Consider the following 115,343-nt stretch of genomic DNA (forward strand, 5'->3'; position numbering starts at 1 on the left):
AAGGCGCGCTCGATGTCCGGACTGTTGGCTTTCTTGATCAGACTGATGACTTCGGCGTCCGGGAAATACACCACGTCCACGCGACCCGCCTGCAAGGCGGCCAATGCCTCGGTGTCCTTGTCGAACAACACCACGTTGCCGTTGGCGATACCGCTGTCTTTGGCTTCCTGAACCTGATTGCTGCCAGGTTGAGTGGCCAGGCGCACCTTGGCGTTGCTGGCGACGTCCTTGAGGCTGTGCAGGTTCAGCGGGTTGCCGGTTTTGACAATGAACGCACCGCCGGATCGCGTCACCGGGTTGGAGAACGCGATGACCTTGCAGCGATTCGGATTGATGAACAGGCCTGCACCGATCAAGTCGAAACGACCTGCCGCCAGACCCGGCACCAGCGAACCGAAGTCAGTGATAGGCGTCTCGATCTGCTTGATGCCCAGCGGTTCGAGAATCGCCCGCAGTATCTCGACGTTGGCCCCGGTGGCTTTGCCATCGGTGCCGATGTAGGCATAGGGCTGTTCATTGGCGATGCCAGCGGTCAGGCCGTCAGTGCGGCCTTTTTCCAGCAGTCCGGCCAGGGCAGGGAATGAAACGACGGCATTCAGCAGCAGCGCTGAACCCATCAGGGCTGGGAACGACAGAGGGTTGATGCCTTTCATTGCGGGTGCTCGAAGTAGGGGGATAGGGGCTTGTTGCTGATGCGGCCTGAACATGCGAGTCAGGTGCGCAAGGTAGCCTGGTCTTGCCTGCATCCTGCTTCGGCAACGTTTGGTGCATAAGGCGAAACTCTATAGCTATTAAAAAGATAATTTAAATATCGATAAGGAATATGCATATACGCAGTCGCCGAGGCCATGGGTTGCAAACGTCGTGCGACCCATTGATGCAAGCCCAGGTATTTGTCAGTGCGTCCCTGTTTGTAACTCCAGACGCCGGCCAGGTATCGCGGCAATCAACTCCTGGGTGTAAGCCGCTTCAGGCCTGGCAAAAACATCCTCGGCCAGACCCTGCTCGACGGTCTTGCCATGCTTGAGCACCAGTACCTGATGGGCAACGCTGGCGACCACTGCAAGGTCGTGGGACACCAGCACGTAGGCGATGCCCGATTCGGCTTGCAGCTCGACCAGCAAGTCGAGAATCTGCGCCTGCACCGACACGTCCAGTGCCGAAACCGGCTCATCGAGCAGAAGCAGATCGGGCTGCAGGGCCAGCGCTCTGGCAATGGCAATCCGCTGACGCTGGCCACCGGAAAGCTCGCGGGGCAGGCGGTCCAGATAGGCCACGGGCAACTGCACTCGCTCTATCAACCGGCGTGCGGCCTGCTCCAGTTCGCGGCCTTTGAGCAGGCCGAACGAGACCAGGGGTTCGACGATGCTTTCGAATAACGTGAAGCGTGGGTCAAGGGCCGCGAACGGGTTTTGCTGCACTAACTGGATACGCCGCCGCAGCGGTCTGAATTCGCGCCAGCCCAGGTCGGTGACATCCTGGCCGTCCAGCTGCACTCGTCCGTGGGTGGGTTTTTCCAGACCCAGTGCGATGCGCAACACAGTACTTTTACCAGAGCCGGACTCGCCGACGATGGCCAGGGTCTGGCCGGGATACACCTTGAAGTTGACGTCTTGCAGCGCCTGGAAGTCGGCGTCTTCGCCTTTCACGTAGGGCAGACGATAGGTCTTGCCGATGTTGCTCAGGGTCAGCAGAGGTGTGTCGCTGCTCGCGACCGGTCGCACTGTTGCCGGGCTCTTGCGCTGGCCGAAAGCCGGTGCTGCGGCGATCAGTACGCGGGTATAGACATGGCGAGGCGCGATGAGTATCTGTTGCGGAGGGCCTTGTTCGACCAGTTCGCCCTTGTTCATCACCAGCACTCGATCGGCCCGGTCGGCCGCCACGCCCAGATCGTGGGTGATGATCACCAGGAAAATACCACGCTCGGCCACCAGACGTTGCAGATGATCAAGGATCTTGCGTTGTACCGTCACATCCAGCGCGCTGGTGGGCTCGTCGGCGATGATCAGGCGAGGATTGCCTGCCAACGCGATGGCGATCAGCACGCGCTGACGCATGCCGCCTGACAGTTCGTGCGGGTACTGACGAGCGCGCAATACCGGCTTGTCCAGACCGACCTGCTGAAGTAATTCCAGCACATCGGCATCCACTGCCGGGTAACGCCGGCCGTGGGCTAGAATCAGTGCTTCGGCAATTTGCCGGCCGATGCGCAGGGTAGGGTTGAGGCCGACCATCGGGTCCTGGGGCACCAGGCCGATGGTGCTGCCGCGAATTCGCCGTTTCTCGCGTTCGCCGGCATGGCCAAGATCGTGTCCATCGACGTGTAGCTCGCCGCTGGTGATGGCGGCATTGTCCGGTAACAGGCCGAGTATGGCGTTGGCCATCGTCGACTTGCCGGAGCCGGATTCGCCGACAATCGCCACGGTTTCACCTCGGGCGACCTGAAAGGATACGTTGCGCACGGCCTGGTTGACCTGGCCGTCGAAACGGTAAGCGACACTCAGATGACGAATGTCGATCAGTTGAGCGGTATCGGTCATCGTTGAGTCTCTTCCAGAGTGCGGGCGATGTGGTTGAAGCTGAACACTACGCCAACCACGAACAGGCCCGGCAGCAGCGACACCCAGGGTGCGGTTATCAGGAAGTGACGACCGTTTGCGATCAACGTGCCCCATTCGGCAGCCGGTGGTTCGGCACCAAAGCCGAGGAAACTCAGCCCGGCAGTCGCCAGAATCGCTGCACCGAAATCCAGTGTGGCGAGCACCGCCACCGGGCCCCAGGCGTTCGGCAGGATGTGGCGCAGCAGGGTTCGCGTCCAGCTTGCACCGCCCAACCGCGCGGCCTCGACGTAAGGCAGGGTCTTGACGCGCAATACTTCGGCGCGGGTGGTGCGCGCGAATCCGGGGATGATCCCCACACCGACCGCAATGGCCACCGGAAGGGTGCCGAACCCGATGGCGGTGACAATCGCCAGCGCCAGTAGCAAGCCGGGCAGGGCCAGCAATACATCGATCAGACGCATGATCACTGCATCGATGCGCCCGCCTGCGAAACCGGAAATCACCCCCAGACTCAGACCACCGGCCATGGCGATGCCCACCGCCAGCAATGCCGCCTGTACCGAAAGGCTCGACCCGTGTACCACGCGGGTGTAGAGATCACGACCCAGTTCGTCGGTACCGAACCAGTGCGCTGCATTTGGCGCGGTGAGCTTGTCGCTGGGCGAGGTGGCGTAAGGTGCGTAGCTGCTCAGCAGGTTGGGTGCCAGCGCCGCCAGCAACGCAAAGGCGACCATTGCCACAGCGAGCAGAAACCCCGGGCGGCGCAGCAGGGGCCTGGCGGCCTCCACGGCGCGACTCAGGCTGCTGCGTCGCTGCCACTGCGCGGCAGGTGCGTTTTTGCCGGGAAGGTTTTGACTGGGATCAACAAGGCGGGTCAGGCGCGCAAGGCGGTTGTCGAAGATAGTCATGGCGTCAGGAGACCTTTGGCGTGTGGGCGATGCGCGGATCCAGCGCGGGGTACAGCAGGTCAACGATCAGATTGACCACGACGAAAGCAGCTGCCGAGACTGCTACGATGGCCAGCACCACCGGAATGTCCTGGCGCAGCACGGCCTCCTGGGCAAGACGACCGACCCCGGCGCGAGCGAAAATGGTTTCCACCAGCACGGCACCGGATACTGTGTTGCCCACTTGCAGACCGATCAGCGTCAAGAGCGGTAAAGCAGCATTCTTGAACGCATGGCGGGCCTGAACCTGCGCGCGGGTCAGGCCCTTGGCATAAGCGGTGATGATGTAGGGCTCTTTCCAGACGCCCTGAAAGCCACGTTGCAGGACCTGGGCGTACACCGCGGCGCTGGGGATCGCCAGCGTGACGGCGGGCAATATAAGGCTGGAGAATCCCTGATTGCCGGTCGCCGGGAACCAGCCAAGAGTGAACGCGAACAGTTGAATGAACAGCAGGCCCATCCAGAAGATCGGCACCGAGAAGCCCAGCGACGGCAGGCGTGACAAGGCGACTTTCAAGGGCTGCCAGCGTACGTAGGCGGTGAGATACGCCAGACCTGTCCCGCCGATCAGTGACAGAACAATGGCCAGCCCCGCAAGGCTCAGGGTTTGTGGCAGACGCTCGATCAGTAATTCCGAAACCGGGCGGTTGAGCGTCAGCGAATTGCCGAAGTCGCCATGTAACGCTCCCCACAGCAAATCGACGTATTGCTCGAAGATGCCGCGGTCCAGTCCGTAATAGAGCTTGGCCTTGGCGAGGTCCTGCGCGGACAGGGAGTCGATTTCGACACCCGAGGCGCTGAGCATGATCGACAGGCTGTCGCCGGGCAGCAGGTAAAGAATGAAATAGGTGACGCTGTAGGCACCCCAAAGTACCAGTAGCGCTTGCGCGATCCGACTGAGGATATAGCGACTCATGGCGTTGCCAACTCGATGTCGTTGAACAGCGCAAAGCCTTCCGCCGTCCAGTGGAAATTGCGTACGTTTTTCGCCGTGGCAGCTTGCCAGACGCGCTCGTAAACCGGGATCGCCGAGCCCTCGTCGACCAGCAGGTCCTGCAACTCGCCATAAGCCCTGGCGCGCTGTTCGCTTTGCGTGGCGGTCAGTCCTGCGTCGAACAGCTCAAGGGCCTTGGGCAGTGTTTCCGGCGCGTAAAGGTTGGTCGCCAGCGTCGAGCTGTTGGCACTGCGCGGGTCGATGATGGTCTGCAGAATGATCGGGTCGGCGCGGGTCATGTAGGTGGACGTCAGGTCATAATTGCCTGCCGCATTGGCCGCAGCCCACTCGGCGGTGGTCACCACATTAAGCTTGAGCTCGATACCCACCTTGCGCAGTTGATCCTGAATCAGCACATCACCGGCGGTTTCGGCGGGTGACAGGTTGTAGGCCAGCTTCAGGCGCTTGCCTTCCTTATAACGATAGCCGTCGGCGTTTTTCTGCCAGCCCGCAGCGTCGAGCAGGCGCTCTGCACCTTGAGGGTAGTAGGTCAGTTTGTCGGCCTGGCTTTTATAAAACGGCGTGGTGACGTCGTAGATGCCGGAGACCACCGGGAATTGCGGGTTGTAAACGGTGGCTGCGTAGGTCTTGCGGTCGATTGCCTTTTGCAGGGCCAGGCGCACGTTGCGGTCGGCAAGAATGCGATTGCCACGCGTGTTGGGGTACAGGTTCAGCGCAGGTCCTGGCAGCGAACGGCTCTGAATGGTCGCGCCCCTGGACTTGAACAGGTTGAGGTCCACCTCGGAGAACGGATTGCGCGGCCAGAGGATGTCCACCTGCCCCTGAACGAACTGGCCGTTACGGACGCTTTCTTCCGGCACGTAGCTGACCTCGACCGCATCCAGATGCGCCTCGCCCTTGTTCTGCGCATTGGCCGATGGCCAGGCATAGCCCTTGCGTTTGATCAGGCGCAAACCGCTTTCAGGCGTGTAGCGCTCCAGCACGAATGGCCCGGTGCCAATGATCGCGCCCAACGAACGCTCCTTGACGCTGAGTGCGTAGGACTCTGGAGCAAGAATGGCGAGATTGGTGGTGGAGGTGGCTTGCAGGAAGCCCGCGTTGGGTTGGGCCAGCACCAGTTTGATGGTGAAGTCGTCCAGTACCTCGGCGTGGTCGTAGCCTTTGAGGTAAGTGGCGCCGAAGGTGGCTGGCAGTTGTGCGGCGAACGACTTGTCCGCGTCGTAGGCCGTCTTCACCGCTTGAGCGTCGAAACGTGTGCCGTTGCTGAAGGTCACGTCCTTGCGCAAGTGAAAGGTATATTCCAGCGCGTTGTCACTGACTTCCCAGCGTTCTGCCAGCCAGGGAATGATCTTGCCGGTCTGCGGGTCCTGATCGGTCAGGGACTCGGCAATATTGCGCAGCACCACCCGATGCTCCAGCCAGTACACCTGAAAGGGGTCAAGGCTGACCAGCGTGGTGTTGTCTCTGAAGAACGCCACTTTGAGGGTTTTGGCTGCCTGGCCGTCCGGGCCGGAGGGTGAGCAGCCGAGCAGGGTAATGGCTGTGAAGGCGGCGAACAGCAGGCGCGGGAGGAACGTGCGCACAGTCATCGCACTGCGCTCCGGGGGGCGAATCCAGTTGAAAAAGTCGAAGGCTGTGTACGGCGCATGGAAGGTCCTCTTCAAGTCGAGCACAGTGCTTCAGCACTGATTTCTTAAGACCGTATTCTTATGGTCATGCACTGTAAAAGTCTTTTTTCTTCTAAGCTAATATAGATTTTTGTGATTAATTTATTTTTTATTATGCTTATTTAGTATCTTTTAAGGCTTTATGTCCTTGGCAAACAGCGCTTTGTCAAAAACCAGACTTTTGGTCGTCGTCACTGAGTCCGATCAAAATCGTCCCTTTCATCGGCCAGACCCACGCCCGAAGTTGCAGCTGGCTGCTGGCAAATGCCCTGCGACCACTTGCACGCGATAAACCATGCAGCGATGGCGACGTCACTGGCGCTTGGTCGAAGACAATCTACGCTTGAGGTCGCAGAGACACGCCAGGGCAGGCGGACGGTGTCCTCTGGTCACCTCACAGTATTCAGGATTGAAAATGAGTGTCTGATTGATGAAGAAAAGCTCTCTCACGTGGCTCGTTGGCTGGATGGCTGTGGTTCTGCTGGCCGGGCTCAGCGTCAGCTTTATTGCCAGCCATGAACAGCGCAGATCGATCGATACGCGTATAGAACAGGCACTCAAGGAGGCCGGAGAGGGCATCGGCGATAACTTGCAGGCACGACTCAGGGTGTACGAGTATCGTCTTCGAGGCCTGCGCGGTGCCGTTCATATGCTGGACCTCGAGCATATCAACAGCAGCCAGATGAGCCGCTACAGCAAAGGGCGCAATATCGAGAAGGAATACCCTGGCGCGCGCGGGTTCGGCTTCATCCGTCGTGTCGCGGCCAGCGATGAGGCCGAATTCGTGAGGCGTGTCAGGGCAGATGGCAGGCCGGACTTCAGTCTTGGTCGGCTGGGTGCCCAGCAGGGAGACCGTTTCATCATTCAATTCATCGACCCGCTGGCCCGCAACGTCCAGGCACTGGGGCTGGACATCGCCTCCGAGGAGCATCGTCGCGATGCAGCCCTTCAGGCCATGCGCAGTGGCGCTGCCACCTTGTCGGCGCCTATTACCCTGCTGCAGGACAATGATGACCACTTGCGTGCTTTCCTATTCCTGTTACCGGTTTACAGCACCCCTGAAACCCCGACCGATATCGCCCAGCGCGAAACATCCCTGATCGGCTGGACCTATGCGCCGTTGGCCATGCGTGAGGTGATGAGCAATCTGGACCCTCTCAACCACAGAGTGCACTTGAAGCTTTATGACGTCAGTGAAGGCCAGCATCTGATCTACCAGACTCCGGAAAGCGGTCATGAGCAGGAGGTCTTGCAGACCTATGCTTTCGAACGAGACATCTATGGCCGCGTGTGGCGCATGGAGGTAGGCGCTCACCCGGCATTTGCCGAGGCACTCGATCCGGTTCCGGCGGGCAGGGTGTTCATCATCGGCACATTGGTCAGCCTGATGTTGACGGTGCTGGTTGGCACTCTACTGTTGTCCCGTCAGCGCAAACAGCAGGTGGTTGCCGGTCAGGCCAGGCTGGCCACTATCGTCGAAAACTCCAGCGACGCGATCATCGGTGAAGCCCTGGACGGTCGGATCATCACCTGGAACCGGGCTGCCGAGCAGATGTTCGGCTATGACGAGCACGAAGTGCTGGGCTGTCCATTGGCGCCACTGCTGGTTCCGCCAGATCTGGTTCACGAAGACGAACAGTTGTTGGAAAGGGTGGCCCGCGGTGAGCGAGGCCCGACGCTGGAAACCCGGCGTCTGCACAAGAACGGTCAATTGATCGATGTGACCATTACCTGCAGCTTCATCCGCGAGACGGACGGCACCATACTCGGCGCGGCGAAAATGATGCACGACATCACCGACCGCAAGCGCGTCGAACGCTACCTCATGGAGTTCAACGCACAGCTTGAGCAACAGGTCAGCGAGCGCACAGCAGAGCTGTCCAGAGTGGCGGGTTTGCTGCAGGGGGTGCTGGACGCCTCTTCGGAGGTTTCGATCATCGCTACCGATATGCAGGGGCAGATCTTTGTGTTCAATCGGGGCGCCGAATTGCTGCTGGGCTACAGCAATGCGGAAATGGTCAGCGGTAACGGTCCAGGCGTGTTTCATCTTCCTGAAGAAGTGGCCGCACGCTCCGCTGAGCTGAGTCGTGAATACGGCACCCCGATCGAAGGCATTGACGTCTTTTGCTACAAGGCATCCCTCGAAGGTTCGGAAACCCGACAATGGACCTACGTGCGCAAGGATGGCACGACGGTCCCTGTGCTGATGATCATCACCCCGATCCGTACCGCCGATGGAGAACTCATCGGTCATCTGGGTATCGCTCAGGACATCACCGAACGGCTGCACCATAGCGCCGAATTGCACGCGGCCAAGTCCAGCGCCGAAGCTGCCAATGCGGCCAAAAGTCTGTTCCTGGCCAACATGAGCCATGAAATTCGCACGCCCATGAACGCCGTGATCGGCATCTCCCACCTGCTGCACAACACCGCCTTGAACGACCAGCAACGCCAGTTGCTGACCAAGCTGCAGATTGCGGGCCGGACCTTGTTGGGGATCATCAACGATATCCTCGACATCGCCAAGATCGAGGCGGGAGAGATGCGGCTGGAACATAACCCCTTCAGCCCTCGACAACTGCTCGACGAATTGGGCGAGCTGTTCACGCCCCAGGCGCAGGAAAAAGGCCTGCGTTTTTCTGTCAGCGTCGTGGCATCGCTGCCTGGCCAGTTGATAGGAGACGCATTGCGGGTCAACCAGATCCTCATGAATCTGGTCGGCAATGCGCTCAAGTTCACCACAGTCGGCGGAGTCGATGTGACAGTGAGTCGTGAAGACGATCACGCCGATACTTGCTGGTTGCGCTTCTCTGTGCAGGACACGGGCTGTGGCATACCGGCCAATGTACTCGGCCAGCTGTTTGCGCCGTTCACACAGGCGGATGCGTCTACCACGCGGCGTTTTGGCGGCACCGGACTGGGTTTGTCGGTGGTGCGCGGGCTGGCCGAGCAGATGGGCGGCCGGATAGGGGTGGAGAGCGAGCTCGGCACCGGCAGCGAGTTCTGGGTGGAGTTGCCGTTTCAGAGCAGCCAGAGCGATCTGGAGCCGTCCGGCCCGGGAAGCAGTCTGGAGGTCATGCTGCTCAGCGACGACGTGCAGTCGTCCACGGCGCTGCAACGGTTATGTCGCGGCCTGGGCTGGCGAGTGGCAAGCCTGACCGACGAACAGGCGCTGCACGTGGCCTTGCAAGAGCGTAATCACGTCAACGCGCCATTGCCGGATGTGTTGTTGGTGGACTGGCAGCAGCCGCAGGTTGAGCAGGTGCAACAACTGATCGAGGCGACGCCGCTTCCGGTCATTCTGGTGACCCCGTCCGGGATCCGGGAAGAACTGCTCCCTCTGGTCGACAAGGTATTGCTCAAGCCGCTGGACAGCTCGGCCTTGTTCAACGCGATCAATGCCTGTATCGCCAAGTACCAGGGCAGCACCGAAAGGGTCATTCAGGCCACGCGAATGGATACCTCCATGACGCTCTGGCTGAGTGGATTGCACCTGCTGCTGGTGGACGACAGCGAGATCAATCTGGAGGTCGCCAGCCTGTTGTTGCAGCAACAGGGCGCTGTGGTTCAGACCTGCAGCAATGGTCTGCTGGCCCTTGAACGACTGCGTCAGACGCCAGATGTCTTCGATGCCGTGCTGATGGATGTGCAGATGCCGGAAATGGATGGTTATGAGGCCACGCGGCGCTTGCGCAATGAACTGGGCCTGACACGATTGCCCGTGCTGGCGTTGACCGCAGGCGCCCTGGCAGAGGAGCGGCGACAGGCCGAGCTCGCGGGTATGGATGACTTCCTCACCAAGCCTCTGGACCCCGCCGCCCTGATCCGGGCGGTACGTCGTGCCGTCGAGCGTGTTCGAGGCGCTCCGCTGGCGGTCGGCACCTTGCTGCAGGAAGCCCCGACAGGCTCTGCATGGCCGGTGATCGAAGGTATTGACACCCAGGAGGTCGCCGCTCGGCTAGGCAATGATGTGCCCTTGTTTCTCTCGTCCCTGCGGCGCTTTTTCAATGAATTTGCCGCTTTCGGCGAGAGCGAGACCCTTCTGGCACGGGCGCGACAGAGCCCCGATCAAACGATGGCTGACCTGCACAAGCTGCGCGGTGCTGCGCTGCTGCTCGGCGCTAGGCAAGTAGGGCTGCATGCCGGGCAGGCGGAAGCCCTGCTGCGCCACGGTACGGACCCTGAGCCGGCTCTGCGGGGTGTGAGCGCCGCTTTCCGTGCTTTGCAAGACCGCACGCCGGTACTTGAGGAAAGGACACCGGCCCCGCGTATCGATGCGGATCCCGATGCCTCCCGACAGGCGTTATCGACCTTGCGTGAATTGCTTGAAAACCGTGATATCGCCGCGCTGGACCAGTTTTCGCTGGCTGCTGCCGCGCTTCAGGAGCTGGCCGGACAGGCACTGGTCGAACAGCTCTGGCAAACCATTGAAGGACTCGAGTTCGAACAGGCACTGCACCTGCTCGAACGTGCCGACTTATAAAAAGGAGCTTCATCCATCATGCAACCTGTACCTAGCCTGCTGATTGTCGATGATGATATTTCCGCCATTCGTGTGCTGAGCAAAGTTCTCAATGGCCTGGGACAGATTCGTTTTGCCACGGGTGGCGCCCAGGCCCTGAAGATGGTCCGGGACATGCGTCCGGACCTTATCCTTCTCGACGCCGAGATGCCTGGAATGAGCGGGTTTGAGGTCTGCGAGACGCTAAAGGCCGATCAACTGCTGGAAGACGTCCCGGTCATCCTCATCACCAGCCACACCGAAACCCGCATCGAGGAAGCCGGACTGGCGCTGGGTGCGGTGGATTTCATCGGCAAACCCATTCAGCCGTTGATCGTCACGGCGCGCGTAAAGACCCACCTGCGCCTGAAAATGGCGATGGACCAGCTCAACCTGCTGGCCCAGACCGATGGGCTGACGGGGCTGGCCAACCGGCGTTTTCTCGACGAGAGCATCGAGCGTGAATGGCTGCGCGTGCGGCGCAATCAGGGGGCATTTTCGCTGCTGTTGCTCGATATCGATTTCTTCAAGCGCTACAACGATCACTATGGCCATTTGCAAGGCGATGAGTGCCTGATTGCCATTGCCCATGCCGTGAAAAATTGCGTGCACAGGTCTACCGATCTGGTGGCCCGTTATGGGGGCGAGGAGTTCGCCGTGCTATTGCCGGATACCGGCGCAGAGGGTGCCTGCCGGCTGGCGGAGGAAGTCGTGGAGCACATTCATGGCCTTGCCAGGCCCCATGAAACCAGCGACCTGGGCCGGGTGACAGTGTCGGTGGGGGTGGCAAGTCTGGAGGCTGGCGCGCTGCCCATCCCGCGCCCGGGCGTGGCGGCCGGTACTGCGCCTGACCCGATTGCAGCAGCATTGCTGGCGGAAGCCGACCGGGCCTTGTACCGGGCCAAGCATGAAGGACGAAACTGCAGCAGGTTTGAGCCGATACAGGTTGCACCATGGCACTGACACCTTGCTTCAAACCGTATTTTTCTTGAGCTCTGCTTCAAGGCGGTCGACGAACAGGCGTACCCGGTGAGGTACGCGCTGGCGGGTCGGCAATACGGCCGTCACCGACAGTTGCTCGGGGATGACGTCTTCGAAGTGTATCTGCAGAAGGCTGCCTGCACGGATTTCCTGCTGAACGTCCCAATAGGTCAGCATGGCCAGCCCCAGGCCCTGTTTGCACGCCGTGCGCACCGCTTCGACGCTGTTGGCCGAGAACGTACCCTGAGCGCGAATGGCCACCGGCTCGCCCTCTCTGATGAACGTCCAGTAAGGCATCGCATGCAAGGTGATGCATGGGTGTTGGCGGAGCTCGTCGAGTACCGATGGCTGGCCGCGCCGCATCAGGTAGTCGGGGCTTGCACACACGACCCGTGGGTTGGGCGCCAGCGATCTGGCCACCAGCGCAGAGTCACGTATCGTGGCGATCCGAATGGCGACATCGATGCCTAACCCGGCGATGTCCACGATGCTGTCCGACAGTGTCAGGTCGACACTCAATGCCGGGTTCTCCTGCATCAATACCGGCAGCAGCGGCATGATGACGGTCTGACCAAACACGCTGGGTGCTGTCACCCGCAACACGCCACTGGCCTTACCGGTATCGCCTTTCAGCGTGGCGCGGGCGGTTTCGCTGGTGTGCAGCATGATTTTGGCGTGGGGTAGAAACACTTCGCCCTCCGGCGTCAGGGATACCGAGCGGGTTGTGCGGTGAACCAGCCTGACGCCCAGGTCGTTTTCCAGCGCAGCCAGACGCCTGGAGATTGCCATCGGCGACAACCCGAGTCGACGCGCCGCTTCCGACAGGCTCCTGCTGGAAGCAATGGCGGCGAACACCTCTATGTCAGATATTTGCACGGATTCTATCCATTTTCGTTAAAGCGCCTTATCTGCACGGCCGGGTTCCAATGGGCTGCGCCACCCCTTACCGTTGCTGCAGGTTCTGTCAATGACATCGGGCAATTCGTAGCCGGTCTGCACAGTGAGGATTTGAAGTATGAGCGAGACAAACAAACACGTTACAGCTCCGTTCGATATCGGTCATCTGAAACTGAAGAACAGGTTTGCGGTGGCGCCCATGACACGCGTGAGCGCGGACGAGCAGGGCAGTGCAACGCTGGCCATGACGCGCTATTACGAGCGATTCGCCAAGGGTGGTTTCGGCCTGATCGTCACCGAGGGTAACTACACCGATCGCCGTTTTTCCCAAGGCTACCGCTTCCAGCCCGGGCTCACCGATGACGAGCAGGCTCAGGCCTGGCGTGCTACGACCGATGCTGTGCACCGGCATGGCAGTGTCATGATTGCGCAACTCATGCACGCCGGCGCGCTCAGCCAGGCCAATCGCTTCGTCAGCGAGTCGGCGGGTCCTTCGGCCACTCGTCCCAAGGGCGAACAGATGGCGTTCTATTACGGCGCGGGCAGCTACCGGATTCCTCGGGCGATGACTGACAAGGATATTGCCGAGGCCATTGACGGGTTCGCCCACGCGGCGCGACTGGCGATTGGCACTGCAGGCTTTGACGGTGTCGAGATACATGGTGCGAACGGCTACCTGCTCGATCAGTTTTTGACCGACTACAGCAATCAGCGCACCGATCAATGGGGCGGTGAGGTCGGACAGCGTCTGCTACTGACGCTCGAGGTCATCGCCGCAGTGAAAAAAGTCGCCGGGCAGGCACCGGTGGGCGTTCGTCTTTCACAAGGCAAGGTCAACGACTTTCAGCACAAATGGGCGGGGGGCGAGAGCGATGCCGAAATCATTTTCGATGCGCTGGCCGATGCCGGCGTCGATTACATCCATGTGACCGAACATGAAGCATGGCAGCCGGCCTTTGCCCAGGGTGAAGCCAGCCTGGTCGAACTGGCCCGTCGCTACGCGCCGGATGTTGCGCTGATCGCCAATGGCGGCATGCACGATCCGCAAAAAGCCGACCAGGTGCTTCGCCAAGGTGCGGACATCATCGCAGTGGGCAAGGGTGCGCTGGCCAATCCGGACCTGCCAGAGTTGTTGCGTCAGGGCGCGCCACTCCGCGACTTCGATCCAGCCATTCTCGGGCCGATTGCCAACATCAAGGACAGCGAGCTGGCATTCAACGGGATGAATTGAACAGGTTTTCATAGGTGGGCTCGCTTCCGGTTCCAATTCTGCATTACCTTTGACTCTATCCTCCCTGGGGGGATAGAGTGCCGGTCTGAATTGTCCAGGCCAGAGCTCAAGCCATGAGTGAACACGACCATCCCCACGGCCATACGCACCAGTCCCACGAAGCTGTTATCAAGCGCCTGAAACGGGCCGACGGTCATTTGCGCGGCATCATCACCATGATCGAAGAAGGGCGCGAGTGCGTGGACATCGCCCAGCAACTGCACGCGGTCGAGAAAGCGGTGTGCCAGGCCAAGCGCACGTTGATTCGGGATCATATCGATCACTGCCTCGAAGACACGCTCGGTTCACTCGCCAGGGGCGAGCGGGCACCGCTGGAAGCCTTCAAGCAAATCACCAAATACCTTTAGGTCTCGCATGCCGAATTTCGTCGAGCTGTTGCAGCAAGGTGGTTCGCATGCCTGGCTGTATTTCCCCAGTGCCATTTTGCTGGGCGCGTTGCACGGGCTGGAGCCCGGGCATTCGAAAACCATGATGGCGGCGTTCATTGTGGCCATTCGTGGCTCTGTTAAACAGGCCGTGATGCTCGGTGTCGCCGCCACCGTTTCGCACACCGCCGTTGTCTGGCTGGTGGCAATCGGCGGGATGTATCTGGGCCAGGGGCTGGATGCTGAAACCACGGAACCTTACTTCCAGCTCGGGTCATCTGCCGTGATCATCGCCATTGCATTGTGGATGCTATGGCGCACCAGGCGTGGCGAGCAGTTGTATAAGGTCGAAAGTGCCAGGCTCAGTCACGGGCATACAGGCCATGGCCATGAGCACGGCGTGGACTCCCATGAGCACGAGCATGGTCACAATCACAGCCATGACCACAGTGATCTGGACGGCTTGAACCTGAGCGCCGAAGGCTATCAGGACGCCCATGAAAAGGCCCATGCCGACGACATTCACAAGCGCTTCATCCATCGCGAGGTCAGCAATGGCCAGATCCTGATGTTCGGCTTGACCGGGGGGCTTATCCCTTGCCCAGCAGCCATCACCGTGTTGCTGCTGTGCCTGCAGGTGAAGCAGGTCACCTTGGGCGCGATGATGGTGATCTGTTTTAGCCTGGGTCTCGCCGTCACGCTGGTCACCGTTGGCGCTGCCGCCGCCACCGGTGCGCGAAAAGCCTCGAATCGTTTCCCCTGGCTCAGTGCAGCTGCTCGACGCGCACCTTACCTGTCCAGCGTCCTGATTATCTGTGTCGGGATGTATGTAGGGATCAACGGCTGGATCAGCCTGCATTCGTGAGCTGGCCTGGTGCTTGAGCGTGGCCGCTATCACAAAAATAATTTGTGCATCTTTAAAATATATATTGATTTTTATTGGTATCGCCCGGCCTTAGCATGAGTGGAACTTGAATAAGTCGCCGGACAGCGAGCACGCTGTCAGGCTCACACGCCACCAAGAGCTGCAATCGGAGTCCTGATGAGTCTTTCTCCTTTCCACCTTGCAATCCCGGTTTATGACCTGGCCGCGACACGTGCCTTTTACGGTGAGGTGTTCGGTCTTTCCGAAGGGCGTTCCAGCGATCAGTGGGTCGACTTCGATTTCTACGGGCACCAGTTGGTGATTCATGAACACCCGAAAACCGCCTCTCAAGAGAGCGTGCACAGCAACCCGGTAGACGGTCACGACGTGCCGGTTCCGCACTTCGGCATCATTCTGGAATGGGCTCAATGGGAAGCTCTGGCCGAGCGCTTGAAATCCTTCGGCACCGAGTTCGTCATCGAACCCTACATTCGATTCAAGGGGCAGGTGGGTGAGCAGGCCACCATGTTCCTGTTCGATCCCTGCGGCAATGCGCTTGAGTTCAAGGCGTTCAAGGACATGAGTCAGCTGTTCGCAAAATAGTAAAAAGCCTGGCGCACACTATGTTGCGCCAGGCCTGCTAGAGCGGGCGCAGCGCTAACGAGTCAGAGCGTGTTCGTTGATCAGTTGGACCAGCGCGGTTACCGGTTCGGTCAGGCTGCGGCGAGCGCGATGTACCAGCCCGATATCGCGATGGAACGTATGCTCTTTCAAGTCGATAGAGCGCACACCGGCGTGCCATCTCTGCAGGGTTGCCGTTTCCGGAACCAATGCGACGCCGACGCCGTTGGCGACCAGTTTCATAATCGCATCCAGTTCATCGAGCTCGCAGACTTCGCGCAGCGAGACATGGGTCTGGCGCAGGAACCTATCGACCTGTCGGCCACCAAATGACGATCGATCGTAACGAATGAATGGATGAGCCGAAATCAGTTCGGCCCAGTCATCCCCCTGCATGTCAGCTGGCACGATAAGGCGATAGGGTTCACGGACCAGCGTTGCCCAGCGCAAGTCGCTTTGCAGCGAGAAGGGCGGGCGGATGATCGCTGCCATGTCGATCTCGCCAGCGTCCACCTGATTGACCAGGTCCATGGACAGGCCGGGAATGACGCGCGTCCTGCACGCGGAGAATTGCTGATGAAACCGAGCCAGCGCTTCCGGTAGAAAGGAGCGTTGTACAGAGGCAATTGCGCCGATGGTCACCAGCACGCTCGCGGGTAGCCCTACTGTCGTAGTGCCGAGGCTGCTGAACTGGCGCACCAGATCCTGACCTTGTAACAACACCTGCTGCCCCATGCGGTTGAGCTGGGCTGAACGTCCTTTTCGGTCGAACAGCTCGACGCCCAGTTCAGCTTCAAGGCGCTGCATCTGCGCACTGACAGCGGCCTGGGTGAGCCCGATCTTGCTGCCCGCCGCAGCGAACGTGCCTTCTCTTGCCACGGCGATAAACGTTTTCAGTTCTTTGATCATGGGCAAAGAATAATTGTATTTTTGCTGAAAGCACATTTGTTTATTTTGTTGTTGCTGCCTATCCCATGTCCTCGGCCACACCCTGATCCTCCCCGAGAAACCCGCCGCTCTGGTGCTGCCACAGCCGCGCATAGGTACCGTTTCTACCCAGCAGTTCGGCGTGGGTGCCTTGTTCGATGATGCGGCCGTCGTCCATGACAATCAGCCGGTCCATGGCGGCAATCGTGGACAGACGGTGGGCGATGGCGATCACCGTCTTGCCCTGCATCATTTCATCGAGGCTTTCCTGGATTGCCACTTCGACTTCCGAGTCCAGCGCACTGGTGGCTTCGTCGAGCAGCAGGATCGGGGCGTTCTTGAGCATCACCCGGGCGATGGCGACGCGTTGACGCTGGCCGCCCGACAGCTTGATACCGCGCTCACCCACCAGCGTGTCGTAGCCACTGTGGCCTTGCTTGTCGCTCAGCTGGCTGATGAACCCGTCGGCTTGCGCACTCGCCGCAGCGCTACGGATTTGCTCATCGGTCGCATCGGGACGCCCGTAGGCGATATTGTCGCGAATGGAGCGGTGCAGCAGCGAGGTGTCCTGCGTGACCATGCCGATGGCGCTGCGCAAGCTGTCCTGAGTAACGTGCGCAATGTCTTGCCCATCAATACTGATCGAGCCCTTGTCCACGTCATAAAAGCGCAACAGCAGGTTGATGAGCGTGGACTTCCCGGCGCCGGAGCGACCCACCAGGCCTATTTTTTCACCTGGACGAATGCTCAGGCTCAGGGCATCCAGTACCTGGCGTTCGCCGTTGTAATTGAAGCTCACGTTATCGAAGGTGACCGCGCCGCCTCGGGTGACCAAAGCCTTCGCGTCCGGCGCATCCTGAACCTTGGGACCGCGAGTCAAGGTTTGCATGCCGTCCTGGACGGTGCCGATGTTCTCGAATAACGAGGTCATCTGCCACATGATCCAGTGCGACATACCGTTGATGTGCAACGCCATGGCGGTGATCGCCGCAACCGCACCGGTGCCGACCTGACCCTGGTGCCACAGCCACAGGGCGTAACCGCCAGCACCCATGATCAGTGCGACCACCAGGGCCTGATTGACGATTTCGAACTGACTGACCAGACGCATCTGGCGCAAGCCGGTGAGCTTGAAGTCCTCCATCGCTGCGCGCGCGAAATGCGCTTCACGCTTGGAATGGGAGAACAGCTTTACCGTGGTGATGTTGGTGTAGGCGTCCGAGACACGTCCGGTCATCGATGAGCGCGCGTTGGCCTGTTCCTGCCCGACCTTGCCCAGGCGTGGCACGAAGTAGCGCATGGCCAGACCGAACAGCATGAGCCAGACAAGGAAAGGCAGCATCAGCTTCAAATCGAAGGCGCCGGCCAGGGCAATGATCGCGATGAAATAGACGCCGATACCGGGGACGATTTCGATGATGGTGAACAGCACCTCGCGCACCGACAGCGCTGTCTGCATCACCTTGGTGGTGACGCGGCCGGAGAACTCATCGGAGAAGAAAGACAGGCTTTGCCGCAACATCAGTCGGTGGAAGTCCCAACGCAGCCGCAGGGGCAGGTTGATCGCCAATACCTGGTGCTGCACCATCGTGCGTAATGCCACCAGCACGATGCTGCTCAGCAATACCAGGCCAATACCCCACAGCACGCTGCTTTCCTGCGCGGCCGTATCGCCGCCAGCCTGCCACGTGGACAACAGATCCACGACCTGCCCGAGGAAGGAAAACAGCCAGGCTTCGTAAATCGACACACCGGCACACAGCAGCGCAAACGCAAGGATGTAACCGCGTGCCCCTCGCGTGCAGGCCCAGAGAAACCGCGCCAGGCCGTCAGGTGGTGGTGGCACTTCGTCAGGCGGGAAGGGGTCAAGCCATTTTTCAAACGCGCGAAGCATGGTGTTCTCCAAAAAAATCAGTGCAAAGAGTCTGGCGTCCTCGACGCCTCCCGAACCTCTTCCATATTGAGCTTCAGGGTCAATGATTGTCGGCAACACTGCCCAGGCTGTCCCACAGTCTCATCACCTGGGTCACTGCGGCGTCCAGTGTGGCATGTGGGACACCGTCGCGCGCCAGTGTAGACAAGCCCAGAAGAAAACTGTCAAACACGGCCGCGAGCGTTTCCGGTATTACCGTTGCGGGCAACTCGCCTGCCGCAACGGCGCGCTGGATGCAGGCCACGATACCTGTGCGGTTCAGATCCCTGGCCCGAGCAAGGGGTTCGGAAATGGCCTTGCTTTCGTCCGAGCAGGCGCTCATCAGCCCCAACGCCACCAGACACCCTTTAGGATGCCCAGGCTCACACTGCATTTTCGCTGAGCGACGAAGGGTGATTTCAATCGCGTCTCTGGGCGGCAGGGTCGTATCGAACAGGCTGTCGGTGACTCGGCCGTAGGTGTCGAGGTAGCGCTCCATCACTTCATTGAACAGGGCGTTTTTAGAGCCAAACGCTGCGTAAAAGCTCGGCGCCGTGATGCCGCCACCTATGTTTGCCTTGAGCTGGTTTAGGGAAGTTGCGTCGTAGCCGTGCTCCCAAAACAGGTGTAGCGCCTGGGTGATCGCCAAGTCACGGTCAAATGTACGCGGACGCCCCAGCTGTGCCATGTCGAGTCTCCTATGGAATTACTTAAATACTAATCGATACATAAGTCATTGACCACCTGACTCCATCTGCCTATATTTGTACCGATCAGTATATTAGTGAGGGTTTTTCAATGATTACAGATGAGAAGCAGGGCGAAACACTCCCGCTGGGGGCGTTGCTGGCGCTGGCAATGACGGGTTTCATCTGCATTGTCACCGAGACTTTGCCGGCAGGTTTGTTGCCGCAGATCGCCGACGGGTTGGAGGTGTCCGCATCGTTTGCCGGGCAGATGGTGACTGTTTATGCGTTGGGCTCATTGCTGGCCGCCATTCCGCTGACGATCGCGACGCAAAGCTGGCGGCGCAGGACGGTCTTGCTGGTGACGATTGCCGGCTTTCTGGTTTTCAACAGCGTCACTGCGTTGTCGTCCAGTTACGGACTGACGCTGATCGCAAGGTTTTTCGCCGGTGTCTCGGCGGGGCTGGCCTGGAGCCTCATCGCCGGTTACGCACGGCGCATGGTGGTCCCGCAACTGCAAGGCCGTGCACTGGCCGTGGCGATGGTCGGTACGCCCGTTGCCTTGTCGCTGGGCGTGCCTCTGGGAACCTGGCTTGGCGGGTTCATGGGCTGGCGCATGGCGTTTGGCTTGATGTCCGGGATGACCGTGCTGCTGATCATCTGGGTTTTGGTCAAGGTCCCTGACTATCCCGGCAAGTCCTCCGCACAGCGCATGGCGTTACGTCAGGTCTTTTTCACGCCCGGCGTACGCTCGGTGCTGGGCGTTGTGTTCACCTGGATGCTGGCTCACAACCTGCTTTATACCTACGTCGCTCCCTTCGTTTCCGCGGCGGGGCTGGCGAATGATGTGGACCTGGTATTGCTGGCATTCGGGGTCGCCGCACTGGCCGGCATCTGGGTCACGGGACGGCTGGTTGATCAACATTTGCGCAAGACAGTACTTGCCAGCCTGGCAACATTCGCAGCGGTGTCAGTGTTCTTCGGCGTGTTTTCTGGCTCTGCACCGGCCATTTACATCGGCGCTTTCATCTGGGGGTTGACCTTCGGCGGTGCCGCCACGTTGCTGCAAACTGCGCTCGCCGATGCGGCAGGTGAGGGCGCAGATGTCGCGCTTTCGATGAACGTCGTGGTCTGGAACAGCGCCATCGCAGGTGGAGGGCTACTGGGTGGCGTGTTGCTTGGCCAATGGGGAGCAGGTTCCTTTCCTTGGGTCTTGCTGATGCTGTTGTTGCTAAGTCTGGTGATCGCACTGCGCGCAGGTGCTCATGGTTTTGCACGGGGCAGCCGGCTGGACCGGGAGTGTGGTCTGGCTGGTTGAGCACAGCGAGCTCAAGCCAGCCTAAAAATCGGCCCCCACCAGCGCATCTACCTCCTCACGGCCAGGCGCCGTCGCCGGCCCCCGGCGTGTGACCGCAATCGCTGCTGCCGCATTGGCGCGCAGCGCCGCGCGGTCGACACTGCTGCCTCTGGCCAACTCGGCCAGCAGCACACCCGCGTGGGCGTCGCCGGCTCCATTGGTGTCGATTGCCGTGACGGCAAAGCCGGGTATGTGTCGCGTCTGTCCGGCATGGTGGACCCAGCAACCTGCGGGACCGTCACGAATCACTATAAGAGCATCTTCGCGCAGAATGGACGCCAGGTGGTGGAGCGCGTCGGCGGGCGTCCGGGTTTGCGTGAAGCGCAGGGCTTCTTCGCAGTTGCTGGACCATACGCTGATAAGAGGAAGTACGGCGCGCATCTCGACGCCATGAAGCGCATCAACCAATGGGCCTGGGTCGAATACCACGGTAGTGCCGCCGGGCAATCCGTCCAGCCAGGCGAGCAGGGCCGTGACCTTGTTTTTGTGTGCCAAGCTGTAGCCGCTGACAACTACGTAATCTTCGGCGCTGACCTGCACGCCCTGCAGGTCATCGGCAGACAAACCACCTTCAGCGCCCACATAGGAGATGAACGAGCGCTCGGCCGAGGCTTCCACCAGGGCAACGGCCAGGCCGGTATCCTCACCGGGAACAGGCATCGTAGCAATCTCCACACCTTCGTCGCGCATGGCCTGGCGAGCAAGGTCGCCGAAGCGGCCCTGGCCATGGCGACCCAGATAAATCGTAGGCAAGCCATTGCGGCAGGCAGCGGCCATCACATTGAAGCCGCCTCCGGCCTCGAACGTGGCGCTGCTGGCCAGTACATCTCCGCCCGACGGCGGCAGGCGGTCGATGGCCATGACCAGGTCAACCACGACCTGGCCGGTGTAGAGCAATTTAGCGGGCATGGGCAGCCTCTTCGGTAACGACACGGCGATCACGCGCCCCGCCGAGCAGCGCATACAGGCCTCCGGCGACAATGAAGGTCACGATCCAGCCCAGGCCGTTATGACCCAGCCAGGAATCGGCGAGAAAACCTTTGAACAGCACATGCTCCGGGGTGGTAGCCACGGTGGTGAAGCTGAAGCCGAGCACGATAGCCAATGCCCACGAGCCCAGCGCGCGCCATTCGACACCGCCGCGATACCAGTGGGCGCTCTTTGGGGTCTGGTCCAGCAGGTCGTGCGGGGAGTAGATGTGGCGATGCAGCAGATCGACGACAAAGATGCCGACCCACGCGGTAATGGGCACCGCCAACATCGAGATGAACGTAATGAAGGGGCCGTAGAAACTGTCGGCGATCAGCATGAAATAGATCGAGCCGGCAAAGATCGCGATGATATCGACGATGACTGCATGTACTCGCTTGACCTTCAGGCCGAGGGTCAAGGTGGTCAGGCCAGCCGAGTAGACCGACAGGTTATTGGACAACAGCAGGCCGCCGAACGCAGTGATCAGATAGGGCACGGCCATCCAGGTGGGCAACATTTCGCGAATGGCGATGATCGGGTCGGTGGCTGACGCCAGATGATCGTTGCCCACCGACAGCAAGCCGCCGAGGGTGATCAGCAAAACCAGAGGGATCCCTGCGCCAAATGCCGCCGAGGCCACCAGTCGAGTGGCCTTCACGCTGGCGTGCTGATAGCGCGACATGTCGGCGCCCGCGTTGGCCCAGCCGATACCCGTGCCGGCGGCCATGGTGCCGACGCCAATGATCATGGCACTCAGTGGCGCTGCCGGCGCGTCGAAGACCAGGCTCCAGTCGATGTGGGTGAGCAGAAAGCCACCGACCACCAGGTTCAGCGCGCCGAACAGGTAAGTCGCCCATTTCTGGATGACCAGCAGAGTGGCATGGCCCAGGCCCGAGACGGTCAGCGTCAGCAGCACGAACAAGGCGATGAACAGCAGGGTCAGGCCAGGCGAGTTTTTCGCCTCCACGGGGGTGCCGAAAAGGATCGCGAACAGTGACAGCAGGACAAACGCGGCGGTGGTGGTGTTGACCGTTTCCCAGCCCAGGCGCGACATCAGTGAAACCAGCGTGGGCCCGATATTGCCTCGCACCCCGAAGATGGCCCGGGACAGCGTCAGGCTCGGTGCCCGCCCGCGGCGCCCGGCAATGGAGATAACGCCCACCACGGCGAACGAGCCGGCGGCACCGAGGATGGCGACGATGATTGCCTGCCAGATGGCCAGCCCCTGAAACGCTACCAGGGTGGCACCCAGCGACAAGCCCAGGATGCTGATGTTGGCGGCGAACCAGACCCAGAACAGTTGCAGCGGGTGGCCGTTGCACTCGTTTTCAGGAACCGGCTCGATACCGCGGGTTTCCAGCTGACCCGCACCTTGAGAGGCGGACGATGTCGTCATTTGCGTTGCTCCTATTGCCTTTATTGTGGTTGTGGCAGTACGTCAGCAGGTGCAATCCAGTGCAAATTGGCTATTCCGAAATCGGGTCAGCCAGATCGCCGCTCGGAAGGCTGAGGGCGAGGGTGATCTCGTTCACAGTGAGCGAGCACAACCCGGTCTATCAACCGGTGCGCAGGACCAGCAGTTGTTCGACCAAGGGCGCGAGATCGAGCGCGTTGACCGCATCAATTTGCTCGATCAACGCCGCCGGCCAGGCTTGCATGCCATTGCAGGCACCCAGCATGGCGCCGAGAATGGCGGCAATCGTGTCGGTGTCACCGCCCAGGCTGGCCGCCATGCACACTGCATCGAACGGACTGAGCTGGCTGCTCGCCACGCGGTGGGCGAGGGTGAAGGCAGCGACCACTGATTCCTGTGAGGCGACCGAGGTACCAATCACATCGTGCACCCGGTCGGCCAGTTGTTCGTCTGTGCAGTCAGCGCACAGTGCCTTGGCCCATTGAATGCGCGCGGCGATACGCCCACCCGCAACCCAATGACCATGGCGTTCGGCACTCAGGGCTACCTCAGTACCTATCTCCAGAGCTTCGGCCAGGGGCGTGCCATTGATCCCGGCGGACACCACGGCCGCGACGGCTGCCGCGCTGGAGATGCCCAGCGTGGTGTTATGGGTCACCTGACAGGCTTGCACCACCAGCGCCATGAAGGCCTCGCGGTTGCTCACGTCGGCTGCGATGCCCACCGGGGTAATACGCATTGCCGCGCCATTGGTGGTGCCAAAGCGGCCAGCTTCTTCGGGGCTGTGGCCGTCAAGGATCATTTCAATCGCGCGCTTGGTCGAAGGCCCCAGCAGGTCGTAGGAGCCCTTGGCTTTCATCGCGGCTTCCCACTCGATCAGGCTGTGGGCCAGGGCTGTCGGGTCGATGCTGCCGCAGCCGGCCACCAGCAACTGTGCCACCAGGATCGCCTGCTCGGTGTCATCGGTGATGGCGCCCGCAGGCATGTTCGGTGCGATCGGCTGGTCGGCATCGGCGCCGATCAGCGTACTGATACGGCCATAGCGTTGCAGGATCAACGCGCGCGGCAGCGACTGCGTCGGCATGCCCAAAGCGTCGCCCAAGGCCAGGCCATAAAAGGCACCCAGGCCTCGGTCTTGCAGAAATGTTGCGCTCATGTGGACGATCCGAAGGCGAGGTGAAGGCGAAAATGCACGGGGTCCAACAGGCTCTCTACGTGCTCCATAAAACGTTCACGGCGGTCAAAGGTCGTGCGCACGGCCTTGAGAAACACCGTGCCGGGCTCGCGTGCCAGCAGCACGGCATCATCACGGTTCAGAGGCCCTGCACCGATCCACTGATCGCCCTTGTCGCCGATGAAGCCGTGGGCGGCCATGGTCACTGTCAGTGACTGTTCCAGCAGACCGTTTTGCGGCAGGTTTTCCAAACCATCGACCGCCGGGATCAAGGCGCGCTCCAGGGAAACGATACTGCCATCAGCGGCGATACGCCGGCGATCCAGGGCCACCAGGCTGGAAGTGCCGAGGCGCACCTCCATGTCGGGCCGTTGCACCGCCACCAGACGCAGGATTTCCGTACGCACGCCAGCACCCGTGTCGGCCAGGGCCTGAGCCCAGCCGGCACGCTGGTCCAGGCTGAAGCCGTCGTAGGTGACGATCGAACCCACGCCGGTCTGGGTGGCAATGAAGTTACGCCGCTTGAGCTCGGACAACGCCTCGCGCAGCGTGCCGCGGCTGACGTTGAATTCCTGGGCGAGAAGATTTTCCCCGGGAAGCAGGGCGCCGGAGCTCATCTGGCCGCTTTCGATACGGCGGATCAGCTCATTGATCACCTGGGTTTTCTTGTCGAATCGAACCTGTCTAGTCATGTACATTTTATAGTTGCATGTTGGATCGGAATGCAAGCTGTTTTTGTGCGTAAATTGAAATGCGAAGCACCAATGTTCAACGGGTTACGCGAATGATGCTCGCAGTTCGACAAGTCACCTCGCGGTCACACGCTCTCCAGTACCATTCAAGGCAGTCCGATGCCGGCCAAAACCTTGGCAGTAGGGCTTTTCGATTATTTTCCTGTGTGCAACCCGATCACTCGGCCGAGGAGTTTGGGCCTCGGCAGATCGGACTGCCCGGCGCTTATAGCGTCAAGTCTTTCCTTTGTTGCCTCGGTAAACATCGTTGCATGCGGGCCGCTCAGGTCGACGTGCAACAGCATTTGCTCATTGCCGGCCAGTTCCATGTCATCACCTGCCAAATGCAGGCTGTGATAGAGATGCACGCGCTTGGCGTCATGGGCGATCAGTTGGGTATGCACCTCGACCTGGGCGCCGAGTTTCACTTCGTGCAGGTAGTTGAGGTGCAGTTCCAGGGTGAACAGCGAGTGGCCGCTGGCTTCGCGGTTATCGCTATCCAGTCCCAGGGCGTCCATCAGCCCGTCAGTGGCGTAGCTGAAGATCAGCAGGTAGAACGCGTCACGAAGGTGGCCGTTGTAGTCGACCCAGTCGGGTTGGACTCGGGTGGTATAGGTGGTCAGTGCAGGCATGTCGGAGGATTCCGGGTCAGTTCTGATCAAATGAGGTAACTGGCGTGCTTTGCAGGGTGATGGAAGACTCACAGCCACTCACTGGAGGCAAGCCAGCTACCGTAGGTTCATTCCGCGAAGCTCATGCCATGCCTGGCCTTGGTAGTCTTTACCGCCTCCAGCACGGCGAGCAAGCAATCGTCACGGTAGCGCTCCAATGCCGAAATACTGTGTTTACCCAACTGGTCAGTGGTGCCGTCGACCACATCGTCGATCAGTTTGTCGGTCAGTTCCGGTGCCGGCAGGTAGGTCCACGGCAACTGCAATGCCGGGCCGAACTGCGTCAGGAAGTGGCGCATGCCTGCATCGCCACCCGCCAATGTGTAGGTGAGAAAGGTGCCCATGAACGACCAGCGCAGTCCGGCGCCGAAGCGAACCGCATCATCGATTTCACCGGTGGTCGCCACGCCGTCATTGACCAGGTGCAGCGCCTCGCGCCATAGCGCTTCGAGCAAGCGGTCAGCGATAAAGCCGGGGACTTCCTTGCGCACATGCAGCGGGCGCATACCGAGTGATTCATAGACCTTGATTGCCGCCTGTATGGCCGCCGGAGCGGTATTTTTGCCGCCCACCACTTCCACTAACGGCAGCAGGTACACCGGATTGAACGGGTGACCGACTACGCAGCGTTCCGGGTGCGCGGAGCCTTCGTAGAAGTCACTTGGCAACAGGCCGGACGTACTTGAACCAATTAACACATTCGGCCTGGCCGCCGCGCTGATTCTGCTGTGCAGATCCAGTTTCAGTTCCAGGCGTTCCGGGGCGCTTTCCTGAATGAAGTCGGCGTCGCTGACACATTCCTCGATGGTGGCCACGAAGCGCAGGCGGTTCTGGGATGCACCGGGTACCAGACCCTGTTGTTCCAGCGCACCCCAGCAATTGGCGACACGGTTACGCAACGCTGCTTCGGCGCCGGGCGCGGGGTCCCAGGCGACCACATCCAGTCCATGGGCGAGGGCGCGGGATACCCAGCCACTGCCGATGACGCCGCTGCCAAGAGCGGCGAAGGTTTTGATTTCAGTGATAAAGCTCATGGCGACGATCCTGAAGAGTGCGGTGATTCAATCACAGGGTTTTATGTCTTGAAGGCATTAGCCGCGCTTGGCAAGGCCCATCTTGATGCGGCCTTCTGCCGGGGTCATGACTCGTGCGCCCAGGCGGCTGAGAATTTCACTGGCGCGTTCCACCAATTGACCGTTGGTGGCGAGCACGCCCTTGTCCAGCCACAGGTTGTCCTCCAGACCGACCCGGACGTTGCCGCCCAGCAACACCGCTTGCGCGGCCATCGGCATCTGCATGCGGCCAATACCAAAGCCCGCCCACACCGCATCGGCGGGCAGATTATCGACCATGGCTTTCATGGTGGTGGTGTCGGCGGGCGCGCCCCATGGAATACCCAGGCACAGCTGGAACAGCGGGTTGTCGAGCAGACCCTCCTTGATCATCTGTTTGGCGAACCACAGGTGGCCGGTGTCGAAGATTTCCAGCTCGGCCTTTACGCCCAGCGCCTGGATACGTCTGGCGCCGGCGCGCAGTTGCGACGGGGTGGACACGTAAATAGTGTCGCCGTCGCCAAAGTTCAGGGTGCCGCAGTCGAGGGTGCAGATTTCCGGCAGCAGTTCCTCGACATGAGCCAGACGTGTCATTGGGCCGACCAGATCGGTATTCGCACCAAACTCCATCGGGCGTTCACCTTCGCCAATCTCCAGATCGCCACCCATGCCAGCGGTGAGGTTGACGATGATGTCGATGTCGGCCTCCCGAATACGCTCCATCACTTCGCGGTACAGCGCCACGTCGCGGCTGAACTTGCCGGTGTGCGGGTCGCGCACATGACAGTGCACCACGGTGGCACCGGCTTTGGCGGCCTCAACCGCGGCGGCCGCGATTTGCTTGGGCGTGACCGGTACGTGAGGGCTTCGGGCGGTCGTGTCGCCAGCACCGGTGAGTGCGCAGGTGATGATGACGTCGTGGTTCATGGGGTGGCTCCTTACAGGCGTGAGGATGCCGTTCGCGACGATGGATGATCGCGAAGCGGCCGTTCAAAATCAGGTTATTGGCTGCTCAATTGAAGATTTGCCGCAGCCGGTTTGCCGTCGAAGGTGGTGACGCCCTCCAGCCAGCGCGCCTGGTCTTGAGGATGGTCTTTGAGCCACTGTCTGGCGGACTCGAGAGCATCCTTGTGATCCAGTAGCGGCTGCATCATCCGGCTCTCGTCGGCGGCGGTGAACGTCAGGTTAGTCAGCAATCTATGCACGTTGGGGCACTGTTCGGCATAAGTCGGCGAAGTGACCGTCCACACCGTAGCCATGCCCTCGTTCGGGCCCAGGGCGTCGTCGCTGCCATTGAGGTAAGTCATCGCCACGTTGACGTTCATCGGGTGCGGTGTCCAGCCGAAAAACACCACGGCTTCCTTGCGGCGTACGGCACGGTCCACGGCGGCGAGCATGCCGGCTTCGCTGGACTCCACCAACTGGAATTTGCCCAGGCCGAACTGGTTTTTGGCGATCATCGCCTTGATCTGGGTATTGGCGCCTGAACCAGGCTCGATGCCGTAGATTTTGCCGCCCAGTTCCTTCTCGAACCTGGCGATGTCGGCAAAGGTCTTCAGGCCCTTGTCCGCCAGGTAAGTCGGCACGGCGAGGGTGGCGCGAGCGTCTTGCAGGCTCGGTTTGTCGAGCACTTTGACCTTCCGGGCCTCGACAAACGGCGTGATGGTCTGGGTCATCAACGGGTTCCAGTAGCCCAGAAAGAGATCCAGGCGCTGGTCACGGATACCGGCGAAAATGATCTGCTGGGAAGCGCTGGTCTGTTTGGTCTTGTAACCCAGGCCGTCGAGCAACACTTGGGTCATGGCGCTGGTTGCGATCACGTCGGTCCAGTTCACCACACCCATGCGCACGTTCTGGCATGAAGCGGCATCAGCCGCCATTACATTGCTGCTCAAGAGCGCGCTGGCGCTGAGTGCAAGCACGCTGCAACTAATCAGTCGGTTCATGGTGGGGCCCTCGGCAGATCGTTATTGTGGTGTGTCGGCGTCTTTGTGCACCGTGGGAACAAATTACCCTGCCTGGAGGGCGGCCAAGCGCACTGCAGCGACCCGCTTTTGCACTGCGGCGACCTGCCCCTTGAATGTCCCGATGAACGGGAGTATCAACGTGCCACGCTGCAGGTCCGAGGAGAGCGTTACCATGGCCCAGGATTTCTATTTTTTGCTGATGCCGGGGTTCTCGGCCATCGGCTTTATCTCCGCGCTGGAGCCCTTGCGGGTGGCCAACCGCTTTGGTGGCGAGCTGTACCGCTGGCACGTCCTCAGCGCCGACGGCGGCGCGGTACAGGCGAGCAACGGCATGTCGGTCAACGCCGACGCGGCGCTTGAGTCGCTGAAAAAAGGCGCGACCCTGCTGGTGGTGGCCGGCTTTGAACCGCTGCAGTTCGCCACGCCGGCCCTGCAGCAATGGCTGCGTCGCCTTGATCATGAAGGCGTGACCCTGGGCGCCATCGACACTGGCGCCTGTGTGCTCGCTGAAACCGGCTTGCTCGATGGCCATCGCCTGACCCTGCATTGGGAAGCCATTGAAGCGTTCAAGGAGTCCTACCCACAGCTCACCGTGACCCAGGAACTGTTCGAGATCGACCGCCGCCGCATCACCTGCGCAGGGGGCACAGCGTCCATCGACCTGATGCTCGACCTGATCGCCCAGGCGCACGGCCCCGAGTTGGCGATTCAGGTATCCGAACAATTCGTACTGGGCCGCATCCGCACGCGCAAGGACCACCAACGCATGCAGATCGCTACGCGCTATGGCATAGCCAACAAGAAGTTGGTGCACGTGATCGGAGAGATGGAACAGCAAACCGAACGCCCCCTCAGCACGCTGGCCCTTGCCGAAGCGATCAACGTCACCCGGCGCCAGCTGGAACGCTTGTTTCGCCTGCACTTGAACGACACGCCGAGCAACTTCTATCTGGGCCTGCGTCTGGAAAGAGCCCGGCAACTGCTGCGGCAAAGCGGTCTGAGTGTGCTGGAAGTGAGCATCGCCTGCGGGTTCGAATCGCCGTCGTATTTCACTCGCAGCTATCGAGCACGTTTTACGAAATGCCCTAGGGAGGATCGGCGGCGGGAGGGGATTTGAGTCTTGTTTTCAGGGGGCGAGGTTGAGTTTCGCGTACGTGGGCTTTGGTGTTGGCTATAGCTGTACTCTTCGGCTGCTGTTGGTAGCAGTGGAAGTAGGAGTGCCAATTTGAGTGATTATATTCGTGCGTTTAGCGGGGGCTGTAGATGTGTAGGCGATGGGGGGATAATTCGTTTAGAGGCTATCCGGATTCCTCAAAAATTTTGACTAGGCTCTAGGCTTTTTACGAAAAGTATTGCGGCCTACAACGTAGGCTGCAGGCCAGCGTGACCATGGCTGCAAAGCTCCTGGCTAGTTTGTGGTAGCGAGTCCCTATTCTTCGGCTCTCTTTCAGCCAACCAAACATCCGCTCAATTATGTTCCGCTGTCGATACTTTGGACGATTAAAGAGTCGGGGCAAGCCAGGTCGTAGTTTGCGTGGGATGGCGCGTAGCGGGATCACGGGCTGCACTCGGTAACGGTCGCATTAATGACGCAGGTGTTCTGCGGCATAGCCTTTGTCAGCCAGTAACCAGCGACTACGCTTGCGTGGTCGCCCCGGCTTACCGGGAATTCGTACCTGATCCAACAGCGGTTGGGCGTGTGCGATATCGCTGGCTTGCCCCGACGAAAAGATGAAGCGTAAGGGAACGCCATTGGCGTCACAGACCATATGGATCTTAGTAGTAAGGCCGCCTCGACTGCGTCCCAAGGCATGGTCTAGCGGTTCTTCAGGCCCCCCTTTTTTCGGAGCCTGAAGAGGCTCGGGCTGCACCCACCGCCGTGGAATAGATCATCCAGGATCAGTCCTTCCCGGTTCAGTCGAATATGCAAGCGCTCCAGTATTCGGTCGAACGTGCCGTCGTCGCGCCAGTTACGAAAATGCTGATACACCGTTGACCAAGGCCTAAAGTGTTCCGGCAGGTCACGCCAGGCTGCGCCCGGGCACAGGATCCACAGGATTCCGTGGCGTACCAGACGATCATCACTGCGTGGTCGACCCATTTTCTGCTCTGTAGAAACCAGATCCCTGATTAATTCCCACCATGCATCTGAGAGTTTGTAACGCTTTGCCATGCGGGCTTCTAGCCAATCATGGCGGCAATTCTACCCGCACCGACTTTTCGTACAAAACCTAGCCTTGTTCTACAACGCTCTCTGGCGCTGCTTCGAGGTGATCACTTACACTGCCATGGCTTTCTTCATTGATCTCGCCATCCTCACTGGCCTCGTCGTCCCCTTCGAACCTAAACCTTTTTGGCACAGGCGCCTGGTCGTCCTCTACCGGGGAATAGAAGCCTTTGCTGATCTTTTTCGTGTAGCCTTTCGAGTAGAAAGTACCCATCGCGTTAGCGAAAATCTTTCTCCACTCGACTGAAGCAACGGATGTCAGTCTGTTGAACCGACCATGGATTTCATCCGCGAGTGCATTCACGTCCATGACCGCTCCGGGTTTGAAAGTAGCAATTCTTACCTGAGCGAAAATAAATGCGATCAAATAGAATCTTCGCCCTTCGGGTAGTTGGACTTTGAGTACATTTGAGCGCATCTTTTTTCGTTCTGCACGGAATAGCGAGGCGGCTGCGGCAATGTTCAATGACAGGTTCGGTTGCAAGTCACGAATACGATCTTTACACAGCTCACCGGACACCACTCCATCCATCAAGAGGATTTCATCTATGATAAGTTTTTCTGGATAGGGCGTTCTGTTTGCCTCTGTTTCACACAGCGTACAAATAGTTTTGACGGTGTCAGTGTGTGGCGTTAAGTCGCCACACTCTTTGCATGCATAGAACATTAATCTCTGCGGAGAGTACGAGTCAGCGGAATCTGGCGATGACGGATTTATCTTGGCCAAATGGAAACTATTAGTTGAGTTTTTCGGCCAAAAAAATATAGGCTGAGGTAGCTTGTGCGCCAGATAAGCGATCCACATTTTCACCAGTGAATGATCTGCGTCTGCTTCTATGAGCCAGGCTCGCCAAAATTCGGCCCAGTAAATGTTAAGGCTAGCGAGATTTATCGGTGTTCTTTTTGTGGAGCGAGCTACTATGTTATCGATACGCAGCTTGTTTTTTTCATCCTGCAAGGTCGCTTGGTGGTTGGGGAGGCTTTTAAGTCTGGACCTAAATGCTTCCTTTCCTGACCATGTACGACTAGAAGCATTGTAAATGGCTATACATTTTGACGTTGCCCGAGAGTATGCGCTAAATAACTCAGCGGTATCGAGCAGCTCCGCGCCAAGGACCAAAATAACAGGTGCCTCCAATCCCCGGAATTTTGTAATCGTTTCGTAACGTGGACGCTCTTTTATCAAGTAGTCAATATATTGTCTTGATATAAATCTGGCGATCAAAATTACGATGTCTTCAGGTGAAACTCCGCTGTCAATGAGTTTTTGTCTAAGGAAACTCTGAAAAAGACTTCCAAATCTGGTGAAATACGCCAGTCCCAAGCACTGAACGGTTGAGTCCCGATGAAGCAGATGTCCTTCGCTGACGCCGAATACGCTGGCAAACGCAAACAAACCCGCCGTGAACGCTTCCTGATCGAGATGGATCAGGTCGTGCCCTGGAATGGCTTGGTCAAACTGATCGAGCCACACTATCCAAAGGGCGAAGGTGGTCGCCCTGCCTATCCGTTGATGGCGATGTTGCGGGTTCATCTGATGCAAAACTGGTTCGGCTACAGCGATCCGGCCATGGAAGAATCGCTCTACGAAACCACAATTCTGCGACAGTTTGCAGGACTGCACCTGGATCGGATTCCGGACGAAACCACGATCCTCAATTTCCGCCGACTGCTGGAGAAACATGAGCTGGCCGGTGGGATTTTGCAGGTCATCAATGGCTATTTGGGCGACCGTGGTTTGTTGCTGCGCCAGGGCACCGTGGTCGATGCAACGATCATCCATGCGGCGAGTTCGACCAAGAACGAGGACGGAAAACGTGACCCTGAAATGCACCAGACGAAGAAAGGAAATCAATATTTCTTCGGGATGAAAGCGCACATCGGTGTCGATGCCGAATCCGGTTTGGTGCATAGCGTGGTGGGCACGGCGGCGAATGTAGCTGACGTAACTCAGGTCGACCAGTTACTGCACGGAGAAGAAACTTACGTCTCTGGCGACGCGGGCTACACCGGTGTCGAAAAGCGTCCCGAGCATCAAAATCGCCAAATGATATGGTCGATTGCAGCGCGGCCCAGCAGTTATAAAAAGCATGCAAAGGAAAGTCTGATCGGGCGCATGCGTCGCAAAATCGAATACGCGAAAGCTCAACTGCGCGCCAAGGTTGAGCATCCGTTTCGAGTGATCAAACGCCAGTTTGGTTATACGAAAGTACGCTTCCGAGGCCTGCTGAAAAACACTGCGCAGCAGACCACGCTATTTGCTCTGTCCAATCTGTGGATGATGCGAAAACGACTGCTGAATACAGGAGAGGTGCGCCTGTAATGTGGACAATTGACGCTAAAAAGCGCTTGTCCGAAGAAAAAAGAGGAGTTGGGCGAGGCAAAGGTCTGATTTTCGATTGAAACGACGTTTTTTGAAACTTTGAAGCAACGGGAGGGTTAAAAAGTCTGCCTACTTCAGACCTTCCCTAACGTCGGAAGCTTCCTTGCATGGATCTGCGCTAATTATCTCTACGGCGGTCTCATACTCCAATGTTCTTGGAGTCGAATGTTGAAGTTTAGGGGGCATGACCTCTTCGAGTATGCTTGTGACGGCCTTTGGCATTCGCAGGATGATGGTTAGTGGAAATGGATGTACGTCAAGCAGCTCGGTAAGGCCCTTCAGGGAGATGTTCCCCCGTTCGTACGGGAATACCTGCGTTTCGTCGCAGAAGAACGCTTTGGGCTTGTTATGGAACCAGCTAGTTAGAGTTTCGCACCAAGATGGGGTGAGCGCTTGGGACTCGTCGACAAGCAAGGCGCTGTAATCGGCTATGCGCCCTTGATCAATGGCGTCTTTCAGATCGAGTGCGCATTGTTGCTTGTACCACTCATCCTCCTTTCCTGCTTCACTTGCGCGGCCCAAAGCGTTGCGCGCCTGCCCACATAGGCCGTGCCAGGTCACCACTTCGCAGTTTTTCGAGTCAGCGAGCTGGGTGCGGACGTACTCCGTGAGCTTGTTGTTGAACGAGACCACCAGCACTTTCTTTTTCTGAGCGGCCAGTCTCCTAGCGGTTTCGATCACAATCAGAGTTTTGCCGGTTCCTGGCCATCCGGTCACAAGGGAGGTCTTGTTCTTTAGCACCCTCGTGACTACCGTGTTCTGTTCCGCTGTCAGTTGAAGCCAGAGCTTGTTGTCGAAGAAGATGCGACTGGCCCAGCCACGCCTGCCGTCGATTTCTGGGGTGAGAAATTCAACGACGCGAGCGACGCGGGCTTCGCCTAAGTCGAAATTTCCCAAGGTGGTTTTCCAGTAGTCCATCAATTCGACGACACGTTGCGTGACGTTCGGCATCTCTCGACAGTCGATGTAGAGCGGCTGTGGGGGAGAGGAAGTCGTGTCGTACATTCCTGGCGTGGTCGCCTTCCCTGCAAAATCGGATTCGGGAAAAATAAATCCGTAGCCGATCCGGAATCGAAGTGACGGATCGGCCCCCAACCACCTGGCGATTCCGTGGGTGCTGTTGCGGGTCTGGCCGACGGGGTCGATGGTGTAATGTTTGTGGAGGTGGACAAACCGGTTGTTCCTAACGCCGTATTCGCCGCTCTTCACTTCAAGCACAAGCAGCCCTTTTTCCGGATGGACGATCAAAAAATCGATCTCTCCGGTCGGCTTTGCTTGAGGGTCAACCTTGTTCACAGCGGAGCAGAGCCAAGGAAGGCTATGGATGACAACGTAGTCGTCCGGTAGCTCCGTCTTGAAGATGGTGTAGAGATCTCGTTCGCCCTTGCTGTTAGTGTCACAACGTTTTTGGTCAGGAATCATCCTTGCCATCAATGCAGCGCCTTCTACTGATTTACTCAATACCCCGTAGGTGGGCCTGAGGCGCGTGAGGTCCTCGGGCAGTCCGGGATTGGATAGGGTAATTAGGGTTGCTCACGAACCTGCATCCAGTCGAAAAAATCTTCGGATGCAAAGCCGACGCTGCAGTTCGCGTCGAACCGCTCGTTGATTCTGATGAGAGTCATCCGCTTAGCTTCTTGTGGTGAGGTCGGGAAGAAAGCTCCACCAGGTTCGCTGTGCATGAAGAAATCGCCGAGCTTTGCTCCGCAGTTTTCGCAGTGATTCATCAGGTAGCGGCTGCCTGCCGTTTTGCTGTAGGCCTGCTTGAACTTGTCGGTGAAGTGATGGATCTGCGTCATGACCAAGGGGGAGAGGCTGTCGACGTTAGAGACCGTTCCGCGATACCCATGGCACTTCCATTCGCCGAGGTTGCTTGTGAGCGCGAAATCTTCGTCCTCATCCTCGTAGTATTCGAATTCCTCGTGTTGCTCGGGCAGCTTGAATGAGAACACGCGGGTCAAATTGGAGCAGCCCCAGCAGTCGGACACCGACTCCATGACGTAGTAGTAAGGCGCTCTCACGCAAAATTCTGGTCCATGCTCCAGGTCCGCGTACTCTGTTGCCGGCAGCCATTGAGCCAAGGGGCCGATGCCGACACCCTCGGGGATGTACCAAGTCTTCAGGCTAGGGTCCCACCTGGCACCGAGTGATTTTGCTTCATCTTTTTCTGAGAAGGGGACTTTCAGATCAATCCTTGCCATTTCTGTATCCGTACGTATTGCTCATCAGTAAACGTCAGTTCCCATGCTAGAGCCTTCTGGCCCTGTTGGGTACCTTCGAGCTCTAGAAAAAGATCGACAAAGCAGGCTGATGGCGGGATGTGCTGCAATAGCCCGCTGGTCTGTCTTGGTCAGAGGTTAATCCATAGCTGCGCTCAATGGATGGGGCTTCAATCAGGCTGTATACATAGCCTGCTCACCGACTATGGCTGTTATCTGAGGTTAGGCATTGAAAGGAGGCCTATAACTCCGCTCAGGGCAGCAGCCAAGTGCTGTTTGGGGTGGCTGACCAGATGCCGACTGCTTGGCACTGCTCTAGAATCGGCAGAATGTAGGTGATGTTGGTACGGCCCGGCTTGCCTTCTGCTCTGTAACGAGCCGCTTGGCAAAGTGGGCCTGCTTTTTCGTACGTATGGTTGGAGCTGATCTCCACAGCTTGTGCTTGGCCGAAATGATTGTTAACGACGAGGTATTCCAACGTTTGCTGGAAAGCTGCTCGAGTCAGCTCCAACCGAGAGTCTTCCGATCCGGTCTCAATCACAACGCGATTTGCATCAACAGTAGCGATACGGAAACGGGCGCTACGCGACGGTGTTTGCAGTTCCTTGCCTTGCAGGCGGCTGATCAATGCCCAGAGAGTGTTGTCAACTTGAATGATATGCTGCATGCGATAATTCCTTCGTTGCTGAGCGGACGCTAGCTTTGGCCTGAAGCGACTTATGGAATCTTGATGCCCAACGCATTTAGCGATGGCGTATCCATCCGGCCATTCACTGTCAGTCCACTGTCCATCTGAAAGGCCATCAACGCACCACGTGTCGCCTTGCCCATCACCCCATCAATGGTGCCTTGGTAATACTGGCGCACCATCAGCGCGGTCTGAACACGGGTGACCAGGTTGCTTTTCTGCTCATTGGTCGCGCGGCTCTTTGAAGTGCTCGAACTTGTCCCGCCGGTGGTGTCAGACGACTGATAAAGGCTGTTGCCGCTTGAGGTGCTGCTCGAAGAATTCGGCGCGTTGTAGCTTCGAGTGCTGGTAGCGGGTGGGTTGTAGTAGCGAGGTGCGCTATAGCCACCCGAGCCGCTGTAGTGAGAACTATGCGAGCTGTGGGATCGGTGTGAACTGTGCGAGCGATGTGCCGCATAGATGTTGACGGTGTCTGGCGCATTGAGCGTATCGGCAAATGCCGGGGGCTGTAGCTTGTCGTTGGGTTGCCAGTTCGCATCGGCGAGCGACAGATGGCCCGCCTGTGCCAGGGTGGTACCTGCCATTGGCAGCAAGCTGATCCCACTGATCAGAACTTTCCAGCGGTCGAGCAATTTCACTGTGCACTCCTTGCATAGGCGCTAAAGGCCTCGGTCGATAGTAGTTGTACGCCGCGGCTCTGCCAGCGGTCGGTTTGAGATTTGAAGAAGCCAGAGCAATGTTTGACGGCAGCGCATTGTTGGCAGGTATCGATGAACAGATTCTTCCAGTCCGAGATGCTCTGGCGGGCGAAACGCGAGAGGTGAGCCGGGATTAGGCACAGGGGCAAGTTGTAGATCGAGACCGGCACTCCGCGGTTGAACAGGAAATACACGGCCTGGCTCAACGACTCTTGATAGTCCAGCGGGTCAATCCACAGTTCTTCGTAGTTTTTCCTGGCCAGGCCGGTGCTTTCGATACCCATCAGCGCAACATGCCGCACGAAGGGCAGGTTCCTGAACACGTAATGGGCGAGCTCGGGTAAGCGTGGTGTGGTCAGGCGATTGAGTACCACGCGTATCTCGACGATCTGGTTGGCGCGCGCCAGGTTGTAAAGACCTTGCAGGGTTTCGCTGAACGCGCCTGGAGCCTGCACCACATGATCATGATCTTCTGCATTGTCGGCATACAGCGGGATGCCCCAACTCAACTGAGGGTGGCCGATGGCAGAGAGCGCTGCGATCCAGCTCGGGTCTTGGAACAGACGCCCGTTGCTGAGCACATGAATGGATTTCTGAGGCAAAACGGCTCTGCACTTGGCCAGGATTTCGAGCAGGCCGTCGCGATAAAGCGTTGGTTCTCCGCCGCTGATTCCCAGATTTTCCTCGCCCGGGTCCATCAGGTCGATCAGCCGTAGGTTCTCCTCGATGTGCCAACGGTCATCGATATCTTTGGGCGGCTGCGAGCACATCAGGCAGAGGCTGTTGCAACGATCGGTCATGAACAGCAGGTTGCTGTCTGAGCCTCGTCGATAGAGCACTCGCACCATCGCGTTGCCTGGTGTGATGGCAATGACATCGCCGGGCTGCACGACATCCGCATCTTTAGGGGTGTGCAGGTGTGGCCGCGCGCTGTCGAAGTCGCCGATCATTGGCTCTGGGATCAGGAATCCACCCACTGGTAATGAGAGCAGATACGGGATCCGTAGCCGTTCTTCGTTTGGCAGCCAAAGCAGCAGGTCACCGAACTCAGCGCTTCCAGCACAAACAGCCAGGCCTTGTTCGATGAACTCATCCAGAGTGATGACCTTGAGCAGTTTCGGCTCATTCAGATGATGGATTTCGAAGTGGGTATCTTTGCGTAGCATCGCCATCAGCCCCTGTAACCCGGGAACCGGACATCGTTGTAAGAGCGCCTGTTCAACCAAGACAGCAGCACCCTCTGCACGTTGTCGTCGCCATCGCAAAGCAGGCCGAAAAGATGCTTCAGCAGCCCCATGTTCTTCTTGCAGAAGCTGCTGAACACTCGGTGTCCGATCGGGTCAGCTTGGCGGGCATAGTGTTCGACGGGGTCAGCACCACAGTACGGGACAAGTGCGCAGTCGGAGCAGCCCGGCAGCGCCTCTGCTACACCACTGGCGAGCAACGCATTCATAACGGGCGATGCGAGTAATTCAGACAAGGGTTGCTGCACGGTGCCTAGCCTCAAGCCGTCTTCACCCATCTCCAGCAACATCCGGGCTTCGTCCGAGGGATAGACGTAACCGTCATAGTTGTAAACCAGCACCGCAGTGCCTGCGCCAGCAGGGGAGCGCAGGTCTACATAACCGGAGGAGAAGGGTGTCAGGATATTCTTCAACAGCAGGCTCGTATAACTCTCTGAGAGGTATACACCCTGTTGGTTGATATTTAGCAAATAAGCCAGTGCCTCCTTGTAGAAGGCCAGGTATCGCTCAATAGTGTAATCGAGTCGATGGGCACTCTTGGTGGCAAACCCATAAGGGCTCAGAGGCCGAAGCGAGATGCTGGAGAAGCCTTGGTTTACATACTCATCGATGATCGCTTTAGGTTGTTCGAGGCTTCTTGAAGTCAGCGTGGTTAGCGCGGAAACGGCATCATGGCCAAGGCGCTCACGGACCCACTGGATGCCTTTTAAAGTGCGTTCGTAGGAGTTTCGTAACGGAGTAGGGCGGTTGGCATTGTGCAAGGGCGCCGGTCCATCGAGCGAGGTCGAAAACTGGATGCGATTCTGTTCTGCGAAATCGAGTATTTCCTCTGTCAGATGATGCAGCGTGGTGGTGATGACAAACTGGATATCCCGTTGTTCGACCACGTTCCGTTCAACGACCCATTCGACAATCTGGCGGACACGCTCGAAGGCCAGAAGCGGCTCGCCACCCTGAAACTCCACAGTCAGAGCAGGAGCGTTCGATTCGAACAGGCGATCGACCGCCGCCTGTGCATCCGCTTCCGACAGGTCGTGGCCGGCCCCTCCCAGAGGAGCCCGCGACACTTGGCAGTATTGGCAGGTATGGTTGCAGCGCAATGTAACCACGAACAAGTGGAGTGCAGGGCCTTGGAAGAGGAAGTCCTTGCGGCTGCGATACTGCGCGGCCATTTCCGGGAGCGGGTCGTGGCGGCCTGGTTCGTAGATGAAGTGGCGGGCCAGCAGGTCCTTGTAGAAGGGCGTACTTGCTTGAAGATCGAAGTAACTGAGGGCTCGCAATTGCGCGTCGTTCACGTGCATGTACTCACCGGTATCGGAGGTGAGCAGGATGTCACGGTCACGTCCCGTATTCATGCGCATGAATCGAAAAGGCAACAAGTGGTAGTGCTTGGCGTCTGTCGCAATCAGTGTCACTGCGAAACCCCACATCCAGCGAGCGCGGCTCGGGCCAGGATTTCACGTAATTCTGTTGTTTCGCGGTTAATATGGTCGCGTAGGGCGAAGTCGTTCAGATGCTGGAGGATCAGTGAGTGAGCTTGCTCTGGGGACAGCGCTAGCCTTGCTTCGGCAGGGTGGGCCGTGAGGCTAATCTGATTGGTTTCAATACTGACCTGGATCGCGACAATGTCGGCCAGTGAATAAGCGGCGCGTTGCACTACGCTGAGCGGGTAGGCTGGGCTGTCGAGTTTCAGCGTGACTGGCCATGTCATCGGGACCGCTCCTTCAAATCCGTTGGGAACGTGTGAATTTTGCTGGTTGTCGAAGCATTATGCCATCATATTTTTTTATATTTGCACGCATCTGTCCAGAGTGGTGGGTGACGCGCTCACTACGGCTCTGCCATTGATATGGGGCGGGCCGAGGGCTCATATCTCCCCCAGTCCACCCACCCTCATCAATAGCTCACTGGACCTCAGGCTGCGCATCCTTTTCAAACCATCCAAAGCATGCCCACAGATATGCTCCCAACGTAGCAATCCTCTGAAAGTAAATAGATCTCCGTGACCCATGAAAAGCCGGAAATAACCAGCTAAACAGCCTGCCCAACGACCCCTAAAGACTATCCGGATCCCAAAAAAACATCTGAATCCGCGACCTCAACCAACGCTCCCCCGGATCATTATCCTGCGCGCCGCGCCAAGCCATGTGCAGTTCGAACGTTCGGGTTTCAATCGGCAGGTCTTCAGAGCGCACGCCTCCTGCGGCGGTCAGGACCTGCGCCGCATAATCAGGCACGGTGGCGATGATGTCGGTGCCGGTGAGCAGTGTGGCCAGGCCGTTGAACTGGGGCACGGCGAGGACGACGTGGCGTTTGCGGTCGAGTTTCTCGAGGTGTTCGTCGATGAAGCCGCTCAGGTCGCCGGCGAAGGAGACCAGTGCGTGGGGGCGGGCGCAGAAGTCGTCGAGGCTCAACGGGCCGGGTATCGAGTCGGCGCGCAGCAGTTGCGGCTTGCTCCTGCGCAAGACCTTGCGCTTGGCGTTGGCGGGCAGGTCCTGGGTGTAGCTGACGCCGACGGAAATCTCCCCGGAGGCGAGCAGGGGAGGCATGAGGATGTAATTGACTCGTCTGACCACCAGCACAATGCCCGGCGCTTCGGAGCGCAGACGCTTGAGCAGGGTGGGCAGCAGCGCGAACTCGACGTCATCGGACAGGCCGATGCGGAACACCGAGGTGCTGGTCGCCGGGTCGAACTCTGAGGCGCGGCTGACCGCTGTCGAGATGGAGTCGAGTGCCGGGGAGAGCAGGGCGAAGATTTCCGTCGCTCGGGCGGTGGGCTCCATGCTGCGCCCGGTGCGCACGAACAGTGGATCATCGAACAGGCCGCGTAGCCGCGACAGCGCAGCGCTGATTGCCGGCTGGCCGAGAAACAGCTTTTCCGCCGCACGTGTGACGCTGCGCTCATGCATCAGGGTCTCGAAAACGATGAGCAAGTTGAGGTCGACGCGACGCAGGTCGTTGCGATTCATGCGGAATATCTCGGGCCATTTGTCGGTTGAGGACGTGAGCAGGGTGCGATAGTACGAGCAAATGCGGGTCGGGCGCAGCGAAAATTACTGTGAGGGTTACTGAATGTCCACACGGCTTGCAATGTTTCGTCGACATGCGAACAATGGCGGCCATTACGCGCATCGACGCCCAGACGCTGTCTGGCTGCGCCGTGCAGCGCACAGGACACAATCGATGACAGGCATGTCGACTATTAATAGCCACCGATGGTGTTGCCGGCAATGCCCGGATAAAGTTTGTGGCATCAAGGTTCACCAGGCGAGGTTCTAAATGTCCCGCACGATCCGTTTTCACCAGTTTGGCCCGGCCGAGGTGCTCAAAGTCGAAGAGCATCCTGTCGCGTCGCCTGTCACCGGCGAGGTGCAGGTGCGTGTTCAGGCCATCGGTGTCAGCTGGTACGACGTTCTTTGGCGGCAAAATCTCGCATCTACCCATGCCCGGCTGCCTGCCGGTCTGGGTTATGAGATGGCTGGCGTGGTTACCGCGCTGGGCGACGGTGTGGATGATCTGCAAGTAGGCGACAAGGTCGCCAGTTTTCCTGCGGCCGATGCCAACCAGCACCCGGTCTACGGCGAATCCATCGTCATGCCGCGCCGTGCATTGACCCGCTACCCAGATGCGTTGACTCCGGTCCAGGCCAGCGTGCATTACACGCCGTATCTGGTGGCGTACTTTGCATACGTTGATCTGGCGCGTATCAAGTCCGGTCAAACCGTACTGGTCACCGACGCCAGCCACTGCTCCGGCCCTGCATTCGTGCAGTTGGGCAAGGCACTGGGGGCTCGGGTTATCGCCGCGACCAAGACCGAGGATGCTCGTGAGTACCTGCTGTCACTGGGCGCTGAAAAAGTGGTGGTCACCGAAGAACAGGACTTGTTGATGGCGATCAACAAGTACACCGACAACCGTGGTGTCGATGCCGTCTTCGATGGCCTTGGCGGTCCGCAGATGTCGATCATGGGCGATGTGCTTGCGCCGCGTGGCAGTCTGGTGCTGTATGGCCTGCAAGGCGGTAATCAGACGCCGTTTCCGGCCTGTGCCGCTTTCCAGAAGAACATCCAGTTCTACGTGCATTGCCTGGGCAATTTCACCGGCAAGCCCGAGCTGGGCATTACCCAGGATGAGGCCGCACTGCAACGCGCCTTGCAGCAGATCAATCAGATGACCGCCGACAAGGTATTGGCGCCGTTGCAGACGCGCAGCTTTCCGTTCGAGCAGGTGGTGCAGGCGCACCGTTACATGGATGTCTGCCCGATTGGCGGGCGTGCGGTGCTGGAAGTCGAGGCGGTCTGATTCATCACCTCCTGTCAGCGCTCGTTATTGAAAAGCCTTCCGAACGGAAGGCTTTTTGCATTCCACATCGAAAAAGAACACCACGAATTAAACACTTCTGAATAATGCCCCTGTCAGTTTTTCTGGAAGTGGGGTAGCCGTGAATGAATATTAAAAAGAGCATCGCAGCGGCAGGGCCGTCTCGACTGTTTATTTAAGTGTATTGGCGCTGACAGTCACGGCGACTTATAAATGTCCTTTCCCACGGGCTAGAATGAAACAGTAACTGGATCGATGCCCCAAGGGCATCGGTAAAGCCTGAACAGCCTGCCTGAAGGGTTTGCAGGCTATGGCTTTCAAGCGTTTCGCGTGTCTCATGAGTTCGATAGTACAATTAAACGATTTGTTTAAGTTGTTGAGGGTGTTCTGCTGGCTGCACTGTTTTTTAAAGCAAACTGTCTATTGTAATTGTTTTAAAGATACTGATAATGCGTCGGTAATTACCACTCAGGGAATGAGTCATGCTCGACTATAAATTGAGTTGTCAGCTTGATGTTCAATGTTCTGTCTGCACCGTGTCATGCCTTGAGCGACAGACAGGTGACGCACGATGAGTTCTATTCACGAACAGGCAATGAATTATGTCTACCAGCAAGTGCTGCAACGCTTGTTGGGGTACTTCTCGCGCGCAGAGCGCACCGCGCTGCAACTGTTGATCCAGCGCCTGATTGTTGCGGCTGGCGGCATCGAGCAGATTGCCGGCTTCAAGGTGCTGGTGGCTTTCGGTGGTGGCAAGGACAGTGCCTACACGCTGGCCTTTCTGCGCGCTGCGCGCTGCGCAGTTGAGTATTGCCTGCCGTTCGCCCGGCACATTCAACCTGCGGGTTGCCAATCGGCGTCACGCGGGCATGACCCCTGCGGTGATGGATAACATCAACCGCACCTATTCAGCGTTGTTTCTGTACGACGACCCGCGTGTCGAGATGCTGATGATCGACAGTCAGTACACACAGGCCTTCGAGCCGGATCTGCCTTTTTCCAGCGCGGGGCGTGAGCAGAATCGTCTGGACATGCTGCTGGGTGGGCACCTGTCCGCTGGCGACGCCCGCACCACGTTTTGCAATACCTGTTACCTCGGGCTTGCGGAGTTTCTAGGACGCGCCCTGAGCTGGGGCAATGGCGTCGATGCGGTCGTCAGCGGCGACTCGCGCAGAGAGCAGCGTCAGTATGCGACCTGGATCATGCGACTGGCCCAGCGTACCGGGCAATATTCGGGCAGTTGGGGCAAGCAGACGCTGGCCAGCGTGCTCAAGGTCATCGATACGATTGGCCAGGCTTACTATCACGAGCTGTACGGGGAGGGCGATGACAGCCCGCCGGCAAGTCGAGCCATGACGCTGCCTGAAAAAAGCAGCTCGCCGGCGTTCATTACCATTGCCGATCTGGTCAGTTGCAAGGCGGACGAACACTGGAACCTGCTGACCGAGTTTCTCGATTTTCGCTTCGATGATCTGTCGTTCAGCTTCAGTGAGTCCGATTGCGCCAACCCTTTGTTGATGGCCCACATGCGTGGCCTGACCGCGCAATACCTGCAAGCGCGTACTTATGCCGACGGGATCGCCGAATACCTTGAACTGGCGACGTCACTGATGCGCAGAAAGCAGATGCCGCCACGATTGATCGACCAGACGCTCAGCGCTTATGCCGGTCGGGCGCGCATCGAGGCGCGTCGCGAGCTGGCATCGGGCTTCGCTCAGGAGGGCTTCGGCCTGAACGAGACTCAACTGGTGTGCATGCTGTTTTCGCCGTTCGTCGATCATGGCCATGGCCTGGAGTCCTTTCTGCGCAGTTGCCACCCAGGGATGCTGGTAGCGCTGCCGGATCTGCACAAGGCGCTGTCGGGTTCGACGGCGCCGGATCAGGTCATGCAGTGGCTGGTGGATATCAGCGGTTTGAGCCTCAAGTCATTGCACAACCTTTACGGCAAGCAGCGGGTGAACTTCGACGACCCGCAGTCAATCATCGCCAGAATCCGTGCAGCCGATCCTGACAAGCGCCGGATCATGACCGTCGACCCGGCGACGGGGCAGGCAGTGGCCGAGATGCTCTCGGGACGCTGATCCGGTTGCCAGGCATGGCTGCTACCGGCAAACGGCGGCGGTCATATAGCAATGTTCTGAAGCCTGTTCTGGTTGAGCGGTGGATACCTGCATGAAAAACAACACGGATTTCGCCTATCAGGCGGTCTACCGCTACCTGGTGCGTCTGGTTGACCAGCAGCAGGGCGAGCTGGCACTGAAAATGCCGTCATTGCGACAGCTGGCCCAGCGACTGAACGTATCAATATCGACGGTGCAAAGCGCCTACTCGCTGCTGGAAAAGGAAGGGCGCGTTTATTCGCTGCCAAAATCAGGCTATTACTCGGTACCGCGCAGCTTGAGTGCGCAGGGCCTGGTGATACCGGACGCAGACGGCGATCTTTTGCAGGCCCTGTACGACAACGCCCGTCGCCCCGGCATGGCGTTGCTGGGCTGCGATGAACCGGCGCTTTTGCACGCTCAGGACAATCCGCTGCCGGAAATGGAGCGCGAGCTGGGCAGGCATTACCCGCGTCAGCGGGACCCGGTTTTTCAGCCATGCGGTGAGCCAGAACTTCGCACGGCAATTGCCGCCCGTTATACCTACGATGCAGTGCATTGCTGGCACGCTGAGAATGTCTATATCGCTGCTGACTTTCATGGCGCATTCAAGGCGGTGCTCGGCACGCTGGGCCTGTGCGGCGGCACGGTACTGGTGGAATCGCCCTGTGCCTGGGCGTTGTTGCGCTTGCTGCAATCCTTCGACATCCGGGTAATCGAACTGCCGCTGGACGAGACCGGCTGCCTTGATGCTGTCCGGCTCGACGGCCTGTTGCGCGGCCATGACATCGGGCTTGCCGTGTTGCCCTCGTTGCTGAACCCGGTGCGAGGCAGCATGCGTGCGCAGAACAACAGCCAGACTGTCGCCGAAGTGCTCAACCGTCATCAAGTCTGGGTGCTGGAAAACGACAGTCACGCCGGGTTGCAATTTGCCGCCGGGCAGTCTCCGCTGCGGCACTGGATCGACCCTCAGCGGTTGGTGGTCATGGGCGGATTCGAGAAGAGTCTCGGGCCTGAGGCGCCCTATGCTTACTTGCTGTGCAAGAGCCTGGATGCGCGTTGGCAGCAGTATTTCTGCCTGCGAGCATTCGAGCTGCCGCCGCTTCGGCAAAGGGCCATCGCCAGGTTATGCAACAGCGGACGTCTAGACAGGCAACTGATGGCGTTGCGCGAGACGCTGACCGAACGCATGCAGTCGATGACCCAGCAGCTGGATGAACGGACTGGCGGGATGCTGCGTTATCAGTTGCCCGAGGGCGGCTGCGGCATATGGGCCGAGAGTGCATACCCCGTGGACCTGCGCCAGGTCTTCGTTGCGCTGCTGGCCCGGTCGATTGTCGTCAGCCCCGGTGAACTGTTCACTTTGCAGAACCGCTACTCGCAACATCTGTGGATCAGTTATGCCACTGACTGGACTCGTGAACCTGCCAAGCTGCTGGGCGCATTGGCGGAGGCATTGACTCACGCTCGTCTGCCATAGACCTCGACATGGCAGGCCGTCGATCCATTTGTGTTTGCCAGACGTGGTTCAAGGTTGTTAACTGGACGCCTGTCCAGTATTCACAACCAACGGCTCCCCAGCTCAGTGACCCCGAACGCCCCCGTAAACCCTGATCCCGAGCCTGTTCTCGCCAGCGAGCTGCCTGCGCGTTATGTCGTGGCCGTGCGCGCGTTGTGTGAGTTCACCGCCAAGGTGGGCGACCTCGACCTGCGCTTCACGCCGTCACCCACGGCGCAGGAAGGCATTGCCGGGCATCGCACGGTTGCCACGCGGCGCGGCGCCGATTACCAGGCCGAGTTGTCGTTGAGTGGCGATTATCGCGAGCTGACGGTAAGGGGCAGGGCGGACGGCTATGACGCCAGTCGCAATCAGCTGGAAGAAGTGAAGACCTATCGCGGTGAACTCGACGCGATGCCGGCCAACCACCGTCAGTTGCACTGGGCGCAGGTGAAGGTCTACGGCTGGCTGCTTTGCCAGCGCCTGCAGCTTGAAAACGTAACGCTGGCCCTGGTGTATTTCAACATTGTCAGCGAGCAGGAAACCATGATTCGCGAGCCGTTCAGCGCGGCTACGCTGCAAGCGTTTTTCGAACGACAGTGCTCGATTTTCCTCGGCTGGGCGCAGCAGGAGCTGGCGCATACGCAGGCGCTGCACACGACACTGGGCAGCCTGAAATTCCCCCACGCGTCTTTCCGCACCGGGCAGCGGGTGCTGGCCGAGTCGGTGTACAAGGCCGTCAGTACTGGCTGTTGCCTGATGGCTCAGGCGCCGACCGGTATTGGCAAGACGGTGGGCACGCTGTTCCCGTTGCTTAAGGCCGCGCCCGGCCAGAAGCTCGACAAGATTTTCTTTCTCACCGCCAAGACGCCAGGGCGTCGACTGGCGCTGGATGCGCTGGAAGTCATTAATCACAGCGCGCCGGAGCTGAAGCTGCGGGTCCTTGAGCTGGTGGCGCGCGACAAGGCCTGTGAGCATCCGGACAAAGCCTGCAACGGTGATTCCTGTCCGCTGGCCAGCGGCTTTTATGATCGTCTGCCAGCCGCTCGCTCGGCGGCGCTGACCTCGCCGTGGTTGAATCAGGCGGGCGTACGCGATGTCGCCTTGCAGCATCAGGTCTGCCCGTATTATATGAGCCAGGAACTGGCGCGTTGGGCTGACGTGGTCATCGCAGACTACAACTATTACTTTGACCTGAGCGCACTGCTGTTCGGCCTCGGTCAGCTCAATCAGTGGCGCGTTGCGGTGCTGGTCGATGAGGCCCACAACATGGTCGAACGGGCACGCCAGATGTACAGCGCCAGTCTTGACCAGAGCCAGCTGAAAGCCTTGATTCAGGCAGCGCCGGAACCGGTGAAAAAAGCCTTGCAGCGTCTGGATCGACAATGGAATGCGCTGCACAAGGCACAGCCCGGCGCCTATCAGGCTTATTCGGCAGCACCGGAAAAATTCATCGGCAGCCTGAACCAGTGCATCTCGACCATCGGTGATCATTTCAACGAGCACCCGCAGGCAGTGGATGGCACGTTGCAGGGGTTCTACCTGGAAGCCATCGGCTTTGCGCGCATCGCCGAACTGTTCGATGAGCATTTCATTTTCGACATCACCCGGCGCGAGGCGGGCGGCAAGCGCATTCTGTCGCGCCTCAGCCTGCGCAACGTCGTCCCCGCGCGTTTTATCCGCCCGCGCCTGACCGCTGCGCGCAGCACCGTACTGTTTTCCGCAACGCTCAACCCGCGCCACTATTACGCGGACCTGCTGGGTTTACCGGGCAACACGGCATGGATCGACGTGGAGTCGCCGTTTCATCACGATCAGCTCGACGTGCGCATCGTCAGTCGCATTTCCACCCGTTTCACCCATCGTCAGGCTTCGCTGGCGCCGATTGTCGAACTGATGGCCGAGCAGTTCGACGCGAGGCCGGGCAATTACCTGGCGTTCTTCAGCAGTTTCGATTACCTGCAACAGGTCGCCGAGCTGATGGCGCGCACTCACCCGCACATCAGCCTTTGGCAGCAGGCACGGGGGATGGGCGAGAGTGAGCGCCACGCATTTCTCGACCGGTTCACCCTGAGCAGTCAGGGCATCGGTTTTGCCGTGCTGGGCGGCGCGTTCGGTGAAGGCATCGACTTGCCTGGCGCACGCCTGATCGGCGCGTTCATCGCCACCCTGGGCCTGCCTCAGCTCAATCCGGTCAACGAACAGTTCAAGCAGCGCATGGCGGCGCTGTTCGGCGCCGGTTACGACTACACCTACCTTTATCCCGGCGTGCAGAAGGTGGTGCAGGCTGCGGGGCGGGTTATCCGCAGCCAGAGTGACAGCGGTGTGGTCATGCTCATCGATGACCGTTTTGCCGAGCACAAGGTGAAGCAGTTGTTTCCAGCGTGGTGGCGGCCCGAAACGTCAATGGCCTGAGGTCGGTTGCCGTTTTGGCGATTGAGCTGAAACAGAAGCAGATACCGGGGATCGATACTCAAGCAGCGCTGTCGAACTGCCAGTAAACTGCGGCATTGATCACCTTGGCAGCCGCAGCAAGTCTTTATTTTTTCTCCGTATTTCATTTCTTCGTGGAGGTTGTATGAGTCTCAGTCCTTTCGCCGGCAAGCTGGCACCTGCGCAGTTACTGGTCGATATTCCGAGACTGGTCACGGCTTACTACACCGGCCAGCCCGATGCATCGGTGCCCACTCAACGTGTTGCGTTCGGCACTTCCGGGCACCGTGGCACATCGTTTGACCTGGGTTTCAACGAATGGCACGTGCTGGCTATCAGTCAGGCGATCTGTCTGTACCGCAAGGCCAACGGCATCGACGGCCCGTTGTTTCTGGGTGCCGATACCCACGCGCTGTCGACCCCGGCCGCGGCCACCGCGCTTGAAGTGCTGGCCGCCAATGGCGTGCAGGTGATGATTTCGCAAGGTGACGAATACACCCCGACGCCTGCGGTGTCCCACGCGATCATCTGCTACAACCGCGGCCGTACTTCAGGGCTGGCGGACGGCATTGTCATCACGCCTTCGCACAACCCGCCGCAAAGCGGTGGCTTCAAGTACAACCCGCCCAATGGCGGCCCGGCCGACAGTGATGTCACCAAGTGGATCGAGAACAAGGCCAACGAACTGCTGGCCGAGAAAGTCACTGGCGTTTCACGCCTCAGCCATGAAAAAGCGCTGCGTGCCGATACCACGCACCGCCATGATTACGTCAACACCTACGTGGCCGACCTTAAGAACGTGATCGACATGGACGCCATCCGCAATTCGGGTCTGCGTCTTGGTGTCGACCCGCTGGGCGGGGCCGGGGTGAGCTACTGGTCGGCAATTGGCGAGCATTACGGCCTGAATCTGGATGTGGTGAATAAATTTGTCGACCCTACGTTCCGCTTCATGACCGTCGACTGGGATGGCCAGATTCGCATGGACCCGTCCTCCAGCCACGCCATGCAAAGCCTGATCGGTCTCAAGGACCGCTATCAGGTTGCATTTGCCTGCGATCCGGATCACGACCGTCATGGCATCGTGACCCCGTCTGGCGGACTGATGACGCCCAACAGTTACCTCGCCGTGTCCATCGACTACCTGTTTCAGAACCGTCCTGAGTGGCGTGCCGATGCAGCGGTCGGCAAGACCGTGGTCAGCAGCGGCATGATCGATCGTGTGGCCAAACGCCTGGGCCGTCGCCTGTATGAAGTGCCGGTCGGCTTCAAGTATTTCGCACAAGGCCTGTTTGAAGGCTCGTTAGGCTTTGGCGGCGAAGAAAGCGCTGGTGCCTCGTTCCTGCGCCGCGACGGTACGGTCTGGACCACCGACAAGGACGGTCTGATTCCGGCCTTGCTGGCTGCAGAAATGACCGCGCGTACCGGTCGCGATCCAAGCCAGATCTACAAGACCATGACCGAAGAGCTGGGCGAGCCGTTTTCGACCCGCGTCGATGCCAAGGCCAACCCGCAACAGAAGGCACTGCTGAGCAAACTGTCGCCGGAGCAAGTGACTTCCACTGAACTGGCGGGCGAGCCTATTCAGCAGGTGCTCAGCAACGCGCCGGGCAACGATCAGGCGTTCGGTGGTGTGAAGGTCATGACCGAAAATGGCTGGTTTGCCGCGCGCCCTTCAGGGACTGAGGACATCTACAAGATCTATGCCGAGAGTTTTGTCAGCGAAGATCACCTCAAGCGTCTGGTGGCAGAAGCTCAAGTGCTGGTAGATGGCGCCATTTCGCCGAACTGATTGCCACACTGGTCAATGCCTGAAAAACCTCGAACCTCACTCGGTTCGGGGTTTTTCAGCTTTTGGCGTGTGCTTCAGTCGCGATAGAACACCTGCACCAGGTGATAGCCGAATTTGCTCTTGATCGGCCCATGCACGACGCGTAGCGGCTTTTTGAAGATCACCTGATCGATCGCACCGACCATTTGCCCAGGCCTGACTTCACCCAGATCGCCGCCACGTTTGCCGGACGGGCAGCTAGAATGCTTTTTAGCCAGCACGTCAAACGCCTCACCCTTGGCAATGCGCAGCTTGAGCTGTTCGGCCTCTTCGGCGGTCTTCACCAGAATATGGCGGGCTTGGGCTTTCATGTCGCAATATCACCTGCTGCAAAAGGCTGCCATTATGCCTGCTCTTGCTGAGCGACGCCCGCGCGTCACGCGTGCCGTCCTGACGGCCGTAGTCTTTTTACTTCATTTTGTACGGTATTGATTATGGATTTCCCGGCGCTGTTGAAGATTCTGGCCAGTCAGGACGGATCGGACCTTTACCTTTCCACCGGAGCGCCACCGTGCGCCAAGTTCAACGGTGTGCTCAAGCCACTGGGCAGCGAAACCTTCAAGTCGGGAGAGGTGGCGGTGATTGCCCAGGGGCTGATGGACGAGGAGCAGAAGCTCGAGTTTCAGCGCGAACTGGAGATGAACCTCGCCGTTTCGATGGCCGGCATCGGCCGGTTCCGCATCAATATCTTCATGCAGCGTAACGAGGTGTCCATCGTCGCGCGGAATATCAAGCTGGACATCCCGCGTTTCGAAGACCTGTTCCTGCCGCCCGTACTGCTTGACGTGATCATGGAAAAGCGCGGTCTGGTGCTGTTTGTCGGGGCCACCGGTTCGGGCAAGTCGACCTCGTTGGCGGCGCTGATCGACTACCGCAACCGCAACGCCAGCGGCCATATCATCACCATCGAAGACCCGGTCGAGTTTATCCATCGCCACAAGAAGTCGATCGTCAACCAGCGCGAAGTCGGGGTCGATACCCGCAGCTTCCATGCGGCACTGAAGAACACGCTGCGCCAGGCGCCGGATGTGATTCTGATCGGCGAGATTCGCGATCGCGAGACCATGGAGCACGCGCTGGCGTTTGCCGACACCGGCCACCTGGCGATCTCGACACTGCACGCCAACAACGCCAATCAGGCGCTGGACCGAATCATCAATTTCTTCCCGGAAGAGCGTCGCGCGCAGTTGCTGCATGACCTGGGCAACAACCTCAAGGCGTTTGTCTCGCAGCGACTGGTCAGAACCCCGGATGGCAAGCGTCGTGCGGCGGTGGAAGTGATGATGGGCACGCCGACCATTCGCGACCTGATCCAGCGCAATGAACTGACCGAGCTCAAGGGCATCATGGAGAAGTCCGGCAGCCTCGGTATGCAGACGTTCGACTCGGCGCTATTCAATCTGGCCGTCGAAGGTGCGATCAGTGAAGAAGAGGCCCTCAAGAACGCCGACTCACAAAACAACGTGCGCCTGCGCCTCAAGCTGCACAGTGAAGGCGGCGTCGGAACACTGACCACACCGCCGCCGGCTCCGACCGGCAGCAGCACGGCAAGCACCGCCGAGTGGGGGTTGGTCGATGATGACGAGCCGGGTCCGCAAGCGTAAATCGGAGACGCTCCTAAACCTTCCGGGCAGAAGCTTCGTTGTGGGTCAGATCATTCAGGATGCGCGGCCGCCAGCAATTCTTGTGTGTACGGGTGCTGCGGCGCATCGAAAACGTCATGGCTGGCGCCGCGCTCGACGACTTTGCCATCCTTGACCACGATCACGTCGTGGGCAAGGGCTTTGACTACCGCCAGGTCATGGCTGATGAACAGGTACGTCAGGCCGTGCTTTTCCTGAAGTTCGCGCAACAGCGCAACGACCTGTTTCTGCACGGTCCGATCCAGCGCCGAGGTCGGCTCATCGAGCAGAATCAATGCGGGTTTCAGCACCAGCGCTCGGGCAATGGCGATACGCTGACGCTGGCCACCGGAAAACTCATGGGGGTAGCGATGCCGGCTCTGCGGGTCGATGCCGACTTCTTCCAGTGCCCGAATGACCTCTGCATCGCATTTCGCCGGGTCGTACTGGCTGTGTACCTCCAGTCCTTCACTGATGATCTGCGCCACTGACATGCGTGGGCTGAGGCTGCCGTAAGGGTCCTGAAAGACCACTTGCATCTCTTTACGCCACGGTCGCATCTGTTTCTGACTCAGGCCGTCCAGCGCCTGCCCGCGAAAGCGGATACTGCCGCGCGACTCCAGCAGACGCAGGATCGCCTGACCAAGAGTCGACTTGCCGGAGCCTGACTCACCAACGATACCGAGGGTTTTGCCGCGCTCGATGCTCAGGCTGATGTCATCCACCGCCTTGAGGTATTCCTTGTGCCGCCGCAGGATGCCGCCGGTCAGGGAAAACCAGACCTTCAGGTTGTCGACTTGCAGCACCGTTTCCCGGGTGTCGCGTCGCAGCGGCTCGCCGGCAGGTTCGGCGTCCAGCAGCAGGCGGCTGTAAGGGTGCTGAGGTGATTTGAACAGCGACTTGCAATCGGACTGCTCGACGATTTCACCGGCGCGCATCACGCAGACGCGTTGCGCGACGCTGTGCACCAGATTCAAGTCATGGCTGATCAACAACAGCGACATGTTCAGGCGTTGTTGCAGCTCCTTGAGCAGCACGAGGATCTTGCGTTGCACCGTGACGTCCAGCGCAGTGGTCGGTTCGTCGGCAACCAGCAGCTCCGGCTCGCAGGCCAGCGCCATGGCTATCATCACCCGCTGGCGCTGGCCTCCGGAGAGTTCGTGCGGGTAGGCTTTCAGACGTTTTTCCGGCTGTTGAATGCCTACCAGCTCCAGCAGCTCGACAATGCGTTTCTGCGCTTCACGACCGCTGATGCCGCGATGCAGCAGTAACGTTTCGCCGATCTGTCGGGCCACGCTGTGCAGCGGATTCAGCGAGGTCATCGGTTCCTGGAAAATCATCGCAATCCGGTTGCCGCGCAGCTCGCGCAGGGTGCGGTCGTCGGCCCCCACCAGCTGTTGACCCCGGTAGGTGATGCTGCCCGTGGTCAGGGTGCCGCTGCGGGGCAGTAATTGCAGGATCGAGTGAGCGGTGACGGACTTGCCGGAGCCGGATTCTCCCACCAGCGCCAGACACTCGCCGCGGCGCACATCCAGGCTCAGGTTACTGACCACTTTCTGCCCGTTGAAGGCGACGCTCAGGTCGCGGATTTCGATCAGGTTTTCCGACATGTCAGGACCTCGGGTCGAAGGCATCACGCAGCGCCTCGCCTATGAATACCAGCAGCGTCAGGATCAACGCGAGGGAGAAGAACGCTGTCAGCCCCAGCCAGGGCGCTTGCAGGTTCTGCTTGCCTTGGGCGATCAGTTCACCCAGCGACGCGCTGCCGGCAGGCATGCCGAAGCCCAGAAAATCCAGCGCAGTGAGGGTCGAGATGGCACCGGTAAGAATGAACGGCAGGTAGCTCAACGTCGCATTCATCGCGTTGGGCAGGATGTGGCGCATGATCACTTTTCGATCCCCCAGACCGAGCGCCCGAGCGGCCTTGACGTACTCGAGGTTGCGCCCGCGCAGAAACTCGGCGCGCACCACATCGACCAGGGTCAGCCAGGAAAACAGCGCCATGATGCCCAGCAGCCACCAGAAATCGGGCTCGACGAAACCTGACAGGATGATCAGCAGGTACAGCACCGGCAGGCCTGACCAGACCTCCAGCAGACGCTGGCCGAACAAGTCGACCCAGCCGCCGTAGTAGCCCTGCAACGCCCCGGCGCTGATCCCGATCAGCGCGCTGATGAAGGTCAGCACTAGCGCAAACAGGATCGACACCCGGGCGCCGAAAATCACCCGCGCCATGACGTCGCGCGCCTGGTCATCAGTGCCGAGCCAGTTTTCTGCAGACGGTGGGCTGGGTGCCGGGGTTTTCAGGTCATAGTTGGGCGTGTCGTCACTGAACGGGATGGGCGGGAACAGCATCCAGCCGTCCCCTTTGCTGATCAGTGTGCGTACGTAGTCGCTGCGGTAATCGGGCTGGAAGGGCAGCTCACCGCCGAATTGCTGCTCGGTATAACGCTTGAACACCGGGAAATAGAGCGAGTGCTGATAGCTGACCAGCAGCGGCTTGTCATTGGCGATCAGTTCGCCACCCAGTGTCAGGGCAAACAGCCCGCAGAACAGCCACAGCGACCACCAGCCGCGGCGATTGCTGCGAAAACGTTCCAGGCGACGACGGGCCAGCGGCGAAAGGCTGCGCATCATGCATTCCTCGCGCTGAAGTCGATTCTGGGGTCGACCAGCGTGTAGCAGATATCGCCGATCAGCTTTATCAGCAGGCCGAACACGGTGAAGATGAACAGCGAACCGAACACCACCGGGTAGTCCCGCGACACAGCGGCTTCATAGCTCATGCGGCCCAGGCCATCCAGCGAGAAGATCACCTCGATCAGCAGCGAACCGGCAAAGAACACGCTGATGAACGCCTGCGGAATGCCCGACACCACCAGCAACATGGCATTGCGAAACACATGACCATACAGCACCCGTCGCTCGCTCATGCCCTTGGCGCGGGCCGTGGTCACGTACTGACGGGTGATTTCGTTGAGAAAGGAATGCTTGGTCAGCAGGGTCAGCGTGGCAAAGCCGCCAATGACCAGCGCCGAGACCGGCAGCGCCAAGTGCCAGAAATAGTCAGCGATCTTGCCGATCGTGGTCAGTTGCTCGAAGTTGTCCGAAACCAGTCCGCGCACCGGAAACCAGTTCAGCGACGTGCCGCCACAGAACACCACCACCAGCAGCATGGCGAACAGGAAGGCTGGCATGGCGTAACCGATGATGATGGCGGTGCTGCTCCAGATATCGAACTGGCTGCCGTGTTTCACCGCTTTGCGAATCCCCAGCGGGATTGATACCAGGTACGTCAGCAATGTCGCCCAGAGCCCCAGTGATATCGACACCGGCATTTTCTGCAGAATGAGGTCGGTCACCGTTGCGCCGCGAAAGAAGCTGCTGCCGAAATCCAGTCGTGCATAGTTCTTCAGCATCAGCCAGAGACGTTCGTGCAGCGGTTTGTCGAAACCGTATTGACGTTCGATCTGCTTGATCAGCGCCGGGTCCAGCCCGCGGGACGCTTTGGAATGACCCGCCCCGGCAGACTCGCTGGCACCCGCGCCCACGGTTGCACCGCCGATCCCTTGCAGGCGAGCAATGGCTTGCTCCACAGGCCCGCCCGGTGCGGCCTGCACGATGAAAAAGTTGACCAGCAGAATGCACAGCAGGGTAGGGATGATCAGCAGCAGGCGCCGCAGGATATAACCGAGCATTCACTGCATCTCCGAAACGATGGCCGAGGCGCCGCGTTTTTCAGCGAATTGCTCATTGGTCTGCGGTGTCGGGCTGATTTCCCACCATGTTTCGATGGCCTCATTGTTGCTGGCCTGAATTTTGGGGATGCCGAAACGGTTCCACCAGACGGTTGAAGAGCCGGGCGGATAGTAGTTGGGAATCCAGTAGTAGTTCCACTGCAGTACGCGGTCCAGGCAATGGGCGTAGTCGGTCATCGTCTGCTTGTTGTCGGCCTTGAGCAGGCCGGCAATCAGCGTGTCGACAGCAGGGTCTTGCAGCACCATGTAATTGCTCGAACCCGGGTCCATCGCCACCTTGGAGCCAAAACTGCTGTACAGCTCGGCACCGGGCGATGTCGAGACCGGGTAGCCGGTGACAATCATGTCGTAATCGCGGGCCATGACGCGGTTGAGGTATTGCGCGGCATCGATGCGGCGAATGTCGAAGTGGATACCGATCTGCGCCAAGGTGCGTTTGTAGGGCAGCAGCATTCGCTCGAAACCTGTTTGTGCATTGAGAAAGGTAAAGCTGAACGGTTCGCCCCGGGCATTCACCAGCTCATCGCCCTTGGGCGTCCAGCCAGCTTCTTTCATGAGGGCCAGCGCTTGCAGTTGCTTGTCGCGAATGAAGCCTGTGCCATCGGTTTTGGGCGTCTCGAACACGCTGTCGAACACCTGCTCGGGGACTTCGCCGCGCAGTGGCTCGAGGATTTTCACTTCGGCAGGCGTGGGCAGTTCGCTGGCGGCCAGCTCCGAGTTGGAGAAGAAGCTGTTCTGGCGAATGTACATGTTGCGCATCATCTGCCGGTTGGTCCATTCGAAGTCCCAGAGCAGCGACAGCGCCTGGCGCACGCGACGGTCCTGGAACATGGGGCGGCTCAGGTTGAAGACGAAACCCTGCGAGCTTTGCACCGCGCCCCTGGCCAGTTGGGCTTTCTGCAGGCGCCCGTCGCTGAGGGCGGGGCCGTCATAGCGAATTGAATAGCCAGTCGCCGAAAACTCGCGGTTGTAATCATAGGCGCCGCCTTTGAGTACCGTACGTGCGACATCGATGTCGCCGAAGTACTCGATGCTGAACCTGTCGAAGTTATACAGGCCTCTGCTGACCGGCAGGTCCTTGCCCCACCAGTCCGGATCGCGCTCGAAGGTGACAGTGCGGCCCGGGTCCACATGGCTGATCCGATAGGGCCCGCTGCCAGGCGGAATTTCAAAGCCGGCACCGCTGGCGAAGTCACGGGACTTCCACCAGTGCTCGGGGAATACCGGCAGCGAAGCCAGATCAAGGGGCAGGGTGCGGTTATCGCTGTTCTTGAAGTCGAAGCGGATTTGCGAAGGCGATTCGACCTCCAGTCCCTGGACCGCTTCAAACTGGGTCCGGTATTGCAGGTTACCCTGCGTCATCAGCAACTCGTAGGTGTACTTCACGTCACTGGCGGTAATCGGCGTGCCGTCCGCGAAACGTGCCTTCGGGTTCAGGTAAAAGCGCAGGGAGAGGCCATCCGCGCCACGCTCCATTTTCTCGGCGACAAGCCCGTAAACGGTGTAGGGCTCGTCCATCGAGCGCGTAGCCAGCGGGGAGTAAAGCATGCCATTGATCTGCGAAACGCCCATCCCCTTGTCGGTGAAGGGCATCAGGTGGTCGAACTGGCCGATTTCGATGGCCGAGCGTCGCATGCTGCCGCCTTTGGGCGCGTCCGGGTTCACGTAATCGAAGTGCTTGAAGTCGGCTGGATAGCGTGGCGCTTCGCCGTAAACGGTCAGGGCGTGTTGCGGGGCTGCGGACAGCGATTGGGTTGCGCCAACGAAGGTCAGCGTCAAGGCGAGCAACGATGAAAAAACAAAACGCATGACTCGAATCCTGACTGACGTTCGCAAGCGAATGTCAGGGTTAAAGGCGACTGGCTGTACAGCGGTGACAACAATCATGACAGAGCTCATGGCCCTGCATCGCGCTATCTTCTACAGACAAATGGCCGCTTCGCCAAGCCACTGCGCTGTTGAAAACGACCACATACAAAAACGGCCCATCCGAAGATGAGCCGTCTGGCATGCGGCGCGACAGGATCAGTCCTGACGGCTGGTCACTTCCAGCAGGTGGTAGCCGAACTGAGTCTTTACCGGACCCTGAACGGTGTTCACCGGAGCACTGAATACGACAGTGTCGAATTCCTTGACCATCTGGCCTGGACCGAACGAACCCAGGTCACCGCCCTGGCGGCTCGATGGGCAGCTGGAGTTGGCCTTGGCGATTTCAGCGAAATCAGCGCCGCCTTCGATCTGAGCCTTGAGTTCGTTGCATTTTTCTTCGCTCGAAACAAGGATGTGGCGGGCAGTGGCTTTAGCCATGGGGAATAATCTCCTGTGAAAAAAAAGAAACAGCCTACCGGATTCAGTGCGGTATTTCCCGACAAAGTTCCTTCGCTCTGTTTATCTGTAACGCAGACGGTCAACCGCGCGACGCAACAGCTGTTCGGTGCCTTCCCAGCCAAGGCAGCCATCGGTGACCGAAACGCCGTACTGCAGCGTCCCGCCCACTGCCTGGCAGCCGTCGAACAGGTGGCTCTCGATCATCATGCCGATCAGCGAGGTATTGCCCGACAAGCGCTGTTCAAGCACGTCTTCGAATACGGCTGGCTGACGCAGCGGGTCCTTGCCACTGTTGGCATGGCTGCAATCGACCATGATCCGCGACGCGACATTATTCCTGCTCAGGCTCGCCTGCACCTTGGCCACACTCTGGCGATCGTAATTGGGGCCGCCGTGACCGCCGCGCAGCACGATGTGCGTGTCCGGATTGCCTTGCGTCTCGATAATGGCCGGGTGGCCATGACGGTCCATGCCAAAGTGACGATGCGGATGCGCCGCCGAACGCATCGCGTCGCTGGCCACCGTTACGCCGCCGTCAGTACCGTTCTTGAAACCGACCGCCATGGGCAGGCCGCTGGCCATTTCGCGATGGATCTGCGATTCGGTGGTGCGAGCGCCAATCGCGACCCAACTGAGCAGATCGTCGAAGTAGCCTGCCGCCATGGGCTGCAGTATCTCGGTGGCGATCGGCAGGCCCAGGCCCAGCATATCCCGCATCAAATGCCGCGACAGCGTCAGGCCCTCGGCCATGTCGTCACTGCCATCGAGGCGCGGATCGTAAGCCAGGCCTTTCCAGCCCACCGTCGTGCGCGGTTTTTCGACGTAGGCGCGCATTACCAGCAGCATCTGGTCACTGACTTGCGCGGCAAGGTCGGCCAGTCGCTCAGCGTATTCAAGGGCGGATCGAGGGTCGTGGATCGAGCAGGGGCCGACGATGACCAGCAGCCGCGAGTCTTGACCTTCAAGGATGGCGCGTACGGCGCGGCGGTGGGCTGCAACCTGTTCGGTGAGCGCTGCGTCGAGGGGCAGGCGCATCTTCAATTCCAGGGTCCCTGGCAGGCGTTTCGAGGCGGGGCTGTTGTCTGCCAGCTTGACGGCGTGGCTGGACAGGTCGGACGGGGTTACGGCAACGGACGAATTCATGTTCTGGCTTCCTGGGCTGGCGGGACGCTCCCGCGCAGACCTACTGGGGTGTTCGACAAAGGGCTTCTAGAACCGGGGTTATGTGATTGCCGCCTGGCAGAGACCGAACGGAGGCGGCAGGCTGTCCCGAACGGAGGTGGCTAAATCGCCAGGCAAAATCGATGTCGTTGCGGTAATAAGTGGCGTAGTTCATGTCGTGATCCTCGATGCAATGCAGATTGATGGTTTGCGGCTGTTCTTGAACAGACCGTTGAAATACGTGGCCCTGAAAAAACAAAACCCCCGGTCGGGAAGCCGACCGGGGGTTAGAGAATTCTCTGGTTGGCGTCCCCTTAACGTGGGCGCCGGATGGGTATCAGGCGCGCCAGTGGCTAAACCAATACCCATAATAAGAGTCAACGGATGCGCTCACCGAGGCAGTCTGCACAGCCACAGCGCGTGAACGGCAAGCAATGCCGGTAACAGCGTCGAGTAGCGGTGAAGTGGATTGCAGCATGGTGGGTCTCCGTGAATTGAGCGCAAGCTTACTTCAGGAAACCAGGCGCCTTCAATTGGAAAATTCAATCAACGGGATTATCGTTTTTCGCGAATGCAGGCAGGTGGAACCCCGGTAGCGACAGCGAACCGCTCAACGGTTGATGGCATGCCGTATTCGGTGCGGGCTATTTTGCCCGCAACCCTGTATACCTGAATGCAGGCGACGGCTTTGGCGTTTTGTCCGGGATGCGTTGTCACCAGCCAATAACGGCTATTCTTCACGTGCTTCTTCATGCCGGGCTTCCGTGTTCGGGATCGTCCCGATCTTCATGCCCAGCAGTACAGCTACCTTATGCGCTTCACCGCGCCTTCCTTTCTTGCGTCCTGCCAGTACCTGGTAAGTGGTCGCCGGATCAATGCTGTTTTCACGAGCGAACTCCTGAACAGATTTGCCCTGTTGATCCAGCCAGGCCTTGGCTTGTGCGGCGGTGCGAATTCCGGGCATAGTTCAAAACCGTTCAAATCTATTCAATTCCGCGAGATTCTAACACTCGTTCGGATGGCTTCAACAGGATAATAGGTTCAAATGAGTGGAATCGGTTACCGACTGAGAAAGGAAAGAGAACGTCTGAGCATGTCTCAGCGTACCTTCGGTGAAATAGGAGGCGTCGAGGCTAATGCCCAGGGAAAGTATGAAAATGGTGATCGTGCACCGAAGGCCGATTACTTGGCGGCGGTTGCAGCCAAAGGTGTTGACGTGCTTTACGTGTTGACGGGGACGCGAACGCCGGTGCCGATCGACAATCTCAGCCTTATCGAGGAAAAAATCCTGGGCAATTACCGAGTGCTGGGCAAGGAAGATCAGGATGCTATCCGGCGCCTGACAACCACTATCGCCGAGCTCTCGGGGCCATTATCGGGGGCTGCGAAGCTTCCGTCGGTCAAGTGATAAAAGCCCGGGGCGGGCGCCGCTCTGCTGTCGTATCGAGATTTTTGCAGCACTGCCTGAGGTGCTTGCCATCATATTGATGTGAGACGGTGTTCGCAGTGCTAGGTCTGACTCGTTGTTTTTGTTATGGTGATTGGCATTCGTTATGACCGTTGCGCGAGGTGTCTGCTTGATTAAGGTGCTAGTTGTCGATGACCATGATCTTGTCCGGACAGGCATCACACGCATGCTCGCCGACATTGATGGTCTGCAAGTTGTCGGGCAGGCCGATTCCGGCGAGGAATCCCTGAAGAAAGCGCGCGAGCTCAAGCCTGACGTCGTGTTGATGGACGTCAAGATGCCGGGCATCGGTGGGCTGGAAGCGACGCGCAAGATGCTGCGCAGCCACCCTGATATCAAGGTCGTCGCTGTCACCGTCTGTGAAGAAGATCCTTTCCCGACCCGTTTGCTGCAGGCTGGCGCTGCCGGTTACATGACCAAGGGCGCCGGGCTTGCCGAAATGGTCCAGGCCATTCGCCTGGTGTTTGCCGGTCAGCGTTACATCAGCCCGCAGATTGCCCAGCAACTGGCATTGAAGTCGTTTCAACCGCAGGTCAACAATTCGCCGTTCGATCTGCTGTCCGAGCGCGAGATCCAGATTGCCCTGATGATCGTCGGCTGCCAGAAAGTCCAGACCATCTCGGACAAACTGTGCCTTTCACCGAAAACCGTTAATACCTACCGATACCGTATCTTTGAAAAGCTCTCGATCAGCAGTGATGTTGAACTGGCTTTGCTCGCTGTACGTCACGGCATGGTTGATGCCAGCGCCTGAACATGACCCAGACTTTCGATCCAAGTGCATTTCTCGCGACCTGTAGCGGTCGTCCCGGCGTCTACCGTATGTTCGACGCCGGAGCCACACTGCTTTACGTCGGCAAGGCCAAGAACCTCAAGAAGCGTCTTGCCAGCTATTTTCGCAAGACCGGACACGCGCCCAAGACCGGAGCGCTGGTGTCGCGCATCGCCCAGATTGAAACCACCATCACGGGCAACGAAACTGAAGCGCTGTTGCTGGAGCAGACCCTCATCAAGGAGTGGCGGCCCCCGTACAACATTCTCTTGCGTGACGATAAGTCCTATCCCTATGTGTTTCTGTCCGATAATGCCTTTCCGCGACTGAGCATTCATCGTGGTACCAAGAAAGCCAAGGGTCGTTATTTCGGGCCTTACCCGAGTGCCGGCGCGATTCGTGAGAGCCTCAGCCTGCTGCAGAAGACCTTTCAGGTGCGGCAGTGCGAGGACAGCTACTTCAAGAATCGCACGCGTCCTTGCCTGCAATATCAGATCAAACGCTGCAAAGGGCCGTGTGTCGGGCTGGTCGAGCCTGAGGTGTATGCCGAGGACGTACGTCACTCGGTGATGTTTCTCGAAGGGCGCAGCAATGCCCTGAGTGACGAACTGAACGCCTCCATGGAAAAAGCCGCGATGGCGCTCGATTTCGAACGCGCAGCCGAGTTGCGCGATCAGGTCGCCTTGCTGCGCCGCGTCCAGGATCAGCAAAGCATGGACGGCGGTACCGGCGATGTCGATGTAGTCGCCGCGTTCGTCAACCCTGGCGGCGCCTGCGTGCACCTGATCAGCGTGCGGGGCGGGCGGGTGCTGGGCAGCAAGAACTTCTTCCCGCAGGTCGGCATAGAAGAGGAGGTCGGCGAGGTGATGTCGGCATTCCTGGCTCAGTATTTCCTCGGCGGCATCGACCGTGAACTGCCCGGCGAAGTCATCGTCAATGTCATCAACGACGATTTCCCTGCGTTCGTCGACGCCGTCGAAGAACTGCGCGGCGTCGAGATGGTTATCAGTCATCGCGTGCGCGGCACCCGGGCGCGCTGGCAGCAAATGGCGGTCACCAATGCCGAGCAGGCACTGACCGCGCGGCTGGCCAACCGTCAGCATGTTGCGTCGCGGTTCGAAGCGCTGGCCAAGGTGCTGGGTCTCGAAGACCCACCGATGCGTCTGGAATGCTATGACATCAGCCACTCCAGTGGTGAGGCGACCGTAGCATCCTGCGTGGTGTTTGGCCCCGAAGGCCCGATCAAGTCCGATTACCGGCGTTTCAATATCGAAGGCGTGACGGCAGGCGACGACTATGCTGCCATGCACCAGGCGTTGACCCGACGTTATAGCCGCATCAAGGCCGGGGAGGGAAAGTTGCCGGACGTGCTACTGGTGGACGGCGGCAAGGGTCAGATGTCCATGGCGCGTGACGTGCTCAATGAATTACAGGTTCCTGACCTCATCCTGCTCGGTGTGGCCAAGGGCACCACGCGCAAGGCAGGTTTCGAGACGCTGTACCTGAACGACTCAGCGCATGAATTCACGTTGCCCGGCGACTCTCCGGCCCTGCACCTTATTCAGCAGATTCGCGACGAGGCGCACCGTTTCGCGATCACCGGCCACCGTGCGCGCCGGGGCAAGACCCGGCGTACATCGACCCTCGAGGGCGTCGCGGGTGTCGGGCCGACCCGGCGTCGTGATCTGCTCAAACATTTCGGTGGATTGCAGGAATTGTCCCGTGCCAGCATCGATGAAATAGCAAAAGCACCCGGAATCAGCAAAAAGCTGGCAGAGTCGATTTATGCAAACCTGCACAGCGAGTAGAATGCTCGTTCACCTCGTAGCCAGTTGTGCCGATGAATATCCCTAATCTGATCACCGTACTACGCGTTTTACTGATTCCGATCTTCATTTTGTTGTTCTACATGCCTTACCACTGGAGCTACATGGCGGCCAGTGCAGTCTTTGCGTTCGCTGCGGCGACCGATTGGCTCGACGGGTATCTGGCCCGCCGTCTTGAACAGAGCACGCCCTTTGGCGCCTTTCTCGATCCGGTAGCAGACAAACTGATGGTGGCCGTGGCATTGGTGCTGCTGGTTCAGGCGCATGCCAATCTTTGGCTGACGCTGCCCGCAGCGGTGATCATCGGCCGTGAAATCGTAATCTCTGCGCTCCGCGAATGGATGGCGGAAATCGGCGCGCGTGCGCAGGTTGCCGTTTCCAACATGGGCAAGTGGAAGACAGCGGCGCAGATGCTCGCGCTGGTCATTCTGCTCGGCAACCCGCCGGCCACCACCCTGTGGGTGATTCTCGGCTATGCGCTGCTGCTCATTGCTGCGGGGCTGACACTCTGGTCCATGGTGCAATACCTGAGAGCCGCGTGGCCGCACCTCAGGACGACTGCAGAAAAAAAATAAGTTTTTGAATCAAAGGCTTGACGCCGCTATCTGAATCGCTATAATAGCGCCCGTCATCAAGACAATGCGGGAATAGCTCAGTTGGTAGAGCACGACCTTGCCAAGGTCGGGGTCGCGAGTTCGAGTCTCGTTTCCCGCTCCAAATATTGATTCACTGAATCCTCGAGGTTCACTGAGTCAGCAAAAAAAGACGCTTAGGCGTCTTTTTTCGTTTTTGCGGTAGGCAGTCCTTGTTTACCTTTCCGTACTGGAAGTCCGCTTGTCCGAAGCAGGTTTTGCGTCCGGGATCGCACAGCTGTTGCTACTGCAACGGCGGCTGCCGTCAGGGTGGGGCAGCCAGGCAAGGTAAGGGCGCGAGCGGCAGAAAAGCCGATAGCCCAGGTTGAACAGCGGCCTCATGAATCGCCATGACAGCGGCGCGACCCACGCACCCAGGCCGGCCGCTCGCCAACTCCAGAGTGTCGCGTCCAGACCCTTGATCCACGTGCCATCGCTGAAACTGGCGTGCAGTAACGACTCCATGTCCTCAAGTGTGAATCCCAGTGAAGTGGCGTCAAAAGCGTCATCACGGATATCCACGAACAAAAGCCGCTCAGGCTTTGCATGGGCGCGCAATGTCCTGACTTCTCGGGCACAGAGCGGGCAGTCACCATCAAAGTAAAGCGTCAGCGGCCAGTCAACTTTCTTGTACATCGCTAGTAGTCTTGTATAGGTTTTTTACACCTTATGCTCAAAAGGCCGTGCTGACAATGGGCGGTGACTGTCGTCCTGGCCTCCAAGGCTCCGACAGTCGCGGATCCAGACACGTGTCATAGCTGCAGTAACGGCCCAGCGCTTGGGCATACTCGGCCAGCTCGGGCCGGTGCAGCCAGATGGCCAAGGGACCTCGTACACCTTTGCGAGGGCCATTGGCCATGCCATCGAACGACCGGGCATTCGCTCCACGGTTTCGTTGACCACGCTCAAGGATCGTAGAAGCAGCCGCCTGGCGTTGAGTTGGGAGAAAATCCTGTTGGAGACTCTGGAGGAACTGGTGACGGTAGGCGCGTGGAAGGACGCCACGCTGTGGCTGGGGCGGGATTGAAGAGGAGTGCTTCAAAGAGATTCAACAGCAGTGAAGCCAAGGCTAATGATACTTCTCAGGCAGCCCGGCCTCACAGCCGGGCTTCCCATCAGCGCCGCCCGGCGCGGGTACTTACGTCTACCCACACCGCCAGCACCAGAATGCCGCCCTTGACGATCATCTGCCAGTAACTGTCGACGTCGAGCATCGACATGCCGTTGTCGAGACTGGTGATCACCAATGCGCCGAGCAGCGCACCGTAAACAGTGCCTGAACCGCCACGCATGGACGTGCCGCCGATGAAGCATGCGGCGATGGCGTCGAGTTCGCCCATGTTGCCGGCCGAGGGTGAGCCGGCGGCCAGGCGTGCGGTGTTGACCAGCCCGGCGAACGCGCACATCACGCCCATGATGCCGAAGATCCACAGCTTCACGGCCTGTACGTTGATGCCGGACAGGCGCGTGGCTTCCATGTTGCTGCCGACGGCGTAGACCCGGCGTCCGAAGACCGTCTGGCTGGTGACGTAGCTGAACACGCCGAGCAGGACCAGCAACAGCAACACCGGAACGGGGATTCCGTCGTAGCTGTTGAGCACATAGACAAAGCCGCCCAGCACTGCGCCGATCAGCAACACACGCAACACATCACGAATCAGCGAATGTGCCGCCAGCCCGTGCAGCGCTCTGTTGCGCCGCTGTTTCCAGGTCAGGAACAGCGTCAATGCCAGCAACAGAATGCCGAGCCCGGTGCCTACCGCATGCGGCAGATAGCCCTGGCCGATATAGACCAGCGACGGCGACACCGGGGCGATGGTCGTGCCGCCGGTGATCCCCAGCAGGACGCCACGAAACGCCAGCATGCCACCCAGCCCGACAATGAACGAGGGGATCCGCAGGTAGGCAGTCATGTAGCCATTGGCGAGGCCGATCATCAGGCCGCACAAGGCCACCACGCTCAGGTTCGCCAGCAGCGGAACGTGGTAAACCACATCCAGAATCGCCGCCAGGCCACCGAGCAGGCCAAGCAATGAGCCCACCGACAGGTCAATCTCACCGCTGATGATCACCAGCACCATGCCGCAGGCCAGAATCCCGGTAATGGACATCTGTCGCAGCAGGTTGGACAAGTTGCGCGGGGTGAGGAAGCCGCCCTCGGTCTGCCAACTGAAGAACAGCCAGATAACGGCAATGGCAATCACCAGCGCGAGCATTTTGTAGCGGGTAAAGAACTGTTTGACCTGGTTCATCTACGCAGTCTTCCGGGCGTTATTGTGAGGGGCATCGGAGTGGCTGAGTGCAGCGGCGAGCACCTGCTCCTGAGTCAGTTCATGGTTGATGAAGTCGCCGCGTAACTGGCCTTCGCCAATCACCAGTACACGGTCGGACACGCCCAGCACTTCGGCCAGTTCCGAAGACACCATGATGATCGATACACCCTCGGCTGCCAGCGCACCCATCAGCTTGTAAATCTCGTACTTGGCACCGACATCGACGCCGCGGGTGGGCTCGTCGAGAATCAGAACGCGCGGGCGGGTCAGCAGCATCTTCGCCAGCACGGCTTTCTGCTGATTGCCGCCTGACAGGCTGGTGATCGGCAAAAACGGGCTGGCCGTCTTGAGGTGCATGCGCGAGATTTCCCGGTCGATACTGCCCAGCTCGGCTTCAGCGTCGATGCGGGTCATGTTCGAGTAGCTGTCGAGGACCGCGAGGGTGATGTTCTGACCGACACCCAGGTCCGGAATGATGCCCTGGCGCTTGCGGTCTTCGGGGACCATGCACAGGCCGGCGCGGATCGATTTGAGCGGCGTGCGCGTGTCGATCATCTGGCCATCGAGCCACACTTCACCGCTGTATCGACCCGGATAGGCGCCAAACAGGGCGGATACCAGTTCGGTGCGGCCCGCGCCCACCAGCCCGGCGATGCCGAGGATCTCCCCGCGCCTGAGGCTAAACGACACGTCGTCAACCCGCTTGCGCCTGGGGTTATCGACGTCATGGCAGGTGATATGCCGCGCTTCGAAAATCACCTCGCCGACATCATGCGGCTCGGTGGGATAGAGGTTGCTCATTTCGCGTCCGACCATCTGGGTGATGATCTTCGGAATGTCCATGTCCGCCATTGCGGTGGTTGCGATATGTTTGCCGTCGCGGATGACTGAAATGGTGTCGCACACGGCGGCCACTTCATCGAGTTTGTGCGAGATGTACACGCACGCGACCCCTTTGGCCTTCAGGTCACGAATGATGTCCAGCAGCACCTCGATTTCGGAACGGGTCAGGGCCGAGGAAGGCTCGTCGAGAATCAGCAGGCGCGCCTTCTTGTTCAGCGCCTTGGCGATTTCCACCAGTTGCTGGTAGCCGCCGCCATACTGGGAAACCGGCAGCGCCACGTTCATGTCAGGCACTTTGAGCTCACGCATCAGCGACTCGGCGCGGTGGATCATGGCCGGATAATTCATGCGCCCGCCGGGAAGCGTCAGCTCGTGACCCATGAAGATGTTTTCGGCCACCGACAGGTCCGGGACCAGCGTCAGCTCCTGATGGATGATGACGATCCCGGCCGCTTCCGTTTCGCTGATCGATTGTGCCTTGAGCGGTTGGCCGTCCCACAGGATCTCGCCCTCCCAATTGCCGTGGGGATAGACCGCCGACAGGACTTTCATCAATGTCGACTTGCCCGCGCCGTTCTCGCCGCACAGGCCGACGCATTCGCCGGGCTTCACTGTTATATCAATGCCGTTGAGCGCTTTTACACCGCCGAAGGATTTGACGATGCCGTTCATTTGCAACAGGTAGTCAGACATGGCGCAGGGCTCTACGAAGGTGTGATGGCTTGGCCTGAGCGGCGACCCTGCCTAACTGCAGGGTCGTGCTCTGGCTTTCAGCGACGTATCAACGATCGAGGCTCATTGCCCGTCAATCTGCGCCTTGGTGTAGAACCCGTCTTTCTCCAGCAGGTCGATGTTGTCCTTGGTCAGCAAGGTCGGGGTCAGCAGCATGGTGTCGACTTTCTTCATGCCATTGTCCGACTGCGAGTCAAACTTCGGTTTCTCATCATTGCGCACCAGTTGCACGGAGAGCTTGGCGGCTTCCGTGGCAATCAGCTTCAGCGGCTTGTAGACGGTCATGGTCTGCGTGCCATCGATGACCCGCTTGACCGCCGCGAGGTCCGCATCCTGGCCCGAGATAGGGACTTTGCCGGCCAGTTTCTGTGCGGCGAGGGCCTGAATCGCGCCGCCGGCAGTGGCGTCGTTGGAGGCGACGATGCCGTCAATCTTGTTGTTATTGCGGGTCAGGGCATTTTCAACAATGCTCAGGGCTTCGGTCGGGTTCCACTCCTTTACCCACTGCTGGCCGACGATCTTGATGTCACCTCTGTCGATAGCCGGTTGCAGCGCTTTCATCTGGCCTTCGCGCAGAATCTTGGCGTTGTTATCGGTGGGCGCGCCGCCGAGCAGGAAGTAATTGCCCTTGGGCGCTGCTTTCAGCACGCCGTTGGCCTGCATCTCGCCGACCTTTTCGTTATCGAAGGAGATGTACGCATCGATATCGGCATTGAGGATCAGCCGGTCATACGACACCACCTTGATCCCGGCCTTTTTGGCTTCGGCAACGGCGTTGGTGAGCACGGTGGCGTTGAACGGCACGATGATGATCACATCGACGCCGCGAGAGATGAGGTTTTCTATCTGCGAGATCTGTTTCTGTTCATTGGCATCCGCCGATTGCACGAAGACCTTGGCGTCCAGCTTTTCCGCCGCAGCAACGAAGTAATCACGGTCGCGTGACCAGCGTTCCAGGCGCAGGTCATCAATGGAAAAACCTATTTTCGGGTGCGCAGAGTCGGCCATGACCGGCAGGGACAGCAAGGCCAGCGCGCTGGCGAGCAGCGTACGTTTGAGGGTGTTCATAGGGTGCGTCCTTTTATTGTTGTTTGAGACACTTCTTGACTGAGGGTGATACCGATAGAACTGTAGAGCGTTGCCGGACGTCGCGTATGAAGATTTGTCGCCTGAATGTCACGGCGACGTCCAGCTACGCCGGTCAGGTGTAGATAAAGCGATTGACCACACCTTCGAGCAGTTCCTGGCGGCCACTGACGGCCTGCGGGTTCAACTCGTTGGCGAAGGCGTGTTCGGCGAGCGATGCAAGGCTGAACTCGCCCGCCAGTACCGATTGTCCGAAAGGTTGCTGCCAGCCGGCGTAGCGCTGATCCTTGAAGTGCTGGAGTTTATCGTTCTGCACCATGGCGGCGGCACGCTCCAGCGCCAGGGCAAGGACATCCATCGCGGCGACGTGGCCGTGGAACAGATCGATATCGTCGAGGCTCTGGCGACGCACCTTGGAGTCGAAATTGAAACCGCCATTGGTGAAGCCGCCAGCCTTGAGGATCTCGTAGGTGGCGAGGGTCATCTCTTCGACGCTGTTGGGGAACTGGTCCGTGTCCCACCCGTTCTGTGGGTCGCCACGGTTGGCGTCGATGCTGCCGAAGATCCCCAGCGAGACCGCCGTGGCGATTTCGTGGTGGAAGCTGTGCCCGGCCAGCGTGGCGTGGTTGGCCTCGATATTGACCTTGATCTCGTTTTCCAGGCCGTACTGCTGTAGAAAGCCGAACACTGTGGCGCTGTCGTAATCGTACTGATGCTTGGTCGGCTCCTGTGGCTTGGGCTCGATCAGCAAGTCACCCTTGAAACCGATCTTGTACTTGTGTTCAACGACCATGCGCATGAAACGACCGAGTTGTTCGCGTTCACGCTTGAGGTCGGTATTGAGCAGGGTTTCGTAGCCTTCACGACCGCCCCACAATACGTAGTTGGACCCTTTGAGACGCTGGGTGGCATTCATCGCGCTGAACACTTGGGTCGCGGCGTAGGCAAACACTTCAGGGTCCGGGTTGCTGGCAGCGCCTGCGGCGAAACGCGGGTTGCTGAAGCAGTTGGCCGTGCCCCACAACAGTTTTATGCCGCTCTGTTCCTGATGGCGCTCCAGGTGATCGACCACGTGCGCGAAGTTGTGGCGATATTCCTTCAGTGAGGCGCCTTCCGGTGCCACATCGGTGTCGTGGAAGCTGTAGTAATCGATGCCGAGCTTGGAGAAAAACTCGAACGCCGCTTCGGCCTTGCCGATGGCCAGTTCCATCGAGTCACCAGAACCTTGCCATGGGCGCTTGAAGGTGCCGACACCGAACATGTCGGCACCCGGCCATACGAAGGTGTGCCAATAACAGGCCGCCATGCGCAAATGCTCGCGCATGGGTTTGCCGAGGACCAGCCTGTCGGCGTCATAGTGGCGAAAGGCGAGGGGCGAGTCGCTGTCAGGGCCTTCATAGCGAACCCTGTCGACGTCGGGGAAGTACGGCATGAGCGTTTTCCTTATTGTTCTTGGCGGTGTCTGGATACTAGCAACGGCCCAGCGTGCGCTGATTATGAAAATCGCCAACGCACAGTGCGATTTTGAGTGTTGAGATTCGCCGGTCAGCGGCCTAGTCTGTGGCCAACGGCGTCGTGCTTATCGAATCGGCATAAAAACAATGAAAACCGTACCTCCCGTTCACCGTATTGCGCTGTTATTCAACGACAGCAAGATTTATGACCGCGGTATCATCAGCGGCATCGGCAACTACCTCAGCAGCACCCGGGTGTCCTGGGACCTGTTTCTGGAGGAGGATTTCCTCTGTCGCCTGAAAGGCATCGAGCGCTGGCAGGGCGACGGGATCATTGCCGATTTTGATGACCCGCTGATCGGCGAGGCACTGGCCGGAATCAAATTGCCGGTGGTGGCAGTCGGTGGGTCCTATCAGGACGAACGCGCCTACCCGAAGGGCATTCCTTATGTGGCGACTGACAATCACGCCTTGATCAAGGCGGCCTATGAGCACTTGATCGAGGCCGGGCTGACACGCTTTGCCTGCTTCAGCCTGCCTGAAGCGCAAGCCAATCGTTGGGCCCAGGAGCGCGAGCAGGCCTTTCGCCGCTTGCTGCAACGCGACGGCCTGCACGCCGAGGTCTATCGTGGTCTGGGCACCAGCGCGCCGCTCTGGGACAGCGCCGTAGAACAGCAGATCGCCTGGCTGCAAAGCCTGCCCAAGCCGATCGGCATCATCGCCGTGACCGATGCGCGCGCTCGTCAGCTATTGCAGGCCTGCCTGACCGCCGGAATCGCCGTTCCCGAACAGGTGGCACTGATCGGCATCGACAATGATCCTTTGACCAGAACCCTCACTCGCGTGCCTCTGAGCTCGGTCGTTCAAGGCACCGACACCATGGGTCGCACCGCTGCACGTCTGCTGCACCAGATGTTGCACGGCATGCCGTCCTCGGGCACACACATTCTGATACCGCCGGATACTGTCAACGTGCAGGCGTCGAGTCTGCATCAGCCTTTGGGTGACCCCTATGTCATGCAAGCGCTGCTGTTTATCCGGCAGTACGCGTGCCAAGGCATCAAGACTGCACAGGTAGCCGCCTACGTGGGCGTTTCGCGTTCGTCACTGGAGTCACACTTTCGCCGGGTAAGGGGCTGCAGCGTGCATGACGAGATTCTGCGTTTCAAACTGGCTGCCGCTGCAAACGGACTGGAAAACACCGGGCTGGCCATTGCCGAGATCGCCCGCGATTGCGGTTTTCGGTCTGCGCAATACCTGCACACTGTGTTTCGTCGCGAGTTCGGCTGCACGCCGCGAGAGTACCAGCAGGGTGGAGGTGCTGCGGCGTCATGAACGCTGGAGGCCTGGGCGGTGAGCGACAAGCTTTGAATGCATTCCTTTCTATACCCCTCATAACAGTACCAATCGGTTCGCTTAAGTTGACAGTTTCCAGGCGTCCGGGCTAAAACATACACCTTGGTACAGTTATGAACGAATCATCAGTCTTCACATGCACGATGGGACGTAGGGGATAGAGACGATGCAGTTGCATGAAATATTGACCATTCACCTGCGTATCGATAAGCCGCAATTGCTTTGCGACCCTTCGAAGATGCAGCGCAGCAGCTGTGAAATACAGGGTGGAGAGTTTCGTGGCGAGCGATTGCAGGGGCAGGTACTTCCTGGAGGCAGCCTTTATCTGGTGCCCCAGGGCGATGACCTTGCGCGTGTCAGCCTGTACTACACCTTGTTCACTGATCACGGAGTGAATATAGAGGTAGTAGGCGAGGGGCTCTTGGCAGGGCATGAAACGGACCGGGCGCCTTTGACCGAATCGAGTTTTACGTGCAGCAAGCAGTTCAGCGTGCCTGCCGGTGCGCATGATCACTTGCAGCGGAATCTGTACGTCGGCAGGGTGAGCATCAAGCCGGGGGATGACAGCCTGCGTGTCAGCATTTTTCAGGTCAACGACCGGCAAGCAGACATTGAAAAAAACAGCTGACGTGAAGACGCGCAGCGAGCTTTAATTCTGACGGCGTGGGGCTGGTCTCTCCCTCACGCCGACCTCTTCCTGTTTATGCAGTCATGCGTTGAGCCAGCTCATCCGGCAAAAAAGCTTAGTCCCTTGCCGACCGCACACTCATAACTCACCGGAGTGCCCACCTGCTGATAACCAGGAACATTCAGTGTCGTCATGCTGAATGTGGCTGTGCCGTTCGAGCGTATCTGATAGCGAATGAATTGCTCGATGGGCTTGTTATCGCGATCGAGGCTGAAGTGAGTGTCCGAAAACGCCAGGGTGCCGTCGGGTGTGATGCGGTAGGCATCGATGCGTTTGCCGCCTTTGGTTTTGGACGGCTCGGCGCCTGCGATCGAGGATTTGCATTGTCCCAGGTCGATCACCACGGCGACCGATTCTCCAGTGTTCAACGCCTGGGTGATGGCGGAGTAGGTGGGTAGCGCATCGCCTGCGTGAGCGAGGCCTGGCAGTGAAAGAGCAAACAGTGCGGCGGCGTAGCAAGGTTTCATGGCAGCTCCAGGAAGTCAGTCTGAAGGGTAAAAAGACCCGTCCATCTCGCGATTATCGAGCGTCGCGAAACCTACCATAAGCTTCGATTCGGGTGGGCCTTGATAACAGTGGCACCTCTCTGTTCGGAGCATCTTCATCCTTTTTCCTGTTCTGCCGATAGGAATGACGATACTCATTTATTTACCGGTCACGGGAAGGGGATTGAAGATGCTGAGACAGCTGAAAATAGCCGCGCGGACCTCCGCCTGCTTTGCTGTGATGGTGGTGCTGGTGTTCGGGCTTGGTATTTTCAGCATTCAGCAATTGCACGGTATTCGTGAGCAATCGCTTGAAATCGAAAACGACGCGCTTCCAGGGATTGCGCTGGGTGACGATATTGCCCTGGCGGTCGAGAAAACCCGCACCACCGTGGCCAAAATGCTTGCCACGCATGATCTTGCGCAGGTGGCTCAGGCTCACAACGAGTTCCTTGAAAGGAAGGCCGGTTTCCAAAAGGCCGTAGAGGCCTACGACCCGCTGATCACCGATGATGAAGAGCGCGCGATCTTCGAGGGTCTGAAGAGCACTTATCAGGGCTACATCGAGCGTGCCGAGAAGGTCTATACGCTGATCAACGAGAATCAGGCAGAGGCCGGAAGGGCGCTCGTCTGGGGCGAGATGAAGGCCATGGCGGAAAGTATCGAAGCCGCCCTTGGCAAGCTGGAAAAAATCAATGATGACTCCGAAGCCGAATCCAGCGCTGCAGCGACGTCGGTGTATGAAAACGCCCTGATCGTCACTCAGGGGGTTATGTTTCTGACGGTGTTGCTGACCGTATTGCTCGCCTGGCGCCTGACCAAAAGTCTGGCATTGCCGATCAGTCAGGCGCTGCACAGCTCGGAAACCATTGCTGCGGGCGACCTGCGTCCCAGCGCAATCAACCGTGAGGGCACTGATGAAGCGGCCCTGTTGCTGCAATCGATGGAGCGCATGCGCGGCAATCTGAGCCAGACCCTGACTCAGGTGGGCGATGCCGCTCACCAGCTGGCGTCGGCCACGGAAGAAATGAGCGCCCTGATGGTCAACAGCAACGCCGACCTGGTGGTGCAGAACAGCGAAATCGAAATGGCGGCCACCGCGGTCACCGAGATGAGCCAGGCGGTCGATGAAGTCGCGCGTAATGCGGTGGCCACCTCGGAAGAATCCAAAGCCTCTTCGGTGTCGGCCCGCGAAGGTCAGGAAGAGCTCAATCAAACCGTCCAGTCGATCCTTGAGCTGACCCGCAATGTCGGCACCGCGTCGGTCGAGGCGCAGGCGCTGGCAACCCGCACGCTGGATATCACCAAGGTGCTGGATGTCATTCGCGCGGTGTCCGAGCAAACCAACCTGTTGGCCCTTAACGCTGCCATTGAAGCGGCACGCGCGGGTGATGCCGGACGGGGTTTTGCCGTGGTCGCCGACGAGGTACGCGCTCTGGCACACCGCACCAGCGAATCGACTCGCGAGATCGAAACCATGGTCGGGCACATCCAGCAGGGCACCAAAAGTACTCTGGTTGCGCTCGAAGTCAGTACCGATCAGGCGCAGCGCACCAAACAACAGGCCGAGTCGGCCAATGCTGTGCTGGCCAGCATCGCCAGTTCGGTCATGGTCATCGATGAGCGCAACACGGTAATCGCCAGCGCCTCTGAAGAACAAGCGCTGGTCGCGCGGGAAGTGGACCGCAACCTGGTGCGCATCCGTGACTTGTCGGCACAATCGGCGGTGCGCACCGGCCAGACCGGCAGCGCCAGCCAGTCGCTGGCCGAGCTGGCGAGTGATCTGACGACCACGCTGGGGCAGTTCAAGCTCAGATAACACGCTCCTGTAGCAGGCACGCTCCCGCATCGATTCGCTGTTGTACGGGCAACAGCGAACCGACAATGTGTTCGGCGTTTGCGCCGGTAAAACCGGCTACTGCGCACCCACACCATCCAGCGCAACGGCGTGAAAGCGCCTGCCGCCGGGCCTCGCGCCATAGCCAGTCGCAGCGCACGGCTTTGGGCATGACCTGTGCACTGCCGATCAGGATTGTTTTCCTGAGCCAGCGGAGCCACCCGAATGCCTGATGCCGTCCCGACCTTCAAGACAAACCGCCTGCATGCAATAGGGCGCACACTGTTGATGACCCTGTTGGCCACCAGTCTCGTCGCAACTGCGTATGCCGAGGACAGCGACGTGCCTTCGCTGGCGGGCAAACGCATTGCGATCAGCATGACCGGCACCAGTCACTACTTCGATATCAAGACCTTCCAGGCGCAGGTGGCTGAGGTCAAGCGCCTGGGCGGCACGCCCATCACGCTCGATGCCGGTCGCAACGACAAGAACCTGGTCAATCAATTGCAGACCGTGGTCACGCAAAAGTCGGATGCAGTGATCCAGACTCTCGGCACCCTCAGTGTTATCGACCCTTGGCTCAAGCGCATCAGCAAGGCGGGGATTCCGCTGTTCACCATTGATGCGCCATCGCAATACAGCCTCAACAACACCACGTCCGACAACGTGGCCACGGGCAAGGCACTGGCCGGGCAACTGATCAAGGACGCAGGTGGCCAGGGTAATGTGCTGGTGTTCAATGGCTTTTATGGCGTGCCGGTCTGCGCCATTCGTTATGACCAGCTCAAGTTGGCACTCAAGGATCATCCGCAGCTGAAAATCATCGAGCCCGAGTTGCGCGATGTCATTCCCAACACGGTTCAGGACGCCTACTCGCAAGTCTCGGCGTTGCTCAACAAGTACCCCAAAGGCACTGTTTCGGCGATCTGGGCCGCTTGGGACATCCCGCAACTGGGCGCCAGCAAGGCACTGATCGATGCCGGCAGAACCGAAATCAAGACCTACGGCGTCGACGGCACACCGGAAGTGCTCGAGCTGATGCGCCGCGACGATTCGCCGGTGGGCGCCGTGGTTGCCCAGCAGCCTGCACTGATCGGCAAGACTGCGGTGCAGAACGTCGCCCGCTACCTGGCCGGACAGCACGATCTGCCGAAGGAGACCCAGGTGCCAACCCTGCTGACGACGGCCCCCAACCTGCCTGACGTGCAAAAGCTCAGAGGCGATAACTGACGCGGGAGATCGATCATGGGATCAGCGATTGCAGACGTTGAAGTGGCGCCACCGGCCTTGCACTTGGCGGGTATCAGCAAGTGCTTTGGCGCCACCCAGGCGCTGGACGGCGTAAACCTTAAGGTCGAGGCCGGAACGATTCACGGGCTGGTGGGAGAAAACGGGGCGGGCAAGTCGACCCTGATCAAGGTCCTCGCTGGTATTCATCGTGCCGATGCTGGCAGTTTGAGTATTCACGGCCAGCCGTTCGACAGTTTCACGCCGCGTCAGGTCGAAGCCGCAGGCGTGCATTTCATTCATCAGGAGCGACTGCTGCCGGGCAGCTTCAGCGTCGGCGAGGCACTGTTTTTCGGGCAGGAAATCAAGCGTGGCCCCTTCGTCGATCGCCGCGCTCAGGAGCGCGAAGCGGCAAGGCTTCTGGACGATTACTTTGCCATGCGCCTGCCTGAGGGGGCTTTGGTACGTGACCTGGACAGCGCTCAGCGGCAGATACTGCAGATCACTCGTGCGTTGCTGGCCAGGCCGAAGGTGCTGGTGTTCGATGAGCCGAGTGTGTCACTGGTGAAGCAGGAGGTGGACCGCTTGCTGGGCATTGTCCGCCGCCTGCGCGATGAAGGGCTGACCATTGTCTACATTTCCCACTATTTGCAGGAGATCGAATCGCTGTGTGATCAGGTCACCGTGCTGCGTAACGGACGCGATGTGGCGGTGGTCGATCCTGCACTCACCAGCACCGCGCAGATCGCCCGGCTGATGGTCAATCGGGAGGTCGGCGAGCAATATTTTCGTGCCCGGACATTACCCGGCACGCCCGTGCTTCAACTGCGCGGGCTGGGGGCAGGGCGCTTCTACGACGGCGTTGACCTGAGCGTGCGGCGTGGCGAAGTGCTGGGCCTGACCGGGCTGGTCGGCTCGGGTGCCAAGGAGCTGCTTAAAAGCCTGTTCGGGCTGCTCAAGCCGGATCGCGGCGAACTGTTGTTGAACGGTCAGCCGTTGCAGCTGAAATCACCACGTGAAGCGGTACACCATGGCATCGCGCTGGTCCCCGAGGAGCGCCGCACGCATGGCGTGGCACCGGCGCTTTCGGTGCTGGAGAACATCACGCTGGCCAGCCTGGGGCGCTTCAGCCGCTGGGGATTGCTCGACGCTGCGGCGCAAGCCGGGGAAAGCCAACACCTGATCGATGAACTGGCAATCAAGACCTCAGGCCATGATGCGCCGGTGCACGCGCTCAGCGGTGGCAACCAGCAAAAGGTTGCGCTGGGCAAATGGCTGAGCCGCCATTCGACGTTATACCTGCTGGACGAGCCCAGCGTGGGTGTCGACATCGGCGCCAAGGTGGAGATCTACCGGTTGATTGCCCGGCTTGCGGAGGGCGGTGCAGCGGTGCTGGTGCTGTCGTCGGACTTGCCGGAGCTGATTGGCATCACTCAGCGCATTGTAGTCCTGCACAGAGGACGCATTGCAGGCGAATTCGACTCATTGAGCACCGACAGCGACCGGTTGCTGGCCTGCGCCACGGGCGCCAGTGAAAGCGACCATGACAGCCAATCATGCACTCCGGAGGCGCATTATGTCCGCGCTTGATTTATCAATTGCACAGGCTGGCGATCCAGCGCAACGCTGGCTCGTGCAACTGGCGCAGCGTGGGTCGTTGTTGGTGTTTCTGGCGATTCTGCTCGGCTTTTCCGTCAGTGCGCCTGACTTCCTCAGCCTCGGCAACATCAGCAACGTGTTCGCCCAGTCAGCAACGCTCGGCATACTCGCGTTGGGCCTGACCTGCGTGGTTATCGGTGGTGGTTCCAATGTGGTCAGCGGCGGCCTGGACCTGTCGCTGGCGGCCAATCTCGGTCTGTGTGCGGCCGTCTACAGCAGCCTGAACAATGCCGGGCTCGATGCCTGGCAAGCGATTGGCCTGACGCTCGGCTGCGGCCTGCTGGTCGGCGCGTTCAACGGTCTGGCGGTGGTGTTTTTACGCTTGCCGCCTTTACTGGCAACGCTGGCGAGCATGAACCTGATTGCCGGCCTGGAACTGGTGCTGACCCAGAACACTGTGCTCGCGACCGACTCGGCATTGCTGGACAGCCTGGCGTCCGGCGTCTGGCTGGGTGTTCCAGCGCTGGCCTGGGTGCTGCTGGGCGTCGCGGCGGTGTTGTGGCTGGTGATTCAGCACAGCGCGTTCGGCTTGCGTCTGTACGCCATCGGTGAATACCCGCAAGCAGCCGAGGCTGCCGGGTTGAATCTGCGGCGCTATGTGTTTGCCAGTTACCTGATTGCCGGAGGCTGCGCCGCGCTGGCTGCATTCTGCTCCGCAGCTTTTTTCAGTGGCAGCACGACCGGTTCCGGTGACATGTTGCTGTCAGTGGTGGCCATTGCCTTTCTCGGTGTGGTGTTCTCGCGGCGTCTGACCGCCAACATTCCCGGCACGCTGTTGGCGACGCTGCTGCTGGGCTTTTTGATCAACGGCTTTCAATTGCTGAACATTTCCAGCTTCTGGGTCAACGGCGTGCAAGGCGTGTTGATTCTGTTGGTGGTGGCATTTTCCGGAGCATTCGGCCGCCGGGAGGGTGAACAATGAATACGCTGACCCTGACGAACTCTTCGACGCTGATCAAGGTTCTGCCGCGCCTGTTGCCAGCGGTCCTGCCGCTGTTGGTGCTGATCATCCTGCTGTTTTTCGCGATCAATGCGCCGGGCTTTCTGAGTTGGGGCAACCTGTCGAGTCTGGTACTGAACAACTTCGTGTTGCTGGCCATCGTGGCAATCGGCATGACCTGGGCTGTTGCGGCTGGCGGTATCGATCTGTCGGTGGGAACGGCGCTGGACTTTGCCAGCCTCGGTTTTGTGGTCACGCTGAATGGCGGTCATGGTCTGGGGGCGGCCATTGCGGTCGCTATGCTGGCAGGTGGCATGGCCGGGGCGTTCAACGCGATGCTGATCGCCGGGCTGCGTATTTCGCCGTTTCTGGCGACGCTGGGTACGCTGTTTATCGGCACCAGCGTGCAGCAGTTGTTATCCGACGGTGGCCAGCCGATCTATATCGCTCAGGGCGTGTTACCGGGGATCAGCGCTGTGCTGATCCTCGGCGTGCCATTGCCGCTGCTGGTGGTCGGGTTGCTGGCAGGACTTTACGGGCTGGTCCTGGCGCGCGGGCGTCTGGGACGGGAAATCCTTGCGCTGGGCACGCAGCCGCAACTGGCGTATTACTCGGGCCTGCCCACGCGACGCATTGCCGTGCAGGTGTTTTTCGCCAGCGCGCTGGCCTGCGCAGTGGCGGGTATCCTGCTCAGCTCGACGGTCAACGCCTACGTGCCGATGTCAGGCAACGCCTACCTGATCAATGCCATCGGCGCCGTGTTCATCGGTACGACGCTCAGCCGTCAAGGGCGTCCGAATATTCCGGGCACACTTTTGGGCGTGCTGTTCATCAACGTGATCGCCAATGGCCTGTTGCTGATCGGCTGGAACTTCTATTGGCAGCAGGTTGCGACCGGGGCGCTGATCTTTCTGGTGCTGGCGTTCAGTTTTACCAGTCGCCACCTGCTGCGTAACGCGGCGTAATTACCCCTCAAGCGTTACCTTTACCGCTGCCGATCTGCCAGACAAACGGCGGCTCGGTGCCATTGATGCGCCAGTCACCGACAATGCGCGCCTTGTAGATCAGCGGATTGTGCGATGCCGCTGTGCGCGCATTACGCCAGTGGCGATCCAGCGCCTTGTTGACGCTGACACCTGAAGCGCCCAGTGCGTTGAACAGATCGCTGGCAGCGCGCAGTACCAGTTCCGAGACGATCACCTGTGCCTTGGCGGTCTCGATTTCGGCGGCGATATTGGCGTCTTTTTCCCGCTGTGGGTCATCTCCGAAGCGTGCCTGGTACGCACGCTGCAACGGCTCGGCGGAGCGCAGCGTTGCGGCCTCGGCGGCGTAAACCTGAGCGGCGATCTGACCGACCACTTGCTGCACTTGTGAGTCCTGGCTGACGCTCCCGGCGTTGCCATGGCTGAAGACGCGTTTGCGATCGCGCACTTCCTGAGCGATGTCGCGTTCGACAGCTCGACCAATCCCGGCCAGCACCGCCAGCAGCACCAATTGATAAAACGCCGTCTGGTATTTGAAGCGTTGCTCGAACGGTATGACGTGTGTGGCCGGCAGCGGTACGTTGTCGTAGACCGAGGTGCCGCTGCCGGTGGTGCGCTGGCCGAACCCGTCCCAGTCGTCACTGTGACGCACGCCGGCATGCCTGGCGTCGACGACCGCGATCACATCGGCGCCGGTATCGGAGCGCTGGGCGTAGACGTCTATCCAGTCGGCAAAGATGCTGCCGGTGCTGTAAAACTTGGTGCCGTTGAGCACGAAACCGTCGCCTTGCGGGCTGACTTTGGTAATCACGTCGCCGATTTTCACCGCACCGACTTCGGTCCAGCCGTTACCCACCAGATCCCCGGCCACAAAGCGCGCAAACCACTGGTCACGGTCCGCGCCGGGTGGTGCATTCAGGCGGTCTTCGACGAAAGCGAAGTGCGCGCGCAGGGCTTGCGGAATGTTCGAGTCGGCTTCGGCCAGCTCGATCAGCAGTTGAAACAGCTGGCTGATCGATGCACCCCCACCGCCATATTCGATAGGCACACGCACAGCGCCGAAACCGGCTTTCTGCAGCCAGGCAATCGGCTCATGGGGCAGGGCGCGAGCTTTTTCGCGTTCGACGCTGCCAGCGCCAATCTCACGGAAGATCGGGCGAAATCGGTTGGCCAGGGTTTCGTAATCGGTCCCCAGCGAGAGCGGGTTTGAGCCGGTTGTTTGAGTCATGCAGTACTCCTGAGCGCGAAGAGATCGGCACATGGGCCGGTGGAAGGTTCGCCAGGCTCTCTGCATGCTTTGTGCCTGAATGTAACTGCCTGATTTTAATGATTTATTTATGAGTCGCTGTTTTTCTTGTTGATCAGCCAACAGTGGCATGACCACTGGCTGGCCAATCGCACAGCGTTGTCAGCCATGCCGGCAGCTCGTCGGCCTTGGAATACCTGTGCCTGCGCTGGATGTGCTGTGAGTGCGCCGCTGTTCGGCCAGCAACAGCGTTCGGACATTTTGCTCTGCGAGGTGCCGTCATGCATGAGCTGATATATGCAAATTATTGATTTTAAAGGAATCATTTTTCGGCATGGGCTGTGCAATGTTCAGGGTCAAGCGTGTTGAGTGTTTTCAACCTGTCGCCAACGAGCAGGAGCCTGTCCATGAGTTTTTCTTCCTCTCTTCCAACTGCCGCACCTCCCGCCGCGCACGTCATTGGTTCGGATGCCGAAGCCATCGAAGTGGCCAGGGCACTGGCCGGTCGCTTCGCTGAGGAAGCTTCAGCGCGTGATCGCGAACGGCGTCTGCCAGTCGCCGAGCTGGATGAGTTTTCCGCCAGCGGACTGTGGGCCATTACCGTACCCAAGGCCTACGGCGGTGCGGGCGTTTCCTATGTCACCGTCGCGGAAGTGATCAAGCTTATTTCTGCCGCCGACCCTTCACTCGGGCAAATCCCGCAGAACCACTTGGGCGTGCTCGATATCCTCCTGCAGACCGGGACCGAGGAGCAGAAACGCCACTACTTCGGCAAGGCGCTGGCCGGCTACCGCTTCGGCAATGCGTTCTCCGAGTCGAAAAGCAAGAACGCCGGCGCCTTTCAGACCCGGATTCGCTTTGAGGGCGAGCACGCGGTGCTGGACGGCGAAAAGTTCTACTGCACTGGCGCACTGTTCGCACACCTCGTGCCGGTTTCAGGCGTCAACGAGAAGAATCAGGCGTTCATCGCCTTCGTCGAACGCGACAATCCGGGCCTGACCATCATCGATAACTGGGACGGTTTCGGGCAGCGCACCACGGCCAGCGGCGGGGCTGTTTTGAGAGCCGTTCGCGTACCGTCGAGTGCGGTGATCCCGGCGTATCGGGCTTTCGACGAACCGACGGCCAATGGGCCGATTTCGCAGATCATTCAGGCCGCAGTGGACACCGGCATTGCTCACGGCGCGTTCGAGGAAACCCTGAAGCACGCCCGGTTGGCGCGGCCATGGATCGACAGCAAGCAGGATTTCGGCTGGCAGGACCCGTTCAGCATTGCCGCCATCGGCGACTTGCAGTGGCGCCTGCACGGCACCGACGCGATCCTCGCCAAAGCCGGGCAGGCCATCGACCACGCCCTGGCCGAACCCAGTGAAGCCAGCGTTGCACAGGCCTCGCTGATTGTCGCCCAGGCCAAGGTGCTGTCGGCGCAGATTGCCTTGCTCGCCGGCAGCCAGCTGTTCGAACTGGCCGGCACCCGCTCGGTGCTCGGCAAACTCAATCTCGACCGCTACTGGCGCAACGCGCGGACCCACACGCTGCATGACCCGGCGCGCTGGAAATATCACCTGATCGGCAATCAGGTGCTCAACGGCATTGCACCGCCACGCCACGCCTGGAACTGATCAAGGAGTATGCCCATGACGCATCCCGCTATTACCGCACAACTGGCGGTCGCCACCGAAGACCTTGATCAGGCGCGCCAGGGCCTGCAAGACACCCTCGAGTACCTGCGTGAGCACGGTCGGCCGTGGTCGCTCAGTGGTCTGCAGCGCGTGGTCGATGACCCTTATGTGATCAGCAAGGTCGGGGACCTGCAGATTCGTCTGGACGTCGCCGCCGCGCTGCTGGAGCGCGCCGGGCGTCTGGACGCTTCGGCCGAGCAACACCTGATCGCCAGCAGCGAGGCGGTCATTGCCAGCGCCGAGGCTCTGCAGGCGGTGGGCAATATTCAGTACGAATTGACCGGGCAGCGCCCGTTATTGCCACCCCCGGCCGGCCGTGAGCCGCTGCGCTGGCACTATCAGGTTATCGGCAATCAACGCCTCAACGGCGTGGTTCCGCCACAGCTTCAGGAGTAAGTGCATGCCTCGCCAAATCCGCCTTAATGCGTTTGACATGAACTGCGTCGGCCATCAATCGCCGGGCCTCTGGGCACATCCGCGTGACCGTTCCTGGCAGTACAAGGACCTCGAATACTGGACTGATCTGGCGAAAATTCTCGAACGCGGCAAGTTCGATGGTTTGTTCATTGCCGATGTGCTGGGCATTTACGACGTCTATCGCGGCAACGGTGAGGCGGCAATTCGCCAGGCTACTCAGGTGCCGGTCAACGACCCGTTGCAGCTCATCCCGCCCATGGCGCTGGTGACCGAACATTTGGGCTTCGGCCTGACCGCGTCGCTGTCGTTCGAACATCCCTATCCGTTTGCCCGTCGCCTGTCGACGCTGGATCACCTGACCAAGGGGCGTGCGGGCTGGAATATCGTCACCTCGTATCTGGAAAGCGGTGCGAAGAACCTGGGCCAGAAAACCCTGACCGAACATGACGCGCGCTACGACTACGCGGAGGAGTATCTGGAGGTTTGTTACAAACTCTGGGAAGGCAGCTGGGAAGACGGCGCGATTCTGCGTGACCGGGAGCGCCGCGTATTCAGTGATCCGACCAAAATCCACGAGATTCGCCATGTCGGCAAACACTTCCAGGTGCCTGGCATCCATTTGTGCGAGCCGTCGCCGCAACGCACGCCTGTGCTCTATCAGGCCGGCGCTTCAAGCCGCGGCAAGCAGTTCGCTGCCGAGCACGCCGAATGCGTTTTCGTTGCAGCGCCCTCGAAAGTCCTGCTGAAAAAGACCGTGGCCGATATCCGCCGGCGCACCGCAGAGGCCGGTCGCGACCCGTCCAAGGTGCTGATTTTCAATTTACAGACGGTGATCCTTGGCGAGACGGATGCCAAGGCCAGGGCCAAATTCGAGGAATACAAAAGCTGGGTCAGTTATGAGGGCGCGATGGCCTTGATTTCCGGCTGGACCGGTATCGACTTCAGCCAGTTCAAGCCCGACGAACCCCTTCGTCACGTTCACACCAATGCCATTCAATCAGCGGTCGAGACCTTTTCCAGCGCAGACCCGAACACGATATGGACGCCGCAGGCACTGGCCGATTGGGTCGGAATCGGTGGCTTCGGCCCGCTGTTTGTCGGCAGCCCGGAAACGGTGGCGGATCTGCTGCAGGAGTGGGTGGAAGAAACCGACGTTGACGGGTTCAACCTGGCGTACGCGCTGACCCATGAAACCTTCATCGATGCGGTCGAGCTGTTGGTGCCTGAGCTTCAGAGGCGCGGCGTCTACAAGACCGAATACGCCAAAGGCACGTTGCGCGAAAAGCTGTTTGGCGATGGGCCGCGTCTGGAAGCAAGTCATCCGAGCGCTGCCTTCCGTGACCTGGCTGCGCTGCAGAGCAACCGGCAGACGAAGAGTGCCTGAGGTGTGATGACTGTCGTTGCGCAGGCTGCGTGGCTCAGATTTGTGACGCGGAGCGTCACGACAGGCATTCCCACGCTGGAGCGTGAGGAACGATCGTCCTGTAACTATCGTACCCATGCTCCGCACAGGACCGGTCACAACTCCAGCTTGTAGCCCACCCCGTACAGCGACTGGATCGGGTCCTGACCCGGGCAGGCCTGCTCCAGTTTGCGGCGCAGGTTGCGGATGTGGCTGTCCACGGTGCGGTCGGTCACTACGCGGTGATCCGAGTAGAGCCTGTCCAGCAAGTGGTCACGGGAGAAGACCCGGCCCGGTGAGCGGGCGAAGGTCGCCAGCAGACGCAGTTCCACCGGGGTCAGGTCCAGGGTGATACCGTTGAACGAGGCTTGGTAATGCGCTTCGTCCACCTGCAAACCCTTGGGCGTGTGCGGCTCGCTGGAAGCGCTCCGACGCAGGATGGCTTTGACGCGAGCGACCATCTCACGGGGGCTGAACGGTTTGCAGATGTAGTCGTCGGCACCGAGGTCCAGGCCGAGCAATCGGTCGATTTCCTCGACGCGTGCGGTGATCATCACAATGGGCACGTCGCTGAAGCTGCGCAGCTCCTTGCAGATGTCCATGCCATCGCGGCCAGGCAGCATGATGTCGAGCAGGATCAGTTGTGGCGCGTTCGCTCTGACAGCGGGCACAACGTCCAGCCCGTTACTCAGGCAGTGGGTCGAATACCCGGCCGCGATCAGATAGTCGCGCATCAGCGACGCCAGCTTGGGCTCGTCTTCGACAATGAGAATCGGTGTTTCAACGCTTGTAGCGGTCATGGGCGCAAGTGTCCGGGCAGGCACAGGGTCAGCCAGAGGCCGCCTGTGGGCGAATGGTCGGCGCTCAGGCTGCCGCCGTGGGCGAGGGCGATGCTGTGACAGATCGCCAACCCCAGACCCGCACCGCCGCTGGCGCGGTTACGTGAAGTTTCACCGCGATAGAAACGTTCGAACAGTCTGGGCAGTTGCTGCGGGTCGACGCCGGGGCCGGAATCCATCACATCGACGCGCACCTCATCACCCAGCAGGGCAGCACGCACGTGCACTGTGCCACCGGCATCGGTGTAGCGCACCGAGTTTTCCAGAAGGTTGCTGATCAATTGCTGCAGGCGTCCCGGGTCTGCGTGCACCGGTAGAGCTCCGCCAGCAAGCTCCAGCTGCAAATGTAACTGACGGGCTGCGCAACGCTCTTCGAACATGTCAGTGATATTCGTCAGCAGCGCCGCCAGATCACAGTCGACCTTGCGGTAGGTCAGGGCGCCCACATCCGCCAGGGACAGCTCATACAGATCATCCACCAGCTTGCTGAGCATGCCGACTTCGCCCTGTAAAGACTTCATCGACGCCTGATCCAGTGTGCGCACGCCATCCTCGATGGCTTCCAGTTCGCCACGCAGGACCGACAGCGGGGTGCGCAGCTCATGGGACACGTCGGCCATGAATTCGCGGCGCATCTTCTCATTGCGCTCCAGGGTGTACGCCAGCTGGTTGAAGTCGCGCGCCAGTTGACCGACCTCGTCGTTCGAGGAAACCGCCACGCGGCTGGCGTATTCACCTGCGGCAAGGCGATGGGTTGCCGCGGCCACACGTTTGACCGGATCGAGCAGGGTGCGCGCGATCCACCAGGCAATCAGCACCGCCAGCAGCAGCGACAGCACGCCCATCGCCAGGCTGGCACGCAACTGGTACTGCTGAAAGCGCTCGCCACCGGCTTCGCTGACACTTTGAAAGGGCGTGACCGCCATCCAGCCAACGACTTTGCCGTCGACTTCCACCGGGCGCATGAACTCATCATCATGGACCCCTGGAAAGCCCATCACCAGGTTCTTTTGCGCATCCAGCAGCGCGATCCGGAACACCGCGCCGGTCAGGTCGGAGGTAGGCGGCGTCGCCAGCCCGGGGATGGCGAAATCCTGCGCCGGCTCCGGGCGCATCACTTCGAACCAGCGATCTTTGTTGTCACGCATGAATTCCCAACTGCCTTCGCGCGCATAGGCAGCGGCCAGCCGTGGCAGGACCGGCGACATGCGCTGCATGGCCTGTTCGTTGAGGTAACCCAGAAAGCCGCGGGCAAAGCTCCAGTTCGCGGTCAGGCCCATGATCAGGATGACTGACAGCACGCTGGCCAATACCGCGACAAAGAGTTTGGTGGAGATGCTCGATTTCATGAAGGCTCGGGGTTTCCCTGAAGACGGCGTCCATTTAGGCCTTCGCGACGGCAAGTTTCAAGTCAACGCGGCAATCTTCAATTTTCCTGCACATTTGCCTCGCACTCTGACGTCAGGCTTTCGCCACAACGTCCTGAGGCAATCATGTCGAGCAAGATTTTCGCCAAATACCTGATGACTTTGACCTTTGTCATCTACGCAACCCTTATCGGTCTTCTGAGCGGTTGTTCAGACGGCAATTCGCCGCCTGCTGCGGAGAAACCGAGCGTGTCGGTGGTCACCGTCAAACCGCGCAGCCAATCGCTGACCACCGAGCTGGCGGGGCGCACCAAAGCGTACATGGTTGCCGAGATACGGCCTCAGGTCAGTGGCATCGTGCAGCAGCGACTGTTCGTCGAAGGCGCCGAAATCAAGGCTGGTCAGCCGTTGTACCAACTCGACAGCGCGACCTATCAGGCGGCTTTGGCAGAGTCGCAGGCCACGCTCGCCAAGTCCCGGGCCACGCTCAAGTCCGCACAGGCCACCGCCAAACGCGATGTGCAACTGGCCAAGATCGATGCCATCAGCCAGCAGGATAAAGAAGACGCCGAGGCCAGCCTGCTGACTGCCGCCGCCGAGGTGAAAGTGGCGGAGGCCGATGTGCAGACCGCACGCATCAATCTGGCCTACACACGGATTACCGCACCTATCAGCGGCCGCATCGAGACCTCGACCGTGACCCCCGGTGCATTGGTGGTGGCCCAGCAGGACACTGCGCTGACCACAGTTCAGCAACTGGACCCGATTTACGTCGACGTTACCCAGTCCACCACCGAGTTGCTGCGTCTCAAGCGCGACCTGGCCAGCGGCAAGCTGCAAACCAACAGCGACGGGGAAGCCCGAATCACCCTCAAGCTGGATGACGGCAGCACCTACAACCAGGAAGGCCGCCTGCAATTCAGCGGCGTAAGCGTCAATGAAGGCACCGGCACGGTGACGCTGCGTGCCAGCTTTGCCAATCCGGAGCGGCTGTTGCTGCCCGGCATGTACGTGGTGGCGGTGCTGGAGCAGGCGCAGGATCAGAATGCGATCCTGATTCCGCAGAAGGCCGTCACCCGCAGTGCCAGTGGCCAGACCACGGTGTTGCTGGTGGTTGACGGCAAGATCGAGCAGCGGGTGATCAGCGTCGACCGCACGGTGGGCAACCAGTGGTGGGTGAGCAGCGGGCTCAAGGCCAATGATCAGGTCGTGGTCGAAGGCGGACAGAAAACCCCGGTAGGCACCGAGGTTACCGTGCAGAGCGCTGACAACGCCGATTCGCCAGCGTCTGGTACTGCGGCCACTACCGCTGCCGTGAAGGAGGGCTGAATATGGCTCGTTTCTTCATTGATCGGCCCATCTTCGCCTGGGTCATTGCCATCTGCATCATGTTTGCAGGTGGGCTGTCCATCAGCCAGCTGCCACTTGAGCAATACCCCAATATCGCGCCGCCGACGGTAAAGATCTCCGCCACTTACACTGGCGCATCGGCCAAGACCGTCGAAGACTCTGTCACACAGGTCATCGAGCAGCAGATGAAGGGGCTGGACCGGCTGACTTATATGTCCGCCTCCAGCAGCTCTGCGGGCAGTGCGAGCATCAGCCTGACCTTCGCCGCCGGCACCGACCCTGATGTGGCGCAGATGCAGGTGCAGAACAAGCTGCAGCAGGCTGAATCGCGCCTGCCGCAAAGCGTGCAGAGCGAAGGCTTGACGGTGACCAAGGGCAGTTCCGACTTCCTTATGCTGGTCGCCCTGGCCTCCGATAACGAAAGCGTCACCGGCACGCAGATCGGTGATTACATTTCCAGCACGCTGCTCGATCAACTAAGCCGTGTGGATGGCGTCGGCGACGTTCAGACCCTGGGGTCGGGGTACGCGATGCGGATCTGGCTGGACCCGGCGAAGATGGAAAAGTACTCACTGATGCCCTCCGACATCAGCTCGGCCCTGGAGGCGCAGAACACGGAGGTCTCGGCAGGCCAGTTGGGGGCCTTGCCGGCGGTGGAAGGTCAGCAACTGAATGCGACCATCAGTGCCCGTAGCAAGCTGCAGACGCCCGAGCAGTTCGAGAACGTGGTCGTCAAATCTTCCAGTGACGGCGCTGTTGTGCTCTTGCGCGATGTGGCGCGAGTGGAGTTGGGCAGCGAGAGCTATGACATCAACTCAGCGCTCAATGGCAGGCCTGCGGCGGCGATGGGTATTCAGCTGGCGTCAGGCGCAAACGCGCTGAGCGTTGGTGAAGCGATCAAGGCCAAACTCAAGGAACTCGAACCGTTCTACCCCGCGCAAATGCAACTGAAAACAGTCATTGCCTATGACACCACGCCATTCGTGAGCCTGTCGATCAAGGAGGTGGTGAAGTCGCTGGGTGAGGCGATCGCGCTGGTGGTGCTGATCATGTTTCTGTTCATGCAGAACCTGCGTGCCACGCTGATTCCGGCGATTACCGTGCCGGTGGTGCTGCTGGGCACGTTCGGCGTGCTGGCGCTGTTCGGCTATTCGATCAACACGCTGACCATGTTCGCGATGGTCCTGGCCATCGGCCTGCTGGTAGACGATGCCATTGTGGTGGTGGAAAACGTCGAGCGGGTGATGGGCGAAGAACACCTGAGCCCGCTGGAGGCGACCCGCAAATCAATGGATGAAATTACCAGCGCGCTGATCGGTATTGCGCTGGTGCTGAGCGCCGTGTTCATTCCGATGGCCTTTTTCAGCGGTTCCACCGGGATTATCTACCGGCAGTTTTCGGTGACCATCGTTTCGGCCATGCTGCTCTCGGTACTGGTTGCAATGACCCTGACGCCAGCGTTGTGCGCAACGATGCTCAAAGCCTCGGATGCGCAACTGCACGCACAGCGCGGTGGCTTTTTCGGCTGGTTCAACCGCACGTTCGACCGCAGCGCCGATCGCTATCAGCGAGGCGTGGGCGGAGTCATCGAACATCGTGGACGGGGCCTGCTGGTGTATGCGCTGGTGCTGGTGGTCATGGCGGTGGGTTACGTCAGTCTGCCCACCTCGTTCCTGCCGGATGAAGACCAGGGCGCGCTGATGGCGCAGATCCAGCTGCCGGTGGGTGCTACCGACAGCCGTACACAGGCGGTGATGCGGCAGTTCGAGGCTTACATGCTCAAACAGCCGGAGGTCGAGGCGTTGATCAGTATTTCCGGGCTGGGGATGGGCGGTAACAGTCAGAACACCGCCAGGGCGTTTATCAAGCTCAAGGACTGGAGCGAGCGTTCCGGCAAGGAGCAGGGTGCGGCGCAGGTGGCACAGCGCGCGACGCTGGCCCTGGCGAGCATCGGTGACGCCAGCGTGTTTGTCATGCAGCCGCCTGCGGTACGTGGCCTGGGGCAGAGTTCGGGGTTCGATGTGCAACTCAAGGACCTCGGCGGAGTGGGGCATGAGGCACTGGTGGCGGCACGCGAGCAGTTTATCGAGCTGGCGAGAAAGGACTCGAGCATGCTGGGCGTGCGCAGCAACGGCCTGGACGACACTCCGCAGCTGAAAGTGACCATCGACGATCGCAAGGCCGGAGCGCTGAGCCTGTCCACCAGCGACATCAACTCGACCCTGTCCACTGCGCTGGGCGGCAGCTACATCAATGACTTCCTCAATCAGGGGCGAGTGAAGAAAGTCTACGTGCAGGGCGAGGCTGCTTCGCGTATGCAATCAGCCGATCTGGACCATTGGTTCGTGCGCAACAGCAATGACGAAATGGTCCCGTTCTCGTCGTTCGCCAGCAGCAGCTGGAGCTATGGTTCGCCGTTGCTGGAGCGTTACAACGGCAGCTCGTCACTTGAAGTGGTGGGCGATCCTGCGCCAGGTGTCAGCTCGGGTACCGCGATGGATGCGGTTGAGGCCATCATCAAGCAACTTCCCGAAGGCATCGGGTACGAGTGGACCGGGCAGTCCTATCAACTACGCCTGTCCGGCTCCCAGGCGCCGATGCTCTATGCCATTTCAGTGCTGTTCGTGTTTCTCTGCCTGGCAGCCCTGTACGAGAGCTGGTCGGTGCCGTTCTCGGTCATGCTCGTGGTGCCGCTGGGTGTGGTCGGCGCGGTACTGGCGACACGGATCAGTGGCTTGAGCAATGACGTGTACTTTCAGGTGGGCTTGCTGACCACCGTGGGCCTGGCGGCGAAAAACGCGATTCTGATCGTCGAGTTCGCCAAACATCTTCAGGAACAGGGCAAAAGCCTGCATGAAGCGACCCTTCTTGCCGCCCGGCAACGACTGCGTCCGATTCTGATGACTTCGCTGGCGTTCATGTTCGGTGTGCTGCCGCTGGCCCTCAGCAGCGGTGCAGGCTCTGCCGGGCGTAACGCGATCGGCACGGGCGTACTGGGTGGCATGTTCAGCGCCACCGTGCTGGGGATTTTTCTGGTGCCGCTGTTCTTCGTGGAAGTGCGTCGCCGCTTCAGTCGTTCGTCAGGCACTGCTTCGGCGGCTCAACCCACATCTACAGGTGAAGCATGATGCGTCTTTTCTGGCCTTCGCTGGCTGTCACGGCGCTGCTTGCGGGCTGCGTCAACCTGGCCCCGGATTACCAGCGCCCTGAAGCGCCGGTTTCAAGCCAATGGCTGCCAGCGACGGCTGCCCAACCGGCTGCGTCGGGCAGCGTGCCCACGGATATCGAATGGCAGAATTTTTTCATCGATAACCGCCTGGTGCGCCTGCAGAACCTGGCGCTGGTGAATAACCGCGACCTGCGCCTGGCCAGCCTCAACGTCGAGAAAGCGCAGGCGCAATATCGCATCGAACGGGCGGCGAGCCTGCCGACGATTGATGCCAGTGGCAGCGGCACGCATACGCGCACGCCGTCATCGACCTCGATGACCGGAAAGTCGTCGATCAGCCATGAGTACAGCGCGCAGCTGGGCTTGAGCAGCTATGAACTGGATGTGTTCGGGCGTATCCAGAACCTTCAGGACGAAGCGCTCGAGGATTACCTGGCCTTGACCGAAACCCGGCGCAGCATGCAAATCAGCCTGATCGCCGAAGTGGCGACCGGCTGGCTGACCCTGGCCGCCGACAACCAGCTTCTGAAACTTGCCGAAGATACGCTGGCCAGCCAGCAGAAAAGCTACGACCTGACCAAAAACAGTCATGCGCTGGGCGGTTCTTCGGGGCTGGAAGTGGCCCAGGCGCAGACAACGGTCGAATCGGCGAGGGGCGATGTGGCGCAATATAAAAGCCAGATTCTTCAGGACCGCAACGCCTTGCGCCTGCTGGTCGGCAGCGACCTGCCGGAGGAGCTGCTGCCCAACGCCGACATGCAGTCGGTGGCGCAATTGGTGCAGGTGCCGGATGGCCTGCCTTCCAGCCTCCTGCAGCGTCGCCCGGACGTGCTAAGTGCCGAACACACACTCAAAGCCGCGAACATTGATATCGGTGCCGCGCGTGCGGCGTTCTTCCCCAGTATCACCCTGACTGCCAGTGCAGGCTCTTCCAGCACCAGCCTGTCAGGTCTGTTCAAGTCCGGAACCGGCGCGTGGAGCTTTGCGCCAAGTATCAGCGTGCCGATTTTCGACGGCGGCGCCAATCGGGCCACGCTTGACTCGGCCAAGGTCGAGAACCAGATCCAGATTCAGACCTATCAGCAGACGATCCAGACCGCATTCAAGGAAGTGGCCGATGCCTTGGCGGTGCGCAGCACGCTGGATGAGCGGCTTGCCGCGCAGCAGGCCTACACCGATGCCAGCCGCAGAAGCTACGAACTGGCCGACGCCCTATACCGCGGCGGATCGCAGAGTTATCTGGAGGCACTCGAGTCGCAACGCTCGCTGTACAGTGCCGAGCAGGACCTGATTTCCCTGCGCCTGACAGAGCAGAGCAACCGCGTCACGCTCTACAAGGTCATGGGCGGCGGATGGAATCGGTGATGGTTTTTTCCACTAGCCTTTGAATAATCGCCAGGCTTGAACGTTTTACCCTTGCCCACAGTGCGGCCATTTGCAGGTTCGCACTGTGGTTTTGATCCTTCATGAACAGGAGTTCTCATGAAACCCTCCCAGCCGAAGTACGCCCACGCCTTGTTGCTGCTGGTCACTTCACTCAGCATTCAGACGCCGGCTCTGGCCCGTATGGCATCCTCGGCGACCGCCGACAACGTGGCCCGGCTTGCAGTGGTCAAACCGATCAGCAGTTGTGCTGCACTGAGCAGCGTGGAACTCAGTGACATCGGCGGGCAGGGCAGTCGTGTGCTGGCGGCCAGTGAATCGACGCGTGACGGTGTTGCGGTGTGTGCGGTGGAAGGCCAACTGGCGCCGGAGATCAATTTCAGGCTTGAGCTGCCAACCGGGACTTGGGAGCAGCGCTACCTGCAAGTCGGCTGCGGCGGATTGTGCGGCAACGTCAACTCGACCGTGCGTGCCGCTGATGGCTGCACATCCCTGAATGCCGGCGCCTTTGCGGTGGCTTCCACTGACATGGGCCATCAGGCGGCAGACGAGCATTTTGGTGATGACCCGCAAAAACGCGCCGATTTTGCCCATCGTGGTGTGCACCTCACTGCGCTGGCCTCGAAGAAACTGATCGCCGCGTTCTATGGTCGCAAAGCAGAATACGCCTACTTCAGTGGATGCTCGGACGGCGGTCGCGAGGCGTTGATCGAAGCACAGCGTTACCCGGACGATTTCGACGGCATCATTGCCGGAGCCCCGGCGCTCAACTTTCAAGTGCAGAAAACCCTGTATCACGGCTGGATGGCGCGCTCCAACCGAGGGGCAGACGGCAAGCCTATCCTGCTCGCCTCACGACTGCCGTTGCTGCACAAGGCCGTACTTGACCAATGCGATGTGCTGGACGGACAGATTGACGGCCTGATAGCGGATCCGCGTATCTGCCACTTCGATCCCGCCGCGCTGCAATGCAAGGCGTCGGCTGACCCCGCCACGTGCCTGAGCGCAGAGGAGGTGGCCACGGTCAGACGCTTTTACGAAGGTCCGAAAGACGCTGCCAGTGGTGAGCGACTGACCCTGGGCGGCCCGCAGCCGGGTTCGGAATTGGCTTGGGCCGGCGTGTTCGTGCCGGTTAGCGCCGATCAGACGGTATACAGTGAAAAGGCCGCGCTGGAGGCTATTCGCAACGTCGTGTTTGAGAAGAACCCACCGGCAAGTTTCGATTTGAATGCGCTGAACTTCGACGAGAAAACCTTTGATCAACTGCGCCCGTTGCATGCGCTGTACGACTCCACCAACCCCGATCTCTCGCCATTCGCCAGCCACGGCGGCAAGCTGATCCTGTGGCACGGCTGGGCCGACCCGAACGTCTCACCGCTCAACACCCTGGCGTACCACGAGGCGCTTGAAGCACAGATGGGCAAGAGCCGCACCGAGGCATTCTCGAGGCTGTACATGCTGCCCGGCGTTTATCACTGCGGCGGCGGGGAAGGGCCAAGCCTGGTCGATCTGCTGACGCCGATCATGGCCTGGGTCGAAAAAAGCCGGGCCCCGGACGCCATCGTTGTCCGACAGGCAGGCCCCGAAAAGGCCGGCAACAGGCAGAGGCCGCTGGCACAGTCGCTGCCGGCGTCCATGGTCAAGGAAAACGTGGGCAATCGCGGGCCTACCCGCAAGGTCTTCCCGTACCCGTTCATGGCCGAGTACGACCACAAGGGCTACGCGAAAAACGCAAACAGCTACCAGCGCGCCCAGCCGCTGACCACGGAAAAAACACCACAATGGATGGGCAGCGGGTTCTTCAAACCGTATACGCCTCTGGAACGTCAGGCGCAGTAGCGGTTGCCCCGGTACAGTGTGGGCGAATTATTTTCTCCTCGTTCTTGACATGGCATGCGAACCAGTACAGAATTGCGTCCATTCCTGAGCGAGGAATTGAAAAAAACCCTTTAGATTCAATGGGTTGGAAGCCAAAGAAATACAGGTTTCCCGCGAAATCAAAACACGTTTGATGTTCAAGTGAAGCATCTTTCGTTTGAGGCCGAGTAGCAAAATGGTTATGCAGCGGATTGCAAATCCGCCTACGCCGGTTCGATTCCGACCTCGGCCTCCACTATTCAAAGCCCCGCAGATTAACGTCTGCGGGGTTTTTTATTGGGCGCAGATTTGTATTTTTTCCATCTGATCAGGACAACTCCGGGACACTGAAATCATTCATAGGCACCGCGCTCAGCCAGCAAACAAAAGGGCTGGCTCATACACGATTGGAAAGTGGCGTGAGTTGCTTGAGTGGTCTATTAATTTCATGTGTGTCTTAACGAGGGCTCAGCCTTGGTCGGTAGAATTTCTGATTCCGAACTTCATGAAATGCGGATTCGCAAGTTGCAGAACGACATCGCCGACTCAGAGCGCCTCGGGATGCCGGTGAAATTCATGCACCTGTCCGCGTTGACATCCACCAGTCGGGAGCATCATATCGAACGACATGGCGAGTTGTTCACGGGGCAGCAGATGCTCGATTGGTGGGCGGAAGGGGATAATCGGGTGCGCTGTCGATGCGCATGCACCCCGATACTTCTGGACAGGCAGGGAAGGCCAATGACGCCTGACCTGATAGCCAATGCCAAAATGGAGTTGAAGAACTTCAAGGATTCCTGAGCTTTCGTTTGATGCTTTTTGCGCAATTGAGGCGTTTCTGCAGATCCGATTCCCACCTGTGCTCCCACCATTCAAAACGCCGCAGATTAACGTCTGCGGGTTTTTTATCGGGCGCGATGAAAGTGATGGGTTCCGAAAGCCGAGCTCAGCCGCTATTTAAAGCGGCTTGCGTTGATATAACCGTATTGGTTTTGCTGATAAATCGTGTAAGGCAGGAGCAATGTATCGACGATGCCTGATAAGCCCATGTCCAGTAAAACCCACTCGGGCGCATTGGTCTTCTGATAAGCGCTACTCTGTTTGGGCTCGGCGTTCAGTTCACAGAAATCGAGCATGACCCCGCTGTAAACGCGCGGAATGGAGGAGCAATTTGATTTCCAGTCAGTGAGCTTTTCACCTGCGACGGAATCGGGTCTGAACGTAGTGTTGATCGTTCCGCACCCCGTCAAGGCAAGTGCCAGCAGTAGCATGCCATGGGTTTTCAGATGAAACCTGCCTGACGGTTTTTGCTTTACGAAACTCGGCTTCATAATAACGCTCCTTGTATTTTCGATGCGTTTAGGACAGCAACTCAGTCGCGCGAGGCACATACTCTGCACTGCCGCGTGACCGGTGCGCAGTTCTTCCATACAGATGCCCTGAAGACATACAGCACGATTATTGCTTGGCAAGGCTATCCAGCCTGTCAGGCTCAATCGAGGTAAGTCCCATGAGCAAACCCCTTGTCCGCTGGCCGATCATTCCGCGCAGAACGGCGGTCATCGTTGTAGACATGCAAAAGGTCTTTTGTGAGCCCACCGGGGCGTTGTACGTAAAAAGTACTGCGGGCATCGTCCAGCCCATTCAGATGCTGCTGCAAACCGCACGGGCTGCGCAGGTGACGGTGGTTTATCTTCGCCATATCGTGCGCGGCGATGGTTCTGATACCGGGCGTATGCGTGATCTTTATCCGAATGTGGACCAGATACTGGCACGGCATGATCCGGACGTTGAGGTCATCGAAGCGCTAGCGCCTCGGTCGGGTGATGTGATTGTCTGTCACCGCCACTGTAAAAATGACCCCCTAACGCCAACCTAGAATTGACCCCCCTGGGTAAAACTGGCGGCTTTGAGCTGCCAATATGTTGACCCAGGAGCAGTCTGTGGAAATTAAAGTGTTGGCCCGTCAGGGCCATGGCATCAAATTCATCGCCCGTGAGCTGGGTATTTCGCGTAACACCGTGCGCAAGTACCTGCGAAAGGCCCGGTCGCTACCCAGTGACAAGGTGAGACCCGCACGTCCGTGCAAAATCGACCCCTTCAAGGACTACCTGCACGAGCGTATTGAGGCGGCGCGCCCACACTGGATTCCGGCGACCGTCCTGCTGCGTGAGATCACGGCATTGGGGTACAGCGGCGGCGTCAGTCGTCTGAAGGCTTATATTCGCCCCTTCAAACGTAAGGCAGAAGAGCCGGTGGTACGTTTCGAGACACTGCCCGGCAAGCAGATACAGGTGGACTTCACCACCATTCGACGAGGCCGTCAGCCGCTTAAGGCGTTCGTGGCGACACTTGGTTTTAGTCGAGCAAGCTTTGTCCGTTTCTCCGAGCGAGAGGACAGCGAAGCCTGGCTGACAGGGCTTCGGGAGGCGTTCGCTTACTTTGGCGGCGTGCCCGAGCAGGCATTGTTTGATAACGCCGGAACCATCATCACCGAGCGAGATGCTTTTGGGGAGGGCCAGCACCGTTGGCATCCCCGATTGGCTGCGCTGGCCGATGAGTTTGGTTTTATTCCCAAGGTCTGCCGCCCTTACCGTGCCCAGACCAAGGGCAAGGTTGAGCGCTTCAACGGGTATCTGAAGGGCAGTTTCATTACCCCGTTGGCCGCTACGCTCAAGAGTGCGGGTCTGACGCTGGATGTGGTGACGGCCAACGCACATATCGGCCAATGGCTCGACGAAGTCGCTCATCAGCGGATTCACGGCACGACGGGTGTTCAACCGGCGGTACGTCTGGCCCAAGAGCAGCAGGTACTATTACCACTGCCAACACAGAGCCTGCGCCCACAACCCGCCCAAGGCCTACGCCTGGGACGGGTCCTGCCGTACGAGAGCTTGCAGCATCCGCTGTCGGTTTATGAGCAACTGCTGGAGGTGAGAGCATGAACCTTCAACATGCTCGCCTGACAGAACTATGCAAGGGGCTAAAGCTTGAGCGCGTCGGGGTGGACTGGCCGCACCTGGCCCAACAAGCAGCAAGCGGCGAAGACAGCTTTGCCGACTTCCTCGAAAAGCTGCTGGCTGCCGAGACCGATGCCCGAAGTGAACGCTCTCGACAGGCCCTGCTGAAAACTGCCGCGCTGCCCGCTGTGAAAACGCTGGAGCAATACGACTTCGCGTTTGCCACCGGCGTCCCCCGGGCACAGCTCCAGGAGCTGGCAGCACTGAGTTTTGTTGGACGTGCCGAGAACATCGTGTTCCTGGGGCCTAGTGGTGTAGGCAAGAGCCACCTGGCTATCGCCCTGGCCTACCGGGCAGTGATGGCCGGTATCAAAACCCGCTTCGTCACGGCGGCTGACTTGATGCTGCAACTGACCGCTGCGCACCGCCAGGAACGGCTCAAGGAATACTTCAGTCGTGTGGTGATGGCCCCTGGGTTGTTGGTCATCGATGAAATCGGCTACCTGCCGTTTGGTCGTGATGAAGCCAACCTGTTCTTCAATGTTGTCGCCAAGCGCTACGAGCAAGGCAGCCTGATCCTCACGAGTAACTTGCCGTTTACCCAGTGGGCCGGAACCTTTGCGGATGATCAAACACTGACAGCGGCCATGCTGGACAGGCTGTTACATCATGCCCATATCGTGCAGATGACAGGTGAAAGCTATCGACTCAAGGACAAGCGCAAAGCAGGAACCAAATCTTCTCGGGCCGAACCGGCTCGAAAATATGAACCCGAGGGGGGTCAAAACTAAGTTGGCGATTTAGCACGGAAGGGGGTCACTTTTTAGTTGGCGTTGACAATTGTCGACAAGCTGTTTTACAGCGGCTTTCATAACACGGACCTGGACACCGTGCTGCGTGCGCGGGATGTAGACACCATCATCGTCTGCGGTACGGTCACCAATGTGTGTTGTGAAACCACGATCAGGGACGGGGTGCATCGAGAATACAAAGTCATCGCCCTGAGCGACGCCAACGCTGCAATGGACTACCCGGATGTCGGGTTCGGCGCTGTTTCAGCCGAAGAGGTACAGCGAATATCGCTGACGACGATTGCCTATGAGTTTGGCGAAGTGACAACGACTGCCGACGTCATCCAGCGCATTGAAAGCGCCTGAAAACAGCGGGTCGAATGTGCGCAATTCTGGCCCGTTTTTCAGATCTGTGCATTCGAACCATGCGTTCTGTTTCAGACCGTTTGATCCGGTTTTAACGGTCGAACCAGCTAACTGCTTGTATGAGCGATGAATTCTTCCAGTGGCATGCTTTCTGCCCTTGCCTCGCTGACCTTCACCCTTGTTGGTGAGCCTTTCCAGCAGCGTGTCAGCGAGAGGAAACAGCCGTATGACTCTGCAATATGTGCCCATTATCAACCTGGCCCCCTATTTCTCAGAAGACCCGGACGGTAAGGCTGCCGTAGCCAAGGCAGTCAATCAGGCGTGCAGGGACATCGGGTTTCTGGTCATTACCGAGCATCAGATTCCCGGAGAGCTTATCGACAGGGTCTCGCGTTTGACCCGCCGATTCTTTGATTTGCCGCTGTCGGAAAAGCGCAAGGTAGATCGGCCCAGCCCGGAGATGGTGCGGGGTTACAGTGCGGTGGCCGAGGAGAGCCTTTCCTATTCTCTGGAGGAAAGTGCGCCGGGGGATCTCAAGGAGTCTTTCTCAATCGGGCCGAGCGATGTGCCGGATGAAGATTATTATCACAATGCCCAGGCCGGCTCGCACTTCGCACCGAATGTCTGGCCTGCGCAAAACCTGCTGCCCGGATTCAAGGAGGCTTATCAGGCCTATTTCGATGCCATGAGCGAATTGGCTCAATCGCTGATGCGCCTGTTTGCCCTGGCATTGGAGCTGGATGAATGTTTTTTCGATGACAAGATCGACCGGCATATCAGCATGTTCCGCAGCCTGAGTTATCCGGATATCAAGACCGAAGTCGAGGCTGGTCAATTACGCGCGAGTGCGCATACCGACTACGGCAGCCTGACCATCGTGCGCCCCGATAACGCGCTGGGCGGCTTGCAAGTACGTAATCGTCAAGGCGAGTGGGTCGATGTGCCGTATGTCGAGAATGGTTTTGTGGTCAACATTGGCGACCTGATGATGCAGTGGACCAACGACCAGTGGATTTCCACGCTGCATCGAGTGGTCAACCCGCCGATGACCAGCGAGCAGGACAACCGTCGACAGTCTCTGGTGTTCTTCCATCAACCCAACTACGACACGTTAATTCAATGCCTGCCAGGCTGCCTGCAGTCTGGCGCCACGCCTCGGCATGCGCCGGTGACATCAGGCGATCATTTGCTGTCCAAGTTCGTCAAGCAGACCACTTTTGGCGGCAGCAAGGTGGCCTGATATGAACTCACTGTCTTACGTCAACGTGTTCGCGCAGGACATCGTCCGCCTGAGCACGTTCTACTCGAACCTGTTCGGCTTTCGCGAAATCGAGGCCATCAGGTCACCAATCTTTCGCGGGCTGGATACCGGCAAGTCCTGCATTGGTTTCAACGCACTGGATGCGTACGAGCTGCTTGGCCTGGAAGCATTTGCAGGCAGCACGGGGTGTAGGTTTTTGCTGAACATCGACGTGTCCGACCAAGCAGAGGTGGACCGACTGGTGCCGCTGGCAGTGGCGCAGGGCGCGAAACTGATCAAGGAACCGTACCTGACCTATTACAACTGGTATCAGGCCGTGCTGCTGGACCCTGAGCAGAACGTCTTTCGCATAAACGTGATGCTCTGAAACGCTGCTGCCGAGTATGGAGTGGCGAGCGGGCCGGCTTGGTTAGCTTCCCGCACCCTTGGTTCAGGGTTTTACGGAAAAATCTACTCGCTGAACTGCTAGCTATTCCGTTCATGAAAGCAGGTCTTCAATTGTGCAACAGGCAAAGGATGCCTGATTCAATAATTGAGGATATGGACATGAGTACATCTGATAGCGCACAACCCAGACACGGTATGGTAACCAGTCCCGAATCCCGTGGTTCTTATGCCATATCCAAAGGGCTGTTGCTGGAGTGGGAGGTGGTCGCTATGGAAGGAGGCAAAAACTTTCCAGACGAGACATTTGGTCTTGCGCACGACTTCCCTGGCGTCGATGAGCCTATTAATCTCGATCCGCCTGCGCCAGCGCCGCCGCTTGCCAACCCTCCACCAGACGGACTCATACTGAGCGGGGGGCAAGATGATCGGCGTAAATGCTTGAACCTGACGGATGTCGGGATCATTGAGGAAATAACGCAAAAAGGTCATGGTACGGCTGAAAAGTGGCCTCGGTTGAGCGTTGCGGGTGGAGACGAGTTTGAAGTTAGATGGGCGTACCATGCCGTACATGTCACACGCGGCTACCGGTGGTTTATTACCAAAGACGGCTGGGATGAAAGCAAACCCATTAGCCGGGAGGCCTTCCAGGGAAAGAACTACGTCAGTGATAACCACTTCAAAGCGGACGGTCAAGACGGGTTGATGTGGAGCGATATCTCGCCGTTGAGTCCTTTTGATAAACACCGGGATGAGCTTCAGCCCGCAGAGATTACAAAAGCAACATTACCCAGCGATAAACACGGACATCATGTCATTCTTCTTGCTTGGATCGTCGCCGAAACCGATAAAGCATTTTATCAGGCGTTTGATGTTGATTTTGGTGAGTAAGGCTCATTCGGTCAGCAGTGCAAGCTCTGCGCCTTGATGACTCCTGGATCCGCTCTGTTTAAGATGTGGCCGCGTTCGGAGAGTGAGGCGACGGATGTGAAGGGTAGGGTGCAAGCGTCCAGCGACGTATTACCCCCGCTTATACTACAAGGCCTGCGCAGAGAAGAAATTGATGATCAGAAGGCCCGGCCTCAGCGCCGGGCTTTTTTTGCATCATGAAAAGGCTTAAAACAACCCACGTTTTTTATGTGGAGTTTCCAGTGTGGGTCGACTTTTAGAACGATTGCTTGCCCTTGCCTTGTTTATGCCGCTGATGTTCGCAGGTGCGTGGCTGGTGTTCGAGATTCCTGGACTAGATCACGACACACGGACAATATTTTTCCTTGGCTGGATGATCGCGATGGCATTTGTTGTCGATCGAATCTGCACAAGTGTATTCAGGGAAAAGTAGACATTAGAGCCGGGATCTACATGACCGTGCCTGGTATCTGCTATTGCCTCGAAATCTCGCTGAATGGAACCACGGTGGCGATGAACTTTTTTGGCGTACTTGACGTACGTGGAGTGACCCCTAATCGCGGTGAGGGCGTGCAGTGCTTGAGTGCTTCAGATTTGGAGAGTGGTGTTCGTCGGCAGAGCGCCGGAAAAGGAGTTTTTTGGAGTTGCGGACCACGACTATTTTTCCGCACCAAAACAAAAAGGGCCTACCCAGCAAAATGCCCAGTAAGCCCTTCATATATGTGGTGCCCCGAGCCGGGGTCGAACCGGCACGTCCAAAGGACGAGGGATTTTAAGTCCCTTGCGTCTACCAATTTCGCCATCGGGGCGGTAGCGCCAAGAGCAGGGAATATATACACCCGGCCCCCATGAAGCAAGCTTGAAAGCGTCTCAAAGGGTGCAAGACGCTGCTTTTTTGTCTGTCAGAAATGCTTGGCAAATCATGAGGCTACGAAATTTTATTGCAGCAAAGGCTGATGCCGTGGTCGGGCGGCTCAGGCTTTGCTGTCTTTCACCACCGCATCGTTAACCACGGCCTCGGCCTTGTCAGCCAGTATTCGCAGGTAGCTTGCCAGGGCGACTTCTTCCAGGCGCAGGCCTTTGCGTTGTCGGGAGCGGGGGAGTTTGGCCAGGTTGCCGAGCAGGAAGCCCTCCAGAACCGCAGGGTGGATGTAGCATTTTCGGCAGATAGCGGGGGTATTGCCCAGTTGTTTCGAGACTGCCTTGACCATGTCGACGATGTGCCGTTTGGCGTCGGCTTCTGGCTCCCAGTGCAGTTTTTGCAGCGTTGCCAGCGCCAGCGCGCTGGCCGCCCAGGTTCGGTAGTCCTTGGCCGTGAAGTCCGAGCCGGTGAGGCTTTGCAGGTAGGCATTGATATCGGATGAGGTCACTGCGTGGCGCACGCCGTCTTCGTCCAGGTACTGGAAGAGGTTTTGTCCGGGCAGCTCCATGCAGCGCTTGATCACGTTGGCCAGACGCCGATCCTTGACGCTGACCTTGTGCTCGACGCCGCTCTTGCCGCGGAATTCGAAGAGGATCTGACCGCCTTTGACCTCGACGTGTTTATTGCGCAGGGTGGTCAGGCCGTACGAACGGTTTTCCTTGGCGTACTGGCTGTTGCCGATGCGGATCAGAGTGGCGTCCAGCAATGAAATGACCGTCGCCATGACTTTTTCCCGGTCCATGCCTGGCTGGGCGAGCTGTGCTTCGATCTGCTTGCGCACTTTGGGCAGCGCATGGCCGAACTCGATCAGCCGCGAGTATTTGTCCTGATCACGTATTTCGCGCCAGCGCGGGTGGTAGCGATACTGTTTGCGCCCGCGGGCGTCGCGGCCAGTGGCTTGCAGGTGACCCAACGGGTCGGCACAGATCCACACCTCGGTGTAGGCGGGCGGCACTGCCAGAGCGTTGATGCGCTTGATCTCCGACTCGTCCTTGATGCGCTGACCGTTAGTGTCGAAGTACGCGAATTTGCCGCGCAGTACCTTGCGTGTAAGGCCCGGTTGAGTGTCGTCTACGTAATGCAGTTCACTGGCGGGCTGGCTGATGGCAGTCGAGTCAGGCATGGCTAAGTTCCAAAGGCAGTTAAAAACACTGACCTCGGCCTTTTACGGTGGTGCCGTTTATTTGCTGCGTGGCGGTTTTTTTCGAAAGGTCAGGCCAGCACCGCGACCGCCTTGATCTGCGCCCAGAGTGACTGGCCTCTGTGCAGGTTCAGTTGGTCGCTGGAATAGCGAGTGATGCGCGCGAGCAGCGGCGTGCCGCCCGCGTCCAGTTTGACCAGGACGTGCGCCGAATTATCGGCCAGCGCTTCCTCGATCACCGTGACCGGCAAGCGGTTGAGGATGCTGCTCTGGTAATCGGGTTGCAGGTTGAGGCTGACGTCCCGGGCCTGCACCTTGATGCGCAGCAGGGTGCCGACCTGCATCTGCACGTGGGCGACGCGCATGCTCAGTTTGCTGTCGGGCAGCGTCACGGTGAGCAACTGGTAATAGTGATCATAGGCGCTGACCGTGCCTTCGATGACCACCCCCGCATCACTGCCCATCGCCAGAGGCAGGTCCAGCCGCGCCAGGGTTTCGTGGATCGGACCGCTGGCCAGCACGTTGCCTGCGTCGAGCAGCACCAGGTGGTCCGCCAGGCGTGCGACTTCATCCTGAGCGTGGCTGACGTACAGCATGGGGATGTCCAGCTCCCGGTGCAGGCGCTCCAGGTACGGCAGAATTTCACTTTTGCGCCGGGTGTCCAGCGCCGCCAGCGGCTCATCGAGCAGCATCAGCCGCGGGCTGGTCAGCAGCGCGCGTGCGATGCCTACGCGCTGGCGCTCGCCACCGGACAGCTTGGCCGGGCTGCGTTCTAGCAGATGATCAATGCCGAGCAATTCGCTGGCCTGCGGCAGTTGAATGCGGCGCTGCTGGCGCGGGATACGTTTCATCCCGAACTCCAGATTGTCCCGTACCGACAGATGCGGGAACAGGCTGGCTTCCTGAAACACGTAGCCGATCGCCCGCTTGTGCGGAGCCAGGAAAATACCTTTTTCAGTGTCCTGCCAGACTTCATCGTGAACGCGGATGAAGCCCTGATCGGCTTTTTCCAGACCGGCGATGCAGCGCAGGCAAGTCGTCTTGCCCGAGCCGGAAGGCCCGAACAGCGCGGTAATGCCCGAACCCGGCAGTCTCAGGTCGGTACGGACGGTGAAATCCGGGTAGGCCATTTGCAGGCGGACTTCTATCGGCGACGCCATGACTCAGCTCCATGCCGTTTTGGATTTGCCGCTGGAATACAACGCCAGCAGCACCAGAAAGGAAAAGACCAGCATCGCGCCGGCCAGCCAGTGCGCTTGCAGGTACTCCATGGATTCGACGTGATCGAAGATTTGCACTGACACCACACGGGTTTTCTCGGGAATGTTGCCGCCGATCATCAGCACCACACCGAACTCGCCGACCGTGTGCGCGAACCCGAGGATCGCCGCGGTGATAAACCCCGGCTTTGCCAGTGGCAGAATTACGTGGGAAAAAGTGTCCCAAGGGCCGGCCCGCAAGGTGGCTGCGACCTCCAGAGGGCGGGTGCCGATCGCTGCAAACGCGTTCTGCAGCGGCTGCACGACGAAAGGCATCGAGTACAGAACCGAGCCAATCACCAGCCCGGCAAAGCTGAAAGTCAGCGTGCCCATCCCCAAGCTTTGGGTAAGCTGACCCACCGCACCGTTAGGCCCGAGCAGCAGCAACAGGTAAAAACCGATAACGGTTGGCGGCAGCACCAGGGGCAGGGCGACCACTGCGCCAATCGGCCCCTTCAGCCATGAATCAGTGCGCGCCAGCCACAGCGCGATGGGCGTGCCGATGATCAGCAGGATAACGGTGGTCAGCGACGCCAGTTTCAGCGTCAGCCAGATCGCCGCGATGTCGGCACTCCCCAGCGGCATTTACAGCTGGTATCCGAAGGACTTGATGATCGCGGCGGCTTTCGGGCCCTTGAGGTACTCGACCAGCGCCTTGGCAGCGGCGCTGTCCTTGCCTTTGTTAAGGATGACCGCGTCCTGCTTGATCGGGTCATGCAGGTCATCCGGTACGATCCAGGCCGAGCCGCTGGTCAACTTGCCATCCTTGTACACCTGCGACAGGGCCACGAAACCCAGCTCGGCATTGCCGGTGGACACGAACTGGTAGGCCTGGGTAATGCTCTGACCTTCGACGATCTTGGCTTTGGTGGCTTCGGTCAGGCCCAGTTTGCTCAGCACCTGGGTTGCTGCCAGGCCGTAGGGAGCGGTTTTGGGGTTGGCGATGGACAAGTGTTGATACTGATTGGCCTTGAGCACCTGGCCCTTGCTGTCGACATAACCATCCTTGGCTGACCACAGCGCCAGCGTTCCGACCGCGTAGGTGAAACGCGACCCCTTGACGGTGTCGCCTTCCTGCTCGAGTTTTGCGGGTGTCGTGTCGTCAGCCGAGAGGAACACCTCGAACGGCGCGCCATTTTTGATCTGCGTATAGATCTGACCGGTAGCGCCAAACGCAGCGACCAGCTTGTGGCCGGTGTCCTTCTCGAAGTCAGTGGCTATCGCCTGGATCGGCGCGGTGAAGTTGGCCGCCACGGCGACCTGCACTTCGTCGGCAGATGCATGGGCTGCAGCAGAGGCGGCAAAGGCCAGCACGGAGAACTTGAGAATGGCGCGCAGCGTGGTCGTTCGCACGAAACAGCTCCTTGATGATGAAAACGCACGCCATCGAGATAAGGGCGTTTCGCTATATAGATAAATATATAGCGTCAGCCTGTTGTTCTGAAAGCACTGTTTTATTGCGGAGACAGAATTTTCAGCGCGTTTTCAGCCAGTTGCCGCGTCAGTTCGGTGGCCCCCAGCTGATGTTTGATACCGACTGCCTGGCCTGCCCAGAGGTTCAAAAAGTCACTGCTGCCCAGTTTTTCCGCCTGCGCGCGCAGCGGCATCAAGGCACCGCCCGCCAACGGAAATGCCGGGGCTAGCGGGCTGATGGGGCCTGCCTCGCGCATGATCCGGTTGACGATGCCTCGCGCCGGGCGCCCGGTGAAGAGGTTGGTCAGAGCGGTCTGGCTGCCCGAGGCATCGTATAGCGCCTGGCGGTGCAGGGCGCTGACGCTGGCTTCCGGGCAGAATAGATACGCGGTTCCGACCTGTACCGCCGAAGCGCCCAGGACAAATGCTGCTGCGACCCCGCGACCGTCTGCAATGCCACCTGCCGCGATGACCGGGATGCTTGTCGCGTCAGCGATTTGCGGCACCAGCGCAAAGGTGCCGACCTGTGTGTGCAGTTGATCGCTGAGAAACAGCCCCCTATGGCCGCCTGCTTCATAGCCCATGGCAATTACCGCATCGCAGCCGTGTCGCTCCAGCCAGACCGCTTCCTCGACTGTGGTGGCTGACGAGATGATCTTCGCACCGGTGGCCCGGACCCGATCCAGTAACGATGGCTGCGGAAGGCCGAAATGGAAACTCACCACTTCCGGCCTCAATCGTTCGATCAGCGTGCAACTGTCACTGTCGAAAGGCGCGCGGTTGGAGACAGGTGTTGGCGCATCGAAATCGGCACCCAGTTCCTCGTAATACGGCTTGAGCGACTGCTTCCAGCGTTCAGCACGCTCGGCATCGTCGGCCGGAGGCTGATGGCAGAAGAAATTCAGGTTCAGCGGGGCGTTGCCGGTCTGCTGTCTGAACGTCGCGACTTCCTGATCGATTTTTTCAGGGGTGAGCATGGCGCAGGGCAATGCCCCCAAGCCGCCAGCCTGAGCCACAGCAATGGCCATCTGCGATCCGCTGGCGCCCGCCATGGGGGCTTGCAACAGGGGCAGTTCGATGGCGAGCAGGTCAATGATTCGGCTATCTGGCCATTGGCTCATGGGATTCTCCGGCAGGCATTCGGCAAACGCTCATTGAGCGCGAGAATGGTGTGAATGGCAAACGCAACGGCGAGCGTCGACAAGCCGGCAGGGCCATTCGGTTGACATAAAAAACGATCGGTCTACTATTCGGGCATGACTCAGCCAACTATCCCACTACCCACTCCCTCACTCGCCAGGCCCCGACGTCCCGGCCGGCCTCCGAAGGTTGATCGCGATAACCTCGAGACCCGCGAGGCGCTGTTGCGCCGCGGTCTGGAAGTGCTCACCGAACAGAGCTTTTCGGCCACAGGGCTGGATTACATCCTCAAGGAAGTCGGCATTCCCAAAGGCTCCTTCTATCACTATTTCCCCAGTAAGGAAGCCTTCGGCCGGGCGGTGCTGGATGAGTACGCGCGCTATTTCGCACAGCGGCTGGACCGCTGGCTGCTGGATGAGGCGCTTTCGCCACTGGAACGACTGGTCGGCTTTGTGCAGAGCGCCAAGGGCGGTATGGCGCGACACGACTACCGACGCGGTTGCATGGTCGGCAATCTGGGCCAGGAAATCAGTCTCTTGCCGGACGGATTTCGAGAGGTACTGGAACAGACGCTGCTGGACTGGCAGTCAAAGCTGGCGGGCTGTCTGAGGTCTGCGCAATCAATGGGCGAATTGGCTGCAGACGCTGATTGCGATGAGCTGGCCGCGTTTTTCTGGATCGGCTGGGAAGGCGCAGTGCTGCGCGCCCGGCTGGTCAAAAGCGCTACACCATTGAACACGTTCATTGCCGGCTACCTTCGTGGTTTGCCGCAATGATTTCTCTTCAGGGCTATTTAAAGACGATCAGTCTAAATTGGAGGCGCATATGTTCAAGGGCATCTTGATCGACAAGGATGAGGCGGGCTACCACGTCAATCTGACCGACATCGACGAAGCGCGTCTGCCCACGGGCGACGTGACGATCGACGTGTCGCACAGCACGCTCAATTACAAGGACGCGCTGGCGATCACGGGTCAGAGCCCGATCGTGCGCAGCTTTCCGATGGTGCCGGGTATTGACCTGGCCGGTACGGTCGAAGCCAGCGACACCCCTGAATTCAAGGTCGGGGACAAGGTTCTGCTCAATGGCTGGGGTGTCGGTGAAGGGCATTGGGGCGGCCTGGCGCAGAAGGCCCGGCTCAAGAGCGAGTGGCTCATTCCTCTGCCGCAGGCCTTCACGCCGGCACAGGCAATGGCCATCGGCACGGCGGGCTATACCGCGATGCTCAGTGTCCTGGCACTGGAAAAGCACGGTTTGACGCCAGACCATGGCGATGTGCTGGTCACCGGCGCAAATGGTGGGGTCGGCAGCTTTGCCATCGCCATCCTCGCCAGGCTCGGCTATCGGGTCATTGCCTCCACCGGGCGGGCTTCGGAAAGCGAGTACCTGCAGCAACTCGGCGCGGCACAGATCATTGACCGGCAAACCCTCTCGCAGCCTGGGCGACCGCTAGCCAAGGAGCAATGGGCGGCGGCAGTCGACTCTGTCGGCAGCCATACACTGGCCAATGTGTGCGCCGGTATTCGTTATCGCGGCGTGGTGGCGGCCTGTGGTCTGGCGCAGGGCATGGAGTTTCCGGGTTCGGTTGCGCCGTTCATTCTGCGCGGTGTCACGCTGGCGGGTATCGACAGCGTGACCCGCCCGCGCGCGGACCGGCTGGAAGCCTGGTCGAGGCTCGCGAGCGACCTGGACATGTCGTTGCTGCCGCTGATCAGCCGTGAAGTCGGCCTGAGCGAGGTGATCGACCTCGCGCCGCAATTGATTGCAGGGCAGGTTCGTGGGCGGATCGTGGTGGATACTGCACGCTGAGTGAATCAAGGCGCGTCGGCACTGGCACACTCGAGTGCGACCAGTGCGCGATGCACTTGCGTCGTGCCGAGCCCGATTTCGCATAATTGCAACGGCGTGCGACCGCCGAGTGACGTATTGCGCGTAACCAGCCATTGGCCGGCACGCTCGGGCGTTGCAAACACCTGCAGAGCGTGGCTGGCAATCATCGCCACACGGTCCAGGCGTTCGGAGGCCACCAGGTCCAGTGACTGCTGCTGGCGCTGGCGCCGTTCGAGGGTTGAAATCGATGCGTTGAACAGCGCTTCCATTTGCCGGGGACCAAGGGCCAGCGCGTCCCGGACTGCACGGATCCAGCGCGGCGCAAAGCCCGCCTGAATGTTCGTCAGGCGTTCGGCTTCGCTGCGCTGACTGAGCTGGTAAGTCAGCAACCAGAAACTGGCCGCCGCTTCACGACGGCCAGTTGTTTTGCTGGCAGAGGAAGGAATCAAGGTGCGTGCCGGCCTTCGATGGCGGAAAGGACGGCCAAGGCTATCCCAGGCGACGCGTCGTTCAAGCGGCAGGATGTTACCGGGCGTTGCTTGACCGGGAAGGCGGTGCGCTGCAGCGCAGGTGTCGCGCCAGAGCCCTCGTGCTAAAGTCGGTCGCCTGAATACGAATGAAAAGCGCCGTGGCTGTTGGCACGCGCTTGCACCAGAAAAGGCGTCGCTCCCTATGCCGCACGACCCTCACACCGACCAGGACGTACGTATTGTCAGCCAGCCTTCGCTGCCCGACGTCAACAAGCGCTGCGCCTCTACCTCGACCGCCTGGCACCTTCAAGCCGCCTGACCATGACCTACGTTCTGCAGGATGCGGCAGACCGGCTGGGCATGGCTGACGTCGATATTCATGATATTCCCTGGCACACCCTGCAACCTGGCCACGTTACCGCGCTGGTCGCAACGCTGCGTCAGGATGACTATGCGCCCAATACCACCTCGCTGTATGTGAACGCTATTCGCGGGGTGATGAACGAAGCCTGGCGGCACGACCTGATCAGCCACGATCAGTTGTTGAAAATCCGCTCGATCAAACCGGTCAGCGGCACGCGATTGGTCAAGGGCCGCAACATCCGTCGCACGCTGATTCGCGAGCTGATGGAAGCCTGTGCTGCCGACCCCAGGCCGCAAGGGCGTCGCGATGCCGCGATCATTGCCATTCTGTATGGCTCGGGGATGCGTAAGTCCGAGTCGGTCAACCTCGACCTTTCCCAGATCGATTTCGCCGAGCGCAGCCTGCGGGTGCTGGGCAAAGGCAACAAGCAACTGATCAAGTACGCCCCCGAATGGGCCTTCAAGGCGCTGAACGACCGGCTGGCGTTGCGCCGGTCGTGCCTCCCGCCGGGGCAGGGCGATGACCCGTTCCTGTTCAACCGGATCCGCCGTGGCAGCCATATCACCCGCGACAGAATCACCAAACATGCCATTTACTTCATCGCCAAGCAGCGCGGGCGGCAAGTGGGCGTGAACATCATGCCCCACGATTTTCGACGTTCGTTCATCACCCGGGTGATCGAAGAGTTCGATCTGTCGATTGCCCAGAAGCTCGCGCACCACACGCACATCTCGACTACCGCCAGTTACGACATGCGCAGTGACAACGAGCGGCGCAACGTTGTGGACGGGTTCGACCTTTGAGCAAAAAAAAGCCACCTCGCGTAAACGGGGTGGCTTAAAAGATCTAACCAAAGGAGTGATGAAGCAGAGCAGAGATTCACCGGCATCGCGACGCGGATTCGCAGGGCCGGGAGAAATGTTCGTTCATCGCCGGCAACGTTAACACCGCCGCTCCCGATTCAGTTATCAGCGTTATCGATAGCCGTCATTGTCAAAAAAAATAGGACGGTGGGCCTGCCTGCGGATCGCCATCCAAAAAGTGGATAGTTCGACCCTGAGGTATCCGGCAATCGGATAGCCAACAATTGGCAACAATTTCATGCTTTGCCGCACTTGAAACGTACGGGACTGAGCATGGAAAAGTTCGATATACACCGTAAAACCCGATTCGACTCGTTGGTACAGGAGTACGGTCTGGATGGCAGCCGCCTGCTGCCGTGGGAAGGCTATCCGATGCCGTTTGCTGGCGGCTGGTGCGTGGTCCGTCCGGGCACCTGCAGCGAAGCACACACACAAATCGATCAGGAAATCTTCATCGCCATCAAGGGCAGTGCGCGTCTGGTTGTCGGTGACAGGGAGATGGATTTCAGCGTCGGCGATATCGCCGCCATTCCGAAACACACCAACCATTACGTCATCAACGATTCCGCCGAGGACTTCCACTTTTATGTGGTCTGGTGGGACATGAACTACGTCAACGCGTTCGTGGCGCAGCACAGCGAGACCACGGGGTGCCTCGATGAGTAAGTTCATCGTCACCGTCACGCCACCGACCCCCAACGGCGATTTGCACATAGGCCATATCGCCGGGCCGTTTCTGGCCGCTGATGTGTTTACGCGCGTGCAGCGCCAGCGCGGCCACGAGTGTGTGCTGGTGTCCTACTCCGACGACTACCAGTCCTACATGCTGCGCAAAGGACTGGAGCAGGGCGTCGACCCGGTCGAGCTGGCCAGGCGCAATTCCGACCGTATCGAAGCTTCTCTGGCGGCCATCAACATACAGCCCGACAACTGGATGCGCCCGCACGACAATGCGTGGTTCGCCGAAGCGGTGGGTGAGGTGTTCAGTGCGTTGCGTGATGTCGGCGCAATCGAATGTCGGGATTCCAGCGAGCCGTATTGCCCTGATTGCGACGTCTGGGGTTACGAGGCCTTTGCCCGGGGCAACTGCAATTACTGCGGTGCCGAGTCCGACGCCAGTCAGTGCGAGAACTGTGCTCAGGCCCCTGACGCCGAGCTGATGACGGACTTGCGCTGCAAGCTCTGCGGTCAGCCCTCGCAATGGAAAACCGTCCATCGCGCGTTTCTGAAACTGGCCGGGTTCAAGCCGCAGTTGCGTGACCGCCTGCTGGGCCAGTCATGGCGCAAGCCGCTCGACAGCTGGTTGCGCGACAGCCTGGAGCACTTGCATGACTGGGGCGTCACGCGTCCAGGCGACGGCGGGCTCGACCTGCAGGCCGACGGCTCGTGCCGGGTGCACACCTGGTTCATGGGGCTGGCAGGCTATATGGCGGCATTTCGGGAGTACGCCGACCGCGTCGGGCGTCCGGAGCTGTTTCGTCAGTACTGGCAGTCGGGGCAGGGCACGCTGGTGCACTTTCTCGGCTTTGACTGTGTGTTCAGCCACGCCATCGTCTACCCGGCACAACTGTCGGCGCTGCGCGATATCAAGGTCCGCCAGCGCTTCATGCCCAATCAGTTTCTCAAGCTGGACGGCCTGAACCTGTCGACCAGCCGCAACCACGCGATCTGGGTCGGTGACCTGGCCCGTGAAGCCTGCGCCGACAGTGCGCGCCTGTATCTGGCGAGTATCGCGCCGGAAGAAAGCGAAGGTGATTTCCGCCTGGCGCAGTTCCTCGCATGGCGGACAGAGGTGTTCAGCGAGTTTTTCCCGGCCTTGCTGGACGCTGGAAGTAATCGTGACGACCACTGGTGGAGCGGCCTCTGCGGGGCCGACGCCGGACTCCTGGAAGCGCTGCGCTTGCAATGGAGCAAAGCCTCGGAGCCTGCGCAGTTTTCGATGAAACGCATGGCCCAGGTGCTGCTGGACGTAATCGCCATCACTCGCGCGCGTTTGGCCGAAGGTCGTCCGGTCAGCCATCTGGCGGCATTCATCGCGGTGCTTGGCAAGGCGCTGATTCCGGACATGTCAGCGCAGATCATCAGCGCGTTCGGACTGCCCGAGGCCCGCGTCCACTCCACGCTGATGAACGGCCCGGCCGCTGAATACTCCATCTGAACGGATTCACGACAATGCTCATCGATTATGAGATAGCGGTCATTGGCGCCGGGATCACCGGCGCCAGTATCGCGGCGAAGCTGTGCAGCGCCGGTGTGTCGGTCGCGCTGATCGACAAGGGCGCAGCCGGCAGCCTGGGCGCAAGCGGTTATTCCGGCGGCCTGGTTCGCCTGTATGACAGCGATCCGCTGCTGATGGAGCTGGCGGCCTATTCCATCAGCCTGATGAGCGACGGGATTTTTGCGAGCACTTACGCCACTGCGTTGCGGCGCACCGGGGTGATTTACCGGGCGGCTACGGACCAGCTGGATAACCTGCACCGCGCCATCGACCAGTACGGCAGCGAACGCTACCCGATGCGCCTGCTGTCAGGTCACGAGCTCGATGGCCAGCGCTACCCGCACTGTCCGACGCTGGAACGCGTCAACCTGTTCGAGCCGCGCGCCTGCGTCGGCAATGTGCGCCAGGCCGTCGCCGCGCTGTGTCAGTCGGTGCGCCAGCAGGGCTTGCTGCTGGAGCACCGCGAGATCAAGTCCATCGACTGCCGTGCGCCCGACCTTGTGCACATCGACCTGGGCAGCGCCACGCTGCGTTGCCGGGCCGTAGTGGTCGCTGCCGGTGCCTGGAGCCAGCACCTGGTGCCGCACTCGGGGCTGGAGGCACGCTCGATTCCCCTGGCCCGGGTGCTGACCGAAGGCGACTGGTCAATGCCGGTGATTGATGCGGTGAACCAGAGCTACGGCATACCGCTGACTCGGCATATCGTGCAGACCGGCTGTGGCGCGCGTGACAGCGGCCTGTGGCCCGAGCACCTTGCGCAGCCTGACGCACGGCATGCCGAGGACGCCTGCAAGCGCGTCGCCCAGTTGTGCGCCTCGGTCGGCAAGCCGCACGTGCTCGATGTGTTGCCCGGTTTCGACAGCTACAGCACCGACGGTCGGCCGATGCTGGGGTTCTGTGCCGAGCGCAGCCCGGTGTATCTGGCCGCAGGCATGTCCGGGCTGGGCTTCAAGTTTGCGCCCGGCGTGGCGCACATTGCTGTCGAACAACTGCGCAGGCATCTGGCCGGAACGGAGCGCGCTTGCCCTGGCTGGTCGGCATTGTCGCCAGGCAGGTCGATGCCGGGCTTTTCAGCACAAGGCCTCGCGCTGGCGAGCGTGCAGTCATGACGTCCTCGATCGAATCGCGCCTGCCGGGCTTGCGAGTCGGGGTCAGCGCTCTGTTCGACCCCGACGACACGCCGCATGCACGGACCTTCTTGAGGGCGCTGGCGGTGGCGCGCAATGGCATGCCGGGGCTTGAGCGGGTGCAGTGGCACTTTCTCGACGACGCTGCCGATGCCGTTCGCGGTGCCGATGTGGCCCGGCAAATGATCGACTGGAAGGCCGATCTGGTCATCGGTCATTTCTCTTCGGATGCCGCGGTCGCTGCCGCGCCGCTATATCGGCATGCCGGCATTGCTCTGCTGACCCCCGCGGCGACGATCGATTGCCTGACCCTGGAGTATCACAACGTCTTTCGTTTCTGCCCCTCGGACCGGCAACTGGCGGCGGAGCTGGTCAGCTGGCTGGCGACTCGTCAGTGGCCGCGCGTGCATGTTCAGGCCGACGACAGTGCTCACGGTCGGGCCTTGTGCGTCGCCATCAGCGCGGCACTGGCCAGTGCCGGTTTGCAACGTGTCGACGAGCTCGACCAGGCCGATGTCGAGGTGTTTGCCGGACGCCTCAAACCCAGTCGCGAGCACTGGCAAGTGCGGCGGCAAGCGGGCAGTACTCGACCGCTGGTGCTGACCGACGACGCTGCCTCGCCGTATCTGGGGCGCGCCGCAGCGCACGACAGTAACACCTTCGTGATCGGCTTCGGAGCCCCCGACAACGTCGAACATCGCTGTCAGGCCCAGGCACTGCACCGGTCACTGTTCGCTGCCGAACCGCAGACTTACTTTCGCGAAAGCCTGCTGATGCTTTACGTGCTGGCCGAGGTGGCCCGCGGCGGTCTTCGCGCCCGTCAACTGCCGGAAGCGTTTCGGCACAGCACCTTCAACACACCACTGGGCGCGGTCAGCTTCGATCAGGGAGAGCTGCGCAGCGCGACGACCTGCCTCTGGACGCCAGGCCCCACCGGGCTGAGCCGCATCACCTCATAGCACCCAAAACACCGCTTTACACCAACTCTAAGGACAGGAACTTCATGGGTAACTCGACACCACACACCATGCATTCGGACGCCGTCTGTATCGGCTTCGGTCCGGCCGGTATCGCGCTGGCCTGCGCGTTTGCCGATGCGCGGGAGGCCAATGACCCGCTGGGCGCGCTGTCCGTTCGCTATCTGGAGGCCGCGCAGGACAGCCAATGGCATCGCGAACTGCTGCTGGCCGGAACGGACATCAACCATCACGTATTTCGCGATCTGGTGACCCCGCGTAATCCACGCAGCCGCTTCTCGTTCGCCATGTACCTCAAGGAGCACGGGCGAATGTTCGATTTCGGCCTGCTGGGCCGCCCGGCCAGTCGCCATGAATGGTCGGACTATCTGGCCTGGGTCGCCGCGCAGGTGGACAGCCAGACCTGCTTCAACACGCCGGTCACAGGCATTGACCCGGTGCTGCGTCACGGACGTCTGCATGAACTACGCGTATGCACGCCGGATACCAGCTTCACGACGCGCAATGTCGTGCTGTCCAGCGGCAGTGCGCCGCGTATTCCGCACGCGTTCGAGGCGCTGATCGGCCCGACGCTGTTTCACACGTCGCAGTTTCTGAGCCGACTGCAAGCCTTCGGCGAGCAGTTGCCCAAGCGCTGGCTGGTGCTCGGTTCGGGGCAGAGCGCCAGTGAATCGGTGCTGGAACTGGTCAGCCGCGACCCCAACATCGAGGTGCACTCAGTGCATCGCTCGGCTGGTTTCAAACTCACCCAGTTGGGCCAGTTCCCCAACCGGGTATTCGCTCCGGATCACGTCGATTATTTCCATAGCCTGGACCCCGCGGCGCGGCAGCGTTTTCTCGACTGGAGCCGCTCAACCAATTACGCAGGGATTGATCCGGACGAAAGCCAGAAGCTGTTTTCGTTGATCTACGAAGACGCCATCGCTGGTCGCAAGCGCCTGCAGACCTACGC

98 protein-coding genes, 3 tRNA genes and 6 pseudogenes (2 of these 107 running past the window's edge) are annotated in these 115,343 nt (G+C 59.5%); 54 read left to right on the top strand and 53 right to left on the bottom strand.

Going from position 1 to position 115,343, the window contains the following annotated elements:
• From ehuB to PCPL58_RS14330, 5 genes are all read right to left on the bottom strand, one after another.
• Positions 1-653 carry the 5' portion of an ectoine/hydroxyectoine ABC transporter substrate-binding protein EhuB gene (gene ehuB, locus PCPL58_RS14310; RefSeq protein WP_065349704.1) on the bottom strand. The gene continues 220 nt to the left of window position 1, outside the view, so only the first 653 of its 873 coding nucleotides appear in the window; it begins with the start codon at positions 651-653; its stop codon lies off the left edge, out of view.
• 243 nt (positions 654-896) lie between these two features.
• On the bottom strand, positions 897-2,540 hold the full coding sequence (locus PCPL58_RS14315) for a dipeptide ABC transporter ATP-binding protein (RefSeq protein WP_065349705.1): 1,644 nt from the start codon (positions 2,538-2,540) through the stop codon (positions 897-899).
• Positions 2,537-3,469, bottom strand: a complete 933-nt coding sequence (locus PCPL58_RS14320; RefSeq protein WP_080377313.1) for an ABC transporter permease — start codon at positions 3,467-3,469, stop codon at positions 2,537-2,539. Before PCPL58_RS14320 ends, PCPL58_RS14315 begins: the two co-directional genes overlap by 4 nt.
• 4 nt (positions 3,470-3,473) lie before the next feature.
• The gene (locus tag PCPL58_RS14325) at positions 3,474-4,424 is read right to left on the bottom strand and encodes an ABC transporter permease (RefSeq protein ID WP_065349706.1); all 951 of its coding nucleotides are present in this window, start codon (positions 4,422-4,424) and stop codon (positions 3,474-3,476) included.
• Positions 4,421-6,052, bottom strand: coding sequence for an ABC transporter substrate-binding protein (locus tag PCPL58_RS14330; protein WP_065349707.1), 1,632 nt, complete (start codon positions 6,050-6,052; stop codon positions 4,421-4,423). Before PCPL58_RS14330 ends, PCPL58_RS14325 begins: the two co-directional genes overlap by 4 nt.
• A gap of 508 nt (positions 6,053-6,560) precedes the next feature.
• Here PCPL58_RS14330 and PCPL58_RS14335 point away from each other — a divergent pair.
• Both PCPL58_RS14335 and PCPL58_RS14340 read left to right on the top strand, forming a co-directional pair.
• Positions 6,561-10,613, top strand: coding sequence for a CHASE domain-containing hybrid sensor histidine kinase/response regulator (locus PCPL58_RS14335; protein ID WP_065349708.1), 4,053 nt, complete (start codon positions 6,561-6,563; stop codon positions 10,611-10,613).
• Between the two features lie 18 nt (positions 10,614-10,631).
• Positions 10,632-11,594, top strand: coding sequence for a GGDEF domain-containing response regulator (locus PCPL58_RS14340; RefSeq protein ID WP_065349709.1), 963 nt, complete (start codon positions 10,632-10,634; stop codon positions 11,592-11,594).
• 9 nt (positions 11,595-11,603) lie between these two features.
• On the opposite strand, the gene PCPL58_RS14345 is transcribed toward PCPL58_RS14340, so the two are convergent.
• The gene (locus PCPL58_RS14345) at positions 11,604-12,488 is read right to left on the bottom strand and encodes a LysR family transcriptional regulator (RefSeq protein WP_065349710.1); all 885 of its coding nucleotides are present in this window, start codon (positions 12,486-12,488) and stop codon (positions 11,604-11,606) included.
• Positions 12,489-12,627: 139 nt separating this feature from the next.
• Here PCPL58_RS14345 and PCPL58_RS14350 point away from each other — a divergent pair, with 139 nt between their 5' ends.
• From PCPL58_RS14350 to PCPL58_RS14365, 4 genes are all read left to right on the top strand, one after another.
• Positions 12,628-13,740: an NADH:flavin oxidoreductase gene (locus tag PCPL58_RS14350; protein ID WP_065349711.1), complete on the top strand. Its 1,113-nt coding sequence runs from the start codon at positions 12,628-12,630 to the stop codon at positions 13,738-13,740.
• A gap of 113 nt (positions 13,741-13,853) precedes the next feature.
• Positions 13,854-14,147, top strand: a complete 294-nt coding sequence (locus PCPL58_RS14355) for a metal-sensing transcriptional repressor (protein WP_065349712.1) — start codon at positions 13,854-13,856, stop codon at positions 14,145-14,147.
• A 7-nt stretch (positions 14,148-14,154) separates the two neighbouring features.
• Entirely contained in the window at positions 14,155-15,030 is an 876-nt protein-coding gene (locus tag PCPL58_RS14360) for a nickel/cobalt efflux protein RcnA (RefSeq protein WP_065349713.1), read from the top strand.
• Positions 15,031-15,207: 177 nt separating this feature from the next.
• Positions 15,208-15,633, top strand: a complete 426-nt coding sequence (locus tag PCPL58_RS14365) for a VOC family protein (RefSeq protein ID WP_003364399.1) — start codon at positions 15,208-15,210, stop codon at positions 15,631-15,633.
• A gap of 54 nt (positions 15,634-15,687) precedes the next feature.
• Here the strand turns inward: PCPL58_RS14365 and PCPL58_RS14370 are convergent, their stop codons facing one another.
• From PCPL58_RS14370 to PCPL58_RS14380, 3 genes are all read right to left on the bottom strand, one after another.
• The gene (locus PCPL58_RS14370; protein ID WP_065351054.1) at positions 15,688-16,560 is read right to left on the bottom strand and encodes a LysR family transcriptional regulator; all 873 of its coding nucleotides are present in this window, start codon (positions 16,558-16,560) and stop codon (positions 15,688-15,690) included.
• A gap of 58 nt (positions 16,561-16,618) precedes the next feature.
• The gene (locus tag PCPL58_RS14375) at positions 16,619-18,472 is read right to left on the bottom strand and encodes an ABC transporter ATP-binding protein (RefSeq protein WP_065349714.1); all 1,854 of its coding nucleotides are present in this window, start codon (positions 18,470-18,472) and stop codon (positions 16,619-16,621) included.
• A gap of 79 nt (positions 18,473-18,551) precedes the next feature.
• The gene (locus PCPL58_RS14380) at positions 18,552-19,178 is read right to left on the bottom strand and encodes a TetR/AcrR family transcriptional regulator (RefSeq protein ID WP_065349715.1); all 627 of its coding nucleotides are present in this window, start codon (positions 19,176-19,178) and stop codon (positions 18,552-18,554) included.
• Positions 19,179-19,288: 110 nt separating this feature from the next.
• Between PCPL58_RS14380 and PCPL58_RS14385 the strand changes: the two genes are divergently transcribed.
• Complete coding sequence (locus PCPL58_RS14385) at positions 19,289-20,494, top strand: MFS transporter (protein WP_065349716.1); 1,206 nt, start codon at positions 19,289-19,291, stop codon at positions 20,492-20,494.
• A gap of 21 nt (positions 20,495-20,515) precedes the next feature.
• Here PCPL58_RS14385 and PCPL58_RS14390 read toward each other — a convergent pair whose 3' ends face one another.
• The 8 genes from PCPL58_RS14390 to PCPL58_RS14425 form a co-directional block, all read right to left on the bottom strand.
• Positions 20,516-21,442, bottom strand: coding sequence for a PfkB family carbohydrate kinase (locus PCPL58_RS14390; protein ID WP_065349717.1), 927 nt, complete (start codon positions 21,440-21,442; stop codon positions 20,516-20,518).
• Positions 21,432-22,901 carry a purine-cytosine permease family protein gene (locus PCPL58_RS14395; protein WP_065349718.1) on the bottom strand — a complete coding sequence of 490 codons (1,470 nt, stop codon included), beginning with the start codon at positions 22,899-22,901 and terminating at the stop codon, positions 21,432-21,434. Before PCPL58_RS14395 ends, PCPL58_RS14390 begins: the two co-directional genes overlap by 11 nt.
• Before the next feature lie 160 nt (positions 22,902-23,061).
• The gene (locus tag PCPL58_RS14400; RefSeq protein ID WP_065349719.1) at positions 23,062-24,075 is read right to left on the bottom strand and encodes an ADP-ribosylglycohydrolase family protein; all 1,014 of its coding nucleotides are present in this window, start codon (positions 24,073-24,075) and stop codon (positions 23,062-23,064) included.
• Entirely contained in the window at positions 24,072-24,791 is a 720-nt protein-coding gene (locus PCPL58_RS14405; RefSeq protein WP_003364375.1) for a GntR family transcriptional regulator, read from the bottom strand. The genes PCPL58_RS14400 and PCPL58_RS14405 overlap by 4 nt, the downstream gene beginning before the upstream one ends.
• A gap of 188 nt (positions 24,792-24,979) precedes the next feature.
• Positions 24,980-25,456: a thioesterase family protein gene (locus PCPL58_RS14410; RefSeq protein ID WP_065349720.1), complete on the bottom strand. Its 477-nt coding sequence runs from the start codon at positions 25,454-25,456 to the stop codon at positions 24,980-24,982.
• A gap of 107 nt (positions 25,457-25,563) precedes the next feature.
• The gene (locus PCPL58_RS14415) at positions 25,564-26,529 is read right to left on the bottom strand and encodes an L-carnitine dehydrogenase (RefSeq protein WP_065349721.1); all 966 of its coding nucleotides are present in this window, start codon (positions 26,527-26,529) and stop codon (positions 25,564-25,566) included.
• A gap of 57 nt (positions 26,530-26,586) precedes the next feature.
• Entirely contained in the window at positions 26,587-27,474 is an 888-nt protein-coding gene (gene cdhC / locus PCPL58_RS14420; protein WP_065349722.1) for a 3-dehydrocarnitine:acetyl-CoA trimethylamine transferase CdhC, read from the bottom strand.
• Positions 27,475-27,548: 74 nt separating this feature from the next.
• On the bottom strand, positions 27,549-28,493 hold the full coding sequence (locus tag PCPL58_RS14425) for a choline ABC transporter substrate-binding protein (protein WP_065349723.1): 945 nt from the start codon (positions 28,491-28,493) through the stop codon (positions 27,549-27,551).
• 193 nt (positions 28,494-28,686) lie between these two features.
• On the opposite strand from PCPL58_RS14425, the gene PCPL58_RS14430 reads away from it, so the two are divergent.
• A complete protein-coding gene (locus PCPL58_RS14430; RefSeq protein WP_065349724.1) occupies positions 28,687-29,631 on the top strand; it encodes a GlxA family transcriptional regulator in 945 nt (314 codons plus the stop codon).
• A gap of 223 nt (positions 29,632-29,854) precedes the next feature.
• On the opposite strand, the pseudogene PCPL58_RS29575 reads toward PCPL58_RS14430, so the two are convergent.
• Positions 29,855-30,687 (bottom strand): annotated as a pseudogene (locus tag PCPL58_RS29575) (IS5 family transposase).
• Positions 30,688-30,745: 58 nt separating this feature from the next.
• A complete protein-coding gene (locus tag PCPL58_RS14440) occupies positions 30,746-32,065 on the bottom strand; it encodes a hypothetical protein (RefSeq protein WP_232002936.1) in 1,320 nt (439 codons plus the stop codon).
• A 21-nt stretch (positions 32,066-32,086) separates the two neighbouring features.
• Between PCPL58_RS14440 and PCPL58_RS14445 the strand changes: the two genes are divergently transcribed.
• Positions 32,087-33,064: an IS5 family transposase gene (locus tag PCPL58_RS14445; RefSeq protein ID WP_065348561.1), complete on the top strand. Its 978-nt coding sequence runs from the start codon at positions 32,087-32,089 to the stop codon at positions 33,062-33,064.
• A 129-nt stretch (positions 33,065-33,193) separates the two neighbouring features.
• Here PCPL58_RS14445 and PCPL58_RS14450 read toward each other — a convergent pair whose 3' ends face one another.
• The 8 genes from PCPL58_RS14450 to PCPL58_RS14485 form a co-directional block, all read right to left on the bottom strand.
• Positions 33,194-34,555 (bottom strand): AAA family ATPase, encoded by a 1,362-nt coding sequence (locus PCPL58_RS14450; protein ID WP_232002939.1) that lies wholly within the window; start codon positions 34,553-34,555, stop codon positions 33,194-33,196.
• Positions 34,556-34,647: 92 nt separating this feature from the next.
• The gene (locus PCPL58_RS14455) at positions 34,648-35,325 is read right to left on the bottom strand and encodes a DUF5710 domain-containing protein (RefSeq protein WP_065349725.1); all 678 of its coding nucleotides are present in this window, start codon (positions 35,323-35,325) and stop codon (positions 34,648-34,650) included.
• Between the two features lie 271 nt (positions 35,326-35,596).
• Positions 35,597-36,010: a hypothetical protein gene (locus PCPL58_RS14460; RefSeq protein WP_065349726.1), complete on the bottom strand. Its 414-nt coding sequence runs from the start codon at positions 36,008-36,010 to the stop codon at positions 35,597-35,599.
• A 50-nt stretch (positions 36,011-36,060) separates the two neighbouring features.
• A complete protein-coding gene (hxsA, locus tag PCPL58_RS14465) occupies positions 36,061-36,669 on the bottom strand; it encodes a His-Xaa-Ser repeat protein HxsA (protein ID WP_024663656.1) in 609 nt (202 codons plus the stop codon).
• Positions 36,666-37,901, bottom strand: a complete 1,236-nt coding sequence (gene hxsC / locus PCPL58_RS14470; protein WP_054080993.1) for a His-Xaa-Ser system radical SAM maturase HxsC — start codon at positions 37,899-37,901, stop codon at positions 36,666-36,668. The genes hxsA and hxsC overlap by 4 nt, the downstream gene beginning before the upstream one ends.
• Positions 37,901-39,388: a His-Xaa-Ser system radical SAM maturase HxsB gene (gene hxsB, locus PCPL58_RS14475; protein WP_065349727.1), complete on the bottom strand. Its 1,488-nt coding sequence runs from the start codon at positions 39,386-39,388 to the stop codon at positions 37,901-37,903. The genes hxsC and hxsB overlap by 1 nt, the downstream gene beginning before the upstream one ends.
• Positions 39,385-39,684 (bottom strand): His-Xaa-Ser system protein HxsD, encoded by a 300-nt coding sequence (hxsD, locus tag PCPL58_RS14480; RefSeq protein ID WP_024663653.1) that lies wholly within the window; start codon positions 39,682-39,684, stop codon positions 39,385-39,387. Before hxsD ends, hxsB begins: the two co-directional genes overlap by 4 nt.
• A 343-nt stretch (positions 39,685-40,027) precedes the next feature.
• Complete coding sequence (locus PCPL58_RS14485; RefSeq protein WP_065349728.1) at positions 40,028-40,942, bottom strand: LysR family transcriptional regulator; 915 nt, start codon at positions 40,940-40,942, stop codon at positions 40,028-40,030.
• A 310-nt stretch (positions 40,943-41,252) separates the two neighbouring features.
• Here PCPL58_RS14485 and PCPL58_RS14490 point away from each other — a divergent pair, with 310 nt between their 5' ends.
• The 5 genes and pseudogenes from PCPL58_RS14490 to pgm all read left to right on the top strand — a co-directional run bounded on the left by PCPL58_RS14490 (position 41,253) and on the right by pgm (position 50,115).
• Positions 41,253-42,275, top strand: a complete 1,023-nt coding sequence (locus PCPL58_RS14490; protein WP_003364361.1) for a zinc-dependent alcohol dehydrogenase family protein — start codon at positions 41,253-41,255, stop codon at positions 42,273-42,275.
• 589 nt (positions 42,276-42,864) lie between these two features.
• Positions 42,865-44,374 (top strand): annotated as a pseudogene (locus tag PCPL58_RS14495) (hypothetical protein).
• 91 nt (positions 44,375-44,465) lie between these two features.
• Complete coding sequence (locus PCPL58_RS14500; protein WP_065349729.1) at positions 44,466-45,872, top strand: aminotransferase-like domain-containing protein; 1,407 nt, start codon at positions 44,466-44,468, stop codon at positions 45,870-45,872.
• 105 nt (positions 45,873-45,977) lie between these two features.
• Positions 45,978-48,305, top strand: a complete 2,328-nt coding sequence (locus PCPL58_RS14505) for an ATP-dependent DNA helicase (protein WP_065349730.1) — start codon at positions 45,978-45,980, stop codon at positions 48,303-48,305.
• 163 nt (positions 48,306-48,468) lie between these two features.
• Positions 48,469-50,115, top strand: coding sequence for a phosphoglucomutase (alpha-D-glucose-1,6-bisphosphate-dependent) (gene pgm, locus PCPL58_RS14510; protein ID WP_065349731.1), 1,647 nt, complete (start codon positions 48,469-48,471; stop codon positions 50,113-50,115).
• A gap of 74 nt (positions 50,116-50,189) precedes the next feature.
• Here pgm and PCPL58_RS14515 read toward each other — a convergent pair whose 3' ends face one another.
• Positions 50,190-50,465 (bottom strand): peptidylprolyl isomerase, encoded by a 276-nt coding sequence (locus tag PCPL58_RS14515; protein ID WP_002553334.1) that lies wholly within the window; start codon positions 50,463-50,465, stop codon positions 50,190-50,192.
• Between the two features lie 123 nt (positions 50,466-50,588).
• On the opposite strand from PCPL58_RS14515, the gene PCPL58_RS14520 reads away from it, so the two are divergent.
• Complete coding sequence (locus PCPL58_RS14520; RefSeq protein WP_065349732.1) at positions 50,589-51,758, top strand: PilT/PilU family type 4a pilus ATPase; 1,170 nt, start codon at positions 50,589-50,591, stop codon at positions 51,756-51,758.
• 50 nt (positions 51,759-51,808) lie between these two features.
• On the opposite strand, the gene PCPL58_RS14525 is transcribed toward PCPL58_RS14520, so the two are convergent.
• The 8 genes from PCPL58_RS14525 to PCPL58_RS14555 form a co-directional block, all read right to left on the bottom strand.
• Positions 51,809-53,386: an ABC transporter ATP-binding protein gene (locus PCPL58_RS14525; protein WP_065349733.1), complete on the bottom strand. Its 1,578-nt coding sequence runs from the start codon at positions 53,384-53,386 to the stop codon at positions 51,809-51,811.
• 1 nt (position 53,387) lies between these two features.
• The gene (locus PCPL58_RS14530) at positions 53,388-54,410 is read right to left on the bottom strand and encodes an ABC transporter permease (protein WP_003435512.1); all 1,023 of its coding nucleotides are present in this window, start codon (positions 54,408-54,410) and stop codon (positions 53,388-53,390) included.
• A complete protein-coding gene (locus tag PCPL58_RS14535) occupies positions 54,410-55,474 on the bottom strand; it encodes a microcin C ABC transporter permease YejB (protein WP_003364338.1) in 1,065 nt (354 codons plus the stop codon). The genes PCPL58_RS14530 and PCPL58_RS14535 overlap by 1 nt, the downstream gene beginning before the upstream one ends.
• Positions 55,475-57,343, bottom strand: coding sequence for an extracellular solute-binding protein (locus tag PCPL58_RS14540; RefSeq protein WP_065349734.1), 1,869 nt, complete (start codon positions 57,341-57,343; stop codon positions 55,475-55,477). It abuts the gene before it with no gap.
• 216 nt (positions 57,344-57,559) lie between these two features.
• Entirely contained in the window at positions 57,560-57,841 is a 282-nt protein-coding gene (locus PCPL58_RS14545; RefSeq protein ID WP_002553340.1) for a peptidylprolyl isomerase, read from the bottom strand.
• A gap of 81 nt (positions 57,842-57,922) precedes the next feature.
• Positions 57,923-59,005, bottom strand: a complete 1,083-nt coding sequence (locus PCPL58_RS14550; protein WP_065349735.1) for a 3-deoxy-7-phosphoheptulonate synthase — start codon at positions 59,003-59,005, stop codon at positions 57,923-57,925.
• A 573-nt stretch (positions 59,006-59,578) separates the two neighbouring features.
• Positions 59,579-59,776, bottom strand: coding sequence for a hypothetical protein (locus PCPL58_RS30895; RefSeq protein WP_157893904.1), 198 nt, complete (start codon positions 59,774-59,776; stop codon positions 59,579-59,581).
• Positions 59,754-59,987, bottom strand: coding sequence for a DNA-binding protein (locus PCPL58_RS14555; RefSeq protein WP_003435509.1), 234 nt, complete (start codon positions 59,985-59,987; stop codon positions 59,754-59,756). The genes PCPL58_RS30895 and PCPL58_RS14555 overlap by 23 nt, the downstream gene beginning before the upstream one ends.
• 129 nt (positions 59,988-60,116) lie before the next feature.
• On the opposite strand from PCPL58_RS14555, the gene PCPL58_RS14560 reads away from it, so the two are divergent.
• The 5 genes from PCPL58_RS14560 to PCPL58_RS14580 all read left to right on the top strand — a co-directional run bounded on the left by PCPL58_RS14560 (position 60,117) and on the right by PCPL58_RS14580 (position 63,806).
• On the top strand, positions 60,117-60,431 hold the full coding sequence (locus PCPL58_RS14560) for a helix-turn-helix domain-containing protein (RefSeq protein ID WP_003364326.1): 315 nt from the start codon (positions 60,117-60,119) through the stop codon (positions 60,429-60,431).
• Positions 60,432-60,600: 169 nt separating this feature from the next.
• Positions 60,601-61,245 (top strand): response regulator transcription factor GacA, encoded by a 645-nt coding sequence (gene gacA, locus PCPL58_RS14565; RefSeq protein ID WP_002553344.1) that lies wholly within the window; start codon positions 60,601-60,603, stop codon positions 61,243-61,245.
• 2 nt (positions 61,246-61,247) lie between these two features.
• A complete protein-coding gene (gene uvrC, locus PCPL58_RS14570; RefSeq protein ID WP_065349736.1) occupies positions 61,248-63,071 on the top strand; it encodes an excinuclease ABC subunit UvrC in 1,824 nt (607 codons plus the stop codon).
• A 32-nt stretch (positions 63,072-63,103) separates the two neighbouring features.
• Positions 63,104-63,664 carry a CDP-diacylglycerol--glycerol-3-phosphate 3-phosphatidyltransferase gene (pgsA, locus tag PCPL58_RS14575; RefSeq protein WP_065349737.1) on the top strand — a complete coding sequence of 187 codons (561 nt, stop codon included), beginning with the start codon at positions 63,104-63,106 and terminating at the stop codon, positions 63,662-63,664.
• A 66-nt stretch (positions 63,665-63,730) separates the two neighbouring features.
• A tRNA-Gly gene (locus PCPL58_RS14580) sits at positions 63,731-63,806 on the top strand.
• 92 nt (positions 63,807-63,898) lie between these two features.
• Here the strand turns inward: PCPL58_RS14580 and PCPL58_RS14585 are convergent.
• A complete protein-coding gene (locus tag PCPL58_RS14585) occupies positions 63,899-64,357 on the bottom strand; it encodes a thiol-disulfide oxidoreductase DCC family protein (protein WP_065349738.1) in 459 nt (152 codons plus the stop codon).
• Positions 64,358-64,499: 142 nt separating this feature from the next.
• On the opposite strand from PCPL58_RS14585, the gene PCPL58_RS30900 reads away from it, so the two are divergent.
• Positions 64,500-64,748, top strand: coding sequence for a hypothetical protein (locus PCPL58_RS30900; protein ID WP_065349739.1), 249 nt, complete (start codon positions 64,500-64,502; stop codon positions 64,746-64,748).
• A gap of 88 nt (positions 64,749-64,836) precedes the next feature.
• Here the strand turns inward: PCPL58_RS30900 and PCPL58_RS14595 are convergent, their stop codons facing one another.
• From PCPL58_RS14595 to xylA, 4 genes are all read right to left on the bottom strand, one after another.
• Entirely contained in the window at positions 64,837-65,973 is a 1,137-nt protein-coding gene (locus tag PCPL58_RS14595; RefSeq protein WP_046719331.1) for a sugar ABC transporter permease, read from the bottom strand.
• A complete protein-coding gene (gene xylG, locus PCPL58_RS14600) occupies positions 65,974-67,530 on the bottom strand; it encodes a D-xylose ABC transporter ATP-binding protein (protein ID WP_065349740.1) in 1,557 nt (518 codons plus the stop codon). It abuts the gene before it with no gap.
• A 102-nt stretch (positions 67,531-67,632) separates the two neighbouring features.
• Complete coding sequence (gene xylF / locus PCPL58_RS14605; protein ID WP_065349741.1) at positions 67,633-68,637, bottom strand: D-xylose ABC transporter substrate-binding protein; 1,005 nt, start codon at positions 68,635-68,637, stop codon at positions 67,633-67,635.
• Between the two features lie 133 nt (positions 68,638-68,770).
• Entirely contained in the window at positions 68,771-70,087 is a 1,317-nt protein-coding gene (xylA, locus tag PCPL58_RS14610; RefSeq protein ID WP_065349742.1) for a xylose isomerase, read from the bottom strand.
• Positions 70,088-70,256: 169 nt separating this feature from the next.
• Between xylA and PCPL58_RS14615 the strand changes: the two genes are divergently transcribed.
• Positions 70,257-71,444, top strand: a complete 1,188-nt coding sequence (locus PCPL58_RS14615; protein ID WP_065349743.1) for a XylR family transcriptional regulator — start codon at positions 70,257-70,259, stop codon at positions 71,442-71,444.
• Positions 71,445-71,622: 178 nt separating this feature from the next.
• Complete coding sequence (locus PCPL58_RS14620) at positions 71,623-72,093, top strand: DUF3237 family protein (RefSeq protein WP_032609756.1); 471 nt, start codon at positions 71,623-71,625, stop codon at positions 72,091-72,093.
• Between the two features lie 98 nt (positions 72,094-72,191).
• On the opposite strand, the gene PCPL58_RS14625 is transcribed toward PCPL58_RS14620, so the two are convergent.
• Positions 72,192-72,620, bottom strand: a complete 429-nt coding sequence (locus PCPL58_RS14625; RefSeq protein WP_003364296.1) for a VirK family protein — start codon at positions 72,618-72,620, stop codon at positions 72,192-72,194.
• A 259-nt stretch (positions 72,621-72,879) separates the two neighbouring features.
• Between PCPL58_RS14625 and PCPL58_RS32655 the strand changes: the two are divergent.
• The 6 genes and pseudogenes from PCPL58_RS32655 to PCPL58_RS14650 form a co-directional block, all read left to right on the top strand.
• A pseudogene (locus PCPL58_RS32655) lies at positions 72,880-73,305 on the top strand (MCP four helix bundle domain-containing protein); the annotation flags it as partial.
• Complete coding sequence (locus PCPL58_RS14630) at positions 73,288-74,457, top strand: methyl-accepting chemotaxis protein (RefSeq protein ID WP_414860615.1); 1,170 nt, start codon at positions 73,288-73,290, stop codon at positions 74,455-74,457. The pseudogene PCPL58_RS32655 and the gene PCPL58_RS14630, both read left to right, overlap by 18 nt.
• A 243-nt stretch (positions 74,458-74,700) precedes the next feature.
• A complete protein-coding gene (locus PCPL58_RS14635; protein WP_065349745.1) occupies positions 74,701-75,705 on the top strand; it encodes a sugar ABC transporter substrate-binding protein in 1,005 nt (334 codons plus the stop codon).
• Positions 75,706-75,720: 15 nt separating this feature from the next.
• Positions 75,721-77,292: a sugar ABC transporter ATP-binding protein gene (locus PCPL58_RS14640; RefSeq protein WP_058396051.1), complete on the top strand. Its 1,572-nt coding sequence runs from the start codon at positions 75,721-75,723 to the stop codon at positions 77,290-77,292.
• Positions 77,279-78,283, top strand: coding sequence for an ABC transporter permease (locus PCPL58_RS14645; protein WP_065349746.1), 1,005 nt, complete (start codon positions 77,279-77,281; stop codon positions 78,281-78,283). Before PCPL58_RS14640 ends, PCPL58_RS14645 begins: the two co-directional genes overlap by 14 nt.
• Complete coding sequence (locus PCPL58_RS14650) at positions 78,280-79,266, top strand: ABC transporter permease (RefSeq protein ID WP_046719338.1); 987 nt, start codon at positions 78,280-78,282, stop codon at positions 79,264-79,266. Before PCPL58_RS14645 ends, PCPL58_RS14650 begins: the two co-directional genes overlap by 4 nt.
• A 7-nt stretch (positions 79,267-79,273) precedes the next feature.
• On the opposite strand, the gene PCPL58_RS14655 is transcribed toward PCPL58_RS14650, so the two are convergent.
• A complete protein-coding gene (locus PCPL58_RS14655) occupies positions 79,274-80,512 on the bottom strand; it encodes an acyl-CoA dehydrogenase family protein (protein ID WP_065349747.1) in 1,239 nt (412 codons plus the stop codon).
• Positions 80,513-80,937: 425 nt separating this feature from the next.
• Here PCPL58_RS14655 and PCPL58_RS14665 point away from each other — a divergent pair, with 425 nt between their 5' ends.
• Genes PCPL58_RS14665 through PCPL58_RS14675 form a run of 3 tightly spaced genes read left to right on the top strand, consistent with a single transcriptional unit; the run spans position 80,938 to position 84,013 of the window.
• Positions 80,938-82,152, top strand: coding sequence for an SfnB family sulfur acquisition oxidoreductase (locus PCPL58_RS14665; RefSeq protein WP_065349749.1), 1,215 nt, complete (start codon positions 80,938-80,940; stop codon positions 82,150-82,152).
• Between the two features lie 15 nt (positions 82,153-82,167).
• Complete coding sequence (locus tag PCPL58_RS14670; RefSeq protein WP_065349750.1) at positions 82,168-82,608, top strand: acyl-CoA dehydrogenase; 441 nt, start codon at positions 82,168-82,170, stop codon at positions 82,606-82,608.
• 4 nt (positions 82,609-82,612) lie between these two features.
• Positions 82,613-84,013 (top strand): LLM class flavin-dependent oxidoreductase, encoded by a 1,401-nt coding sequence (locus PCPL58_RS14675; protein WP_065349751.1) that lies wholly within the window; start codon positions 82,613-82,615, stop codon positions 84,011-84,013.
• A 134-nt stretch (positions 84,014-84,147) separates the two neighbouring features.
• Here PCPL58_RS14675 and PCPL58_RS14680 read toward each other — a convergent pair whose 3' ends face one another.
• Positions 84,148-84,831: a response regulator gene (locus PCPL58_RS14680; RefSeq protein ID WP_065349752.1), complete on the bottom strand. Its 684-nt coding sequence runs from the start codon at positions 84,829-84,831 to the stop codon at positions 84,148-84,150.
• A complete protein-coding gene (gene baeS, locus PCPL58_RS14685; protein ID WP_065349753.1) occupies positions 84,828-86,219 on the bottom strand; it encodes a sensor histidine kinase efflux regulator BaeS in 1,392 nt (463 codons plus the stop codon). Before baeS ends, PCPL58_RS14680 begins: the two co-directional genes overlap by 4 nt.
• 144 nt (positions 86,220-86,363) lie before the next feature.
• Between baeS and PCPL58_RS14690 the strand changes: the two genes are divergently transcribed.
• The 6 genes from PCPL58_RS14690 (at position 86,364) to PCPL58_RS14715 (ending at position 94,797) form a co-directional block, all read left to right on the top strand.
• Positions 86,364-87,566 carry an efflux RND transporter periplasmic adaptor subunit gene (locus PCPL58_RS14690; protein WP_065349754.1) on the top strand — a complete coding sequence of 401 codons (1,203 nt, stop codon included), beginning with the start codon at positions 86,364-86,366 and terminating at the stop codon, positions 87,564-87,566.
• A 2-nt stretch (positions 87,567-87,568) separates the two neighbouring features.
• On the top strand, positions 87,569-90,715 hold the full coding sequence (locus PCPL58_RS14695; protein WP_065349755.1) for an efflux RND transporter permease subunit: 3,147 nt from the start codon (positions 87,569-87,571) through the stop codon (positions 90,713-90,715).
• Positions 90,715-92,121 (top strand): efflux transporter outer membrane subunit, encoded by a 1,407-nt coding sequence (locus PCPL58_RS14700; RefSeq protein ID WP_065349756.1) that lies wholly within the window; start codon positions 90,715-90,717, stop codon positions 92,119-92,121. Before PCPL58_RS14695 ends, PCPL58_RS14700 begins: the two co-directional genes overlap by 1 nt.
• A gap of 117 nt (positions 92,122-92,238) precedes the next feature.
• Complete coding sequence (locus tag PCPL58_RS14705; RefSeq protein WP_065349757.1) at positions 92,239-93,978, top strand: tannase/feruloyl esterase family alpha/beta hydrolase; 1,740 nt, start codon at positions 92,239-92,241, stop codon at positions 93,976-93,978.
• A gap of 200 nt (positions 93,979-94,178) precedes the next feature.
• Positions 94,179-94,252 (top strand) — tRNA-Cys (locus PCPL58_RS14710).
• Between the two features lie 254 nt (positions 94,253-94,506).
• Entirely contained in the window at positions 94,507-94,797 is a 291-nt protein-coding gene (locus tag PCPL58_RS14715) for a hypothetical protein (protein WP_044307997.1), read from the top strand.
• A 152-nt stretch (positions 94,798-94,949) separates the two neighbouring features.
• Here the strand turns inward: PCPL58_RS14715 and PCPL58_RS14720 are convergent, their stop codons facing one another.
• Entirely contained in the window at positions 94,950-95,327 is a 378-nt protein-coding gene (locus PCPL58_RS14720; RefSeq protein ID WP_065349758.1) for a YceK/YidQ family lipoprotein, read from the bottom strand.
• A 179-nt stretch (positions 95,328-95,506) separates the two neighbouring features.
• Here PCPL58_RS14720 and PCPL58_RS14725 point away from each other — a divergent pair.
• From PCPL58_RS14725 to PCPL58_RS32435, 8 genes and pseudogenes are all read left to right on the top strand, one after another.
• Positions 95,507-95,833, top strand: a pseudogene (locus tag PCPL58_RS14725) (isochorismatase family protein); the annotation flags it as partial.
• Positions 95,834-95,918: 85 nt separating this feature from the next.
• The gene (gene istA / locus PCPL58_RS14730; protein ID WP_002551322.1) at positions 95,919-96,941 is read left to right on the top strand and encodes an IS21-like element ISPsy4 family transposase; all 1,023 of its coding nucleotides are present in this window, start codon (positions 95,919-95,921) and stop codon (positions 96,939-96,941) included.
• Entirely contained in the window at positions 96,938-97,747 is an 810-nt protein-coding gene (gene istB, locus PCPL58_RS14735; protein WP_005741073.1) for an IS21-like element ISPsy4 family helper ATPase IstB, read from the top strand. The genes istA and istB overlap by 4 nt, the downstream gene beginning before the upstream one ends.
• 48 nt (positions 97,748-97,795) lie before the next feature.
• A pseudogene (locus PCPL58_RS14740) lies at positions 97,796-98,113 on the top strand (cysteine hydrolase family protein); the annotation flags it as partial.
• Positions 98,114-98,339: 226 nt separating this feature from the next.
• Complete coding sequence (locus PCPL58_RS14745; protein ID WP_065349759.1) at positions 98,340-99,353, top strand: isopenicillin N synthase family dioxygenase; 1,014 nt, start codon at positions 98,340-98,342, stop codon at positions 99,351-99,353.
• A 1-nt stretch (position 99,354) separates the two neighbouring features.
• Positions 99,355-99,741, top strand: a complete 387-nt coding sequence (locus PCPL58_RS14750) for a VOC family protein (RefSeq protein WP_003370733.1) — start codon at positions 99,355-99,357, stop codon at positions 99,739-99,741.
• A gap of 149 nt (positions 99,742-99,890) precedes the next feature.
• Positions 99,891-100,649 (top strand): lytic polysaccharide monooxygenase auxiliary activity family 9 protein, encoded by a 759-nt coding sequence (locus tag PCPL58_RS14755; RefSeq protein ID WP_065349760.1) that lies wholly within the window; start codon positions 99,891-99,893, stop codon positions 100,647-100,649.
• 262 nt (positions 100,650-100,911) lie between these two features.
• Positions 100,912-101,100 carry a hypothetical protein gene (locus tag PCPL58_RS32435; protein ID WP_044308001.1) on the top strand — a complete coding sequence of 63 codons (189 nt, stop codon included), beginning with the start codon at positions 100,912-100,914 and terminating at the stop codon, positions 101,098-101,100.
• A gap of 290 nt (positions 101,101-101,390) precedes the next feature.
• Here the strand turns inward: PCPL58_RS32435 and PCPL58_RS14765 are convergent.
• The 6 genes from PCPL58_RS14765 to PCPL58_RS14790 all read right to left on the bottom strand — a co-directional run bounded on the left by PCPL58_RS14765 (position 101,391) and on the right by PCPL58_RS14790 (position 106,523).
• Positions 101,391-101,476: transfer RNA gene (locus tag PCPL58_RS14765), tRNA-Leu, on the bottom strand.
• Positions 101,477-101,641: 165 nt separating this feature from the next.
• A complete protein-coding gene (locus tag PCPL58_RS14770; protein WP_065349761.1) occupies positions 101,642-102,712 on the bottom strand; it encodes a DNA topoisomerase IB in 1,071 nt (356 codons plus the stop codon).
• Positions 102,713-102,801: 89 nt separating this feature from the next.
• A complete protein-coding gene (gene modC, locus PCPL58_RS14775) occupies positions 102,802-103,890 on the bottom strand; it encodes a molybdenum ABC transporter ATP-binding protein (RefSeq protein ID WP_065349762.1) in 1,089 nt (362 codons plus the stop codon).
• A 3-nt stretch (positions 103,891-103,893) separates the two neighbouring features.
• Complete coding sequence (gene modB / locus PCPL58_RS14780) at positions 103,894-104,574, bottom strand: molybdate ABC transporter permease subunit (protein ID WP_065349763.1); 681 nt, start codon at positions 104,572-104,574, stop codon at positions 103,894-103,896.
• Positions 104,575-105,342, bottom strand: coding sequence for a molybdate ABC transporter substrate-binding protein (modA, locus tag PCPL58_RS14785; protein WP_003370745.1), 768 nt, complete (start codon positions 105,340-105,342; stop codon positions 104,575-104,577).
• 101 nt (positions 105,343-105,443) lie between these two features.
• A complete protein-coding gene (locus tag PCPL58_RS14790; RefSeq protein ID WP_065349764.1) occupies positions 105,444-106,523 on the bottom strand; it encodes an NAD(P)H-dependent flavin oxidoreductase in 1,080 nt (359 codons plus the stop codon).
• Between the two features lie 135 nt (positions 106,524-106,658).
• Between PCPL58_RS14790 and acuR the strand changes: the two genes are divergently transcribed.
• Both acuR and acuI read left to right on the top strand, forming a co-directional pair.
• Positions 106,659-107,318 (top strand): acrylate utilization transcriptional regulator AcuR, encoded by a 660-nt coding sequence (gene acuR / locus PCPL58_RS14795; protein ID WP_044308005.1) that lies wholly within the window; start codon positions 106,659-106,661, stop codon positions 107,316-107,318.
• A 49-nt stretch (positions 107,319-107,367) separates the two neighbouring features.
• Positions 107,368-108,351: an acrylyl-CoA reductase (NADPH) gene (gene acuI, locus PCPL58_RS14800; protein ID WP_046719349.1), complete on the top strand. Its 984-nt coding sequence runs from the start codon at positions 107,368-107,370 to the stop codon at positions 108,349-108,351.
• A gap of 5 nt (positions 108,352-108,356) precedes the next feature.
• On the opposite strand, the gene PCPL58_RS14805 is transcribed toward acuI, so the two are convergent.
• Entirely contained in the window at positions 108,357-108,821 is a 465-nt protein-coding gene (locus tag PCPL58_RS14805) for an antitoxin Xre/MbcA/ParS toxin-binding domain-containing protein (RefSeq protein ID WP_065349765.1), read from the bottom strand.
• Positions 108,822-109,044: 223 nt separating this feature from the next.
• Here PCPL58_RS14805 and PCPL58_RS14810 point away from each other — a divergent pair.
• The 6 genes and pseudogenes from PCPL58_RS14810 to PCPL58_RS14835 all read left to right on the top strand — a co-directional run.
• A pseudogene (locus tag PCPL58_RS14810) lies at positions 109,045-110,009 on the top strand (site-specific integrase).
• A gap of 333 nt (positions 110,010-110,342) precedes the next feature.
• Positions 110,343-110,735 carry a cupin domain-containing protein gene (locus PCPL58_RS14815; RefSeq protein ID WP_046719352.1) on the top strand — a complete coding sequence of 131 codons (393 nt, stop codon included), beginning with the start codon at positions 110,343-110,345 and terminating at the stop codon, positions 110,733-110,735.
• Complete coding sequence (locus PCPL58_RS14820; RefSeq protein WP_065349767.1) at positions 110,728-112,227, top strand: methionine--tRNA ligase; 1,500 nt, start codon at positions 110,728-110,730, stop codon at positions 112,225-112,227. The genes PCPL58_RS14815 and PCPL58_RS14820 overlap by 8 nt, the downstream gene beginning before the upstream one ends.
• 14 nt (positions 112,228-112,241) lie before the next feature.
• Positions 112,242-113,396: an NAD(P)/FAD-dependent oxidoreductase gene (locus PCPL58_RS14825; RefSeq protein WP_065349768.1), complete on the top strand. Its 1,155-nt coding sequence runs from the start codon at positions 112,242-112,244 to the stop codon at positions 113,394-113,396.
• On the top strand, positions 113,393-114,373 hold the full coding sequence (locus PCPL58_RS14830; RefSeq protein WP_065349769.1) for an ABC transporter substrate-binding protein: 981 nt from the start codon (positions 113,393-113,395) through the stop codon (positions 114,371-114,373). The genes PCPL58_RS14825 and PCPL58_RS14830 overlap by 4 nt, the downstream gene beginning before the upstream one ends.
• Before the next feature lie 44 nt (positions 114,374-114,417).
• Positions 114,418-115,343, top strand: the 5' portion of a protein-coding gene (locus PCPL58_RS14835; RefSeq protein WP_065349770.1) for a lysine N(6)-hydroxylase/L-ornithine N(5)-oxygenase family protein. The gene runs 394 nt beyond the window's last position; the window shows 926 of its 1,320 coding nt (coding positions 1-926); the start codon lies at positions 114,418-114,420; its stop codon lies off the right edge, out of view.

This window comes from Pseudomonas cerasi, assembly GCF_900074915.1.
Taxonomy (GTDB): domain Bacteria; phylum Pseudomonadota; class Gammaproteobacteria; order Pseudomonadales; family Pseudomonadaceae; genus Aquipseudomonas; species Aquipseudomonas cerasi.

Coding starts and splice junctions, on each gene's coding strand:
- PCPL58_RS14315 (WP_065349705.1), bottom strand. CDS start 2,540: ATGACCGATACCGCTCAACTGATCGACATTCGTCATCTGAGTGTCGCT.
- PCPL58_RS14320 (WP_080377313.1), bottom strand. CDS start 3,469: ATGACTATCTTCGACAACCGCCTTGCGCGCCTGACCCGCCTTGTTGAT.
- PCPL58_RS14325 (WP_065349706.1), bottom strand. CDS start 4,424: ATGAGTCGCTATATCCTCAGTCGGATCGCGCAAGCGCTACTGGTACTT.
- PCPL58_RS14330 (WP_065349707.1), bottom strand. CDS start 6,052: ATGACTGTGCGCACGTTCCTCCCGCGCCTGCTGTTCGCCGCCTTCACA.
- PCPL58_RS14335 (WP_065349708.1), top strand. CDS start 6,561: ATGAAGAAAAGCTCTCTCACGTGGCTCGTTGGCTGGATGGCTGTGGTT.
- PCPL58_RS14340 (WP_065349709.1), top strand. CDS start 10,632: ATGCAACCTGTACCTAGCCTGCTGATTGTCGATGATGATATTTCCGCC.
- PCPL58_RS14350 (WP_065349711.1), top strand. CDS start 12,628: ATGAGCGAGACAAACAAACACGTTACAGCTCCGTTCGATATCGGTCAT.
- PCPL58_RS14355 (WP_065349712.1), top strand. CDS start 13,854: ATGAGTGAACACGACCATCCCCACGGCCATACGCACCAGTCCCACGAA.
- PCPL58_RS14360 (WP_065349713.1), top strand. CDS start 14,155: ATGCCGAATTTCGTCGAGCTGTTGCAGCAAGGTGGTTCGCATGCCTGG.
- PCPL58_RS14365 (WP_003364399.1), top strand. CDS start 15,208: ATGAGTCTTTCTCCTTTCCACCTTGCAATCCCGGTTTATGACCTGGCC.
- PCPL58_RS14370 (WP_065351054.1), bottom strand. CDS start 16,560: ATGATCAAAGAACTGAAAACGTTTATCGCCGTGGCAAGAGAAGGCACG.
- PCPL58_RS14375 (WP_065349714.1), bottom strand. CDS start 18,472: ATGCTTCGCGCGTTTGAAAAATGGCTTGACCCCTTCCCGCCTGACGAA.
- PCPL58_RS14380 (WP_065349715.1), bottom strand. CDS start 19,178: ATGGCACAGCTGGGGCGTCCGCGTACATTTGACCGTGACTTGGCGATC.
- PCPL58_RS14385 (WP_065349716.1), top strand. CDS start 19,289: ATGATTACAGATGAGAAGCAGGGCGAAACACTCCCGCTGGGGGCGTTG.
- PCPL58_RS14390 (WP_065349717.1), bottom strand. CDS start 21,442: ATGCCCGCTAAATTGCTCTACACCGGCCAGGTCGTGGTTGACCTGGTC.
- PCPL58_RS14395 (WP_065349718.1), bottom strand. CDS start 22,901: ATGACGACATCGTCCGCCTCTCAAGGTGCGGGTCAGCTGGAAACCCGC.
- PCPL58_RS14400 (WP_065349719.1), bottom strand. CDS start 24,075: ATGAGCGCAACATTTCTGCAAGACCGAGGCCTGGGTGCCTTTTATGGC.
- PCPL58_RS14405 (WP_003364375.1), bottom strand. CDS start 24,791: ATGTACATGACTAGACAGGTTCGATTCGACAAGAAAACCCAGGTGATC.
- PCPL58_RS14410 (WP_065349720.1), bottom strand. CDS start 25,456: ATGCCTGCACTGACCACCTATACCACCCGAGTCCAACCCGACTGGGTC.
- PCPL58_RS14415 (WP_065349721.1), bottom strand. CDS start 26,529: ATGAGCTTTATCACTGAAATCAAAACCTTCGCCGCTCTTGGCAGCGGC.
- cdhC (WP_065349722.1), bottom strand. CDS start 27,474: ATGAACCACGACGTCATCATCACCTGCGCACTCACCGGTGCTGGCGAC.
- PCPL58_RS14425 (WP_065349723.1), bottom strand. CDS start 28,493: ATGAACCGACTGATTAGTTGCAGCGTGCTTGCACTCAGCGCCAGCGCG.
- PCPL58_RS14430 (WP_065349724.1), top strand. CDS start 28,687: ATGGCCCAGGATTTCTATTTTTTGCTGATGCCGGGGTTCTCGGCCATC.
- PCPL58_RS14445 (WP_065348561.1), top strand. CDS start 32,087: ATGAAGCAGATGTCCTTCGCTGACGCCGAATACGCTGGCAAACGCAAA.
- PCPL58_RS14450 (WP_232002939.1), bottom strand. CDS start 34,555: ATGGCAAGGATGATTCCTGACCAAAAACGTTGTGACACTAACAGCAAG.
- PCPL58_RS14455 (WP_065349725.1), bottom strand. CDS start 35,325: ATGGCAAGGATTGATCTGAAAGTCCCCTTCTCAGAAAAAGATGAAGCA.
- PCPL58_RS14460 (WP_065349726.1), bottom strand. CDS start 36,010: ATGCAGCATATCATTCAAGTTGACAACACTCTCTGGGCATTGATCAGC.
- hxsC (WP_054080993.1), bottom strand. CDS start 37,901: ATGGCGATGCTACGCAAAGATACCCACTTCGAAATCCATCATCTGAAT.
- hxsD (WP_024663653.1), bottom strand. CDS start 39,684: ATGACATGGCCAGTCACGCTGAAACTCGACAGCCCAGCCTACCCGCTC.
- PCPL58_RS14485 (WP_065349728.1), bottom strand. CDS start 40,942: ATGAATCGCAACGACCTGCGTCGCGTCGACCTCAACTTGCTCATCGTT.
- PCPL58_RS14490 (WP_003364361.1), top strand. CDS start 41,253: ATGTCCCGCACGATCCGTTTTCACCAGTTTGGCCCGGCCGAGGTGCTC.
- PCPL58_RS14500 (WP_065349729.1), top strand. CDS start 44,466: ATGAAAAACAACACGGATTTCGCCTATCAGGCGGTCTACCGCTACCTG.
- pgm (WP_065349731.1), top strand. CDS start 48,469: ATGAGTCTCAGTCCTTTCGCCGGCAAGCTGGCACCTGCGCAGTTACTG.
- PCPL58_RS14515 (WP_002553334.1), bottom strand. CDS start 50,465: ATGAAAGCCCAAGCCCGCCATATTCTGGTGAAGACCGCCGAAGAGGCC.
- PCPL58_RS14520 (WP_065349732.1), top strand. CDS start 50,589: ATGGATTTCCCGGCGCTGTTGAAGATTCTGGCCAGTCAGGACGGATCG.
- PCPL58_RS14525 (WP_065349733.1), bottom strand. CDS start 53,386: ATGTCGGAAAACCTGATCGAAATCCGCGACCTGAGCGTCGCCTTCAAC.
- PCPL58_RS14530 (WP_003435512.1), bottom strand. CDS start 54,410: ATGCGCAGCCTTTCGCCGCTGGCCCGTCGTCGCCTGGAACGTTTTCGC.
- PCPL58_RS14535 (WP_003364338.1), bottom strand. CDS start 55,474: ATGCTCGGTTATATCCTGCGGCGCCTGCTGCTGATCATCCCTACCCTG.
- PCPL58_RS14540 (WP_065349734.1), bottom strand. CDS start 57,343: ATGCGTTTTGTTTTTTCATCGTTGCTCGCCTTGACGCTGACCTTCGTT.
- PCPL58_RS14545 (WP_002553340.1), bottom strand. CDS start 57,841: ATGGCTAAAGCCACTGCCCGCCACATCCTTGTTTCGAGCGAAGAAAAA.
- PCPL58_RS14550 (WP_065349735.1), bottom strand. CDS start 59,005: ATGAATTCGTCCGTTGCCGTAACCCCGTCCGACCTGTCCAGCCACGCC.
- PCPL58_RS30895 (WP_157893904.1), bottom strand. CDS start 59,776: ATGAAGAAGCACGTGAAGAATAGCCGTTATTGGCTGGTGACAACGCAT.
- PCPL58_RS14555 (WP_003435509.1), bottom strand. CDS start 59,987: ATGCCCGGAATTCGCACCGCCGCACAAGCCAAGGCCTGGCTGGATCAA.
- PCPL58_RS14560 (WP_003364326.1), top strand. CDS start 60,117: ATGTCTCAGCGTACCTTCGGTGAAATAGGAGGCGTCGAGGCTAATGCC.
- uvrC (WP_065349736.1), top strand. CDS start 61,248: ATGACCCAGACTTTCGATCCAAGTGCATTTCTCGCGACCTGTAGCGGT.
- pgsA (WP_065349737.1), top strand. CDS start 63,104: ATGAATATCCCTAATCTGATCACCGTACTACGCGTTTTACTGATTCCG.
- PCPL58_RS14585 (WP_065349738.1), bottom strand. CDS start 64,357: ATGTACAAGAAAGTTGACTGGCCGCTGACGCTTTACTTTGATGGTGAC.
- PCPL58_RS14595 (WP_046719331.1), bottom strand. CDS start 65,973: ATGAACCAGGTCAAACAGTTCTTTACCCGCTACAAAATGCTCGCGCTG.
- xylG (WP_065349740.1), bottom strand. CDS start 67,530: ATGTCTGACTACCTGTTGCAAATGAACGGCATCGTCAAATCCTTCGGC.
- xylF (WP_065349741.1), bottom strand. CDS start 68,637: ATGAACACCCTCAAACGTACGCTGCTCGCCAGCGCGCTGGCCTTGCTG.
- xylA (WP_065349742.1), bottom strand. CDS start 70,087: ATGCCGTACTTCCCCGACGTCGACAGGGTTCGCTATGAAGGCCCTGAC.
- PCPL58_RS14615 (WP_065349743.1), top strand. CDS start 70,257: ATGAAAACCGTACCTCCCGTTCACCGTATTGCGCTGTTATTCAACGAC.
- PCPL58_RS14625 (WP_003364296.1), bottom strand. CDS start 72,620: ATGAAACCTTGCTACGCCGCCGCACTGTTTGCTCTTTCACTGCCAGGC.
- PCPL58_RS14630 (WP_414860615.1), top strand. CDS start 73,288: ATGGCGGAAAGTATCGAAGCCGCCCTTGGCAAGCTGGAAAAAATCAAT.
- PCPL58_RS14635 (WP_065349745.1), top strand. CDS start 74,701: ATGCCTGATGCCGTCCCGACCTTCAAGACAAACCGCCTGCATGCAATA.
- PCPL58_RS14640 (WP_058396051.1), top strand. CDS start 75,721: ATGGGATCAGCGATTGCAGACGTTGAAGTGGCGCCACCGGCCTTGCAC.
- PCPL58_RS14645 (WP_065349746.1), top strand. CDS start 77,279: ATGTCCGCGCTTGATTTATCAATTGCACAGGCTGGCGATCCAGCGCAA.
- PCPL58_RS14650 (WP_046719338.1), top strand. CDS start 78,280: ATGAATACGCTGACCCTGACGAACTCTTCGACGCTGATCAAGGTTCTG.
- PCPL58_RS14655 (WP_065349747.1), bottom strand. CDS start 80,512: ATGACTCAAACAACCGGCTCAAACCCGCTCTCGCTGGGGACCGATTAC.
- PCPL58_RS14665 (WP_065349749.1), top strand. CDS start 80,938: ATGAGTTTTTCTTCCTCTCTTCCAACTGCCGCACCTCCCGCCGCGCAC.
- PCPL58_RS14670 (WP_065349750.1), top strand. CDS start 82,168: ATGACGCATCCCGCTATTACCGCACAACTGGCGGTCGCCACCGAAGAC.
- PCPL58_RS14675 (WP_065349751.1), top strand. CDS start 82,613: ATGCCTCGCCAAATCCGCCTTAATGCGTTTGACATGAACTGCGTCGGC.
- PCPL58_RS14680 (WP_065349752.1), bottom strand. CDS start 84,831: ATGACCGCTACAAGCGTTGAAACACCGATTCTCATTGTCGAAGACGAG.
- baeS (WP_065349753.1), bottom strand. CDS start 86,219: ATGAAATCGAGCATCTCCACCAAACTCTTTGTCGCGGTATTGGCCAGC.
- PCPL58_RS14690 (WP_065349754.1), top strand. CDS start 86,364: ATGTCGAGCAAGATTTTCGCCAAATACCTGATGACTTTGACCTTTGTC.
- PCPL58_RS14695 (WP_065349755.1), top strand. CDS start 87,569: ATGGCTCGTTTCTTCATTGATCGGCCCATCTTCGCCTGGGTCATTGCC.
- PCPL58_RS14700 (WP_065349756.1), top strand. CDS start 90,715: ATGCGTCTTTTCTGGCCTTCGCTGGCTGTCACGGCGCTGCTTGCGGGC.
- PCPL58_RS14705 (WP_065349757.1), top strand. CDS start 92,239: ATGAAACCCTCCCAGCCGAAGTACGCCCACGCCTTGTTGCTGCTGGTC.
- PCPL58_RS14715 (WP_044307997.1), top strand. CDS start 94,507: ATGCGGATTCGCAAGTTGCAGAACGACATCGCCGACTCAGAGCGCCTC.
- PCPL58_RS14720 (WP_065349758.1), bottom strand. CDS start 95,327: ATGAAGCCGAGTTTCGTAAAGCAAAAACCGTCAGGCAGGTTTCATCTG.
- istA (WP_002551322.1), top strand. CDS start 95,919: ATGTTGACCCAGGAGCAGTCTGTGGAAATTAAAGTGTTGGCCCGTCAG.
- istB (WP_005741073.1), top strand. CDS start 96,938: ATGAACCTTCAACATGCTCGCCTGACAGAACTATGCAAGGGGCTAAAG.
- PCPL58_RS14745 (WP_065349759.1), top strand. CDS start 98,340: ATGACTCTGCAATATGTGCCCATTATCAACCTGGCCCCCTATTTCTCA.
- PCPL58_RS14750 (WP_003370733.1), top strand. CDS start 99,355: ATGAACTCACTGTCTTACGTCAACGTGTTCGCGCAGGACATCGTCCGC.
- PCPL58_RS14755 (WP_065349760.1), top strand. CDS start 99,891: ATGCCTGATTCAATAATTGAGGATATGGACATGAGTACATCTGATAGC.
- PCPL58_RS14770 (WP_065349761.1), bottom strand. CDS start 102,712: ATGCCTGACTCGACTGCCATCAGCCAGCCCGCCAGTGAACTGCATTAC.
- modC (WP_065349762.1), bottom strand. CDS start 103,890: ATGGCGTCGCCGATAGAAGTCCGCCTGCAAATGGCCTACCCGGATTTC.
- modB (WP_065349763.1), bottom strand. CDS start 104,574: ATGCCGCTGGGGAGTGCCGACATCGCGGCGATCTGGCTGACGCTGAAA.
- PCPL58_RS14790 (WP_065349764.1), bottom strand. CDS start 106,523: ATGAGCCAATGGCCAGATAGCCGAATCATTGACCTGCTCGCCATCGAA.
- acuR (WP_044308005.1), top strand. CDS start 106,659: ATGACTCAGCCAACTATCCCACTACCCACTCCCTCACTCGCCAGGCCC.
- acuI (WP_046719349.1), top strand. CDS start 107,368: ATGTTCAAGGGCATCTTGATCGACAAGGATGAGGCGGGCTACCACGTC.
- PCPL58_RS14815 (WP_046719352.1), top strand. CDS start 110,343: ATGGAAAAGTTCGATATACACCGTAAAACCCGATTCGACTCGTTGGTA.
- PCPL58_RS14820 (WP_065349767.1), top strand. CDS start 110,728: ATGAGTAAGTTCATCGTCACCGTCACGCCACCGACCCCCAACGGCGAT.
- PCPL58_RS14825 (WP_065349768.1), top strand. CDS start 112,242: ATGCTCATCGATTATGAGATAGCGGTCATTGGCGCCGGGATCACCGGC.
- PCPL58_RS14830 (WP_065349769.1), top strand. CDS start 113,393: ATGACGTCCTCGATCGAATCGCGCCTGCCGGGCTTGCGAGTCGGGGTC.